This is a genomic window from Marinobacter sp., from assembly GCF_052091845.1.
Lineage (GTDB): Bacteria > Pseudomonadota > Gammaproteobacteria > Pseudomonadales > Oleiphilaceae > Marinobacter.
On sequence record NZ_JBQDCO010000011.1, the window covers coordinates 1 to 84,314 of the forward strand.

80 protein-coding genes and 1 tRNA gene are annotated in these 84,314 nt (G+C 54.3%); 32 read left to right on the forward strand and 49 right to left on the reverse strand.

Features of this window, described 5'->3' with window-relative positions; translation table 11 throughout:
• Positions 1-143: 143 nt before the first annotated feature.
• From ACTHYN_RS05305 to ACTHYN_RS05315, 3 genes are read right to left on the reverse strand one after another with little or no spacing between them, the layout of a single operon-like run.
• Complete coding sequence (locus tag ACTHYN_RS05305) at positions 144-1,997, reverse strand: hypothetical protein (RefSeq protein ID WP_441811433.1); 1,854 nt, start codon at positions 1,995-1,997, stop codon at positions 144-146.
• Complete coding sequence (locus ACTHYN_RS05310; RefSeq protein ID WP_441811434.1) at positions 1,994-3,640, reverse strand: hypothetical protein; 1,647 nt, start codon at positions 3,638-3,640, stop codon at positions 1,994-1,996. The genes ACTHYN_RS05305 and ACTHYN_RS05310 overlap by 4 nt, the downstream gene beginning before the upstream one ends.
• Entirely contained in the window at positions 3,637-4,776 is a 1,140-nt protein-coding gene (locus ACTHYN_RS05315) for a tyrosine-type recombinase/integrase (RefSeq protein WP_348293796.1), read from the reverse strand. The genes ACTHYN_RS05310 and ACTHYN_RS05315 overlap by 4 nt, the downstream gene beginning before the upstream one ends.
• Positions 4,777-5,039: 263 nt before the next feature.
• Here ACTHYN_RS05315 and ACTHYN_RS05320 point away from each other — a divergent pair, with 263 nt between their 5' ends.
• The 6 genes from ACTHYN_RS05320 to ACTHYN_RS05345 all read left to right on the forward strand — a co-directional run bounded on the left by ACTHYN_RS05320 (position 5,040) and on the right by ACTHYN_RS05345 (position 10,987).
• Complete coding sequence (locus ACTHYN_RS05320; protein WP_441811435.1) at positions 5,040-6,008, forward strand: sensor histidine kinase; 969 nt, start codon at positions 5,040-5,042, stop codon at positions 6,006-6,008.
• Positions 6,005-6,760, forward strand: coding sequence for a LytR/AlgR family response regulator transcription factor (locus ACTHYN_RS05325; RefSeq protein ID WP_441811436.1), 756 nt, complete (start codon positions 6,005-6,007; stop codon positions 6,758-6,760). Before ACTHYN_RS05320 ends, ACTHYN_RS05325 begins: the two co-directional genes overlap by 4 nt.
• Before the next feature lie 118 nt (positions 6,761-6,878).
• Entirely contained in the window at positions 6,879-7,823 is a 945-nt protein-coding gene (hemC, locus tag ACTHYN_RS05330; protein WP_441811437.1) for a hydroxymethylbilane synthase, read from the forward strand.
• Positions 7,804-8,616, forward strand: a complete 813-nt coding sequence (locus tag ACTHYN_RS05335; RefSeq protein ID WP_441811438.1) for a uroporphyrinogen-III synthase — start codon at positions 7,804-7,806, stop codon at positions 8,614-8,616. The genes hemC and ACTHYN_RS05335 overlap by 20 nt, the downstream gene beginning before the upstream one ends.
• Positions 8,617-8,618: 2 nt before the next feature.
• The gene (locus ACTHYN_RS05340; protein ID WP_441811439.1) at positions 8,619-9,749 is read left to right on the forward strand and encodes a uroporphyrinogen-III C-methyltransferase; all 1,131 of its coding nucleotides are present in this window, start codon (positions 8,619-8,621) and stop codon (positions 9,747-9,749) included.
• On the forward strand, positions 9,746-10,987 hold the full coding sequence (locus ACTHYN_RS05345) for a heme biosynthesis HemY N-terminal domain-containing protein (RefSeq protein WP_441811440.1): 1,242 nt from the start codon (positions 9,746-9,748) through the stop codon (positions 10,985-10,987). The genes ACTHYN_RS05340 and ACTHYN_RS05345 overlap by 4 nt, the downstream gene beginning before the upstream one ends.
• A 43-nt stretch (positions 10,988-11,030) precedes the next feature.
• Here ACTHYN_RS05345 and ACTHYN_RS05350 read toward each other — a convergent pair whose 3' ends face one another.
• The 3 genes from ACTHYN_RS05350 to rho form a co-directional block, all read right to left on the reverse strand.
• On the reverse strand, positions 11,031-12,035 hold the full coding sequence (locus ACTHYN_RS05350) for an FAD-binding oxidoreductase (protein WP_441811441.1): 1,005 nt from the start codon (positions 12,033-12,035) through the stop codon (positions 11,031-11,033).
• Position 12,036: 1 nt separating this feature from the next.
• Positions 12,037-13,524 carry a 4-hydroxy-3-polyprenylbenzoate decarboxylase gene (ubiD, locus tag ACTHYN_RS05355; protein ID WP_441811442.1) on the reverse strand — a complete coding sequence of 496 codons (1,488 nt, stop codon included), beginning with the start codon at positions 13,522-13,524 and terminating at the stop codon, positions 12,037-12,039.
• Between the two features lie 401 nt (positions 13,525-13,925).
• Positions 13,926-15,188 (reverse strand): transcription termination factor Rho, encoded by a 1,263-nt coding sequence (rho, locus tag ACTHYN_RS05360; protein WP_441811443.1) that lies wholly within the window; start codon positions 15,186-15,188, stop codon positions 13,926-13,928.
• 361 nt (positions 15,189-15,549) lie between these two features.
• Here rho and moaB point away from each other — a divergent pair, with 361 nt between their 5' ends.
• From moaB to ACTHYN_RS05380, 4 genes are read left to right on the forward strand one after another with little or no spacing between them, the layout of a single operon-like run.
• On the forward strand, positions 15,550-16,122 hold the full coding sequence (gene moaB / locus ACTHYN_RS05365; protein WP_441811444.1) for a molybdenum cofactor biosynthesis protein B: 573 nt from the start codon (positions 15,550-15,552) through the stop codon (positions 16,120-16,122).
• 18 nt (positions 16,123-16,140) lie between these two features.
• Positions 16,141-17,355 (forward strand): molybdopterin molybdotransferase MoeA, encoded by a 1,215-nt coding sequence (locus ACTHYN_RS05370; protein ID WP_441811503.1) that lies wholly within the window; start codon positions 16,141-16,143, stop codon positions 17,353-17,355.
• A gap of 1 nt (position 17,356) precedes the next feature.
• Positions 17,357-17,617 (forward strand): molybdopterin converting factor subunit 1, encoded by a 261-nt coding sequence (gene moaD, locus ACTHYN_RS05375; protein WP_441811445.1) that lies wholly within the window; start codon positions 17,357-17,359, stop codon positions 17,615-17,617.
• Position 17,618: 1 nt separating this feature from the next.
• Positions 17,619-18,068, forward strand: a complete 450-nt coding sequence (locus ACTHYN_RS05380) for a molybdenum cofactor biosynthesis protein MoaE (protein WP_441811446.1) — start codon at positions 17,619-17,621, stop codon at positions 18,066-18,068.
• Between the two features lie 162 nt (positions 18,069-18,230).
• On the opposite strand, the gene mobA is transcribed toward ACTHYN_RS05380, so the two are convergent.
• Both mobA and trxA read right to left on the reverse strand, forming a co-directional pair.
• Positions 18,231-18,821 carry a molybdenum cofactor guanylyltransferase MobA gene (gene mobA / locus ACTHYN_RS05385; protein ID WP_441811447.1) on the reverse strand — a complete coding sequence of 197 codons (591 nt, stop codon included), beginning with the start codon at positions 18,819-18,821 and terminating at the stop codon, positions 18,231-18,233.
• A 102-nt stretch (positions 18,822-18,923) separates the two neighbouring features.
• Positions 18,924-19,250, reverse strand: a complete 327-nt coding sequence (gene trxA, locus ACTHYN_RS05390) for a thioredoxin TrxA (protein ID WP_441811448.1) — start codon at positions 19,248-19,250, stop codon at positions 18,924-18,926.
• Between the two features lie 314 nt (positions 19,251-19,564).
• On the opposite strand from trxA, the gene ppx reads away from it, so the two are divergent.
• Positions 19,565-21,091, forward strand: coding sequence for an exopolyphosphatase (ppx, locus tag ACTHYN_RS05395; RefSeq protein ID WP_441811449.1), 1,527 nt, complete (start codon positions 19,565-19,567; stop codon positions 21,089-21,091).
• Here ppx and ACTHYN_RS05400 read toward each other — a convergent pair whose 3' ends face one another.
• The gene (locus ACTHYN_RS05400) at positions 21,092-23,071 is read right to left on the reverse strand and encodes an ATP-binding cassette domain-containing protein (protein WP_441811450.1); all 1,980 of its coding nucleotides are present in this window, start codon (positions 23,069-23,071) and stop codon (positions 21,092-21,094) included.
• Between the two features lie 46 nt (positions 23,072-23,117).
• On the opposite strand from ACTHYN_RS05400, the gene ACTHYN_RS05405 reads away from it, so the two are divergent.
• The 3 genes from ACTHYN_RS05405 (at position 23,118) to ACTHYN_RS05415 (ending at position 24,932) form a co-directional block, all read left to right on the forward strand.
• Entirely contained in the window at positions 23,118-23,675 is a 558-nt protein-coding gene (locus ACTHYN_RS05405) for a TIGR02444 family protein (RefSeq protein ID WP_441811451.1), read from the forward strand.
• Complete coding sequence (locus ACTHYN_RS05410) at positions 23,672-24,055, forward strand: DUF4124 domain-containing protein (RefSeq protein WP_441811452.1); 384 nt, start codon at positions 23,672-23,674, stop codon at positions 24,053-24,055. Before ACTHYN_RS05405 ends, ACTHYN_RS05410 begins: the two co-directional genes overlap by 4 nt.
• Before the next feature lie 148 nt (positions 24,056-24,203).
• On the forward strand, positions 24,204-24,932 hold the full coding sequence (locus ACTHYN_RS05415; protein WP_441811453.1) for an FKBP-type peptidyl-prolyl cis-trans isomerase: 729 nt from the start codon (positions 24,204-24,206) through the stop codon (positions 24,930-24,932).
• A 95-nt stretch (positions 24,933-25,027) separates the two neighbouring features.
• Here the strand turns inward: ACTHYN_RS05415 and rsd are convergent, their stop codons facing one another.
• Together rsd and ACTHYN_RS05425 are read right to left on the reverse strand one after the other, a co-directional pair.
• Positions 25,028-25,507: a sigma D regulator gene (rsd, locus tag ACTHYN_RS05420; RefSeq protein ID WP_441811454.1), complete on the reverse strand. Its 480-nt coding sequence runs from the start codon at positions 25,505-25,507 to the stop codon at positions 25,028-25,030.
• Positions 25,508-25,609: 102 nt separating this feature from the next.
• Positions 25,610-26,116, reverse strand: a complete 507-nt coding sequence (locus ACTHYN_RS05425) for a disulfide bond formation protein B (RefSeq protein WP_441811455.1) — start codon at positions 26,114-26,116, stop codon at positions 25,610-25,612.
• A gap of 178 nt (positions 26,117-26,294) precedes the next feature.
• Between ACTHYN_RS05425 and ACTHYN_RS05430 the strand changes: the two genes are divergently transcribed.
• Positions 26,295-26,675, forward strand: coding sequence for a flagellar basal body-associated FliL family protein (locus ACTHYN_RS05430; RefSeq protein WP_441811456.1), 381 nt, complete (start codon positions 26,295-26,297; stop codon positions 26,673-26,675).
• 39 nt (positions 26,676-26,714) lie between these two features.
• Here the strand turns inward: ACTHYN_RS05430 and rmf are convergent, their stop codons facing one another.
• The 4 genes from rmf to ACTHYN_RS05450 form a co-directional block, all read right to left on the reverse strand.
• Positions 26,715-26,930: a ribosome modulation factor gene (gene rmf / locus ACTHYN_RS05435; protein ID WP_441811457.1), complete on the reverse strand. Its 216-nt coding sequence runs from the start codon at positions 26,928-26,930 to the stop codon at positions 26,715-26,717.
• A gap of 144 nt (positions 26,931-27,074) precedes the next feature.
• Positions 27,075-28,628 (reverse strand): glutamate--cysteine ligase, encoded by a 1,554-nt coding sequence (gene gshA / locus ACTHYN_RS05440; protein WP_441811458.1) that lies wholly within the window; start codon positions 28,626-28,628, stop codon positions 27,075-27,077.
• 70 nt (positions 28,629-28,698) lie between these two features.
• Entirely contained in the window at positions 28,699-31,059 is a 2,361-nt protein-coding gene (locus ACTHYN_RS05445; RefSeq protein WP_441811459.1) for a Tex family protein, read from the reverse strand.
• A gap of 49 nt (positions 31,060-31,108) precedes the next feature.
• The gene (locus tag ACTHYN_RS05450) at positions 31,109-32,845 is read right to left on the reverse strand and encodes a putative bifunctional diguanylate cyclase/phosphodiesterase (protein ID WP_441811460.1); all 1,737 of its coding nucleotides are present in this window, start codon (positions 32,843-32,845) and stop codon (positions 31,109-31,111) included.
• Positions 32,846-32,987: 142 nt separating this feature from the next.
• Here ACTHYN_RS05450 and rep point away from each other — a divergent pair, with 142 nt between their 5' ends.
• On the forward strand, positions 32,988-35,006 hold the full coding sequence (gene rep, locus ACTHYN_RS05455; RefSeq protein ID WP_441811461.1) for a DNA helicase Rep: 2,019 nt from the start codon (positions 32,988-32,990) through the stop codon (positions 35,004-35,006).
• Positions 35,007-35,055: 49 nt separating this feature from the next.
• Here the strand turns inward: rep and ACTHYN_RS05460 are convergent, their stop codons facing one another.
• Entirely contained in the window at positions 35,056-35,469 is a 414-nt protein-coding gene (locus ACTHYN_RS05460) for a c-type cytochrome (RefSeq protein WP_441811504.1), read from the reverse strand.
• Between the two features lie 198 nt (positions 35,470-35,667).
• On the opposite strand from ACTHYN_RS05460, the gene ACTHYN_RS05465 reads away from it, so the two are divergent.
• Positions 35,668-36,006 carry a hypothetical protein gene (locus ACTHYN_RS05465; RefSeq protein ID WP_441811462.1) on the forward strand — a complete coding sequence of 113 codons (339 nt, stop codon included), beginning with the start codon at positions 35,668-35,670 and terminating at the stop codon, positions 36,004-36,006.
• Between the two features lie 13 nt (positions 36,007-36,019).
• Entirely contained in the window at positions 36,020-37,039 is a 1,020-nt protein-coding gene (locus ACTHYN_RS05470) for a phospholipase A (RefSeq protein WP_441811463.1), read from the forward strand.
• A gap of 166 nt (positions 37,040-37,205) precedes the next feature.
• Here the strand turns inward: ACTHYN_RS05470 and ACTHYN_RS05475 are convergent, their stop codons facing one another.
• The 5 genes from ACTHYN_RS05475 to ACTHYN_RS05495 form a co-directional block, all read right to left on the reverse strand.
• The gene (locus ACTHYN_RS05475) at positions 37,206-38,558 is read right to left on the reverse strand and encodes a phosphomannomutase (RefSeq protein ID WP_441811464.1); all 1,353 of its coding nucleotides are present in this window, start codon (positions 38,556-38,558) and stop codon (positions 37,206-37,208) included.
• 9 nt (positions 38,559-38,567) lie between these two features.
• The gene (gene bfr / locus ACTHYN_RS05480; protein WP_441811465.1) at positions 38,568-39,041 is read right to left on the reverse strand and encodes a bacterioferritin; all 474 of its coding nucleotides are present in this window, start codon (positions 39,039-39,041) and stop codon (positions 38,568-38,570) included.
• A 172-nt stretch (positions 39,042-39,213) separates the two neighbouring features.
• Positions 39,214-39,420, reverse strand: coding sequence for a bacterioferritin-associated ferredoxin (locus ACTHYN_RS05485; RefSeq protein ID WP_441811466.1), 207 nt, complete (start codon positions 39,418-39,420; stop codon positions 39,214-39,216).
• Positions 39,421-39,518: 98 nt separating this feature from the next.
• A complete protein-coding gene (gene pepQ / locus ACTHYN_RS05490) occupies positions 39,519-40,811 on the reverse strand; it encodes a Xaa-Pro dipeptidase (protein ID WP_441811467.1) in 1,293 nt (430 codons plus the stop codon).
• The gene (locus tag ACTHYN_RS05495; protein ID WP_441811505.1) at positions 40,777-41,592 is read right to left on the reverse strand and encodes a LysR substrate-binding domain-containing protein; all 816 of its coding nucleotides are present in this window, start codon (positions 41,590-41,592) and stop codon (positions 40,777-40,779) included. Before ACTHYN_RS05495 ends, pepQ begins: the two co-directional genes overlap by 35 nt.
• A gap of 83 nt (positions 41,593-41,675) precedes the next feature.
• On the opposite strand from ACTHYN_RS05495, the gene ACTHYN_RS05500 reads away from it, so the two are divergent.
• A protein-coding gene (locus ACTHYN_RS05500; RefSeq protein WP_441811468.1) for an IS3 family transposase occupies positions 41,676-42,808 on the forward strand; the annotation gives its coding sequence in 2 pieces (ribosomal slippage) (positions 41,676-41,946 and positions 41,946-42,808; 1,134 coding nt in all).
• A gap of 76 nt (positions 42,809-42,884) precedes the next feature.
• On the opposite strand, the gene ACTHYN_RS05505 is transcribed toward ACTHYN_RS05500, so the two are convergent.
• From ACTHYN_RS05505 to pedF, 10 genes are all read right to left on the reverse strand, one after another.
• Positions 42,885-44,753: an alpha/beta hydrolase family protein gene (locus ACTHYN_RS05505; protein ID WP_441811506.1), complete on the reverse strand. Its 1,869-nt coding sequence runs from the start codon at positions 44,751-44,753 to the stop codon at positions 42,885-42,887.
• Between the two features lie 5 nt (positions 44,754-44,758).
• Complete coding sequence (gene pqqE / locus ACTHYN_RS05510) at positions 44,759-45,916, reverse strand: pyrroloquinoline quinone biosynthesis protein PqqE (RefSeq protein ID WP_441811469.1); 1,158 nt, start codon at positions 45,914-45,916, stop codon at positions 44,759-44,761.
• Positions 45,913-46,188 carry a pyrroloquinoline quinone biosynthesis peptide chaperone PqqD gene (gene pqqD, locus ACTHYN_RS05515; protein ID WP_100640855.1) on the reverse strand — a complete coding sequence of 92 codons (276 nt, stop codon included), beginning with the start codon at positions 46,186-46,188 and terminating at the stop codon, positions 45,913-45,915. Before pqqD ends, pqqE begins: the two co-directional genes overlap by 4 nt.
• Positions 46,188-46,943, reverse strand: coding sequence for a pyrroloquinoline-quinone synthase PqqC (gene pqqC / locus ACTHYN_RS05520; RefSeq protein WP_441811470.1), 756 nt, complete (start codon positions 46,941-46,943; stop codon positions 46,188-46,190). Before pqqC ends, pqqD begins: the two co-directional genes overlap by 1 nt.
• Positions 46,940-47,869 (reverse strand): pyrroloquinoline quinone biosynthesis protein PqqB, encoded by a 930-nt coding sequence (gene pqqB, locus ACTHYN_RS05525; RefSeq protein WP_441811471.1) that lies wholly within the window; start codon positions 47,867-47,869, stop codon positions 46,940-46,942. Before pqqB ends, pqqC begins: the two co-directional genes overlap by 4 nt.
• Positions 47,870-47,925: 56 nt before the next feature.
• Entirely contained in the window at positions 47,926-47,997 is a 72-nt protein-coding gene (gene pqqA, locus ACTHYN_RS05530; protein WP_007153157.1) for a pyrroloquinoline quinone precursor peptide PqqA, read from the reverse strand.
• Positions 47,998-48,307: 310 nt separating this feature from the next.
• Complete coding sequence (gene exaC / locus ACTHYN_RS05535) at positions 48,308-49,828, reverse strand: acetaldehyde dehydrogenase ExaC (RefSeq protein ID WP_441811472.1); 1,521 nt, start codon at positions 49,826-49,828, stop codon at positions 48,308-48,310.
• Positions 49,829-49,966: 138 nt separating this feature from the next.
• Complete coding sequence (locus tag ACTHYN_RS05540) at positions 49,967-50,929, reverse strand: quinoprotein relay system zinc metallohydrolase 1 (protein WP_441811473.1); 963 nt, start codon at positions 50,927-50,929, stop codon at positions 49,967-49,969.
• Positions 50,926-51,708 carry a quinoprotein dehydrogenase-associated SoxYZ-like carrier gene (locus ACTHYN_RS05545; RefSeq protein ID WP_441811474.1) on the reverse strand — a complete coding sequence of 261 codons (783 nt, stop codon included), beginning with the start codon at positions 51,706-51,708 and terminating at the stop codon, positions 50,926-50,928. The genes ACTHYN_RS05540 and ACTHYN_RS05545 overlap by 4 nt, the downstream gene beginning before the upstream one ends.
• A 57-nt stretch (positions 51,709-51,765) precedes the next feature.
• On the reverse strand, positions 51,766-52,191 hold the full coding sequence (gene pedF, locus ACTHYN_RS05550) for a cytochrome c-550 PedF (RefSeq protein WP_441811475.1): 426 nt from the start codon (positions 52,189-52,191) through the stop codon (positions 51,766-51,768).
• Positions 52,192-52,554: 363 nt separating this feature from the next.
• Between pedF and ACTHYN_RS05555 the strand changes: the two genes are divergently transcribed.
• Both ACTHYN_RS05555 and ACTHYN_RS05560 read left to right on the forward strand, forming a co-directional pair.
• Positions 52,555-54,408: a methanol/ethanol family PQQ-dependent dehydrogenase gene (locus ACTHYN_RS05555; RefSeq protein WP_441811476.1), complete on the forward strand. Its 1,854-nt coding sequence runs from the start codon at positions 52,555-52,557 to the stop codon at positions 54,406-54,408.
• A 59-nt stretch (positions 54,409-54,467) separates the two neighbouring features.
• A complete protein-coding gene (locus ACTHYN_RS05560; protein WP_441811477.1) occupies positions 54,468-55,118 on the forward strand; it encodes a pentapeptide repeat-containing protein in 651 nt (216 codons plus the stop codon).
• 11 nt (positions 55,119-55,129) lie between these two features.
• Here ACTHYN_RS05560 and ACTHYN_RS05565 read toward each other — a convergent pair whose 3' ends face one another.
• Complete coding sequence (locus ACTHYN_RS05565) at positions 55,130-55,795, reverse strand: response regulator (protein ID WP_441811478.1); 666 nt, start codon at positions 55,793-55,795, stop codon at positions 55,130-55,132.
• A gap of 292 nt (positions 55,796-56,087) precedes the next feature.
• Here ACTHYN_RS05565 and ACTHYN_RS05570 point away from each other — a divergent pair, with 292 nt between their 5' ends.
• The 3 genes from ACTHYN_RS05570 to ACTHYN_RS05580 all read left to right on the forward strand — a co-directional run bounded on the left by ACTHYN_RS05570 (position 56,088) and on the right by ACTHYN_RS05580 (position 57,989).
• Positions 56,088-56,651 carry a rhodanese-like domain-containing protein gene (locus tag ACTHYN_RS05570; protein WP_441811479.1) on the forward strand — a complete coding sequence of 188 codons (564 nt, stop codon included), beginning with the start codon at positions 56,088-56,090 and terminating at the stop codon, positions 56,649-56,651.
• A gap of 2 nt (positions 56,652-56,653) precedes the next feature.
• Positions 56,654-57,094 carry a hypothetical protein gene (locus ACTHYN_RS05575; RefSeq protein ID WP_441811480.1) on the forward strand — a complete coding sequence of 147 codons (441 nt, stop codon included), beginning with the start codon at positions 56,654-56,656 and terminating at the stop codon, positions 57,092-57,094.
• Between the two features lie 220 nt (positions 57,095-57,314).
• Positions 57,315-57,989 (forward strand): response regulator, encoded by a 675-nt coding sequence (locus tag ACTHYN_RS05580; protein WP_441811507.1) that lies wholly within the window; start codon positions 57,315-57,317, stop codon positions 57,987-57,989.
• A 47-nt stretch (positions 57,990-58,036) separates the two neighbouring features.
• Here the strand turns inward: ACTHYN_RS05580 and ACTHYN_RS05585 are convergent, their stop codons facing one another.
• The 4 genes from ACTHYN_RS05585 to ACTHYN_RS05600 all read right to left on the reverse strand — a co-directional run bounded on the left by ACTHYN_RS05585 (position 58,037) and on the right by ACTHYN_RS05600 (position 63,395).
• Positions 58,037-60,325, reverse strand: a complete 2,289-nt coding sequence (locus tag ACTHYN_RS05585) for a NahK/ErcS family hybrid sensor histidine kinase/response regulator (RefSeq protein ID WP_441811481.1) — start codon at positions 60,323-60,325, stop codon at positions 58,037-58,039.
• Positions 60,309-61,472 (reverse strand): nitric oxide-sensing protein NosP, encoded by a 1,164-nt coding sequence (gene nosP, locus ACTHYN_RS05590; protein WP_441811508.1) that lies wholly within the window; start codon positions 61,470-61,472, stop codon positions 60,309-60,311. Before nosP ends, ACTHYN_RS05585 begins: the two co-directional genes overlap by 17 nt.
• Positions 61,473-61,739: 267 nt before the next feature.
• On the reverse strand, positions 61,740-62,840 hold the full coding sequence (locus ACTHYN_RS05595; protein ID WP_441811482.1) for a porin: 1,101 nt from the start codon (positions 62,838-62,840) through the stop codon (positions 61,740-61,742).
• Between the two features lie 243 nt (positions 62,841-63,083).
• Entirely contained in the window at positions 63,084-63,395 is a 312-nt protein-coding gene (locus ACTHYN_RS05600) for a hexameric tyrosine-coordinated heme protein (protein WP_441811483.1), read from the reverse strand.
• A gap of 339 nt (positions 63,396-63,734) precedes the next feature.
• Between ACTHYN_RS05600 and ACTHYN_RS05605 the strand changes: the two genes are divergently transcribed.
• On the forward strand, positions 63,735-64,937 hold the full coding sequence (locus tag ACTHYN_RS05605) for a M24 family metallopeptidase (RefSeq protein WP_441811484.1): 1,203 nt from the start codon (positions 63,735-63,737) through the stop codon (positions 64,935-64,937).
• Between the two features lie 17 nt (positions 64,938-64,954).
• On the opposite strand, the gene ACTHYN_RS05610 is transcribed toward ACTHYN_RS05605, so the two are convergent.
• The 4 genes from ACTHYN_RS05610 to ACTHYN_RS05625 all read right to left on the reverse strand — a co-directional run bounded on the left by ACTHYN_RS05610 (position 64,955) and on the right by ACTHYN_RS05625 (position 67,660).
• Complete coding sequence (locus tag ACTHYN_RS05610; RefSeq protein ID WP_441811485.1) at positions 64,955-65,677, reverse strand: molecular chaperone DnaJ; 723 nt, start codon at positions 65,675-65,677, stop codon at positions 64,955-64,957.
• A gap of 46 nt (positions 65,678-65,723) precedes the next feature.
• On the reverse strand, positions 65,724-66,419 hold the full coding sequence (locus tag ACTHYN_RS05615) for a VWA domain-containing protein (RefSeq protein WP_441811486.1): 696 nt from the start codon (positions 66,417-66,419) through the stop codon (positions 65,724-65,726).
• A gap of 106 nt (positions 66,420-66,525) precedes the next feature.
• The gene (locus ACTHYN_RS05620; RefSeq protein WP_441811487.1) at positions 66,526-67,164 is read right to left on the reverse strand and encodes an SDR family oxidoreductase; all 639 of its coding nucleotides are present in this window, start codon (positions 67,162-67,164) and stop codon (positions 66,526-66,528) included.
• Positions 67,165-67,402: 238 nt separating this feature from the next.
• Entirely contained in the window at positions 67,403-67,660 is a 258-nt protein-coding gene (locus tag ACTHYN_RS05625) for a hypothetical protein (RefSeq protein ID WP_441811488.1), read from the reverse strand.
• 321 nt (positions 67,661-67,981) lie between these two features.
• On the opposite strand from ACTHYN_RS05625, the gene ACTHYN_RS05630 reads away from it, so the two are divergent.
• The 7 genes from ACTHYN_RS05630 to ACTHYN_RS05660 all read left to right on the forward strand — a co-directional run bounded on the left by ACTHYN_RS05630 (position 67,982) and on the right by ACTHYN_RS05660 (position 77,670).
• The gene (locus ACTHYN_RS05630; protein ID WP_441811489.1) at positions 67,982-69,418 is read left to right on the forward strand and encodes a DUF3375 domain-containing protein; all 1,437 of its coding nucleotides are present in this window, start codon (positions 67,982-67,984) and stop codon (positions 69,416-69,418) included.
• Between the two features lie 24 nt (positions 69,419-69,442).
• Positions 69,443-70,093 carry a DUF4194 domain-containing protein gene (locus tag ACTHYN_RS05635; protein ID WP_441811490.1) on the forward strand — a complete coding sequence of 217 codons (651 nt, stop codon included), beginning with the start codon at positions 69,443-69,445 and terminating at the stop codon, positions 70,091-70,093.
• Positions 70,093-73,467 carry an ATP-binding protein gene (locus ACTHYN_RS05640; RefSeq protein ID WP_441811491.1) on the forward strand — a complete coding sequence of 1,125 codons (3,375 nt, stop codon included), beginning with the start codon at positions 70,093-70,095 and terminating at the stop codon, positions 73,465-73,467. Before ACTHYN_RS05635 ends, ACTHYN_RS05640 begins: the two co-directional genes overlap by 1 nt.
• Positions 73,464-74,633 (forward strand): DUF3322 domain-containing protein, encoded by a 1,170-nt coding sequence (locus ACTHYN_RS05645; protein ID WP_441811492.1) that lies wholly within the window; start codon positions 73,464-73,466, stop codon positions 74,631-74,633. The genes ACTHYN_RS05640 and ACTHYN_RS05645 overlap by 4 nt, the downstream gene beginning before the upstream one ends.
• A gap of 263 nt (positions 74,634-74,896) precedes the next feature.
• On the forward strand, positions 74,897-75,892 hold the full coding sequence (locus ACTHYN_RS05650) for a TRAP transporter substrate-binding protein (protein WP_441811493.1): 996 nt from the start codon (positions 74,897-74,899) through the stop codon (positions 75,890-75,892).
• A complete protein-coding gene (locus ACTHYN_RS05655; protein WP_441811494.1) occupies positions 75,893-76,411 on the forward strand; it encodes a TRAP transporter small permease in 519 nt (172 codons plus the stop codon).
• On the forward strand, positions 76,408-77,670 hold the full coding sequence (locus ACTHYN_RS05660) for a TRAP transporter large permease (protein ID WP_441811495.1): 1,263 nt from the start codon (positions 76,408-76,410) through the stop codon (positions 77,668-77,670). The genes ACTHYN_RS05655 and ACTHYN_RS05660 overlap by 4 nt, the downstream gene beginning before the upstream one ends.
• Before the next feature lie 23 nt (positions 77,671-77,693).
• On the opposite strand, the gene ACTHYN_RS05665 is transcribed toward ACTHYN_RS05660, so the two are convergent.
• The 9 genes from ACTHYN_RS05665 to fabZ all read right to left on the reverse strand — a co-directional run bounded on the left by ACTHYN_RS05665 (position 77,694) and on the right by fabZ (position 84,280).
• Entirely contained in the window at positions 77,694-77,912 is a 219-nt protein-coding gene (locus ACTHYN_RS05665) for a VF530 family DNA-binding protein (RefSeq protein WP_441811496.1), read from the reverse strand.
• Positions 77,913-78,171: 259 nt separating this feature from the next.
• On the reverse strand, positions 78,172-79,179 hold the full coding sequence (locus ACTHYN_RS05670; RefSeq protein WP_441811497.1) for a helix-turn-helix transcriptional regulator: 1,008 nt from the start codon (positions 79,177-79,179) through the stop codon (positions 78,172-78,174).
• Between the two features lie 599 nt (positions 79,180-79,778).
• Entirely contained in the window at positions 79,779-80,309 is a 531-nt protein-coding gene (locus ACTHYN_RS05675; RefSeq protein WP_441811498.1) for a GNAT family N-acetyltransferase, read from the reverse strand.
• Positions 80,281-80,583, reverse strand: coding sequence for a type II toxin-antitoxin system TacA family antitoxin (locus ACTHYN_RS05680; RefSeq protein WP_441811499.1), 303 nt, complete (start codon positions 80,581-80,583; stop codon positions 80,281-80,283). Before ACTHYN_RS05680 ends, ACTHYN_RS05675 begins: the two co-directional genes overlap by 29 nt.
• A gap of 432 nt (positions 80,584-81,015) precedes the next feature.
• A tRNA-Met gene (locus ACTHYN_RS05685) sits at positions 81,016-81,092 on the reverse strand.
• Positions 81,093-81,159: 67 nt separating this feature from the next.
• Positions 81,160-81,849, reverse strand: coding sequence for a ribonuclease HII (gene rnhB / locus ACTHYN_RS05690; protein ID WP_441811500.1), 690 nt, complete (start codon positions 81,847-81,849; stop codon positions 81,160-81,162).
• On the reverse strand, positions 81,850-83,031 hold the full coding sequence (gene lpxB, locus ACTHYN_RS05695; protein ID WP_441811501.1) for a lipid-A-disaccharide synthase: 1,182 nt from the start codon (positions 83,029-83,031) through the stop codon (positions 81,850-81,852). It abuts the gene before it with no gap.
• A 20-nt stretch (positions 83,032-83,051) separates the two neighbouring features.
• Positions 83,052-83,843, reverse strand: coding sequence for an acyl-ACP--UDP-N-acetylglucosamine O-acyltransferase (gene lpxA, locus ACTHYN_RS05700; RefSeq protein WP_441811502.1), 792 nt, complete (start codon positions 83,841-83,843; stop codon positions 83,052-83,054).
• Positions 83,843-84,280: a 3-hydroxyacyl-ACP dehydratase FabZ gene (fabZ, locus tag ACTHYN_RS05705; RefSeq protein ID WP_441811509.1), complete on the reverse strand. Its 438-nt coding sequence runs from the start codon at positions 84,278-84,280 to the stop codon at positions 83,843-83,845. Before fabZ ends, lpxA begins: the two co-directional genes overlap by 1 nt.
• Between the last annotated feature and the right edge of the window lie 34 nt (positions 84,281-84,314).

Here is an 84,314-nt window from a genome sequence, read left to right on the forward strand (position 1 = left end):
AGTCTTTGTGGATCAAGGCACGACTGACTCCGGCCTCTTCGGCAACAGCGGCCACTGAGACTTTCCTGCCCTTCTCAACGACCTTAGGCTGGCCTTTTTCCAATCGAACAATGGCCAGCCGAATACGCTTGTGGGTCTCGGATTCAGATGACGTCGACATCGGTCAGTTGCTCCTTGAGACGGTTGATGTCCACGCCGAGATCGGTCAACACCTTCTCGCAACGTTCCATAGTGCGCTCAACGGTCTTCGAACTAGAGTCGTCCAGGTCATCGATCTGCCGCAGCTCAATCTGTTGTAAGTACAGCCCTTCCCAGAACGGCTTGTGGGTATCGTCAATACAGCCGTGCTCACAGCCTTCGCATTGGCCACCCGCACAGTCCACGCCGGTATCGTTGGTACACCAGGCAATGCCGGTGGACCGCAGATAAACCAGTTCGCTGATGGCCTCAATCATCTCTTTCCGATCTTTGTAGGTACGCACTTTTTCCGAGCGGCTTCGCATTTGGCGAATATGACCGGCCATGCCACCTGAAAGCGGCGTATCAGGCTCCAACCAGTGACCGACAATGGCATGGCGCTTGCCGTCGAAAGCGGCGTAAATTTCGTCATAGAGCTCCAGATCCTGCGTCTCGTTCATTGCATACAGGGTGGTCATGTCGAGGCTCCAGTGCTTGAAGTGATCGCGCAGATACCTCAGATCGCCCAGCTTGTGGTGGACAACGTAGTTGGCGAAGGTGCGTCGGAATTGGTGAGACGCAAGCTTCCAGTCCGTCCCGAGGTTCTTTGCAAACATCCTGAGTCTTTTGTTCAACGTTGGGCCGCTAAGCACAGTGATACAATTTCTCTTGCCCCCACCGTTCGTTAGCCCGATGCAGCCAGAGCACTGCCGAAGTCGGGTCACCTCCTTCAAGTCTCCGGACGCTTCTGCGGCTCTCAGAGCCTGCTCAAGCTCCGTCTGCAAGGGCTCTGAAAGCCTCTCCAAGACCTTTACAGCCCGAATCGCAATCTCTGGACAAAGCCATGAGGTTTCGCCCGCGTAAGTTTTGTCCGAGCGTGAGCCGAGGAAGTAGAACCGTTCGCCATCTCGAACTTCACTGTGCCACTGATCCCGCCGGATGTTGCCGAGCTCATGGGCTCGAATGCCAGTCGCCGCCAGAATGATGACAAAGCATCCATCACGCAGGTCGAGGAGTGTGCTGTTCAATGCGCCGAGCCCTGAATCCCAACCGCGGCTTTTCAGGTAGCGAGACATTTCACTGGCTTGTGTCGTTCGCTTTTCAGAACAAGGTTTGAAGTCAGCCAACGCATCCCGATGTGCCAGCAAGGTGTCAGCTTGACCGAGCAGGGATTCGGCGTGCTGGAACAGGTGCCTAAGAATGTTATCTGGAATGATCTTAGTCTTGGCTTTGGTTGATTGTTTGTGCCCGGCCAGGGAGACGGCCGAGCTTTCTGGCCAGGGGTGACCAAACGCGCTTGGGGTATCCCGAAGGAGTTGCCAGCATCGCTCAACAGCAAAGAACTTATGCGCCTTCGTCTGACTGGCAAGTGGATTGAAGGGTCTTTTTGCAGAAGTAAGGCGGTGGACGAATTCCACATAGCGGGCGGCTACCAGAGGCGTCACCTTCTCCTGAGTGCTAATCCCCTGCTCGTGTAACCAGTTCAACCAACACACCAAATCGCCGAACAACGCTTTAATAGTGCCATTGCTCAGCTCGCGCTCTCGCCAGATTGACCGTGCCAGGATAATTTTGGCCTCGAATCGCAGCTGCTCCCCGGTGATCCGAGCAAAGTTCAATTTTCGATCAGCGTCATTCCGGTTTGCCGTGCTCTTCGATTTCGGCAACCACCACTCCGGATCTTCGTATCGTGAGAGTACGTACAGCAACCCGTCGGCCCGATCTGTGGTGATGATACCGTGCAGTCCCTCACCGCTGGGTAACGCCTTCAACAGCCGCTCGCGGTTGGCCAGCACCTCTGCGCCGGAGGTCTCGATCATATCGCCATCCTCGCCATGCTGAGGTCTCGCCAGAAGGGGTGAGGTTGGTTTTTGGCCTTTTCCCGTTGCTCCGCCACCAGGTTCGCGTCAAAGCGAGGGGCGATCTCCTCGTCGATCAGACGAATGACTTGTTTCAGGTATTTCGTCCAGCGCTTGCCACCAAAGGTGTCGTAGTTGCGCAGAGTGGCCCAGTAGAAGCTGAACAGCCGATACAGATCATCGCCGGTCACCACGAAGCTCTTGCATCGGAAGCAGCCCAGATAGTCCTGACAGGGCTCGCCGTTTTTCGGAGATCGATGCCCCCGGCGGACATCCTGGCATGACGCAACGGGCGTCTGATCACTGGCGATGACATCCGGCTTGCTGAGAAGCTCCTGAACACGCGTCTCACCTAAAAAACGCATGTTGGTTTCCGCTTCCGGTGGTGCCTCCCAGTAGTGGGCATTGCCGGTCTGAACCGTGTGTCGTCCCGTTCTGGCCGTGATCAACGGATCTTGGCCAGACATCTCCCAGACGCGATTCAGAAGCGTCTGACGAAGCCGACTGACATTCAACGTGAGCGGCTTGCCATCGTCTGTTTGAAGCTGGTGTTTGTCGACAAGTAGCTTGATGATGTAGTGCAAATGGGTTGCAGTGAGTCGACATGGTTTGCCCGCGTACTTGCCCCGCACTCCCTCGTAGACCAGCAGTCGACCCCTATCACCGAACTCGGCGCGTATAGAGGCATTCCTCTTAACGATCAGATCAATGGCATCAGCGGCATAGAGATGGACACTGGCCATCTCAGACACTTCTTCGGACTTTCTGAGGGCAACCACGTGCGTGGCGTTGCCGCGACGTTTAAAGCTCACTAGCAGCCGCAGGTTGGATTTGAGCGGGTGAGCCTGCACGCAGTCCGTGGTGAGTTCCAGGATGGGTGCCGGATTCATTCCAGTGGACAGCGCGATGGACAGCGCACAGACAGTCAAATCGTAGCTGTTCAGCGGTTCCGAGTGGGCCACAATTCGCTCCATCTCTATACGCAGCGCTTTGATCAAAAACCGCTTTTCATTTTTGCTGAGCCCCTTCTGGCTCTTACGTCGTTTGTTGGAATTCGGAAACGGATTGGCAGGCCAGACCGTTTTCATATCCACTTCCGGCCAAAAGCCGAACCGATGGCATGCCACAAGCAGAGATTTGGTTTTGGTAAAAAGACCCTTTTGCGAGCCGTATTCGATGGTCTCGTTCCTCAGGTGCTGAATAAATCGCTTGATCGTTTCGGCGTTGAGATCCGCCATAGTCAGGCTTTCACCACTAGCAGCGTGGAGTAACGACAGAAAGGGCGCAAAGTGACGAAAGCCAACGTTCCAGTTACCCACAATCGTGGTCAGGCTGAGGGACTTTCCATTAGTTTTGACGCTCTCAGCGACCAGCTTTTCGAGGGTGCACTGACAGGCGGCGGTGATGTCGTCGAAGCCCTGACCGTAAAATGGCCCGAAGTCCGCGTTTCTCGTGTTTGTTGTGTTTTCGGGAAAGGCAACGACGGTGTTCGCCGGTTTTGAAATACGCGCCTGATCAACGGCTGTGGTTGTCGCCTCGGTCGCAGTCTCGCCACCCTCCTGAACCCCAATCTCATACCCATCTAACGCGAAATCCTTTTTCATGCGCAGGCCGCCTCCTTCGCCGTTTCCTCAATTTCTTCCTGATAACTGGTGCGCAGGTCGTCTTCGATGTCGTCGAGGAAATGCAGGTATTTTTCCGTGGTCATGATGCTGCTGTGGCCGAGGCGATCCCGAACGTAGATCAAGGGATTAAATGTCGTACTCTTTCGGGACATCAACGATTTTAGGGTGTGCGTCGCGTAGGTATGGCGCAGGATGTGGGGATGACAGGCAAACGACAGCTCCAATCGGTTCAGTTGATTGTTGAGCGAGGTTGGAATGCTCCAGGACTTGCCCTTGGCGGTCACAAAGAGGGTTTTGGGGTCTGTGCCATGCTTTCGGATCGTTTCATGACGTTCGTGAATCACGTAGTCCCAGAGATCCGCCATCAATGATATCGGCACATGGATCGTCCGTGGCTTGTCTCCCTTGGTGCTCATCTCTTGGGGTTTAAGCTCAACAACTACATGACTTCGAGCCGAGATCGATTGGGGGGCTGACACATAAGTAACTGGAAACGTCAGAAGCTCTTCTTTACGCAACCCCGTCAGCAAGGCCAGGCGAACGATCAATCGAAGCGTTTTGTTGTTGATACTTTTGAGCAGCTCTTCCACTTGTTCTTTGTTGAGGACTTTGATCTTGGTTAGCGTGGTTTTAAGCAGCACATCCGGCTTTACGGCATACCCCCCAGAGGTGTCTGTGTGTGCCAGGAAACCCTTTGTCTGCCTGACTCTCACCGTTTCAAGGTCATACGGCAGCGTGCGTACCCAACCTTGTTTGAGGGCAAACTGATAAAACTTGATCACCAGGTGAAGTCGTCGATTTACCGTGGAGGCGCTAAGGTTAAATCGATCAAAGGAAACGTCTCGATACAGAGCTAACAGAGTTTCGTGATTTCGGTGATCAAGCTCTCTCCAATCAAAGCCATTGGCTTCAATGAACTCGAAATAATCACACAGATCTCTTCCAAACGTTTCCCAGCTACGATGACTTTGCACACTTCCACGTTTTAAGCAGTGATGGACGAGAAATTCCATTCCTTCGATAAACACATCATGATTGGCCTTGAGAAGAATCGGGAACCCTTCATAGGAATGTCCCCTGATTTCAAACTCTGGTGTGGCAAGAAGGAACTCCACCCTCGGACCCCCAATACTGTATTTTTATTCAGTATAAAGGAGTGGTTTAAGACTGCAACAGGTAGGTTACATTATCTGTGGTACAAAACATGGTCTATCTTTCCTGATGGCAGCCCGGCATTATCTGCCGCAACTGGGTAAATTGGATATGGCGGGAGTATAGCATTCTGACCCGTAGAAAAGAGACTCCCCTGAGCGGGGAAAAACCGGCGGTGATACAGGGTTTTTTCGTACCGGATCTTTGCCGGGTACGCTCTGTATTCATGCTACTGATCACCAGCGAACTTCTGGTTCTGGTGTTGGCCATTGTTCAGGCCAGCAACGGCTGGATCGACTGGAATTATTTCGCGCTTCTGTCGCTGTTTGTGCAGTGGACCTCCCTGTCCAGCGCCGCGCTGATTTGCCTGTTGCGAACCCGGCTGGCCAGGCTATCTGTAGCGCGGGCCACCCTGGCCATTGCCACCATCGTGCTACTGGATGTGCTCGCTTTCAGCTTGTTCGCCGACAGTGTTTTACACCCGCAACGGGGCAACACCGACTGGCAAGCCATTGCCAAAAAGCTACTGCTGGCACTGCTGATTGTTCTGATGGCATTGCGTTATTTTTATCTGCAATATCAATGGCAACAGCAACGGGAAGCAGAAATGCAATCGCACCTGGCAGCGCTGCAGGCACGCATACAGCCGCACTTTTTATTTAACAGCATGAACACCATCGCCAGCCTTATTGCGTCTGACCCGGAGCAAGCCGAAGAGGCTGTCCTGGATCTTTCGGAACTGTTTCGCGCCAGCCTGCGCACAGGTGACCAGCTCATTCCGCTGGCAAAAGAGCTGGAACTGTGTCAGCGCTATCTTGCCATTGAGGCACTGCGGCTAGGCCCACGCCTGAAGCTGGAATGGCATATTGCCGACGGGTTGGAACGCCAGGCCATACCACCGCTAACCTTGCAGCCATTGGTAGAAAATGCGGTTTATCACGGCATACAACCCCGGCCGGAGGGTGGTACGGTGCGCATAGAAGTAGAGGCGCGCGGTCACTTTGTGTACCTGCTGGTGCAAAACCCTAAACCCGAAGGCAGCGGCAGCCAGCACACCGGCAACCGCATGGCTCTGACCAACATACAGGCACGACTGCAGGCGCTGTTTGGTGAGCCGGCAGTGCTCAAACACAGCCACCAGGGAGATGTTTATACGGTTACCCTGAGGCTACCCGAAAGTACACAACATTCATGAAAAAACAGAAGATTTTGATAGCTGACGACGAGCCGTTGGCCCGGCAACGCCTGCGGCGACTGACCGAGAGCCTGCCGGAGTACCAGGTATGCGGCGAGGCCGTTGATGGCGATGCCACGCTTACCCAAGTGTCCGAGCTGCAACCCGACATTTTGCTGCTCGATATACGCATGCCGGGCCTTGACGGCATGGACGCGGCCGCCCGCCTGAGCCAGCTTGCCAATCCACCAGCGATCATTTTCTGCACCGCCTACGATCGCTACGCCATTCAGGCTTTCGGTGTGCAGGCTACCGCCTACCTGCTCAAGCCAGTGCGCAAAGATGCGCTGACAGAAGCTCTAGCCCGCGCCGGACGGGTTAATCGGGTACAATTACAAGCACTGACCAACAACACGCAACAGAACGCGGCGGACAACGAGCAACTGGCGGTTCGCACTCACCGCGGTACCGAGTTGATAGATATAGCCGGGATCCGCTATTGTCAGGCGGATCAAAAATACGTAACTATCCATCACACCCGCGGTGAAACAGTATCTGACTACACACTGAAAGAACTGGAAAATGCCTATCCGCGCCAGCTGCTTCGAATTCATCGCAACACCCTGGTCGGTGTACGTTTTATTCAGGCTTTAACGCGCGCACCGGATAACAGCAATCTGGTACGGCTCAGACACAACCTGGGCGAGCTTCAGGTCAGCCGCCGGCACGCTACCAGTGTGCGCCAATGGCTGCAGGGCCAACAACCCGGCTAATCCACACTGGCAGCACTGAACTGTGAAGCAGCAGGCGGCGCATAGCAGTCACCCACGGGACTTTTACGGCGCCACGGGGTAACCTTGGCGAACACTTTTAGAACAGACAGTGAGCACCATGTCCAAACGAACTCTTCGTGTTGCAACCCGCAGCAGCGCCTTGGCATTGTGGCAGGCGGAATTCATCAAGGCTGAACTGGAACGGCTCCACAGCAACGTAGTGGTTGAGCTGGTCAAGATTAAAACCCAGGGTGACAAAATCCTCGATGTGCCACTGGCCAAGATCGGCGGCAAAGGCCTGTTTGTAAAAGAGCTGGAAGAGGCCATGCTCGATGGCCGGGCAGATCTGGCAGTACACTCCATGAAAGACGTGCCCATGGAGTTCCCCGAAGGCCTTGGGCTGGTTGCCATCTGCGAACGGGAAGACCCCACAGACGCCTTCGTCAGCAACCACTACGAAAACGTAGATGCACTTCCCCACGGATCTGTCGTTGGCACCGCCAGCTTACGCCGGGAATCCCAGCTGCGGGCCTATCGCCCGGACCTGGAAATCCGGGTTCTGCGAGGTAACGTGAACACTCGCCTGGCGAAGCTCGATGCCGGTGATTATGCGGCCATTGTACTGGCCAGCTCCGGGCTCAAGCGCCTGGGCTTTCACGATCGGATCCGGTATTCCATGCCAGACACACTCTCCCTGCCTGCGGTGGGTCAGGGCGCGCTTGGCATCGAGTGCCGACTCAGTGACAGCGAACTGCTCGCCATGCTGGAGCCACTGAACCACCAGGACACCGCTGATCGGGTAAAGGCCGAACGAGCTCTCAATCGCCGCCTTGAAGGTGGGTGCCAGGTACCTATTGCAGCCTATGCCCTGCTAGAAGACAACGACAACACCGTGTGGTTGCGGGCACTGGTAGGCGCGGTTGACGGTACAAAAATCCTTCGTGCTGAAGGCCGGGCTCCACGGGCGGAAGGGGAGCGCTTGGGCCGCGAGCTGGCAGAGAATCTACTGGCACAGGGCGCAGACAAAATTCTGGCTGAAATTTATGGCCACACTCCGCACTGATTCACCCAGCCTGGCTGGTCGGCGCGTTCTGATTTGCCGGCCAGAACCAGAAGCGTCTCGACTGGCCCGGCAGTTTCAGTCTGCCGGCGCCCGGGTTCACGTGTTTCCGCTGGTTGACCGGGAACCGCTGCCAGAAACCCCGGAACGACGCGCAACCATTCTGAGCCTCGATGAATTCTCCCACGTTATCACTGTTAGCCCCTATGCCGCGCGCCTGTTATTACAGGAGCTGGACACCTGGTGGCCTCAACTTCCCGCTGGCCTGAAATGGTACGGGGTGGGCGCTGGCACAGCGAAAGCCCTTGCTGAGCAGGGGCTGAGCCCGCGTATACCCGACGAAGGCTGGACCAGCGAGGCATTGCTGAAACTGCCGTCGTTATCACAGTTCAGCGGCGAACGGGTCTTGGTCGCCCGCGGGGAGGCGGGGCGCGAACTGACCCGAAAAACCCTGGAAGCCCGTGGCGCACGGGTTACTGTCATGCCGCTTTACAGGAGGTTCTGCCCGGACTACACGCCGGCACAGATCAACAGCGCTCTGGAGCAATTTGCACCTGAAGCCATTATCGCGCTCTCTGGCGAAACTCTGGACAATCTCATCGCACTATGTGCGAATTGCAGCCATAATCTATACGATAGACTTGTCGTTGTGCCCGCCCGTCGTATCGCCGACCAGGCTCGCGCAGCGGGATTCAACGCTCCGTTTATACCAGGAAGCCTTGCCGATAATGACATCGTGGCCGCCGTTGCAGAACAACTGGCAGGCCGGGACGGTGGCTCCGGAACAGCCAAGTAAGGATGCCCGTGACTGAAACAACAAAGCAATTACCCGCCCGGATCGAAACAGAACAACCCGCCCGCCAAAGAATCTGGCCAGTGTGGATTATTGCCATCGTTGCCCTCATCTGTGTAGTCGTGCTGGCGCTATGGAACTGGCAACAGTGGAACAATCAGCAGAGCACCTTGCAGACACTGAAAAACGTACAGCAAAATACGGCCCAGCTTGAGAGCCGGTACGGCGACAGTGGCAGCCAGCAAAGCCAGCGTTTGCAATCCCTGGAGAACAAACTCACCTCCCAGCGTGAGCTTATTGCCACACAGCAACGGCAAATTGATCACAATGCCCGCGAACTGCTGGAAGCCGGAAACCGTACCCGCACAGACTGGCTACTGGCCGAAGCAGAATATCTGCTGCGTATTGCAAACCAGCGCTTGTTGATTGAAAAAGACATTAAGGGTGCCCTTTCTGCCCTCAAGGCCACAGATGAGGTACTGGCTGAATCTGATGACATAGGCGTATACCCGGTGCGCCAGCAACTCGCCCAGGAAATCCTGTCACTCAAGAGCATTACCGGCGTTGATAGAACCGGCCTCTACCTCACCCTTGAAGCCGCCATCGACAGTGTTCATCAGCTCACCGACCAAGCGCTGATCAGTGAGCAGGCCCCCGGATTTACAGGCAACTCACAATCAGACGACGCGCCACCAGAAGGCGGTGAGCCGGGCATGCTGACCAAGGCCTGGCAAAAATTCAAATCCACACTGATGCAAGTGATTGTGGTTCGCCGCATGGATGAATCGGTTAAGCCGCTACTGTCACCAGATCAAAGCGCCTATGCGCGGCTGAATCTGCAACTGATGCTGGAGGAAGCCGAAATGGCGGTACTCCGGGGCAACCAGCCTCTGTACAAGCGCGCGCTCGCCAAAGCACAGGCCACCGTTGAGAACTGGTATGACAGCAGCAACCCACGGGTAGGCGCGCTGTCCGACACCCTGGGAGAGCTGGCCAAAAACAATGTCGCCCCGGACCTGCCGGATATCAGTAAGTCCCTGGATCTGCTTAAAGAGCGGCTCGCAGGACGTCTAAATAAAGACAGTGAGGGGAAGGACGAAAAAAATCCTGATGCTAACGGAGGCAATGATTCATGATCGGCCTTCTACTGATCGTTCTGTTTGCCCTGTTAATTGGCACCGGGCTTTCCCTGGGGCTGCAATACGACCTGGGATACATTCGCATCAGCCTGGGCAACTACCTGGTCGAAACCAACTTCTGGGTGGGCCTTGCGCTTCTGGTCGTGGTGGTCGCGTTAATTGTATTAACCATTAATTTGTTTCGCCGCATGCGCCACGGGGGTGGCCTGGTAGCTAACTGGGTGTCCCGCGGTAAAGAGCGCCGAGCGAGACGCCGCACCACTCACGGCTTGTTAGCCCTGGCAGAAGGCAACTGGCCCAGAGCCCGAAAGATGCTTACATCAGCCGCAGACAATTCAGACACCCCGCTTATCAATTATTTGGCTGCGGCCCAGGCGGCCTTTGAGTGCGGTGACCATGAGGCCGAAGATGAGCTGCTGAGAAAGGCCTTTGAAAGCACCCCCGGCTCCGATATGGCCGTAGGTATTACCCAGGCTCAACTTCAGCTTGCCGGCAATCGTTTGGAACAAGCCCTTGCGACGCTGGTGCGTTTGCGCAAACAGTCGCCACGCCACCCTTTCGTATTAAAACTGCTAAAAAACACATACCTCCGCCTGGAAGAGTGGCGCGAGTTATCGAAGTTGCTGCCAGAACTGCGTAAGCACAATGTACTTCCAGAATCTGAATTGGGAGAGCTTCAACGACTGGTATGGCACAATCTTCTGGAGCGGGCGGCAGAAGACTGCCGGCGGCGACAAGCGGAAGACCCCAACGCTTCACTGGAACCCATCACCCGACTTTGGGATGAGCTTCCGGGGTTTCTGCGCAAAGACGAAAAAACCATCGGAGACTATGCCCGACTGCTCGCTGACCTTGGCGATGAGGTGCAAACTGAAACTCTGCTCCGCAAGGTTCTGCACAATCACTGGAGCGATGACCTGGTCAATCTTTATGGCCGGGTAGAAGGGCGCGAACCGGACGAACAGCTTCTTACAGCCGAACAGTGGTTAAAAGACCGGCCGAACAATGCAGAACTGCTACTGGCACTTGGCCGATTGAGCCTGCGCAACGAACTTTGGGGCAAAGCCCGGGAATATTTTGAGACCAGCTTGGGGCTACGCCGAAGCCGCGAGGCTCTGGCAGAATTAAGTCGCCTGAGCGCTCACATGGGTGATGAAGAAGTGAGCATCAAACTTATGATGCAGGGACTGGCAAAGGATAATAAGCTGCCGGAACTGCCCATGCCAAAAGCCTAGCAAAACAACAAGCCGGCAGGCAGGCGCCTGCCGGCTTGTTGTTTTAGTGCCTGGGTGCGTACTCCAGCACATCCGAAAAGAACCCCTCTGGCGGCAACCCGGCTTCAACCAAGGCATCCAACAGCGTATACACCATAGTCGGCGAGCCGCTTGCGTGTACTTCCACATTCTTCCAGTCCATGCCAGAGGCCAGCACCGCACGCACCAACTGATCGTGGTGCCCGCTCCAGTCGCTATCCTCATCATCGCCCACCACAGGCTGAAACGTGAATGCCGGCCAATCCTGCGCCCATTGCTGAGCCATGGATCTCAGATACATATCCTCATGGCGGCGAACGCCCCAGAACAGTTTTACCGGGCGGGCAAAGGACGTACCGCGCAAATAATCCACCAGACTTTTCATTTGCGCAAAGCCCGTACCGGCTGCAACCAGCACCAAGGGCTTTTCGGGGGCGGAGGCAAGACAGGCCTTGCCGTGGGGTAACTCCAGATTAACAGTTTCGCCCGATGTCAGGGCATCAATCACCTTTTGCGCCGACAGCCACTCTGCCGAGGCCTGAATATGTAACTCAATATTCTGCTCTGATGGGCTGCTGGCTATGGAAAAATAACAGGGCCCGGCATCCTGAAGGTTAACGGATAGATACTGGCCCGCATGAAATGACAGCTCCCGCCGCCGCGGCAACTGAAGTTCAACCCGATACACATCGTGGCTAATCGACCGTACATCCACGACATTTGCCTGGAACTTTTTGGGCTGGTTGTTTCCTGCTGCCATAACGGCGGTTATCTCCAATTCAATATCACCAAGCGCCTCAGTTCTACACATCATCAGCCGCGCGCCGGGCGGAATTATCTGCTGGTTTCGGGTATTCAAGGCATAGCCATTAAGCAACCGCGCCTCACAAAGTTCACACACACCATTCTTGCATGCTGACGGCACGGCAATTCCTGCCCTACCCGCCGCGCTAAGCAAATCTCTACCAGCGGGTGCCTTGTAACTGAGCCGGGAAGGAACAAGGCCTACCCGCCGGGGCTTGCTACTCATATCAATCGGGACGAACAGGTGCAGTTTCAATCCCCAAACTGTCCCACAGTTCATCCACCCGCTGTTTGACAGCCTCAGTCATGGCTATGGGCTCGCCCCACTCCCGCGTTGTCTCGCCCGGCCATTTATTGGTGGCATCCATTCCCATTTTGGAACCCAGGCCAGACACCGGCGAAGCAAAGTCGAGATAGTCTATGGGGGTGTGCTCTACCAGCATGGTGTCGCGGGTGGGGTCCATCCGGGTCGTTATGGCCCAGATCACATCTTCCCAGTTGCGAGCATCCACATCGTCATCGGTCACAATCACAAACTTGGTGTACATAAACTGCCGCAAAAACGACCAGACACCCATCATCACACGCTTGGCATGCCCCGGGTACTGCTTTTTCATGGTAACCACTGCTAGGCGGTAAGAGCAGCCTTCCGGTGGCAAGTAGAAATCAACAATCTCAGGGAACTGCTTTTGCAAAATAGGAATGAATACTTCGTTCAGGGCCACGCCCAAAATAGCCGGCTCATCTGGCGGCCTGCCAGTGTATGTGCTGTGATAAATCGGGTCTTTACGGTGGGTTATCCGCTCAACGGTGAACACCGGAAACTCATCCACTTCGTTATAATAGCCGGTATGGTCGCCGAACGGACCTTCAGGCGCGTAATCGTCCGGATAAATAAAGCCTTCCAAAACTATCTCGGCGCTGGCCGGCACTTGCAGATCGCTAAGGCCCGCCTGCACCAACTCGGTGCGGCTGCCACGCAGCAAACCGGCAAATGCATATTCCGACAGCGAATCGGGTACCGGGGTCACCGCACCCAAAATAGTGGCTGGATCGGCGCCCAGGGCCACAGCCACCGGGTATGGCTCGCCTGGATTCTGTTTCTGGAACTCCTGAAAGTCCAACGCCCCCCCACGATGACTTAACCAACGCATGATAAGCCGGTTACGACCAATCACTTGCTGGCGATATATGCCAAGGTTCTGCCGTTCTTTATGGGGCCCGCGGGTAATTACCAGCGGCCAGGTAACCAGCGGGCCTGCATCGTCGGGCCAGCAATGCTGTACCGGTATCTGATACAAATCGACTTTATCTTTCTCGATAACCACGTCTTGGCAGGGCGCTGACCTGAGCACTTTCGGGCTCATGCGCATCACTTGCCGGAGTAGCGGTAATTTCTCTATCGCGTCTTTGAAGCCTTTGGGGGGATCTGGCTCTTTGAGGTATGCCAGCAGTTTGCCAACGTCCCGAAGCGCGGTTACGTTCTCTTGCCCCATACCCAGGGCCACTCTTCTGGTGGTACCAAAGAGGTTGGCAAGCACGGGCATGTCGTAGCCTTTGGGGTTTTCAAACAACAATGCAGGCCCACCTGCCCGCAGGGTACGATCGCAGATTTCGGTCATTTCCAGATGGGGGTCTACTTCAACCAAGATGCGTTTCAGCTCGCCCAGTTTTTCCAACTGGTCAATAAAGTCCCGCAGATCGTTGTATTTCATCGTTGGCTCCGGTTAGTTCCGGCAATATACGTGGATTCGAAGAAATTGGTTCTGACTAAGTGCAAGAACAGGATGGGGGACGCCTTGCCCAGACACGCCGTAAACCCATCCCTGGGGGCTCGGCATTGCCATCCCTGGCAATGCACGGTCTGAGCAAGGCGTCCCCCACCCTGTTCATTTGATCACCAGTTACCTAAATGCCAAAACGCATTTAAGCTTTACGGTAATCAGTATATGCGCGCACAAAATTTGATCGGCAGTACCGGGGCAACCTTCCCCGGACCGTGCATTGCCAAGGATGGCAATGCCGAGCCCCCAGGGATGGGTTTACGGCGTGTCCGGGGAAGGTTGCCCCGGTACTGCCAGCCTCCGCAATCCCTGAGGCGCCATGACTCTAGCTTTTAACGACGCTTCATCGATTGGAAGAAATCGTCGTTGGTCTTGGAGTCTTTCAGCTTATCAAGCAGGAACTCGATGGCGGCGGTGTCGTCGTCCATAGAGTGCAGCAGCTTACGCAAAATCCAGATGCGCTGGATATCCGCTTCGCTCATTAGCAGATCTTCGCGGCGCGTGCCGGAGCTGCGAATATTAATGGCCGGGTACACACGCTTTTCGGCGATCTTGCGATCAAGGTGCACTTCCATGTTGCCTGTGCCCTTGAACTCCTCGTAGATCACCTCGTCCATCTTGGAACCTGTGCTCACCAGAGCCGTCGCAAGGATCGTCAGGCTGCCGCCCTCTTCTACATTACGAGCCGCACCAAAGAAGCGTTTTGGCTTTTCCAGGGCGTGGGCATCGACACCACCGGTCAATACTTTGCCGGAGGATGGAATCACCGTGTTGTAAGCACGGGCCAGACGGGTAATGGAATCCAGCAGGATAACCACGTCTTTTTTGTGCTCAACCAGCCGCTTGGCCTTCTCGATCACCATTTCCGCAACCTGAACGTGACGCGCAGGCGGCTCATCAAACGTGGAAGCAATAACCTCACCACGTACGGTGCGCTGCATCTCAGTCACTTCTTCCGGTCGTTCGTCAATCAGCAACACCATCACGTGGCATTCCGGATTGTTGCGGGTAATCGACTGGGCGATGCTCTGCATCAGCAGGGTTTTACCTGCCTTGGGTGGAGAAACGATCAAACCACGCTGGCCTTTGCCAATGGGCGCCACCAGATCCAGCACGCGGGACGACAGGTCTTCGGTACTCCCATTGCCGGCCTCAAGCTGCATGCGCTCGTCAGGGAACAGCGGCGTCAGGTTTTCAAACAGAATCTTGTTGCGGGCGTTGTCAGGCTTGTCGAAGTTAATCTCCGCAACCTTTAACAGAGCAAAATAACGCTCGCCATCTTTCGGCGGGCGAATTTTGCCGGCAACAGTATCACCGGTGCGCAAATTGAAACGGCGGATTTGGCTGGGAGAGACGTAAATATCGTCTGGCCCGGCCAGGTAGGAGGCATCAGCGGAGCGGAGGAAGCCGAAACCATCCTGCAAAATCTCCAGTACGCCATCGCCATATATGTCTTCGCCGCTTTTTGCATGTCTCTTCAAAATAGTGAAGATGACATCCTGTTTGCGCGAACGTGCCAGGTTATCGAGACCCATCTCTTGCGCGATGTCGAGCAATTCGGGCATGGAGTTCTGCTTAAGTGCGGTAAGGTTCATAAGTTATTAGATTTTCAAGAATGGAAGTAAACGAATATTGGAGTGACAGGAGCGCCCCTGAACATATTTATAAAATCGTTGTCAAAACAGATGCTGGCCGATGAAGCAACCGGTGCGGATGAAATCCGGATTAAAAACTATAACCAGTAGAGTGGGAACAACCGTTCGTAGGGCAGGAACGATAATCTGCTACCTTGCTGGCCAATGTCAAGTATAAAGGCCAAATTAACAGCCTTAATGCGACCAAATAACTGCCTAAAACCCCCATATGCCTCCCCCTGATGGGTTACTCCCTTCCATTTCCAGCGACTCATGGGGATACTAACTGGCAAACTTCCAGCTGATTTTCGGAGCCTTTTTCATGAGCAGTGAACGCACTGATGAACTCACCCCTTTAAATATCGCCATTCTGACGATTTCCGATACCCGCGGGCCTGCGGAAGACTCTTCCGGACAGTTTCTTGAGGACAGTGTTATCGAAGCTGGACACCAATTGATTTCCCGGCGCATTCTCCCGGATGACGTATACCTGGTACGGGCCGCTATGTCTTCCTGGATTGCGCAGCCAGATATTCATGTGGTGATCATCACCGGTGGCACAGGTTTTCATGAACGGGACAGCACCCCAGAGGCCGTGGGCCCTTTGCTGGATAAGAGCATTGAAGGTTTTGGCGAAGAGTTTCGACGCCAGTCTGCGGCAGAAATTGGCACGTCCACTATTCAGTCCCGAGCGTTTGGCGGCCTTGCCAATCATACGGCAATCTTCTGTCTGCCAGGCTCCACAGGTGCGTGCCGAACGGGTTGGCACGGCATTTTGAATACCCAGCTGGACAGCCGGCACGGCCCATGCAACTTCTCAGAATTACTTGGCCGCAAGCCGTCACGTGCCATTGAGCGCCTTCACCAGGTTGTCGGTACCCGCGCCGTTCGCTAGCCCAGACTAAGGAGACACATTATGGCCGCCAATCTGACGCCTGTAGAAGAGGCCATTGCCCACCTGCTGAACAAGGCGCCGGTGATCACAGACACCCAACGCTTACCCCTTACCCAAAGCCTGGGGCGTATACTGGCGCAGGACTATCAGGTTCCTGCAGATGTGCCGCCAGCAGATAACAGCGCAGTGGATGGCTACGCCCTGCGTGCAGAAGATCACACCGCAGGTCAACCGCTGGCAATCTCTGACCGAATTCCCGCAGGTTCGGCGCCAGCCCCACTAAAGCCGGGTACAGCAGCCCGCATTTTTACCGGTTCAGAAGTGCCTGCCGGCGCCGATACAGTGGTCATGCAAGAGCGGGTTGAGGTTACGGATAACGGCATTGTGATTCAGGCCGAGGTGAAAGCCGATCAGAATATTCGAAGGCGTGGTCAGGATCTGGCCGGGGGCAGCCTGGCGCTGGCGAAAGGCACGAAAATCCGCGCGCAGGAAATGGGACTTTTGGCGTCTATGGGCGTGGCAGAGGTTACGGTTGCAAAAAAGCTGCGGGTTGCGGTTTTATCCACCGGCGACGAGTTGGTAGATCCGGGGCTGCCCTTGGGACCGGGCCAGATTTATAATACCAATCGCTTCACCCTGCTCGGCTTGCTGGCAGAGGCAGGCTGCGACGTTGCCCTGTGCGAAACACTGCGCGATAAACGCGACCTTACCCGGGACACACTGGAACGGGCCGCAGCACAGGCAGACTTGATCATCACCAGCGGCGGCGTTTCCGTGGGCGAGGAAGATCATGTGCGCGCGGTGCTGGAGGAAGCAGGCGAGCTTTCACTATGGCGCATGGCGATCAAGCCCGGCAAGCCTTTGGCGTTCGGATCGATCAACAACACGCCGGTTTTAGGCCTTCCCGGCAACCCGGCGGCAGTGCTGGTCACGTTTCTGGTTGTAGGCATGCCCTACATTCGCACCCGCCAGGGTCGCTCACAGGTCCATCCGGTTGGGCAACAATTGCCTTCAATGTTTTCGGTTTCGTCGCCCTCAATACGCAAAGAATTTGTCCGGGCCCGCACCGAGACAGCCGATGGCAAGGCCCGGGTCAATGCCTTTTCAAACCAGAGCTCTGGTGTGTTGAGTTCTGCATGCTGGGCCAATGGCCTGGCTGTGGTTCCCGAGCACACCACTTTGGCAGAGGGCGACACACTGACTTATTACCCATTTACTGAACTATTGAGCTGATATGTCCGAGCAGACCTTAACTGTCCGTTTTTTTGCCCGGCTCCGGGAGGAGCTGGATACAGAGCAACTTACGCTGTCTGCCGATCGAAATCAGACAGCAGGCGACATACTCACTGCACTGGCGAGCCGTGGCGGCCCCTGGGCACAGCTACAGGGCGACCAACCGGTGATGATTGCGATTAATCAGGCAATGGCAAAGCCTGGCTCACCTGTTAAGGCCGGTGATGAAGTGGCTTTTTTCCCGCCTGTGACCGGGGGTTAAAATGATTAGCATTCAGACTGAAGACTTTGATGCAGGCGCGGAGTATAAGGCGCTACGTGATAGCGGCGCTGGTACCGGCGCAATTGCAACGTTTACCGGGCTGGTACGGGACAGCGGTGACACTCAGGGTGTGTCCGGGTTATTTCTGGAGCATTACCCGGGAATGACGGAGCAGGTCATTGCGGAGCTGATTGAGGAGGCTTCGCAGCGCTGGAATGTGCGTAAGACCCGGGTGATTCACCGGGTTGGCCGGCTGCTCCTGCAGGAGCAAATTGTGTTTGTGGGGGTTTGCAGTGGCCATCGGGGTGATGCGTTCGCGGCCTGTGAATTTATTATGGACGCTTTGAAGACATCGGCGCCGTTTTGGAAGAAGGAGCTTTCTGAAGACGGGGAGCATTGGGTGGAGCAAAAAGCCTCGGATGTTGCTCGTGGTGAAGCTTGGGAGAAATAGTCCGGTGTTTGCCGGTCGGCCTTTGGCGCGGGTCGTCTCGCCGAAAAACGCTGTAAATACGTCCGTGTACGCTTGGCTACGCCATCCATGGCTCCGCACATTTTCGGCGAGACGACCCGCGCCAAAGGCCTAGTATGTTTCTATATTTCATCAGCTTAGCTGCTAACTCATCAGATCTTCTGGCCGATTTCTGTTTTTAAACGTGTCCGCGGCATCTGGGCAATCCAGTGTTTTTGCACCAGCGGTTTCAGCGAACACCATCACTCTACGGTTATCGTTCCTTAGCTGGCTTTCCAGCGCCTTTGCCAGTGAAACCGGGTATATGCCATGTAACGGATGAGCTCTGCCGTCGGCTTGGGCAATAACGGGTAGATCGGGCTGTTCGCGCCAGGCGGTAAGGAGTCTCTGGAATAATTCTGGCTGTATGCCGGGAGTGTCGCATGGGCATACGACTACCGCGTCAAAGCCGCGCTTGCTGGCTTCGGTCAGACCCGCAAATAGGCCCGCGAGAGGACCCTGGCCTTTAAAATCAGTCGCGTCCTGGAGTACGTCGCCGAGTAAGCGGTATTCTTCCAGTGAGCGGTTGGCACTGATGAGTAAGGGCGAGGAAGCCGCTACCAGGGCATCGGCTACCCAGTGCGCCATTGGGCGCTCACGCCAGTGCATCAGGCCTTTGTCTTTGCCATTCATGCGGGTTCCTGCCCCGCCGGCCAGGAGCAGGCTGCATGCTGTATTTGACGGTGTTTTGATCATGGCGAATCTCAAGATCAACGGTTGGCGCTTTCAGGACTTCCAATAATAAAAAACCGCCCAAGAGCTGAGCCCAGGGGCGGTTTTCAGGCTACCAAAACGCAATCAGAGATTGCTGTCCAGGAATGCCGCGAGCTGGGACTTGGACAGTGCGCCTACTTTAGTGGCGTCGACGTTGCCGTTTTTGAACAGCATCAGGGTCGGAATACCACGAATGTTGAACTTGGGTGGTGTCTGTTCATTTTCGTCGATGTTGAGCTTGCAGATCTTCAGTTTACCATCGTATTCGTCGGCAATTTCTTCAAGTATCGGTGCAATCATTTTGCAGGGGCCACACCACTCTGCCCAGTAATCTACCAATACAGGCACATCAGATTGAAGTACATCCTGGTCGAAGGAGGCATCTGTTACGTTTACGATATTTCCGCTCATTTCATTTTCCTGATTCATGCACCACAGCAGGCTTTCGGCCTATGAACCGGTGCCTGCATGCGTGTGCCGTTGACTGTTGCTAGAGGTTGCCGCTGTTCGAAGGCAACCTTTCACTCCCCATCACATTAATTGACACTTTACGCGATTGGGCCTGCGTATGTGAAGCAGTAGATGCACCAGCTTGAATCCGCAAGCGTCTGACCCCAGTCAATTCGAACGGCTTTGCGTTGTGTGCAAACCCTCGCGCCTACTGACAGGTCCGGGGCTTATCGCTTATAGTGGCCGCAACTTTATGCCACAGGACTCTGACCATTGTGACGGCCACCCCTCCCGCCGAAAACGCCATATCTGCACCCAGCATGCTGGCGGCCATTGATATGGGTTCAAACAGCTTTCACATGGTGGCTGCCCGGCTCGTGCACGGTGAAATACGCACCATAGAAACAATGGGCGAGAAGGTTCAGCTCGGCGATGGGCTTGATTCGGATAACAATCTGACCGAAAGCGCTCAGAGGCGGGGCCTGACTTGCCTGCGCCGATTTGCGCAAAGGCTCAATGGCACACCACCTGAAGGCGTCCAGATAGTAGGCACCAATGCACTGAGAATGGCACGCAACGCCGACCAGTTCATTGCTCGTGCCGAGGAGGTGCTGGGTTATCCTGTGGAGATTATTGCCGGCATAGAAGAAGCCCGGCTGATCTACCTGGGTGTCTCCCACACGCTGTCCGATGATTCCGGGCGGCGCTTGGTCATTGATATAGGCGGCGGCAGTACCGAGTTGATTATTGGCGAACGCTTTGAGCCCCAGGAGCTGGAAAGCCTGCATATGGGTTGCGTGTCCTTCCGGAACCGTTATTTTGCCGATGGCAGGATCACTCGCAAGCAGATGGACAACGCCATTACCCATGCCGAACAGGAACTTTTGAGTATTAAAAGGCGCTTCCGGTCGGTGGGCTGGCAGAGCTCTGTAGGGGCATCCGGCTCTATCAAAGCCATCAGTAACGTGTTGGCAGCTCTCAAGATCACCGATGGTACCATTACATGGAGCGCCATGGACGAGCTGCGGCGGCGCCTGGTGGACATGGGCAGCGTGGAAAAGCTTGGAATTCTGGGTTTGCGTCCGGATCGGCAGAACATCTTCCCGGCGGGCTTTGCCATCCTCATGGGGGCGTTTCAGTCGCTGAACATACAAGACATGATTTATACCGACGGCGCACTCCGGGAGGGCCTGCTTTATGGTATTGCCGGCAGGATTCAGCATGAGGATGTGCGCGAGCGCAGTATTTCAGCATTACTGGAAAGATATCACGTAGAACAGCGCCATAGTGCGGCGGTAGAAGCAACCGCGATTGCGGCGTGGGAACAGATTGCAGCCTCCTGGGGGCTGGACACGGTTGCCGATGAAGAAGTACTGCGCTGGGCCTGCCAACTGCACGAGATTGGCCTTGCCATATCCCACAGCCAATATCACAAACACGGCGCTTACCTGCTTCGTTATTCCGACATGGCAGGCTTCACACAACAAGCTCAGCGGGAGCTGGCTATTCTGGTGCGGGGCCATCGACGCAAATTTTCCGCAGCGATTTTTGAGGGAACTGACCCGGCCGACTTAAACCGGCTGCGGCATCTCTGTATTCTGGTGCGCCTTGCAGTGCTCATTCAACATTCCCGCAACCTGGAACCGCCACCAGCCTTCTCTTTAAAGCCAAGGGACAAGGGCCTGTTAATGACCTTTCCAGACGGCTGGTTCGACGAGCGCCCACTTACCCTCGCTGATCTGAGAAACGAACAGGACTACCTGGCGAAACAGAACTTTGTACTTGAACTGGCAGGCGGCTGACTAAACAGCCAACCCTGCCTCCATCGTCTCTACCGTTTCACTGACATCCAGCCATTCGGCTTCCGCGTCCTCAAGCGTCGCTTTAGCCTCTGCCTGCTTCCCCATCAGCTCTTTCAGCTGGTTTCTGGATTCATCACTGTACAAGGCCGGATCCGCTAACTGCGCTTCGAGACCGCTCAATACGTCCTGCAGGGATTCCATCTTCTTTTCCAAAGCCACCTGTTTTTTCCGGTATGGGCTCAGCTTTTGCCTGAGCGCCGCTTCCGCCCGCTTACGCGCTTTACGATCCTCTGCACTCTCGCCCACTCCGGTGTCTGGCTCTGGTACCAGGGTGCCGCCATCCGCCTGCACCTCCTCGGTGGCCTGTCGCTTTGGTGCCTCGGTATCGTCTTTGCGACGATCTGCCAGCCAGCGCTCATAGTCTTCAAGATCGCCTTTATATTCTGCAACACGGCCTTCATTAACCAGCCAGAATTCGTCCACAGTGTTGCGCAGCAGGTGTCTGTCGTGGGACACCACCACGATGGCGCCCTCAAAGTTCTGCAATGCCATGGTGAGCGCCTGGCGCATTTCCAGATCCAGGTGGTTAGTGGGTTCATCCAGCAGCAGCAAGTTAGGTTTCTGCCAGGCAATCACCGCCAGAGCAACACGGGCTTTTTCACCGCCCGAGAAGGTACGAATGGAGGCTAATGCTTCATCACCATGAAAATCAAAACCGCCCAGAAAGTTCCGAACACTCTGCTCAGAAGCGTTTGGCGACAGCCGCTGCAAGTGCAAGAAAGGACTGGCATCAAGATCCAGTGATTCCAACTGGTGCTGGGCAAAATAACCGATAGCCAGATTTTCACCGCAAGTTCGCTCGCCGGAGATCAGCGTGCTTGCCTCTCCTTGCTCCCCCTGCCCCAACAAAGCATCCATTAAAGTGGATTTACCCGCACCGTTTGGCCCTAGCAGGCCAATGCGGCTGCCCGGTAAAAGGCTCAGGTTTATGCCGTCAAGAATCACGGTTTCACCGTGGCCTGCCCGGCCATGGCGAATAGACAACAACGGGCTGGATACTTTGTCCGCAACCGGGAACTCAAAGCTGAATGGCGAATCTACGTGCGCCGGAGCAATTTTCTCCATGCGCTCCAGGGATTTCACCCGGCTTTGTGCCTGTCGAGCCTTGGTCGCTTGCGCCCTGAAACGATCAATAAAACGCTGGATTTCCGCAATTTTTGCCTGCTGGCGCTCGAAGCCGGCCTGCTGCTGCGCAAGCCGCTCACTACGCTGACTCTCAAATGCTGAGTAATTACCCGTATACAGCTCCAGCTTGCGGCGATCAAAATGCACGACATGGGTGGCTACCCGATCCATAAAATCGCGGTCGTGAGATATAAACAGCAAGGTGCCTTCGTACCGGCGCAACCAATTCTCAAGCCAGAGGCAGGCGTCAAGGTCCAGGTGGTTGGTTGGTTCATCCAGCAATAGCAGGTCGGAGGGCCGCATCAATGCCTGGGCCAGATTCAAGCGAATGCGCCAACCACCGGAAAAGGCCGACACTGGCCGGTCGGCATCGCCGTCCTGAAAACCCAGCCCGCGCAACAGCGATTCTGCGCGCCTGGCCGCAGACCAGGCTTCATGCACATCCAGCTCACCATGAATATGTGCCACAGCATTGTCGTCGCCCCGGGCTTCCGCCTGCTGCAACTCCCCCTCAAGCCGGCGCAAGTCCAGATCGCCATCAAGAACGAAATCTCTGGCGCTTCGACTGGTTGCCGCAACTTCCTGGGCCATCTGGGCAATACGGCAGCCGCCAGGCAGTGACACGTCGCCTTGCTCTGGCGATAACTGCCCAAGCAGCAACTGAAAGAGACTGGATTTACCAGCGCCATTAGCACCCACAATCGCAACTCGCTGCCCTGATTGCACCGTGACAGAGACGGAATCCAGCAACCAGATACCTGCCCGTTGTAAACTGAGATCTGTTATCGTTAACATGTTGTCACATAATCAATGTAGAATTGTCAGGGACGGTTCAGCGCTCATGTCGCTAAACTCGAAAATAACTCCGGATTTATCGTTAAACACCATGGAGTTGCCGGAAAACCTGGAACCGGACAATCCGCTCTGGCAGTTTGCGCTGACATTCTGGCAGCATTTGCCGGCACAGAAAGCTTGCCTGGCCCTGCAAAACAAGGGCTGGAGCGTAACACGAATTTTATGCGCGGGATGGCTCGCACTGAACGGCAGGGCGTATACCGGAATTGAAGACACTACCGTAACAGAGTGGCGCGACCGTGTAACCGGCAGCCTGCGCGCCATTCGAACGTCAGTGCCAAAGGCTCAGCCTTCTTATACCGCCCTGCGCACAAGCATAGCCAACCTTGAGCTGGAGGCAGAGCGAATTGAACTGGCTTTGGCCTGGCAACATTTAACAGTGCATCACTCGGAACAGATCACCATGGACGAGCACAACAACCTGATCCGACTCAACCTCGCTGCCGCGGCACCGGCATCTGGCATAACCGCAGACACCAGGCAGCTTCTCAGCACACTGGGCGATTATCTGATTGCCCTCAACCAAGGATACACACAGCCATGATGATGAAATGGCTCGTCCGGCTCTCATTTCCAGCCCTCGGCTTGCTTTTATTGCTGATTTTTTTTGGCCTGAACGATCCCGAGCAGACCTCTGAGCCGGTTGCCGACGAAACACAGCCTCAAATACCTGCCTTTGAGGGCCTGGTGCCTTCTCCCATTCCGACAGAAGGCCCGGATATCGTCTTTAAATGGCAAGATACCGACGGCAACTGGCATTATGCCGACCATCCGCCAGACCAGGGCCGCTGGAATACCCTGGCTATTGAAAGGACAGATAACAATCGATCACCTGCCAGTGTGGGCGGTTCTGAAACCGATTGGCAATCGCCTTACAACGCGCCCTTTTCTCTTAGCCCAAGTGCCGGAAGCAATGGTAGCTAACGGCCACTTGTCAGCAGAAGGCTGATTTCTGCAGCGCCTTAACAGATGTTCAGTGGAAACTGCGCCCTGAACCCGTTACCTTTTCCCCTCTGATAAACTCAACACGTGGGTTATTGCTCACACCCTACTGACTGAAAAGGACTACGTAATGAAAAAAACGCTGCTTGCACTGGCAATGACTGGCATGGTTGCCGGTTGCTCAACCTCATCAGAGACCCCGGCAGATCCAAAACTGGATTCCACCGATCAAAAGGTCAGCTATGGCATGGGCCTGGTACTGGGCGAGCGCATGAGCAACGACCTGCCGAACCTGCAGATGGACCAGTTTCTTCAGGGTATTCAGCACGGCAACGCCGACGATGAAGAAGCCAGGCGCATGGACCGCGAAGAAATCCAGGCCGCTTTGATGGAATACCAGAAGACGCTGCAGGAGGAGCAAGGCAAGCAGGCGGAAGAATTGGCTGGCAAAAACAAGGAAAAAGGCGAAGCTTTCCTTGCTGAAAACGCCGAGCGCGACGGCATCAAGACGACCGAGTCCGGCCTTCAGTACGAAGTACTGGAAGAAGGCAAGGGTGAGCAGCCAGCCTCAACTGATACTGTGCAGGTACATTACACCGGCGAACTGCTTTCTGGTGAGGTGTTTGATAGCTCCCGCGAGCGCGGAGAGCCTGTATCCTTCGGCCTGAATCAGGTTATCCCCGGCTGGACCGAAGGCCTGCAACTGATGAGCGAAGGCGCTCGCTACAAATTGTACATTCCTTCAGACTTGGCTTACGGCCCGGGCGGAAACCGCGCCATCGGCCCCAACGAAACCCTGATTTTTGATGTTGAGTTGCTGGCCATTAACCCGGGCGAAAGCGAGTCTGCAACCGAGTAATTCCGATCACTTCAGCACGTCTGAAGTCATAAAAAAAGCCTCAGCAAGCGTTACCGCTGCTGAGGCTTTTTGCTGCTTACTGTCTTCAAGCTGAGTCAGGCAGGCAACACCTTATCCCCGTGGGCGTTGTGCAGGTACTCAATCAGAAAATCTTCCATTTCAAAGCGGCTCTCCAGGCTTTCACCAAGGTGCGACAGCGCCTCAAACAACGCTTTTATATCCTGTTCGGAAAGGTCCCCGCCATCCAACTGATCATTAAAGTTAAGCGCCACTTCGGTGGTTTTCTCGATGCGAGGATAAACCTTGGCAGCCAGCTCCAGCCCACCGTCATCAAACTCCCGGGCCTCGCTGATTAGCTGCTCGTAAACCCCAAAGTGACCAGTGGACACATAATCCATCAGCACCTCACAAAGGCCTACAAACTTCTGTTTCAGCGCCTCTGTTTGGGAGAAATCATTTTCGTTGGACAGCTCACAATAATGAACCAGCAGTTCTTGACGCGCCTTGAGCCAGCGATCAATCAGTTCGTTGACGCCGCCCCAGCGCTCCCTTGCATTTCGGCAATTTTCCAACATGACGCCCGCTCTCCGCTTAATAATCCGTTCATTCAGCCCGGATGCTGATGATTGTCAAGTCGTGTTCAAGTTACCCCAAGCCAGCAGCTGGTCGCAACCGTTTCAGCCGGCAATCCAGCTTTTTGGTTTTCCACGGTGAACAAGCATGACCAGACCCGCAAGCACCAGCAAGGCAAAAAAGATCGCAGCCCAGCCAGGAATGCTCAGCCCAAGGAAGCGCCAAACCACCTCGGCACAGTCTCCAGTGCCTTTAAGCGCCGTAGTAAGCACCTCTGCCAAGGGCAAAACATCAAGCATATAGTCTACTGAAGGGCCGCAGGCGGGTACCTGATCGGCCGGCAGGTTCTGCAACCATAGCTGCCGTCCTGCCATGCCCAGCCCGGCACCGGCGGTGACAGCCAGTAGCGCCCCGTATACACGCAATCCAAATTGCCCTGGCCCGTGCAAAGCGGCGACAAAGCTCACCAGGCCCACACCCATAAAGCCAAAGCGTTGAAGCCAGCACAGAGGGCATGGCTCCAGACCCATCACATGTTCCATGTAAAACGCTACACCCAGTAATCCGGCGCAAACGACAAAAATACAGGCAAAGATGGCTCGTGCTCTCACAAAGTTTCCTCAGTTTTCCACAAATGCGTTGCCGGGCCTGCTATTCTCGGTGTATCCGGCGTATAACGCTGCTGATTTTGTCACTAAACCCTAAACCATGATTAACTGCAAGCTTATGACACCTCAGCCAAAACTCTTTTTTTTCAGTCTCTTCCTGCTGTTCTCTCTGGTACCTGCCGTGTCGGCAAATGAAGCCGCCCAAGCTGCAGAGGAAAAACCGAAAGCCCCAGGAATCACGGATTACATTGCCATGGAACCGTCGTTTGTAACCCACGTTGGGGGGGCGGATGGCAAGCTGACCTACCTGAAAGCGTCGGTTAGCTTGCGCGCCTCGCAAAAAACCACGCGGCCCGCTGTAGAAATTCACATGCCCAGGCTGCGCCACGAGCTCGTTATGCTATTTGGCGAGCAGACGGATACCGACGCACTGACCACAATGGATGGTCAGCAGGCACTGCGCGATGAGGCGGCATTAAGAATAAACAAGGTACTGGAAGAGCAGCAAACCGGCGAAGCGATTACCGGTGTGCTGCTTACGGAATTTGTCGTCCAAAAATAGCTAACAATCAGCGCAGACGTCGCTCAGGGACAGAGCGTTTCAGGCGATTCGGGAAAACAGATCATCATCCATGGCACGCTGTTCCTGGGCAGCCTCGCCCGCATCATCCCAGCCCGCTTCCCATGCCGCTACCACGACTTCTCCGCGATAAGGGCAACGGGCTTTCCCCATGCTCATAGAGGCCGCCATATAGCCCTGACGATACGCTTTGTTCAGCGCTTCGACATCCCAGCCGAGTTTACCTTCCCTTGCCATGCCTCTTCTCCTGTGACTAATGCTATTGAAGTTAGCACCAGCCTCAGAAAGTGACAATCTTTTGTTCAGCTTCTGTGAAGCAGTCCCTCCACCAATGCACACAGCAGAGATAACGCGAATCAAAGGCCATACCTGCTCACCCTCTCAAGAGCGCAGATATTGCCCAAGAAAATCACTGAATGGCAAGGTATCTGACGCTTCTACCTGTTTCTGCTGCACCAGAGAATCCCTGCTCGCGGCGACGAATGCAGCCTGCAGGTCGGCCTCCATACCTTCCTGACGCAGTGTATTCTGGTGTTTGACTGCCATTTCCATGCCCCAATCGCGGTGCCCTAACCCAGTGGCCTGCATAGCATCAATAACCCGGGCCGAAGGTACTTGGCTATCGCCAGACAATACAGCTTGCTGGGCTGCCAACGCCTTGCGATAAACCTCCCCTCCATTCCAGCCATCAAGCACCTCGGCCAATGACTCAAGCCTATCCAGCAATGCCGTAGCGGCCTCGCCAATAGGGGTGCGCTCCCCCGCCCGGCAAAGGGTAAGTTCGTGGTTCCGCCCCCTGGCAACCACGTCCTTAAAGTTGTCATCCAGCATCTCGCATTCATCATCATCAATTCGCGGTGACTCTGACAGCAGGCAATCAAGCAGGAACAAATCCAGAAAATCGACCTGAGCCCCGCTAACTCCCAAGGGCGAGAACGGGTCCAGATCCAGACAACGCACTTCAACATACTCTACGCCACGGGTCTCGAGTGCCTGAATGGGCTTCTCACCACTTCGAGCTGTGCGCTTGGGGCGCACCGCACTGTAATACTCGTTCTCAATTTGCAGTACGCTGGTGTTAATCTGGATGAACTTACCATCACGCTGGGTGCCCAGCGCCTCATAGGCAGGCCAGTTGGTGTGGATAGCCCTATCCAGCGTTTGCGTATAAGTGCTGAGCTTGTTGAAGCAGATGTTCAACGACGATTGTGCATTATTGTGATAGCCCAGATCGCCCATGCGCAGCGAGGTGGCATGTTCACCAAACCAACTGCCACTATCAAAACGACCAAGATCGTGACGCACACCATCCACAAAGCTGGCATCCAGCGCCGGAGAAGCGCCGAACAACAGCATTAGCAGCCAACTCCTGCGCCGGAAATTGCGGATCAGCCAGAAATACTGTTCAGATTTGAAATCTTTCATGCCTTGCTGATTGCCCAGCATGTCTTGCCACTTTTCCCAGAAACTATCAGGCAACGAGAGGTTATAGTGCGTGCCGGCAATACTCTGCATCATGCGGCCATACCGAACCGCAAGGCCCTGTCGGTATACATGTTTTAACCGGCCGGTATTGGACGATCCGTACTCCGCAATGGGAATACTGGCATCGCCATTTAGCTCACAGGGCATACTGGCCGGCCAGAAGACCTCATCACCCAGATTCTGCTGAACAAAACGATGGGTGTTGCGCAGGGATGCCAGCAGCTCAGACGTACTGCTACACACCGGCGTAATCAGCTCCAGCAGGGATTCGGAGTAATCTGTGGTAATGGACGGGTGCGTAAGCGCAGAGCCCAAGGCCTCTGGATGTGGCGTCTGCGCTATGAACCCGTTGCGGTCAACGCGCAAACCTTCCTTCTCTACCCCTTTCAGAAATCCGTTCCAGTCGCTGGCCGCAAACTGGCGGAACATGGAATGGCGGGATTCGGCCATGATTGACTCCTGCTGCAGCCGGTTGTGCCGTATCGGGCGAACGCTGGCTGATGGAAATAGTTGAAACCGCTTAACGCTTGTCTTTACGGGCAGACGCGAGCGCCTGGGCTAACGCCCCTGCCATCGCCCCCTGCCCTGATTCTTTATTCTGGCCCCTGGGCGCCGGTTTACCTGGCGGCTGACCACCGCGGCTACTGGTATTCTGGCGATCGTCCGGGCGCCCGGAGGCGGGCCGCTTGGGCTGTGCTTTTTCGCCCGGCTGATCATCCATTCGCATGGTTAGCGCAATCCGCTTACGTGGAATGTCGACCTCCATCACTTTAATCTTCACAATATCGCCGGCCTTCACCACTTCGCGGGGGTCTTTCACAAAGGTGTGAGACAACGCGGAGATATGCACCAAACCGTCCTGGTGAACACCAATATCTACAAACGCGCCAAAATTGGTCACGTTGGTCACAGAGCCTTCCAGCACCATACCTGGCTCAAGATCACTCAGGGTTTCCACGCCTTCCTCAAAGCTTGCGAAACGAAACTCAGGGCGCGGATCCCGGCCAGGCTTTTCAAGCTCGGTAAGGATATCCTTGATGGTTGGCACACCGAACTGATCTGATACGTAATCCTGTGGATTCAGACCACGTAAAAACGCAACATCACCCACAATGCCTTCTACCTTGCGGCTGCTCTTCGCGGCGATGCTTTCAACAACACCGTAAGCTTCCGGGTGCACCGATGACCTGTCCAATGGGTTCTCGGCACTGGCGATGCGCAAAAACCCGGCCGCCTGCTCAAACGTTCGGGCGCCCAGTCGAGCCACTTTTAGCAGCTGCTTCCGGTTTTGGAACATGCCGTTCTGGTTACGGTATTCAATAATGTTCTGCGCGATGGTCTGACTCAGGCCCGACACCCTTGATAACAAAGGCGCGGAAGCGGTGTTCAGATCGACACCCACACCATTTACGCAGTCTTCAACGACGGCATCCAGACTGCGGGAAAGCTGCACCTGGGAAACATCGTGCTGGTATTGACCAACGCCTATGGATTTGGGTTCAAGCTTAACCAACTCGGCCAAGGGATCCTGCAGTCGGCGGGCAATGGACACAGCTCCGCGAATGGCTACATCCAGATCTGGCAACTCTTTAGCTGCAAACTCGGAAGCCGAGTAAATTGACGCCCCGGATTCGCTCACAACAATGCGCGCAAGTTTTAGCTCCGGGTAACGCTTGCTGAGCTCTCCAATCAGCTTTTCTGTCTCGCGAGAGGCGGTACCGTTGCCTATCGCCACCAGCTCAATGCGGTACTCCCGACACCAGGCTGCCAGCTGCTCAATCGAACGATCCCATTGCTTCTGGGGCGCGTGGGGGAAAATAGTGCCATGGCCGGCAACCTGACCGGTATCGTCAATAACCGCAACCTTCACCCCTGTTCGCAGGCCGGGGTCCAGGCCCAAAGTCGCCCTGGGGCCAGCAGGTGCCAGCAACAGCAAGTCTTTCAGGTTGGCTGCAAATACGTTGATGGCTTCGGTTTCCGCAGCCTCTCGTACCTGAGTCATGAGGTCTGTCTCAATCTGAGTCGACAGCTTTACGCGCCAGGTCCAACGCACGACTTCTGACAACCACTTGTCCGCAGCGCGGCCGTTATCCCGAATGTGCCAGCGGGCAGCAATGCGCTGTTCGGCAGGATGCGGTTGGCGGCGGTCTGCGTCTGAATCCCCCACAATCAGCGTGTAAGAAAGGATGCCTTCGTTACGGCCACGCAGAATAGCCAACGCCCGGTGGGAGGGTACTTTCTTCAGCAGCTCTACATGATCAAAGTAATCCCGGAACTTGGCACCCTCACCCTCTTTGCCTTCGATCACAGACACCTTTAGCTGCCCCTGCTGCCAGATAAAATCTCGCAGTTCGCCCAGCAGCTCGGCGTCTTCGGCAAAACGCTCCATCAGGATAGCGCGGGCACCTTCGAGGGCCGCCTTGGTGTCGGCAATGCCGGCCTCTGCATTGAGGTAGCCTTCTGCCGTGGCTTCCGGCTCAAGAGTAGGGTCACCTTGCAGCGCATCAGCTAATGGCTCCAGACCCGCTTCCCGGGCAATCTGGGCCTTGGTGCGACGCTTGGGTTTATAGGGGAGGTAAAGGTCTTCCAGGCGATTCTTGGTATCCGCATCCTGAATACTGGTGCGCAACTCGTCGCTCAGCTTGCCCTGCTCTTCAATACTCTTGAGGATAGTGCCGCGGCGGTCTTCCAGTTCCCTGAGATAACGCAGGCGCTCTTCCAAAGTACGCAGCTGGTTGTCATCCAGAGAGCCTGTCACCTCTTTACGGTAACGGGCAATAAACGGAACGGTGGAACCTTCGTCCAACAGGGCGACGGTGGCATTTACCTGTTGCTCACGTACGCCGAGTTCGTCGGCGATGCGCCTGGAGATACTGTTCATGCAACCTCTGTCTTATGCGTGTCTGATAAAGCAGCAAAGGTACAGCGGCTTACAGTTGCAGGCAAGCGGACTGGCCACGCTTGTTCAGAAATTGCACAAGATCGGCCCAGGGCATGGGGCGAGCGTAATAGTAACCCTGAATTTCATCGCAGTGTTGTTGACGCAGAAACTCAAGCTGGCTTTCGGTCTCCACCCCTTCAGCCACCACGCTAATCTGGAGGCTATGGGCCAAGCTGATGATTGCGCGAATAATATGCTCTGCGCCTGCAGACTCGCCTAGCGCCTGCACAAAGGACTTGTCGATTTTCACCAGCGAAATCGGCAAGTTCTGTAAATGGCTAAGAGAGGAGAAACCTGTGCCAAAATCATCAAGCGCAAAGCTGATACCCAGCTGATTAAGTTCTCGCAGACAACGCTGGGCATATTCCGGATCATGCATCATTGCGCTTTCTGTCAGCTCCAGTTCCAGCAAGCTGGTATCGACATTGGCATTGAAAATGATGCGGAAGATGGTTTCAGTCATCTTGCGGTCGTGAAACTGCCGAAACGAAAGATTAACGGCAAACACCAGGCCGGGGAAGCCAAGCCCGGCTGACTCCTGCAAGCGCTTACAGGCTTGCTCTATTACCCAGTAGCCAATAGGTACAATCAAGCCACTGCGCTCGGCAATGGGGATAAATTCGTCTGGCCCTACCAGGCCTCGCTTTGGATGGTTCCAGCGCAAAAGACACTCAACGCCACGCACCTCATTGCTGGCCAGATCAATCCGGGGCTGATAATACAATTCCAGCTCGTTACCCCTGAGCGCATTGCGCAAATCTGCTTCCAGTTTAAGTTGGTAGCCGGCAGAAATGTGCAGCTGCCGATCATAAAAACGATAGCTTGTACCTGGGTCGCGCTTGGCTTCAAACATGGCCCGGTTGGCACGGCGCATCAGATTTTCGGGGCTGTTTCCCGCTTCGGGATAAGTGGCCACACCCAGGCTGGCACTGACAGCCACACTCTGGCCACCAATAGATACGGGCTCATCCAGTGCGCTAACGACCTTGCGTATAATTTGTGTGATATCCAGCGAGTCTTCCACTTTTTCGATAATAATCGCTAACTCATCACCGCCGATACGCATCAGGGAGTCTACGCGCCGCAAACTGTGCCGAAGCTGCGACGCCAACCGGATCATGAACTGATCGCCCTTCTGATAGCCAAAAGACTCATTGATGCTTCGGAAATCATCAATATTCAGGTGTAGTAATGCCAGCCGGCGGGCGCCTCTCTGGGCTCTGAGTATGGCCTGCTGCAACCGGTCAAAAAACAAATCCCGGTTAATAAAACCACTTGCTACCCCTCTGCCAAGCTGCGTGTGGCCCGTGCTAGCCAATTGCCCCCGGTACCAGAGGCCCTTCACTGCACGACGAAAACTCCAGTGATCGAGCGCCTGCCGGCTGAGGTAATCCGAGGCCCCACTGGCACACAACTCCTGCGCCTTCTTGTCGGGTGCTTCCGCGCTAATAGCCAGAACAGGGCGACCGGCACTGGCAACCGCCAAATACTGCAAAAAAGCCGTTTCTGAACCACTGTGGAAAACGCAATCCCAAACAATGACATCAAAGGTTGCGTTGTGAATAAGATCGTCACAATCCGGCAGATCCGGGCACCAGGTTGAGTCCGGGCTGATTTCGGGATCGCCCGCCAACAGTGCATTGAGCCAGAGAAAATCCGCGTAATCAGGCGTCAATACAAGCAGGCGAAGCCGGTCGTGTCCGACAGTTTCCAGTGGCAAAGTCATTAAACAGGATCCGTAGGTGTGTGAGCAGCAAGCCTTTCATTAAAGGATAGCTGATAGATCGACAAGGTACAGGAAGTCAGGCTGGTGTAGACTATTGTGATACCGAAAAACTCCCGTCTCAACCCATTCTGGCAGTGAATTTGTGAGCAAACTTAACCCGAGACAAAATGAAGCGGTTCGCTATACCGACGGCCCGTTATTGGTGCTGGCCGGTGCAGGTAGTGGTAAAACCAGCGTAATTACCCGGAAAATCGCCTACCTCATTGAACATATTGGTATTCCTGGGCGCCATATTGCCGCCGTTACGTTTACCAACAAGGCCGCCCGTGAAATGAAAGAGCGGGTAGGAAAAATTGTGGATCGCAAATTAACCCGGGGCCTGATTGTCTCGACCTTCCACAACCTGGGGCTGAACATAATCCGGGAGGAACACTCTCACCTGGGTTATTACCCCGGCTTTTCAATATTTGACGCAGAAGACGCCAAAGCCCTGTTAAGGGACCTGATGCTTCGAGAGGCCAGCGCCGACGCCGGCGATGAACTCAACGATGTACAAATGACCATCTCGTCGTGGAAAAACGCCATGCGCGAGCCTGCCGAAGCATACAGCAAAGCTGCGGATGAGCGCGAGCAACGCATTGCCATCGTTTACAAATATTATAGCGAGTACCTGAAGGCCTATAACGCCGTTGATTTTGACGATTTGATCCTGCTCCCGGTGCAACTGTTTCGCAGTCATTCCGACGTGCTGGCAAAGTGGCGCCGAAAAATCCGCTACATGCTGGTGGATGAGTATCAGGATACTAACCTGTGCCAATACGAGCTGGTCAGAATGCTGGTAGCGGAGCGCGCTGCATTCACGGTAGTGGGCGACGACGACCAATCGATATACGCCTGGCGCGGGGCCCGGCCCGAAAACCTGGTGCAGCTGAAAGAAGACTTTCCGAGCCTTAAAATTGTGAAACTGGAGCAGAATTATCGCTCCACATCCCGCATTCTGCGCAGCGCCAACACGGTTATAGCCAACAACCCTCACGTGTTCGAGAAAGCCCTGTGGAGTGACCGTACCACTGGCGACGAGATTCGCATTGTACGGTGCCGTAACGAAGATGCAGAAACCGAACGGGTGGTCACAGAAATTCTCGATCAAAAGCTGAAGCAGGGGTTGGAGTTTCGGGATTTTGCAGTGCTGTATCGCGGTAATCATCAGGCCCGCTTGCTTGAGATGAAATTACAGGCCTACCAGATTCCTTATCGCATTTCGGGTGGCCAGTCATTTTTCGCCAAAAACGAAATCAAGGATGCCATGTCGTATCTACGCCTGCTGATTAACCCGGATGATGACACGGCTTTTCTGCGGGTGGTGAATGTACCGCGCCGGGAAATTGGCCCTCGCACCCTGGAGCAGCTTAGCCACTATGCGCGAGCCCGCAATGTGAGCCTGTTTAAATCACTGGGCGACATGGGAGCCGAAACCCACGTAACCGAGAAAGGTCTGGACAGATTAAGGCGCTTTGCCCACTGGGTAGATACCACCTGCCAGCGCTTGCATTGTGAGAACCCGGTTCCGGTTATCAAACAGCTGTTTACCGATATTGAATACGAGGAGTGGCTGCATCAGCATTCCGGCACGCCAAAGCAGGCGGAAAGGCGCATGCAAAACATCTGGTACCTGGTGGATTCCATCCAGCGGATGCTGGAAGACGGCAAGGGTACCGCCGATGAACTGGGTATAGAAGATGCCATTACCAAGTTAATATTGCGGGATATGATGGAGCAACGGGAAGAGGAAGACGACAGCGACAAGGTACAGTTACTCACACTGCACGCCTCAAAAGGTCTGGAGTTTCCTAACGTGTATATTCTCGGGCTGGAGGAAGAAATCCTTCCCCACCGCTCCAGCATTGAGGAAGGCAATATCGAAGAAGAAAGGCGGCTGATGTATGTAGGAATCACCCGCGCCAAGGAGACCCTGACCCTGACCTACGCCGCCCAGCGAAGGCAATATGGCGAAAAGATTGAAACCATTCCCAGCCGGTTCCTGGACGAGCTTCCAGATGACGACATACGCTGGGAAGGGACCGGAGACCTCGACGTTGAAGCCAACCAGAAAAAAGGCAAAGCCACACTGAGTGCATTACTGGGTGATTTGGGGGCGTAATAATAAAACCCCCCGCACCTGGCGGGGGTTTTTCACAAGAGCGCTCGGTTTAGCTGCTCTCACCTACTAAGTGCTCGACTGCGGCTTCGATCTCTTCGTCGGGGCAGTTCGCACAGCCACCTTTGGCAGGCATTGCGTTGTAACCATTAATCGCGTGCTTGATCAGTGTTTCCATGCCCTGATCAACTCGCGGTGCCCAGGCACCGGAATCCCCTATTTTTGGTGCGCCAGCCGCACCTGTGGTATGGCATGCCATACACACTGCATCATACACTTCGCTGCCTGAACGGGGGCCAGAGCTGGCGGATTCTGAAGCGGCAGCCGCGGCACCACACTCATCACCCTGCATGCACACTTCGCCAACCGGCTGGATACGCGCTCGGATCTCGTCTTCAACACTTGCCATAACAGCGCCGGCAGTTATGCCAAAACCGAGCAGTACGACAGCCAGGACTCTCTTTATTTTCACAATGCACCTCGCATTTGAGCGTTATAATCTTTGGTTGCCGCATTATAGCGACTGAACACCGGCAAAAAAACCGAATAGCAAAATCATAAATTGATTTGCACTCGCTTTATTGCCATTTCGTAAGCGTGCAGACTCTTTTCAGCCATCCGGTTAACATGTCGCAGCTTATCCAGACTTTCCAGGAACCAATTCATGAACAACCCGGAGAAACCTTCGCCGCACCCGCTCCGAAAAGCGCTTCTGACTATCGAGTTCAGTGCCTTGGCGGTACTTTTGGCCTCTATGGGCTGGTTTTCAAGTCAGGCCGAGCCGGACCATAGTATCAACCCGGCGTGGCTGCTGATACCCGCCGCTGCAAGCCTTGCTGTATTCATCAGCTTCATTGGTCTTATGTACCTGCGTTGGGTTGTGGCTACCAGTGCCGACAACCAGCTTCGCCACAAAATTGTGTTTGCACTGCTGGCCATCACCCTGATGGGTGTTTGGATATATGGAATCGCCAGCACCTGGCTGAGCCTTAATGCGACCTAACGAGACCCGGAACATGACCAAATCCCTATCCATCAGAGCTCAGCGGGCTATCGTACTGGCGTTGTTCTGGCCCTCTCTTGCGGTTGCCGAGAGCACGCAGCCAGGACTTGACCGCCAGGAACAGGTAGAAAACGCAGAGCGGGCAACCGACACTCTGGCCCCTGATGGCGAGAGTCGAAACGAGGTGACTGAAGAGCCTGGCACGGATGATCCAGACAATGGCGCCATGACCAATATGGTCGACAGGTACATGCAAGCGGAAAAAGCGCTATTTTCATTCTCGGGCGGTTTTATCAGCTATCGCCCCACCTACATCATGCCGATCACCTGGATGGACAACCCCAATCAGACAGCTTACAGCCCCAGGCTTGGTAGCACGGGTTACGACTACGACCTGGAAAACGAGGAGGCCAAGTACCAGATCAGTTTCAAGGTTCCGTTGCTGACGGGGCTACTGGAGGACCGCACCACGCTATGGTTTGGCTATACCCAACGCTCGTTCTGGCAAGTATATAACAAGGACGATTCTGCGCCGTTTCGGGAAACGAACTACGAGCCGGAGATCTTCCTGCGCCAGCAGATGAACTGGAATCTCGGGGCGCTTACGCTCAGTGGCGTAACGGTGGGCGTTAATCACCAGTCCAACGGACAGTCGGAACCCCGTTCCCGGAGCTGGAACCGAGTTATGGCCAGTGCTGCGTTTACTCACGATCGCTGGTTATTTGTTGTGCAGCCCTGGTACCGGATTCCGGAGAGTGATCGGGATGATAACGAGGATATTGAAAGTTATCTGGGGCATGCCAATTATAATATTGTTTATAAACTTGCGGAGGGCCGGACGTTTTCCTTAAAGCTGTTGAATAACCTGCGCTCTGACAATCGTACTTCAATAGAGTTTGGCTACAGTTTCCCCATGGGGGATACGATTAAGGGATTCTTCCAGTATTACAATGGGTATGGGGAGAGCCTGATTGATTACAATCACCGGATTGAGCGGTTCGGCTTTGGGATTATGTTGAACGACTGGCTCTGATATTTTGGCTTGGGGGCATGCCGAGGTGCCGGTGTAGGTTGCGAAAACACGCTGTGAATACTTCCCTGTACGCTTGGCTACGCCATCCATGGCTTCGCACAGTTTTCGCAACCTACACCGGCACCTCAGCTCCAGCTATGAGATAGCCTTCTACTGCTCTTCCCTTCTATTTGTTCAACCGCTCCATCTCTGCGAGCAACTCTTCTGTTTTTGCTTTCATCAATGGTATGTCACCACGGGCTTCCACGTTCAGGCGAACCACGGGTTCTGTGTTGGACATACGCAGGTTGAAGCGCCAGTCGTCGAATTCGACACTCAGGCCATCTACGTGGCTGACGTGCTTTGCGTCGGCGCCGTATTTTTCTTCGATGGCGGCGATAACCTTGGGTGGATTATCGATAGTGCGGTTGATTTCACCGCTGGCCGGATAGGCTTCGATTCGGGCGTCGATGAGGGATGAGAACGGCTTACCGGATTGGCACAGGCGCTCGGCGAGCAGCAACCACGGGATCATGCCGCTGTCGCAATAGGCGAAATCCCGAAAGTAGTGGTGCGCGCTCATTTCACCGCCGTATACGGCGTCTTCGTCGCGCATGCGCTGTTTGATAAAGGCGTGGCCGGTTTTGCTTTCGATGGCTTCACCACCCGCGGCTTGCACCAGATCGAGAGTGTTCCACGTCAGTCTGGGATCATGAATGACTTTGCCCGGCCCGGTTTTACGCAGGAACTGATCTGCCAGCAGGCCAACAATGTAATAGCCTTCAATAAAGCGGCCGTTTTCATCGAAGAAGAAGCATCGGTCAAAATCGCCATCCCAGGCAATGCCCATGGCAGCACCGTGTTCGACCACCGCGTCGGCTGTAGCTGCACGGTTTTCTTCAAGGATAGGGTTGGGTACGCCGTTCGGAAAGTTGCCATCTGGTTGATGGTGCACTTTGATAAATTCGAAAGGCAAGTGCTTTTCGAGTTCATCGATGACTAAACCACCGCCACCGTTGCCCGCGTTGACAACAATTTTTATGGGCTTCAGTGCAGCCGCATCAATATAACCCAACAGGTGGTCTATGTAGGCGCTGGTCACTTCCAGCGGCTCATACTTCCCTTGGGCCGGCGCATTTGCAAAGGGCTCCAGCACTCGGTCGCGAATAGTATTCAGGCCATTGTCGGAGCTGATCGGGCGGGATTCCGGCCCCACCATTTTCATACCGTTGTGATTTTTGGGATTGTGACTGGCGGTGACCATAATGCCACCGTCCATTTCATAATGGCTGGTGGCAAAATACACGTGCTCGGTGCCGCACAGGCCAATATCGAACACATCCGCGCCTGCCGCCATCAGGCCGGAGCTTAATGCTTCGGTGATTTCGTGGCTTGAAAGGCGAATGTCGTAGCCGACAATCACTTTTTTAGCACCGGTGATTTCCACATAGGCGCGGCCAATGCGCTCGGCCAGTGCCGGGTTCAATTGTTCCGGCACGCTGCCGCGCAGGTCGTAGGCTTTAAAACAGGACAGGTCCATTGTCGGTACTTACTCCGCAGCAGATTGCAGTTGGATATAGTTTTGCACGCCCATCTGTTTGATCATTTCCAGTTGGGTCTCCAACCAGTCAATATGTTCTTCTTCACTGTCGAGAATGCTGCGGAACAACTCACGGCTGGTAAAATCCTGAACCGTCTCGCAATACAGAACCGCTTCTTTCAGATCCACATGGGCGATGTGCTCAATTTTCAGGTCGCACTCGATCATTTCCTGAACGTGTTCACCGATCAGCAACTTGTTCAGATCTTGCAGGTTGGGCAGGCCTTCCAGAAACAGGATGCGCTCGATCAACAGATCGGCGTGCTTCATTTCATCAATGGATTCTTCATATTCCTTGGCCGCAAGTTTGGTGATGCCCCAGTCTTTGTACATGCGCGAATGCAGAAAATACTGGTTAATCGCCGTCAGTTCGTTGGCAAGGACTTTATTGAGGAACTGGATGACTTTCTTATCGCCTTTCATTGCAGCACTCCTTGATATCAGCCCGCACACACCTCTTAACGAAAGGCATATATGGCTGGCTCGTTCAGGTTAGGAAAGCTATAACGCTCGCTAAGCTCCCTCGTCACCCCACAAGGATAGCGCTTTAAGACGCATTACAAAATTGCAGAAAGGAAATAAAGCCAAAAAGGCATCAGGCAGGGCTTGCCAGCATGTTGGCAAGAGCCAGATAATCCGGTGTGCGGCGCTCACGCAAGATATCCCGCGCAGTGCAGGCACAGCGGCCGCACTGGGTTCCTACGCCCAGCTCTTTGCCCAGCTGGCGCATGGAAGAAACACCGTTGTCTGCTGCTTCACGGATTTCCCGGTCCGTGACTCCGTGGCAAAGGCATACGTACATAATGCAATCTCACCAATGACAGTAAAGGTAGTGATAATTATTGTCATTAGCATCCGGAATTGCAAGCCTGCTGTGTTAATTTTGTGCAACGGATTGTTTCATGCCTCTGCTTCCCGGGTCAGGTTTCGATGCCCGGTGTCGGTAACCACAACATTATCCTCTATGCGTATGCCGCCACACTCGCGCAACTCGTCAATCAACGGGCGATTCATGTGATTGCCCAGAGGGCCTGAAAGAAGCGGCTCAAGTAAAGAGGGGATAAAATACAAGCCAGGCTCAATGGTTACCACCATCCCCGGCTCCAGGGTTCGCATCAGGCGCAGAAAGGGCGCATCAGCAGGAGACAGCTCTGGCTTACCGGCAACATCGTGTACCTGAACGCCAAGGAAATGCCCAATGCCATGAGGGAAGAAGGCCCGGGTGATGCCTTCAGACACTAACTCTTCATCGCTCAGGCCGCTAACCAGCCCGGCAGCGCTCAGCAAAGCGGCAATGCCAAGATGGGTTTTACGATGTATATCAACGTAATCAACACCCGGCGCCACCATGTCACAAAGACGAAGCTGCAACTGCTCAAGCCCCTGCACCAATGCGCCAAAGCGACCTTCTTCAGCGCCAGCCGTGGTGCGAGTAATATCTGAGCAATACCCCCGGTAACGTACACCGGCGTCAATCAGCAAGCTGCGCGGCTTGGCGGGCGTTGTCGTATCATAGTATTGGTAATGCAGTGTGCCGGCGTGCCCGTTTACGCCAATAATGCTGTTGTATGGTGCGTCGGCCTCGCGCTGTTGTGTTGCCCGCTGATACGCCAGGTTGATTTCAAACTCACTGGCACCAGCCAGAAACGCCTCCCGGGCAGCGCTATGACCAGCCAGTGCCAGCTGGTTAGCCTGGGCCAGACACGCTATTTCGTAGGCTGTTTTGTGCACTCGCGTTTCACTAAGCGCCTCACAAAGACCGGGCGAGTTGTGCTCACCCGGTACATTCGCCAGCAAGGACGGATCACCCGTAACCGCTAACCGGCTCACACCTGCAAGGCCGGGTGCCGAGCGGCTTTCACTGAAACAAAGTTCGAATTCCGCTAACCAGGGCTCCTGCGCCAGCTCAACACTCGCGTGCCAGAAATCAACCGGCTGGTACACCGAAAGCAGTGGTTTTCTTCCGGGCCGAATTAGCAACCAGGCGTGTTCAAAACCGGTGAGACCTGTCCAGTGCAGGAAAGGGCCAAAGCCCTGAAAGTGCCAGGACTGATCATCGCCGTAACGCGTGGGGGCAGCACCGGAACTAATAAGCAAACCATCATAACCATGGCCCTCCAGAACCCGCTCATAGCGGCCTTGTAAAATACCTACGTGCTCAGCCTGAAGTGACAGTATCCTGGTGTTCGGCATGTTGGCTTTCCAGTGTTTTCCAAAGAGTTAAAAGGTCGACCGAGCGAGGTTCACGCAGGCGTATCAAGCGGATATCCAGCGGCACATCCCATCGATTGTCGCCGGCCCGCGCAAGACTGCCAAAATGCTCACTTTTTTCAGTCATACGGCTCGGTAGCCAGCCCATTCCATACCCCTGTTTTACCAGGGCTTTAACGCTGGCCGACTGAGTATTTTCGTTAAGAGGTAAAAGGTTCACGGGCTGCCTGGTGTGCGCCAGATGCGCCTCAATGGCAGACTGCAAAAACCCCCTGCCGTGATAGGCAATCAACGGCACGGTTTGGCCTGCCACCCCCGGTAACGAAAATCTGGGCTGGCCGTTTTCTGCGGCAACACTCACTGGCACCAGCCACTCGCGGGCCAATGTGATGGTTCTGTAATCCCCCCGGCTCAACCGGTCGCCCCAGGGTAGATCCGGGTGCCAGTAACACAGCACCAGATCGCACTCGCCGTTATCCAGCGCATCCAAAAACTGCTCGCCCACCCAACCCGTCGCTTTGAGGTTAAGTTGTAGCCGCTCGGCAACGCCCACTTCACTGGCCCAGCCCTGGTAAAAGTGAGAAAACAGGCCCTGGGTCGAGCCCACACTAATCCGGGCAGACACTTCCGCCTGCATATCGGCAATTTTTCCCCGAGTGTCCCTGACGTCCCGGGTAACCCGCTGGCAAAGCTCAACGAATGCTTCCCCGGCCGGGGTCAAAGACAAGGGCAGCGTCTGCCGGTTAACCAGAGTGGCGCCCATGGCTTCTTCAAGCAGTGAAGTGGACCCCAAATTTTGGACAGGTGCCTAAGCTCTGATTCATCATCTCCACAAGGAGGAGAATCATGAGCAAGAAACGCAAGCAATACAGCGCATCATTCAAGTCCAAAGTTGCTCTGGCCGCCCTCAAGGGTGACCAGACCACATCCGAAATTGCCGCCCGTTTCCAGGTTCACCCCACCATGGTCAGTACCTGGAAGCGCGAGCTGCTGGAGAACGCTCCCGACCTCTTCGAAGGCAAGAGGAAGGCCGGCAAGCAATCCGATGAGCCCAGCACAGACGAGCTTTACCGCGAGATCGGTCGACTGACGGTGGAACGCGATTTTTTGTCGCGCAAGCTCGATCAGTAAGCCGTCAACGCCGGTTGGCGATGATCGAGCGAGGTCATCCCCAAATCAGCCTTGTACGACAGTGCGAGCTGCTCAAATTGAGCCGCTCGTCAGTGTACTACGTCCCTCGTGAACAGTGTCGAGAGGATCTGGATCTGATGTACCTGATTGACCAGCAGCACCTGGAAACGCCGTACTACGGCTCTCGCAAGATGCGAATTCATCTACAGCGCCAGGGTCACCGGATAAACCGCAAGCGGGTTCAGCGCCTGATGCGCATCATGGGCATTCAGGCGGTGTATCCGCGTCCCAGAACCAGCATACCGGGCGATGGGCACAAGGTTTATCCGTACCTGCTCAAAGGGTTGAAAATCGATCGCCCCAACCAGGTGTGGGCAACTGACATTTCGTATATGCCGCTGGCTCGGGGGTTCATGTACCTCGTCGCCATTATCGACTGGTACAGCCGCAAGGTGCTGTCCTGGCGGGTCTCCAACACCATGGATACCGATTTCTGTATCGATGCCCTGGAAGAAGCTCTACAACGCCATGGGACGCCGGAAATCTTCAATACTGATCAGGGTGTCCAGTTCACCAGTGAGGCCTTCACAGGCGTTCTCAAAGAACATGGCATCCGGATCAGCATGGACGGTAAGGGCTGCTACCATGACAACATCTTCGTGGAACGGCTCTGGCGCAGCGTCAAACACGAGTGCGTCTACCTCACAGCCTTCGAGGATGGCCGACACTTGAAGCAGGCGCTCCATCGGTACTTCCGGCATTACAACCAGACTCGGTATCATCAAACCCTTGAATACCAAACGCCCGATGAGGTGTACTACGGGCAATCCATAGCCTTGGCCGCCTGAGCCAGGGAAACAACCGGATCATAGCTTAGGGACACCATCAGGTTGTCTAACTGATTGGGTCCACCTCACTGGTGGTTCACCGGCTTTGGCTGTGTTTACTGTAAAACCCATGTAGTTCCTCAAGCATTCTCACCTGGTTTTTTTGCTGTAAGAACCCGTGGCCTTCTGTTTCAAACCAGATCAACTCAGGTGCTTGCCCTAGTGCCTTCATAGTCTCAACCATCTCTGTGGTCTGCTCAGGCACAACAACTCTATCCAGTCCTCCCTGGAAAAAAATGACGGGGGCATTTATTTGCGTTACCTGAAGCTCGGGAGTACGCGACACCCAGCGTTTAAAATACCATTCGGGCTCACCCAGTAGCCAGTCCAGGTATCCGGATTCAAAACGATGAGTCATACGACGGAGTTGCAACGGGTCGGTCACTCCATAGAGGCTTGCGCCTGCGGTGTAGCGACCGTCTGCCACCAACGCCATTAAAGCCGTATAGCCACCAGAACTACGGCCTTGAATAAACACGCGCTGGTTATCTGCAAGTGAGGCAGAAACCAGTTGATCGGCAGCTCTGCCCATATCCTGCACATCTGCTTGCCCCCAACGACCTGCCAGTGAGAGTCTGAAATCACGACCAAACCCACTGCTTCCACGATAATTTACCTCAGCAACCGCAAAGCCCTGTTGGCACCAATATTGAACTTGCGGATTAAAAACAGGATAAGCCGCAGACGTTGGGCCACCGTGAGCGATCAGAATGAGAGGGGGCGCACTGGCTGAATGTCGAACAGGAGGATAGTAAAAAAACTGGGGGGGCTGAGTTTCGTTCGGGTGAACAGAAACCTGAAACGATTGCGGCAACGACACCTGACACCCAGGCAAAGCCTCTTCACCACCAGCAATCACGCGTTCATCACCCGTATCCGGATCAATTCGCAGCAGTGCGTCCAGCCGTGAAGGTGATTTGGCTATTGTATAGAGAGAACCCTGGGCGAAACACAGGCTGCGAAAATCACTAAAGCAACTGGCTACCCTTACACACCCACCGGCTCCTTGCTCCGATAACCAGAGTTCGCCTGTGCCATCGCGATAGCGCACTCGCGCCCAACGGCCGCCCGGCAAGGGGCAATGGTGCGACTCACCCAATTGCCAGGGCGCATTCGCATGGTCGAGTGGCGGAGCATGGTCGCCGACAAACCAGGGGCTGGAAATTACCTGATGATCAACCTGCCAGGGTTGCCACCACCCCTCGTGATCCGACATGACCCAAAGTGTTTGCCCCACAAAAACGGGCTGCTGAACAGACGCGCTGGTGGGCGCATCGCGAACCTGACACCTGGTTAAGCTACCGTTACTGCCAATATTCGCTGTCCAGAGACGGGTACGCAACCAGGGCATGTCAGGCAGCTGCCAGCTCACCCAGGCTATACGATTGCCGTCTTCCGAAAGGGCGGGTGCACTATAAAAGTCTTCGCCACTGTGCAGCACCTCAACGTCACCGGTTAGTGCAACGGCAACCAATTCTTGCTGACCCTTGGCCGGCTCGCTTGCAGTGTTACCAGATTCACGGACAGCAAGCACCCGATCCCTTAATGGGTCGGCAACAAGTCCTCCATAGGCCGCCTTATCGTTTGTCAGTGCGTGGCTCTGGCCATCGTTGTGCCGAACAAAATGAACTCGTTGGCTATCGCTGACCACAAACGCACCAGTCAACGACGCCGCAATCGCACCACCACCATAGCCATTAACCTGGCTACGGATACTGAGATGTTCATTGTGCATTTGAGCACCATCGCCACTCTGATATCCGAGGTGCCATAACCTGTTGGCACCTGTGTGAGGCTCATTCTGCAGCCAAAACAACCCTGCCTCACAGGCGACGAGGTTGGTGCGCTGGGTGTAGCCTTCACAGGCTTCACTGGCGCTAAGTACCAGAGTGTCAGAGGCTCTCATCACGATCAGCTCTTGAAAAACAGTCTGGAATTTTCTGCGTTGCGGTAAGTCAGGTCAGCAATGCCAACCGTGGCGTGGTCGGCCGCTTTGCGTGCCGCCAGAATTCGGTCATGGTAAGAAGATTTGCTACACACCGGGTCGGCATTATCGGCATTACCGGTTAACAAATAGGCCTGGCAGCGGCAGCCCCCAAAGTCCTTATCTTTCTCATCACAGGAGCGACAGGGTTCTGGCATCCAGGCATCGCCCCGATAATGATTGAAACCAGGACTGTCGTACCACACTGACTTTAAGTGTGTATCGCGAACATTTGGAAATTCAATAGGTAACAGGCGTGCACTGTGGCATGGCAAGGCCGTACCGTCAGGGGCGACGGTCAAAAACAGACTGCCCCAACCATTCATACAGGCTTTCGGGCGCTCTTCGTAATAATCCGGGGTCACGAAGATAAGTTTCATATGGGACCCGGAAGCTTCAAGTTGAGCCCGGAATTCGTTAACCTCCGCCTCGGCCCGTTCCAGTTGTGCCTTTGACGGCATCAGTCCTTCGCGGTTTTCCAGCGCCCAGCCGTAATACTGGCATGTCGCCAGTTCCACAAAGTCAGCGTCCAGGCGCTCGCACAACGACATAATGTCTTTCATTTGATGAATATTATGACGATGGACCACAAAGTTGAGCACCATTGGATAACCCGCTTCTTTAACAGCACGGGCCATTTTCAACTTCTGCTCAAATGCTTTTCGGGAACCAGCTATGGCGTTATTAAGCTCTGGATCTGAGGCCTGAAAACTCACCTGAATGTGATCCAGACCTGCTGCGGCAAAGGCGTTCACTTTGGCTTCTGTCAGGCCCAGACCAGAGGTGATCAAATTGGTGTAATACCCCAACGAACGAGCCTCTGCGATAAGCTCTTCAAGGTCTGGGCGCACCAGAGGTTCACCGCCGGAAAACCCAAGTTGCGCCGCACCCATCTCGCGCCCCTGCCGTAGCACTTGAACCCACTCATCGGTGGTGAGCTCCTTTTCCGTTTGCGCAAAATCCAGCGGGTTCGAGCAGTATGGGCACTGTAACGGGCAGCGATACGTCAGTTCTGCCAATAGCCATAGTGGCGGGCCGACACTATGGCCAGCCTTATCTGTTGAAGCTGCGGAAGAAATCGTCATGACACCTCCAGCCAATGTTGATTGCAGGCATGTTCCAGGAACTCACACACATCGTTTGCCAGCGCCCCTGCCTCCGGGAATTTTTGCTCCAGCACAGCCACAAGTTCTGCAACACTGCGCTCCCCATCAACCTCCTGCAGAATAGCGCCAGCGCTCTCGTTAAGCTTAACCATACCTTCTGGATACAAGAGTACATGGCACTGCTGCGCGGGCTCCCACTGAAACCGGAAACCGCGCCGAAAACGAAGTACGTTAGCCATCGTAACCTCCATTACAGTCCCCGATGCCAGACTTGCTGATCCGTGACCGTATGAAACGGTGGTGTTTTATGGCTATACGCCATGGTGAGGGCATCCAGCAAGGCCCAGAGAATGTCCAGTTTGAACTGAAGGATATCCAGCGCCCGGGCCTGCTGGACTGGTGAGGTAAAGTGATCCAGAGTAATGGTCAAGCCATGGGCCACATCACGCCGTGCTTCAGAAAGCCGCTTTCGAAAATAGCTGTAACCGCCCTCTTCTATCCACGGATAATGCTGTGGCCAACTATCTAACCGGGATTGATGTATTTCCGGTGCAAACAGTTCCGTCAGTGAGGAACAGGCCGCTTCTTGCCAAGTCGCCCGACGGGCAAAGTTGAGATAAGCATCGACTGCAAACCTAACGCCGGGCAACACATGACGCTGGTCCACCACTTCCTCTCGACTCAGTCCTGTCGCTTCGGCCAGGCAAAGCCAGGCTTCAATGCCACCGCAATCTCCATCGTGGCCATCGTGGTCGAGAATGCGTTGCAACCACTGTTGGCGAACCCCCGCATCCGGGCAGTTAGCCATAATGGCGGCGTCTTTGCGGGGAATCATAATCTGGTAGTAATAACGATTGGCTACCCAGCCCCGAACCTGCTCCGGAGTGCATTGCCCGCTATACATGGCTTTATGGTATGGATGGTGGATGTGGTAAAGCCGCCCTTTATCCCGCAAAGCCTGCTCAAAGTCTGTCCGATTCATAGCTGTTTTCGCGATGGCGTTCATGGCTGCTCCACAAGTTCGATCTGCATTCCGTCCCACGCTACCTCGATGCCATGCTCCGCCAGCTGAGCTCGCTCGGGGGAATCTTCGTTCAGGATCGGATTAGTATTATTTATATGGATCAGGATTTTGCGTTTGGCAGGCATGGTATCCAGCACCTCAATCATGCCGCCTGGCCCGCTCTGGGCAAGATGGCCCATGTCCTGACCGGTTTTGGTACCCACCTCCTGGCGAATCATTTCATCGTCGTGCCACACAGTACCATCCACCATCAGTACGTCAGCTTTACGCATCCACGACAGAATTCGTGCATCCGTTTGGCCAAGGCCTGGCGCATAAAGCACATTCTGGCCGGTTCGGATGTCTTGAATAAAAATGCCAATGTTATCGCCCGGATGAGGATTATCCCGGCGAGGTGAATAGGGAGGCGCGTTACTCAGCAAAGGAATGGCTGTCAGTTTCAGAGACGGAGCACAGGGAATGGTAAAGGAGGAAAACTCAGATGCTGGTACTTCTCGCCAGTTAAGGCCACCGTTCCAGTGTTTCAGCATTGGAAACAAAGGAAACCCGGAACTGAGGTCGTCCTTTACCTGGGCGGTGCACCACACATCGAGCGGCAGTCCTTCTCGCAAGGTCAGAAGACCGGTGGTGTGATCGACCTGGCTGTCGAACAACAGAGCCGCATTGATTCCAGTATCCCGCAAAGCCCGGGCAGGCTGCATGGCTTCACAAGAGGCCAATTGAGCGCGAATGTCTGGCGACGCGTTACATAAAATCCAGCGTTCGCCGTCTTCGCTGATGGCAATGGATGACTGGGTTCGCGCATGGGCATTCAGTGTGCCTTTGCGAAATCCATCGCAGTTGGCACAGTTACAATTCCACTGAGGGAAACCACCTCCAGCAGCAGAACCAAGAACATGGATATACATGGGCAAGAGCTCCGGAAGTAGAGCGGCCAGCATTAACTTGCTGGCCGCTCCGTCCTTCAGCGGTTGGCGAAGTACATGGTTACTTCGAAACCGATACGCAGGTCTTCATAAGCTGGTTTAGTCCACATAATGCTCACCTCTTTTGTCATGATTATTTGTGCATTAAGGATGGATCGACAGTATTGCCGATACCCCACAACCCATCCTAAAGAGAGACTTCATATGCCTATATGGTACTTTCGGACTGTTTTGGCACGACATAAGTGGCAGGGTATTACGCGGCAAAAACGAAGGGCTAAACACCAGCGCTACAAACAAAAAAGGCCCGAAACGGGCCAAAAGAGCAGGACACAACAACACTAACTCGCAACAGAACAAACCCCGAAAAGGCCGGTCAGAACCTCCCCCCTTTGCGGGGGGAGTAAAACAACACTCAGATCAGAAGAACCCTAGTGGATTGATATCATAGCTGGTCAGCATGCACTTGGTTTGCTGGTAATGATCCAGCGCCAGTTTATGGGTTTCACGCCCGATACCCGACTTTTTATAGCCACCAAATGCAGCATGGGCAGGGTATGCGTGATAGCAGTTCATCCACACGCGGCCTGCCTGAATAGCACGGCCCATGCGGTAGGCTCGGTTCGTGTCCCGAGTCCAAACGCCAGCACCCAGACCAAACTCGGTATCGTTGGCAATCGCCAGCGCTTCCTCTTCTGTTTTAAAGGTGGTAACCGCTACAACCGGGCCGAAGATCTCTTCCTGGAATACCCGCATGCTGTTGTCGCCTTTGAACAGCGTAGGCTGGATATAGAAGCCATTATCGTAGTCACCGCCCAAATCTTCACGATCGCCACCAGTGAGAACCGTTGCACCCTCCTGCTTTCCGATCTCCAGGTAGGACATGATCTTGTCGTACTGCTCTTTACTGGCCTGTGCGCCTACTTGCACATCGGTATCCAGAGGATTACCGCGCTTGATCGCCTTGGTGCGCTCAACAACCTTTTGCATAAACTCTTCGTACATGTCTTCCTGCACCAACGCGCGAGAAGGACAGGTGCACACTTCACCCTGATTGAAGAAGGCAAGCACCAGGCCTTCAACGCACTTGTCGACAAATTCTGGCTCGGCGCTCATTACATCGGAGAAGTAGATGTTAGGGGACTTGCCACCCAGCTCGACCGTTGAGGGAATAATGTTCTCGGCTGCGCACTTCAGAATGTGGGAGCCAACCGGAGTTGAGCCGGTGAAGGCGATTTTGGCAATGCGCTTGCTGGTGGCAAGAGCCTGCCCTGCTTCGATGCCGTAGCCGTTTACAATGTTCAGAACGCCCGGTGGTAGCAGGTCACCAATAATTTCCATTAACACCAGAATGCTTGCGGGTGTTTGCTCTGCGGGTTTGAGCACGGTGCAGTTGCCTGCTGCCAGGCATGGACCCAGCTTCCAGGCAGCCATCAGGATCGGGAAGTTCCAGGGGATGATCTGACCAACCACGCCCAGCGGTTCATGATAGTGAAAGGCCACTGTGTTCTGATCAATCTCACCCATGTGCCCTTCCTGTGCACGGATGCAGCCGGCGAAGTAGCGGAAATGGTCTGCGGCCAAAGGAATGTCGGCATTCAGGGTTTCCCGCACAGCCTTGCCATTATCCCAGGTTTCTGCGACCGCCAGCTTCTCAAGGTTAGTTTCGATACGATCCGCAATTTTCAGAAGAATATTAGAGCGCTCTGCTGCTGAGGTGCGCCCCCAGGCTGGAGCTGCTTTGTGCGCTGCGTCCAGTGCCAGCTCAATATCTTCTTCGGTAGAACGTGGGATTTCACAGATTACATCGCCCGTTACTGGCGTAATGTTTTCAAAATATTGCCCTTTAACCGGGGCAACCCACTCGCCGCCAATATAGTTTCCATAACGAGACTGGAAAGAAACGGGGGAACCATTTTGTCCTGGTTGTGCATAGATCATAGCCTGAACCTCTTATTGTGTTTGTCGCAAAACAACGCTGCCTTTCGCGTTTACCAATCTAATTTATGCCGCCACCGTGGCTTACTAAATGGTGCGTTGGAGGCGGATATCTCATCCCTTAGTACTAAACCACGCGCCTTAGTTGCTAGTAAGTGCCCGGCTTTCATACTCAGAGTAAAGATGACTGACTGAGCGAATCAGCTCATAGCTAGCCCCTTCCACACTCTCGAACCGATCTGGGATTGCCGTACCAATGACTTCAGCAGCACTCAATCCCCGGGCAGCCGAGTTGGCCATAACGCCATCCAACCAAATCAGGTAATCATTCATTTGCAGGAAAGCTCTGTTATCCCTAACCACCGGCCCATGCCCTGGCACAACAACGGAAAAAGGCAACTCCGCCAGCTGCTGCATTTCCGATTGCCATTCCATAAGACCAGGCGTTTGAGGCGTTGTTAACGCCCGGTTAAAAAACACCATATCCGATGCAAACAAAACCCCTGAGATTTCATCCAGAACCACAAGGTCTGCGCCAGTATGCCCTCGCATGGCAATTAAGCGCAGCGTTCGCTTACCAATCTGAAGCGTTCCGGGTTGAACTCGTTGGCTGGGAACGATCACTTCGGTCCCGCGCATCCAATCGCCAATCAATCGATACATGTTTTCTGAAAAAGCTTCTCCATCACGCTCAAGAAGCTGCGCAGATTCCTCAAGCATGTAAAGTGTGTCCGGAGCGAAGGCCTGACTGCCAAACGCGTGATCCGGGTGATGGTGAGTAATCAGCACCTTAACGATTGGCTTGTCAGTGCGACTCTCAATCAGCGTGCGAAAGGCTTCGCCGTACAGCCGGGATGGTCCGGTATCGATGACAACCACACCCTCACTCGTCTCGATAAAGCCAGTATTCAGGATATTGCCGCCATTGGCTTTCGAGAAGTTGGCGGTACTGCCGGCGACAACCCATACACCATCAGCAACAGAGGTAGCCGTCAGCTCATAGTTTTTAGGAGCGGCGGTTGCTGCTGCAGTAAGCAAGAGCCACAGGGCGAAAACGGACACAAACCAGGCGGTTTGGCGCTGAGACCTCAAATAACCACTCATCGTGTAGTTCCTCCGATCGCACCCTCAAACCGATAGCCATTGTTATCTTTCATCCAGATGCTCAGGTCCTCACTTGCACCGCCCTTCTCACCCTCAAACTCAAAAACAAACATCGGGTTTTCAGCGGCTGACTCAGCCAGCGTCATAGACAGCAACAAAGCTTTTGAGCCTTTTTGCCGCACTTCAACTTTACCCACGTAGAAAGCAGGCACATTGCCAACCATCCCGGAATCCATCGGGTGCAGCAGGCTGGCCTTTATTCGGGTATTACCGTCACTGGAATACAGGCCGGTTTTGAGGGTTCCAAACTCATTCTCCCAGTCAGAACTGCTAGTCACTTCACGAGGGGCCGTGCACCCGCCGCCAGCGGCCTCTACAAAGCCACTGTCTATGTGCCACACCCCCTGCTCATCCAGCACAGCCGCCCGCACGCTGCTGGCTTGCTGAACCCGGAAGTTCAGTGAAATAAGCGACAGTCCACCATCGCTACTGTCTGCATTGAACAGAAGAGGCACCGGATTCATATCCACCCAGGTCACAACTTTTGCCACTTCGTGTGGGAACTCCGACAGATTAACGGCCAGTGGTACCTGAGTACTGTCCTCAGCGAATCCCGGCACCGACAGTCCCACCCGATTGTCCACGACAACCTCGACACCCTCGCCCAGATAGCGTTCAATGTTGTACTCCCATAGCGGCGAGCCTAATGGGTCTACCGGTAGCCCTGCCCAGGCGGCTTCAGCTATGAGTAAAAGAGCACATAAACCATATTTAGTCATAACCCGTCTCCAGCTTAACCTTCTCCCCGTCGAAGTATCGTTCAACAGAAGCACAAATCAGTTATCGGAGACAGATTCCACGTACGTCCGGATCGACCAGATAGCCGTCTGTCCCAAGTTGCTCTTGAAAGAAGGCATGCCGCGGTCTGTGCCATTCATCACGCGACCAATAAAGTATTCATCATCCCACTCGGTCAGCTCACGCAAATCAGGAGTCAAACCACCGGATTGCGCCTCAATACCATGGCAGCCCGCGCAATTGCCTGCGTATGCGCTCTCGCCAATATTGACCGCTTTTTCGTTAAGTTCGCCGTGCTCGTTACCCTCACGGAAAGGATTCTTATTAAGAGCGTCTGTTCCGAGATCAGGAAGATCTCCAGTGTCTACGGGCTGTGGAGTAACATTGCCATGACTGGCAACGGCAGAGGCCCAGGTGAGCGCGCTGGCGCAAATGAGCAATTTAAAAGATGGGGACAGCAACATAATTACATACCTTTTGTTTTGTTGTAGATAGTCAGCAGGTGCAAACTCTGCGCAACAGGGCTTTTCCCAAGTCTAGGGAACCGGCCTCCCACCCCATACACCACTTTGGACTCTGCGCCTTAATCCCTTAGTAGTAACCCTGTAGATCAGGAGCCAAAGCACGAAACACCACGCAATTCGTTAGAAACTGTAAGCCTTTCAGAGCGTTGATTTATCTCCGGGACATTTTCCCGAGCTGAGCCGCCTGTCATCCCGGTTTGTTCGTGAGTTTTTCCGTCGCCTGACGGCCTTGGCCGTGCCAATACTCCCTACGTCAACGCAACCACCCAAGCGTTTGTCACAACAACAATTAAGGGGAAAGTCATGAAAACAGCATTTAAGAAGCGCCCTCTGCTTCGCGGCATTAGCCTGGCAATTTCGCTGAGCTGCGCTGCGGGCATGGCAAGCCAGGCGTATGCAAAAGATGTCACCTGGGACGACATAGTGAACGACGCCGAGAACACCCAGGACATTCTGGGTTACGGGATAGGGCCAAAAGCCCAGCGTTACAGCCCCATGACGCAGATCAACAAGGAAAACGTCGAACGAATGGTTCCCGAGTGGACCTTTTCGTTTGGCGATGAAAAACAACGGGGGCAGGAATCACAGGCACTGGTGCATGACGGGGTCATATACGTAACCGGGTCTTATTCGCGTATTTGGGCCTTGGATGCAAAAACCGGAAAGAAAATATGGGATTACAGCCACCGCTTACCAGAGGGCATTCGACCCTGCTGTGACGTTGTTAACCGGGGCGCCGCAATTTTCGGCGATAAAGTCTTCTTTGGCACCCTCGATGCGGGCATGGTTGCGCTGGACAAAAAAACCGGTGATGTCGTTTGGCGTGAAAAGTTTGCCGATCACGAGGCCGGCTACACCATGACGGCCGCACCTACTCTGATTAAAGACCAAAAGACCGGTAAAGTCCTGCTGATTCACGGCAACTCCGGTGATGAGTTTGGAGTTGTCGGTAAACTCTACGCCCGCGACCCCGAGACGGGTAAAGAAATCTGGATGCGCCCTTTTGTTGAAGGACACTATGGCCGCCTGAATGGTGAGAAAAGCACACCCACCGGCGACCCGAGTGCGCCAAGCTGGCCAGATGACCCCAATACAGAAACAGGTAAGGTAGAGGCCTGGAGCCACGGTGGCGGGGCCCCATGGCAAAGCGCCAGCTTTGATATTGAGACCAATACGATCATTATTGGTGCGGGTAACCCTGCCCCCTGGAACACCTGGAAGCGCACCGCACCGGGTGGAGACCCTGCCGATTACGATAGCCTGTACACATCCGGACAGGTTGCGGTTGACCCAACAACCGGAGAAGTAAAATGGTTTTACCAGCACACGCCAAACGATGCCTGGGACTATTCAGGTAACAACGAGCTGGTTCTTTTCGAATACGACGATAATGGCGAAACGGTTAAAGCAACAGCACACGCGGACAGAAACGGCTTTTTCTATGTCATCGACCGTGAGAACGGGGATTTCAAGCATGCCTTCCCGTTTGTGGACAATATCACCTGGGCTGAAGGTATCGGCGAAGATGGCCGGCCTATTGAAGTTGAAGGACAGCGCCCACCCCCCCCTGCTGAAGGGGAAACACGTGGTAAATCCATCGAAGTATCACCCCCATTCCTTGGTGGAAAAAACTGGGAGCCAATGGCTTACAGTCAGGACACGGGGCTCTTCTACATCCCCGCCAACCACTGGAAAGAAGACTACTGGACTGAAGAGGTTACCTATAAAAAGGGTGCTGCCTATCTGGGCCAGGGCTTCCGCATCAAGCGTATGTACGACGATTACGTTGGCACGCTGCGAGCCATGGATCCAGTTACCGGCGAGCTGAAGTGGGAGCACAAGGAACCCATGCCTCTTTGGGCCGGCGTACTGACAACCAAAGGTGGCCTGGTGTTCACCGGCACGGGTGACGGCTATTTCAAGGCCTTCGACGCTGATACCGGCGAAGAGCTCTGGAAGTTTCAAACCGGCTCCGGGATTGTCTCCCCACCGGTCACCTGGGAAATGGACGGCGAGCAATATGTTGGTGTGACCTCAGGCTACGGCGGCGCGGTTCCATTGTGGGGCGGTGACATGGCCGAGCTCACCAAGCCTGTTTCACAGGGTGGCTCGTTTTGGGTATTCAAAATCCCTGACTGGGCTACCGCATCTAACTGATCCCTTAACAACTGAAGCCGCCGATGTGCGACGGCTTCAGTTACCCTCAGGAGCTCATTATGAAGACAATAATAAAAGTGGCTATGCTCTCCTTTATCGCGCCTGTTTTTGCAGCAGACTATCAAGCAGCATACGCCCCCCCGGAACTCAACGGATGCGTACTGGAAAAATATTCGGTGTGCCAGGGGGCCGATCTTCGCGGAGCAGACATGTCTAATATTAACCTGCGCGGCGTGGATTTCAGTGGAGCAGATCTAACAGGCGCTAACCTTAATCACGCTAACTTACGAGGTGCGAACCTCAAAGGCGCAACACTTAACCGCGTAACGGCCTACCGTACCGGCCTTTATCGGGCTGATCTACGGGGAGCAACTATTCATGATGCGCAGTTGCAGGGAGCTCAGGGCGAGTATCTATTTGCCCAGGGCGCAGACTTCTCTGGATCGGATATGACTGGAGCGAATTTCAACTTCTCGAAACTCTCTGGCGCCACGCTGAAAAATGTCGACCTATCCTTTGCCAGTCTTGAAATCGCCTGGTTACCCAAGGCAGATTTAGAAGGTGCAACGCTGTTCGGGGCCAACCTGCAAGAAGTAAAACTTGATTACGGTAACCTGAACAAGGCCGATATGCGCAACACGCGTATTCACTATGGAACATTTGTTGATACGTATATGGACGATTGTAAAAATTGCCCGGTCGACTGGTGACCCAGCATGATTCAGTTCGCGAGGGCAGTGTAACCACTGCCTGAACCACCATAGTGAACCAGTCCGGAATCGACAGCAAAATGCAAAAGCTCAAGCGCGGAGGACACCTCCAGCTTGCTTTTCAGAATGGAAAGATGATTGGCCACTGTTTTTTCACTGATACTCAACCGTTGCGCCACATTTCGGTTTGGCTCGCCGCGGGCAAACAGGATCAGCACCTCCAACTCCCTTTGGGTCATTTCCGACAATCGGCTACCCATTGCACCCGCTCGCCCCATGGCCAGCTTTGTGGCAAGACGATGCTCAATATAGGCTTCACCCGCTGCGGTTTTCCTTATTGCCGCCACTAATTCCGCCGGTCGGCAGCTTTTTGATACAAACCCCTGTGCGCCTACCTCCAGAGCCTGTTTAATCATCCCTGTGTCATCTATTGAGGACAGAAAAACCACCCGGGCCTTGCGCCATCGTCGCCGCACTCTCTTGCAGAGCTCAAGCCCTGAATAATCGGGGAGCAGCATGTCGGTAATGAGAACACCCGGAGCATGGGCGGCATACAGCCCCAAAGCCTCCGCCCCCGTGTTGGCGCCTTCAATAATAATGCCAGGCGCCATACTCCGGAGCAGACACGCTGTACCTTCTCTCACCAGTTGGTGCCCATCTGCGATAACGATCTTCATAGGGGACCCCTCAGTACGCGCAATGTTTTTCGCAAGGCGAAGACATATTCACTTTTATCTTAACCTCAACAAAAGCGCGCTGAATGGTTCTTTAGTACTGGCTGCTTACTACTTTCCGAACATTCTGCGTTGTTACCACTCGCGCCGACCGAGCGTTTAAATACGGTCCAGGCGATCACTGAAAGAGACGACTACACAACTTTGGTACCAGAGAATCAGGTCGATGGTTGGATTTACCTGTCGCCAATGGTGCTTTGTAATATTGATAAAACAACAAACGGGAAGTCATCTAATGCTCAAGACATGGCTGCTGACACTCACATTTTTGTTATCAGTGGTGCCGGCCATTGTTAACGCTCAAAACACAAATCCAGACTCCAAGAGTCTTTTCTCCGCAGATGGTTATCGCCTCGACCGCTACCGAAGCCCGACGCCAGACACCATCGAAGGTATACAAACCATCAGCACGCCCGATCTTAAAGCGGCGCTGGGTGCTTCACCGACGCCGGTCGTCATTGATGTAATAAACTCAGAATACCGGGCATCGCGATTCATCGAGACCAAGCCACACTACTCGGTACCCGGCGCATACTGGCTGCCAAATACCGGCCGCGGCGAAATGAATCAGCAGTGGCTTGACTACCTTGTAAGCAATGTTCGCAAGCTAACCCATAGCAAGCACGACTACCCCGTTATCGTTATGTGTAAATCGGACTGCTGGCTCTCATGGAATGCAGCCCGCCGCCTCAGGGCCGCGGGCTTCACCCATCTGTACTGGTATAAAAACGGTATAGATTCGTGGCAAAACGCTGGCCTTCCAGTAGAGGCCGTCACCCCGGTGCCGCCTGGATTCTAATTATGATGAATAGATACACACTTGCCCGCACCGCGATGATGATACTAACTGCCATAAGCCCCGCCCTGGCAACAGCTGCCACAATCGGCGATAAAGGCATTGCTGCACTGCGGGATTGCCAGTTGCATCGCGAGGATGAGGCGCGACTGGCATGTTTCGACCGCGCGGCGGCTCATTATTTGAGTTTTGATTTCCATGGTAACGGTCGTGAGCATACACCGAGTTTCGAAAGCGCAGAGGGTTTCCGGCTTGAATTCCACAGCGAAAGCGTGATCTTTGTGGTTTATGTGTTCAATGCCGATAATGAAGAACTGGTGAATACCTATAGTTCTGGCCCGGGCGAAGGTGAAATCAGCGTACACGAGGGCGGCCGCTTCTTTATTGAGGTCAAAGCGACTGACTCCTGGAAGATTCGGGTTCGCCAACTGGCGATCTCCGAGTGATGCGCCCTCACCAAATTACTACTTTAGTCCCTGTTTTTTGATGCATTGGTCGCATTCAATTAATGACAGCACTGATGTGTAATGGCACAACTACAAAAACAAACAGGGGCCTGTCATGCTGATCGAACCCAACACCATACCTGCACCGGAAAACATCTATCACAAGTCGGAAACACTTTCCGCGACTGAAGACCAACAGGTAGGCACGCTCATGGAGCCAATGTACAAAATTCTGATTGCAGACGATCACCCACTATTTCGGGATGCGATCAGCAGCGTCCTTGCCTCTGGCGTTGATGGCAGCGAAGTTCTGCAAACTGATGATCTGGAAAGCGCTCTTAAGGTTACACAGCAGAACGACGATATTGACCTGATCTTGCTGGATTTGAATATGCCAGGTATGAATGGGTTGAACGGGCTCATGACGCTGCGCAACGAAGCACCCACCATTCCGGTAGTGATCGTCTCAGCAGAGGAAGACAAGCAGATAGTACTGCAGGCGATTACCTATGGTGCGGTTGGTTTCATTACGAAATCCTCGCCACGCGCAGAAATGACTCACGCCATCCAGCAAATTCTCAACGGCAACGTTTATTTACCATCGGATATTATTCGTACCGGCAAAGAAAGCAGCAATAATACCCGTCGGAACAATCATGACGACAACCCGGTGTCGCCGGAGATGCTAAACTCTCTTACCAGGCGCCAGTTACTGGTACTTGAGCGTATGTCCAGGGGCGAATCCAACAAACAGATCGCTTACAACCTTAATATCGCTGAAACCACGGTGAAAGCGCACGTCTCTGCAATACTGCGCAAACTTGGGGTTCATAATAGGGTGCAAGCCATTCTTTCTGCTGGCGATGTCGATTTCAGCCACTACCTTAAGCGCTAAACTGCTTCATGCACCCTACTCGCTAATCTGTCCGCTTTCATTCCCGCCTAAGCGCTTCGTAGTATGTGGTTCAACACACTACGAAGCTTTAGTGGCTTCACTGGTTTATTCATCAATACGTAGCCCAGCTCGCGAATATGCTGCTTCAGCTCACTGGTATAGTTGGCGGTAATCATCACCACTGGTACTGAGTTGCCTCGACGCCCGTTGATAGCAGCAACCGTATCCACGCCGTTTTCATCGTTATCAAGATGGTAGTCCGCCAGTATCAAATCCACAGGGCTCGTCGATGGATTAAGCTGGCGTTCCAAATCTGGTAATGAAACAGCCGTTACCACTTGGCACCCCCAACTTTCCAGTACAACCTGCATGCCCTGGCAAATGGCAGGGTCGTTATCAATAACCCATATCCTGGAGCCAACCAGATCATGTTGCGCATGCACGCTGACATCGCGTTCAGATGCCGTCAGGCGAGGTTTTAGCTCGCCCATGGGTACTCGCACACTAAATGCCGACCCTTTACCCTCTGCCGACGACACGCTGATTTCGTGGTTCAGAATTCGGGAGATTTTATCCACAATGGCCAACCCCAAACCCAGACCTTTATCTGCGGGCGATCCTGTTGGGCGCACCCGTTTAAACTCCTGAAAAATTTCAATCAGCTTATCCTGAGGAATGCCAGCCCCTGTGTCCCATACCTGCAGCAGCACAGAGCCTTTCTCCCTTCGGCAGCCGAGAAGCACGCGGCCATTTGTCGTATAGCGGATGGCGTTGGTCAGGAAGTTGCGGAGAATCCGTGCCAGTAGCTGGGAGTCTGACTCTACAATTGCCGAGCTGCCAACAAAGTCGAGTTGAAGCCCCTCTGCCATAGCCATTTGCCGGAATTCCCGGGCGATGTTGTTGAGCAGATCGCGTAAATCAAAAGCCGTCACATCTGGTTTTATCACCCCGGCGTCCAGCTTGGAAATGTCTACCAATGTACCCAGCAAACTTTCCACGTCGTTCAGTGATGTACTCACCGATTGCACCAGATCTTCCGCACACGGCCCAAACGACTGTTCCTGTAAAGCACTGGTGAACAGCCTCGCAGCATTTAGCGGTTGTAACAGGTCATGGCTAACAGCCGCCAAAAATTTGGTTTTTGACAGATTAGCTCGTTCTGCCTCCAGCTTGGCGTCCCGCAGGCGTGCCTCGGCCGTATTGCGTTCACCTATTTCCTGGCGCAACTGGCTATTTAACTCAGTCAATGCCAGAGTGCGCTCTTTAACCCGGCACTCAAGGTCATCATAGGCTTGCTCCAGCGCCGCAGCCGTTCTACGCCGGTCTGTCACATCCCGAATCAATACAAAAAAACCAACAATTTCGCCCTGATCACCAAAGTTAGGCACGTAGGACCGCAACATATAGCGGGCCTGACCTTTTTCTCCCAACTCTTCGAACTCAAACGTGACATTGCGCCCCGAAAGCACTTCGAGGATCTGCGGCATTAGCCGCTGGTACATCTCCGGGGAATGTATGTTGATCAGGTTTTTACCCAAAGGAGACTCACCATTCCGTCCGTACCAGGCTGCATATACCTGATTGCAAAACTGAATGGTCATGTCCGCGCCCACATACGCAATCAGGGCAGGTACATGGTCGGTCACCACTCGAATCCAGCGCTCACTTTCTTCCAGAGCGGCGATACGCCGTGCCATCTCGCTGTTTTTTATATCGGTAATATCGGAATAGAGTACAACCAGGCCGCCCTCATGGGTCGGCCGCTCGGTCATCTGAACCCACCGCTTGTTGGATAGCAAAAATACTTCGCCCTCGGAATCTGGCTCGCTATGCTCTTCAACAATTAATCCGGAATCCTTTGCTAATTTTCTAACCTCGCCAATATAGGTTCCCGACGGAGGCACAGTTGTCCCTGCGTGCCTCCAGTAGCTGCGAAAGCGACTGTTGCTTTGAATCAACCGGTGTTGATGATCAAAAAGCACAAAGCCATCGGCAATACTCTCAATGGCATCGCTCAAACGCTGGCGAGTAGTTTCGGCTTCCTCACGAGCACGAGTAAGCGCTTTATTGCTGGACCTCAGCTCTTCCATTGTTTGATTAAGAGCCTCGGTACGCTCACGTACCTGTTCAGCCAGCACCACAGAATGCTCAAAAGCGGCATAGGGTTCCGGCTTGTGCGCGGTGCCGGATTCCACCCGAACAATCAGTGCATCGCGAATTTTGCGCAGGCGCCCATTTTCCGCTTCCAGTTCCGCCACCCGCTCCGCCAGGCCATTACGCCCTGTGGTCGCGCCCTGCTCCGGGGAATCTGGCTGTTTCTTACTCGGGATAGACATTAGGCTGGCCAATGACCACCCCCGTGAACGTCTGGTTAATATGCATACCATTGAACTGCTCACCATAGGTGTTAAAACCAACCACTTTATGGTGGCGCAGGAAATCTGATACGGCCTCAGATTCACCAATAAACTCCGCTTCCAGGCGCCGCAAAAAGCAATCACAACCAATGGTTACTAAAGGCTTACCAACAATACTTTCTGAGGTTTCAAGCTGGTCCCTGACGGGATCCAACAGCGAGGCGGGATTCATAGCGGTCATTACAATGCCCGTTTCAACTGCACAGTAAAACGTCAGGCTTTTATCCGGGTTAACACGCTGAATCGAGCGCACGAAATAATGACCACCAATCTTTACACCCAGCGGCCTGCGCGCAAACACCTCCCGACTCAAGGCTTCAACTGTGCTGCCAACAGCACGGGCGTAGGCCTCGGCTGCTGGCTCTGCGTTAAGTGAATATACGGTTCGGCTGTCAGAACAGGCGCCAGTTACAACCAGTTTCTCGTTGCCTTCTTCAAGGTGATGGGTAGAGAAAACCCGAAAATCCAACGGTGTATTCACTAACAGTACCGTTGCGGCACCAGCGTGAAATCGACCTTTGTAAAATACATGAGTATCTGCCAAATGCTCATCATCAGCGGCCGAGCCGCCAAACTGGGGAATGCTGCCAAGCGCTGAATTCAAGGTAGCCAGCACCAGTTCTTCCCTGCTGGACAAACCATCTAGCAACGTTATGGCAAATGTATTGCCTTTAATGGATGCCAGCCTGGCACCGCGACAACCAGAGAGTAGATCATCTATCACGCTCTGAGCGTCCCGGAGACTGAATTGATCCATTTCCCGAATCAGGGCGCATTCGATGGCGAAGAATCGGCGATCAAAGCCGATAGCTGTAATGCATCCTCGATCATATCCCTGAGGCGTAATTTCCCCTGCAGAGGTGCATCCTGAAACACCAATATCTGGGAATGCTTGCTCCAATGCCATGCCTAAGCCGTCCAAATCATATTCGGCGGAGCAAAAAAACAGCACATAACCGAGATGTTGATGCCGGAGTTGTCTTGCAAGAGCTTTCGCGGCCGAGACCGGTTCGCGAATGCAGGAACTGGCTACCTGTACTGCTGGCAGAGTCGTTACTGGCTTCATAAATGCGGATTCCACAGGAGAAAAGCTACCCTGTGATTTTACTGCATCCCTACATCCCGCCAATGCGACTTCAGTGCTTTTAACTGGCGCGCCAAACCATCTGTAAGTCATTGAACGGTAGACTCCTTTCTAGATAGTGACAGACACATAAGGCTTGCGTATGGCAAAACCGATACTTTCGTATTAGCACGATGCTGATAACTGGGTGACACAGGTCAGGCCTGGCCACCCATTTTTATCTGTCGTTATCGATCCTTCGTATAACGTTCAGAAAGTGACAATGGCGCCCAGTGCGATTGTGTCATCGTCGGTAGTGGTCACACCGGTGGTACGGTTCTTATCCTCATACATGTTGTACTCGGCCACCAGCTTGAAGTGACTGTTTATATCGTGAAAAAAGCCAACGGTGGTGCTTTCGGTTTCCAGATTCAGTATCTCTGCATCAGTTTCGCCATAAGAAAGCACAACCTTGTTAGCACCAAAGGCATAAGCCCCCTGAACCAGGAAGCCGTCTGCCTTGTCTTCTGTTAATGGCTCATTGGCAATAAGAACCGGGCTATCACCTTCGGATGTAAACCCCGATGCGGCCAACGTAAAGCCCGCAACGGACCCTTTAAGACCGTAACCCACGCCAGAGCTATCAACCGTGTTAGGCCCATTCTCAGCAGACTGATAACGACCATTCAGCCAGGCAGTCAGAGCCACATTATTAAGATCAGTGCTGTAGGTGATCTCTGATTCAATCCGGGGTGCCGAGTTTTCATCATTAGCACCCGTAACCGTATCTGCGGGATCTAATGCGCCCACAGCAATATTGAAACCACCCATGTCAGGAGTACGATAAGTAATCTGGGCGGAAGGCGTTGGGTAAGGATAACCCGCCCGGATATTCCCGAAGGATACACCCCCTGCGACACCGGGAGAGCCAAAGCCCATGAGAATCTCGTCGAGGAAAATATTGGAGCGGGCGTAGAGACCAAAATCCTTACCGATCAAAACCTGGCCAAAACTTCCGTCTACCGTGGCATAGAACTGGCGAACATCAATGGCTGTATCGGTGGGCGAGTCCAGGCTGTCGTTAATGGTCGTCCAGAACGAGGATCGCGCTCCCAGGGTAAGATCGCCCATCTCCTTACTGAAGTTAAAGCCAATGGTGTTGGGCAGAAAGCCCATTTTTATGCGAGAGTCCCGGGTGTCTGACACCCCGTCATCACGGTTCACGTAAAAGGCGTTGAAGTAGCCATCAACCGAAAAAGACGTGCCATCCTTGTTATACAGCTCAACCGCCGCATTTGCGCCCATGCTTGCACCCATGGCGCATGCCAGCGCGATGACCATGCCTGATTTTCTTAAATTTTTGTTGTTCATAATTCCCCCAGGTACTTTTGAAATTCTGGTTCAGACTGCCGTTTGAGACGACAGCCTCGGACGTGGTGTTGTGCCAGAACATCATGTTGGGTAAACCAGGGAAGATGAGAAATCAGCCAAGGGGGCTGGTTTTATTCTCAATTGGGAGGCAAGCGAAACCGAACTTTGGGATTAAGACTGGTACTGAAATGCCCGCAGACACAGCCCTGAAAACACTGAAACAGGGCTGTGCGGGTTTCGTCGTTATTTCCAATAATTATTTGCAGCAGCAACCGTTTGGAAGTGAACGGCAATCACTTCAGAGGCATGTATCAGGGCCTCGCCGCTCTGAGCATACTTCTCTCGCTCACGGAACAGCACTTCTTTATCCGGCTGGGTTGTTTTAACACCCACTCGCGAGAGTTTAACCGCCAGCTCAAAACCTTCCTGGGGAGTGCTTGTTTGCAGCGAAGGCAGCCAGCTTGACGTTTTTTCCATTTCAGTCTCAGCAGACAAGGGAGCTGCCAGAAACATGATTACCGCTAATACAAGCAACTTTGCTTTTATAAAACGCATTTTAATAACCTCTCTATGATATTGTTTTTCTTAGCTTCTACTTTCTCAGGGGCTGGATAGAACCAGAAACCAATCCCGCCACTTGGTTTTAGTCTAGTCGGTAAATATCTAAATTAAATACCTCTTTATAACTAATTTTGCCCTTCTGTGGTGCCAGCAGCCTCAGACCGGAAGTTGGCCTTAAGCTTCTGGATAACCCACACTAAAAGGCTCTGGAGCACTTACCACTAACCAACAAGTGCTTGGATATGCGGAGCTTGAGCTTACTTTCTGATTTGATACGGGAGGTAAAAAGATGCTTAATGAGACCAGGTTTCCAGACCGGCGAGAGATCCCCCCATGGATTACCGTACCTACCGCGACAAACTGCAATCCAGATTTCCCAAGCCTGTACTGGCATTCGAACCAGATGAATACGAGGCGCGGCTCGCCTGCGTTCGTCAGGGAATGGCTGACGCCGAACTTGATTTACTGCTGCTGACCGAGGCCAGTGAGCTGTGTTATCTGACCGGATACAACACCTTTGAGGTCTCTGTTCAGTGTGTGCTTCTGGTCTCGCCAGAGCGAACTCTGCTGTTCGTACCAGCCATCGAAGTCGGCCCCGCCGTGTATTTAAGCCAGGTAAACGAGGTTATCGGCTATCCATGGCAGTCTCCCGAAGCGGTCGCGAGCGAACTCGCTACGCAGGTGCGTCGCACGGCAGGCAACCCGGCGCCACAGATCGGCTTCAACCCTTGGGCAGGCTCCTTTCGGCCGGGACTGCTTCTGGCCCTCAAGAACCGGCTGGGTGCGGCCACATTTAGTGATTTCGGCGAGCTGATTGACCGTGTTCGCTTGGTAAAATCGCCCGCAGAAATGGTTTATCTTACCGAAAGCGCCGCCATCACCGGCGCCGGTCTGGACGCAGCGGCTGCGGTAATACGGGCGGGCGTCGTCGATCACGAAATCGCCCAGGCAGGTGCCAGTTCCATGCTTGGGGCAGGCAGCGAATTCATGAGCATGCAACCAATTGTGACGACTGGCGCGCGCAGCGGCATCATTCACACAAATCATGCAGGTTATAAGGTAGCGCGCGGCGATGTCGTGTTCACCGAATTCGGTGCCGTTCGCCGACGCTACACCGCGCCCATGATGCGTACCGCCGTGGTCGGGCAGGCCTCGGCCGAAATTCATGAATTCCATAGAGTATGCCTTGAGGTTCTCGAAGCGGTAATGGCGGCCGCGCGAGCCGGATCCAGCTTCGCCTCGGCAGCCCGCGCGGGCGAAGCTGCCCTGGCGCCCATCGTTGATCGTGCGTTTTTCTCCGGCGTGTTTGGCTATCCGGTCGGTGCGGCGTTTCCGCCATCTTGGGTCGCCGGCTCGATGTTTATAACCACCGACAACGAAGCCATTCTGGAAGAAGGTATGGTGTTTCATCTGCCGATTTGCTTACGCAAGCCGGGCGAGTTTGGTGTCGGTTTCAGTGAAACGGTGCGTATTACAGCAACTAGGGCCGAGCGAATCACGAATAATACGTTAGCCCTCAAGGAGATTTTCTTATAACTAAACTGGGGCTCGCCTTAACTCAACAGTTGTTCTTTGGCTTCATTCACTCGGGCAGCCAGATAATTACTCCCGCCTCGATCCGGGTGTATTTTCTGCATCACCCGGCGGTGGGCCTGAATGATTTCATCCCGACTGGCACCGGCCTCCAACCCTAAAATATCCAATGCTTCGCTGTCGGTCAGAGGGCCGCCGCTACTTGCGTTTTCACGTTCGCCACTTCCCTCACTATCATCACCAGCCGGGTCGTCGGTCCGCCAAGAATCACCGAAGCGTTTGTTCAAGTAGGTTTCCAGAAGCCGGGCAGAATCCTCGTCGTGCTCCCGGCAATACTGCAATAACTCAATGAACTCACCCTCTTCCAGGCCTGCCAACGCTCGGCCAGCCATGGGGCCTTTCAATATTTCACCACTCATATCTCCAGAGTCGTGATCAAGGGTCATATCCAGAATATCGCTGGAAACATGAGATTGGTTACCCGATTCGGCTTCATCCCCTCCTGAGCCAGGCATGCGGCCCGCCAGCAAAGACGGCAACATACGTCGCAGCAAGGGAAACAGGAACACAAGCATGGCAATCAGAACTTGGAGGCGGCCAGTAACGGCTAGCAGAACCGCTATTAAAACCCCGACGATTAATGCCAGCTTGAGAATAGCGGGCTTTCGTTGGCTGGGCGGTTGGCTGCGAACCCAGACTCCTGCAACAATCGCCAGAATGACAACCAGAAATATTAGTGGCACTCGGATACTCCGGGCCAATAGGCCCTCTGGTTGATTGAAAAAAGCGCTATTTGAGCTGTTGGGTTAAACGCTTAACTTCCGAGGAGCTGCGGCTGGAATAGTCCTGCAGGGCTTTAGTTCCTCCGGAAGCATAGACCGCAACAGCAGCCATAAGCTCCTTAAGCACTTGAGGGCTGTTGCGATCAAAGGGTGCGTAGGCACCTCCCGACAATTTGCTCACCTGCTGAAACGCTGCCCTTGCATGCGCATCGGAGCCCTCATGGAACATAAATACTGGAGTTCGCAGCATGCCTAGTTCCCCGGCAATATGGCTAAGCTTGTCCACCGGCTCCTCACAACAATCCCCGATAAACACGACAGCCTTGACTGGCTTTGCCCGGGTTTCTTTTCTGGCGTGCGCCAACACCTTGCTAATCTGGGTTTGCCCACCCAAGCAAGAAACACCGTTCATCAGGTTGAGCAGTTGGCGGGTTTTGGTAACAAAACCGGTGGCCTTGAACTCCCGAAACCCGCGGTAATAACAAAGCTGAATGGCCAAACCACCCAATTCCCTGGTCGCCATGAAAAGCTCACTCTGCAAGTGGCAAGCTTGATCCCAAGTAGCCTCCCGGCTGGCCGTGGCATCCAGAGCGAAAATTAGCCGGCCCTGCTCACCACCTTGTTTGGGTAGTTTGCGAACCTGGTGGATAAACTGGTCAATCGACTGTTTATCAGACTTGGCACGGAGCTCTTTATCGGACATAGGCCTTTGCAAACCGCCTCGCTCTGACAGTGTATTGTTTAAAGCTTAGGGGAAAGATCAAGCAATTCACAGGCCCGAAGGAGCAATGCCTCCAGGGCAGTATGTATTACAGGTTTGCAAGCGCCTCAGCCACCGGCGTGTCACCAGACACTACCTCAAAAACCTGGTTAACAGTGGTTTCGGCATCCAGAGCCGCCAGCAAAACACGGCCAACATCTTGTCGTGAGATTTTACCTACACTCTCATGTCTCGCCTTGACCGCGACTTTCCCGGTACCCTCATCATTAGTCAACTGGCCCGGGCGAACAATGGTGTAGCTCAAGCCACTTTTTTTCAGGTGCTCATCGGCATTGTGCTTGGCTAGCAGGTAGTGCTGGAGTTTTTCAGGTCCGTTTTCCGGCTCCTCAGCACCCATGCTACTAACGATGATAAAACGTTTGATGCCGTTTTTCCTGGCAGTATCAATCAGGCGAATAGCGCCATCCTGATCCACGTCTGTCGTCTTTTCCGGCCCAGTGTGAGGGCCGGAACCGGCTGTAAAAATAACCACATCACAGCCTTTCATAGCTTCACTGCAATCTTGTTCCAGGTCCCCCACCACGGTTTCAGTAGCCCCCAGTCGTTGCAATTCCGGACCCTGCTCAGCATGTCGAATCATGGCTCGCGCCTCGTGATCACTGCCTGCCATTTCCCGTAAAAGGTGCTGCCCTATTTGTCCGTTAGCTCCTGCAATAAACACATGCATGACGCATCTCCTGATTGACTATTTAGGTGCTTACACTCCATAGGTCAGTGCTCCATGTTCCAAATTCAACCCATGAGCAGCAAGTTTAAACGGAATAACACGAAAGTAATGCCGGGGATGAATAACCAGAGTGTATAGAATTCAGAGGGTATGTTGGCAAGGTGCCGGGCTAGCACAACTCACATCCTTCGCCAGGCGCGATGGACATTGTGCGGCGTTGGGTTGAAGATTAATCCATTTACTGGTGCCTACCTTCCAGGTAGGCCACCACGTGATCCAGGTTGTCGGTATGTGTCTGCTTGTTGTCAGAAAATAAATCCGAGAACTCCAGAACGAGTGCTTGAATCAGAGTAAACCCTTGTCGCATGCGCCCTTCCACCGCCTCTGCAATGCCATCGTATTCACCAAAAGAACCTTTCTCCTGGCACTTTGTATTCAGTGGGTCAAATTCGAAAAGTGCCATGGAAATCATGGCTGCAGGTAATACGATGCTCATACACCCTCCTGTACGATAAGGCGACAGTGTATGCGCTGCATGCGACAGAATGCGTCGCACCGAATGAGTCCCCTTGCCGATGAAAAAACCTGTGAGATGGTCATAGACGAACATTTCGTTATTCGTTTTGTGGCTAAAGATTATGAGGTGGGAAGGTGGCAGACACCTGGGTGAAAAGTGATGAAATGTGTCCATTCTTTTGCTGTGCACTTCGACATTTTTAACGGGGCGTAGGCAAGCACCAACATTGTCAAGGCACCTTTAACCTGCCAGGCACATGCCATATGATTGCTGCTCAAACTCTTCTGCAAGGTACGCTCATTGGATTACGATGACCTCAGCCAGTTACGCCGTTTTCATCCTGCATGGCGGCTTTTGTTGGCGGATCACGCGCCGCTGATTGTCAGTTTCCTCAACCTGGTATTTATTCAGCCCAACGAACGCTCGGTTGCAGAATCGCAACTGCAGTCTCGCTTGGAAGATCTGCTTTTTCAGCTCCGCGCTAACCACGGCGAGGATTCGTTTCCCCGCGGCGCAAGGGACTATCTCAACGACTGGGCAGAGAACGACAAGGGGTGGCTGCGCAAGTTTTACCCGCAGAGCAGCGATGAAGCCCACTTCGACTTGACCCCCGCCACTGAAAAGGCCCTCGGCTGGCTGGAGAGCCTGACCCAGCGCCAGTTTGTCGGCACCGAGTCTCGGCTGAAAACGGTCTTCGACTTACTGCAGCAAATGGTATCCGGTACCGAGACCGACAAGCAGGCCCGGCTGGATGACCTCAATGAACGTAAAGCAGCTATTGAACGGGAAATCAGGCAGGTGGAAGCCGGCGATATCGCCATCATGGATGAAACCGCCCAACGGGAGCGCTTCCAGCAACTTAATGGCACCGCTCGGGAGCTGCTCTCGGATTTTCGCCAGGTGGAACAGAACTTCCGCCAGCTGGATCGTCAGGCACGGGAGCAGATTACCGCATGGGAGGGCCGCAAAGGCGATCTGCTGGAACAGATATTTGGCCAACGCGATGCCATTTCGGACACGGATCAGGGGCGCACCTTCCGGGCCTTCTGGGATTTTCTGATGTCGCCTTCCCGGCAGGAAGAGCTCTCCGAAGGGCTGGAGCGGGTTTTCGATCTGGACGCCATTCAGGCTCTGCAGCCAGACCCGCGTTTCAAGCGCATTCACTTTGACTGGCTGGATGCTGGCGAGCAGACCCAGCGCACGGTCGCCCGTTTGTCCCAGCAATTGCGCCGTTTTCTGGATGACCAGACCTACCTTGAAAACAAGCGCATCATGCAACTGATACAAGGCATTGAAAGTCGCGCGCTGAATGTGCGTGACGAACAGCCCAGCGACGCCATTATGCCGATGGAATCCACCCAGGCCGGAATCCATTTGGCTATGGAGCGCCCGCTGTTTTCGCCGCCGCTGAACCCGGTTATCGAATCCCGGGTAGAAGCCGGAGACGAGTCGGGGGTGGACCCAGATGCCCTGTTCAATCAGGTGCTGGTCGACAGGGCCAGGCTGCAGGTCCACATCCGCGACGCACTGCGCGGCCAGTCGCAGGTTACACTCGCAGACGTTATTCAGCGCTATCCATTGCAAGTGGGGTTGGCGGAACTGGTCACCTACCTCACCATGGCAGGCAATCAACCCACCGCCAGTTTTGACGAAAACCATCAAGACACGATTCAATGGGCGGATGAGAATGGCAGCTACCGCCGCGCCCGTATTGCCCGCGTGATCTTCACTCGATAACCTGCTGCCGGACAGCCCTTTTCAATGGATACCGACCAAATCATGACCACAGCCGAAACCGAAGACAGCAGCCAGGGGAAGGCCCTCTCCCTGGCGGTGATCCGATTACTGAAAGGGGTAATCTATCAGGATGACGATCCCGGTCTGTGGCAGACGATTATTAACCTGCAGCCCCGCATCCGGGATTACGTGGCGGTGATGGGGCTGACATTTCAGATTGACGAATCCGAAGGCTACGCCTGGCTGGCGACTCAGGAAGAAAGTGAGGACGCCACCCCACTGCCCCGGCTGATGAACCGCCGCCAACTCTCCTACCCGGTCAGCCTGTTAATCGCCCTGTTACGCCGCAAGCTGGCCGAGGCAGACACCACCGGCGGTGAACTGCGCCTGATCCTGGACCGGGAAGAGGTGGTCAACCTGATGCGCACCTTCCTGCCGGAAAGCTCCAATGAAGCCCGGCTGGTGGACCAGATCGACGGTTACCTCAACAAAGTCGCCGAACTGGGGTTTATCCGCCGCCTGCGGGATCAGCGGGACAAAATCGAAGTGCGACGGATTATCAAAGCGTATGTCGACGCCCAGTGGCTGAACGAATTTGATCAACGCCTGCAGGATTACCAGCGACACATCACCCCCGGCAGCGGTCAGCCACAAACCAACGAGGACGCGGACTGATGCAGGAGCAACTGCTGGATTTTGTGGAAAGCGACACCCGCGCCGGGTTCCGGCTTCAAAGCCTGGAAGTGCTCAACTGGGGCACCTTTGACAACCGGGTCTGGCGTTTGGAAGTGAATGGCGAAAACGGCCTGCTAACCGGTGATATTGGCTCCGGCAAATCGACACTGGTGGATGCCATGACCACCCTGCTGATTCCCGCCCAGCGGATCGCCTACAACAAGGCGGCGGGCGCGCTGACCAAGGAACGCTCACTGCGCTCCTACGTACAGGGTTATTACAAATCCGAACGCAGCGACACCGGCCATAATGCCAAGCCCGTGGCCTTGCGTGACCACAACAGCTATTCCGTGCTCCTGGCCGTGTTCAGCAATGAAGGCTACGACCAGCAGGTCACCCTGGCGCAGGTGTTCTGGCACAAGGACAAACAAGGGCAACCAGCCCGTTTCTATCTGGTGGCAGAAGATGCGCTGACCATCCGCGAACACCTGGCCAACTTTAACAACGACATCAAAACGCTGCGCAAACAATTGCGGGACTCCCCGGGCGTGCAGCTGTTTGATACCTTCAACCCCTATGAAGCCGCCTTCCGGCGCCTGTTTGGCCTGGAAAATGATCAGGCCCTGGCGTTGTTCCACCAGACCGTATCCATGAAGTCCGTTGGCAATCTCACCGACTTCGTACGGGAGCACATGCTGGAAGCCTTTGATGTGCAACCGCGCATTGATGGATTGCTGCATCATTTTGATGATCTCAGCAGGGCCCATGAAGCCGTGCTCAAGGCCCGGGCTCAGGTCGAAGCACTTACGCCCTTGGTGGCTGACTGCGACCGTCATCAGGAAAGCGCAAAGCAGCGCGCTCTTTGGGAGCACTACCGAGAAACTCTGAAAGCCTACTTCGCCAGCCACCGCCGCCGTCTGCTTGAGCAACGTTTAATCAACCTTGAAGCAGAGCATGATCGCCAGAGCCGCAACCTGGACAAGCTGGGTATCACACTAAGAGAACAGCGGGGCCAGCGGGATCAACTCAAAGGCGCAATTTCGAAACAGGGCGGGGACCGGCTGGAACAGCTTGCCGCTGAAATCGACCGGTTCGATCAGGTTCGTCAGCGCAGCCAGCAAAAAGCCAACGATTACGCCCGCCACGCAGCCAGCCTGGATCTGGCAGAGCGCCCCGATATCGACACCTTCTCACGCAACCTCACCATACTGGGGACACGTAAAGACGAACTGGAAAGCCACTCTGCTGAACTGGAGAACACCCAGAGCGAGCTGAATTTCTCGCTGCGGGATTACCGCACACAACACGATGAACTGGACAACGAACTTACCTCTTTGCGCCAGCGCCGTTCCAACATCCATTCGCGGCAGATTGGCATCCGGGACGCCCTTTGCGATGCGCTCAACCTTGATGCGGATGACCTGCCCTTTGCCGGCGAACTGATCCAGGTACGGAAACAGGAAGCCGGTTGGGAAGGCGCCGCCGAACGGGTGCTTCACAACTTTGCCCTGTCCCTCTTGGTTTCGGACACCCATTACGCAGCCGTCGCAGACTGGGTGGAGAAAACCAACCTCCGGGGCCGGCTGGTCTACTTCCGGGTGCGCCAGCAACAGACCAGTGTTCCGCCGGGCCTGCATCCGGAATCACTGGTGCACAAGCTGGACATACAGCCGGATTCCGAATTCTATGGCTGGCTCGAACAGGAACTGGCACGTCGCTTCGACTACGCCTGCTGCGAGGATATGAACCAGTTCCGCCGGGAATCACGGGCGATCACCCCATCCGGGCAGATCAAGGCCGGCGATCAGCGCCATGAAAAAGACGACCGGCACAACCTGAATGATCGCAGCCGGTTCGTGCTGGGCTGGAGCAACGAACAGAAAATCGCCACGCTGGAGAACCAACAGGCTGATCTGAAGAAAACCATCCAGCAACTCGGTGAACAATGGGCGCACATCGGTGAGCAGCGCAAGGCACTGACCGCACAGCGCGACGCCATCACCGCCTTGTTACAAATTCAGGACTTCAGCGATATCGACTGGCAAACTCCGGCGCAGGCCATGGAGACACTGAAGCAAGAAAAACAGGCGTTGGAAAATGCCTCCAACCAACTCCAGACACTCACCAACCAGCTTGAAGAACTGGAAGCGCGAATCCAGGACACCGAAGAGAGGGAGAAAAAACTCAACCGCGAATTGGGCAGCACGGAAGACAAACAGGAAAACGCCCGCAACCAGCTGGCGGAAGCGCAGGCATTGCTGACCCATGAAGCTGGCCTGAGCGACGAATTCACCGCGCTGGATCAGCTGCGATCACAAGCCCTGGGCGAGCATCAACTCACGGTGGAATCCTGCACCAATCGCGAGCAGGAGTTCCGGGAATGGCTGCAGAGCAAAATCGATAATGAATCGCGGCGACTGAAACACCTGGAGGAGAAGATTCTCAGGACCATGAGCCAATACATTCACGCCTGGCCGCTGGACACCCAGGATGTGGATGCCAGCCTGAATGCCGCCCCCGAATACCGTGCCATGCTTGCCAACCTCCAGGCAGACGACCTACCCCGCTTCGAGCAGCAGTTCAAGGCCCTGCTCAACGAAAACACCATCCGGGAGATTGCCACCTTTCACGGTCAACTAAGTAAAGAGCGCCAGCAGATTCGTGAGCGTATCGACCAGATAAACCGCTCCCTGGCCGACATCGAATACAACCCCGGGCGCTATATCCTGCTGGAAGCGCAACCCAACACCGACGCAGACATCCGCGAGTTCCAGGAAAGCCTGAGAGCCTGCACGGAAGGCACCATGATGGGCATCGAGGGGGATCAATACGCAGAACAGAAGTTCCTGCAGGTAAAGGCCATTATTGAACGCTTCCGTGGCCGCGAAGGCACCAGCGATCTGGACCAGCGCTGGACCCGTAAAGTGACCGACGTGCGCCAATGGTTCGCGTTTGCCGCCTCTGAGCGCTGGCGGGAAGACGGCAGCGAATACGAGCATTACACCGATTCCGGCGGCAAGTCCGGCGGGCAGAAAGAAAAACTTGCCTACACGGTTCTGGCCGCAAGCCTGGTGTACCAGTTCGGGCTTGAGTGGGGCGAAGTGCGCTCCCGCAGCTTCCGCTTTGTAATGATAGACGAAGCCTTTGGCCGAGGCTCTGACGAGTCTGCCCGCTTCGGGCTGGAACTGTTCCAGAGGCTCAATCTGCAGCTACTGATCGTAACGCCGCTGCAAAAAATCCACATCATCGAACCCTACGTGTCCCACGTGGGCTTCGTATACAACCCGGAAGGACGGGAATCCCTGTTGCGCAACCTGACCATTGAAGCCTACCGGCAAGAGCGCGCGGCAAGAGAGCGCATTCAGGTGCAATGAAACACTCCAACTGGACGACACCGGCAGACATTCGCGAGCAGCTGGCGAAACGCTGGCGCAAAGGCGAATTGCTAAGGGCCACTCACCAGCCCGATACTCTCTTCCCCCTGCGCCTGCCCTTGAAGAAACCGGGGCCTGGCGAACTTGTAGAGCAGTTCGATGCTGCAAGAAACTGGATCAACCACTGGCAAACCGCCGCCAACCAGGACCTGGAACTGGAATGGCAAACCGTCAATAACCGTCAGCTCGGCCGCAACTCGTTGCCCGTGGCTGTGGTACTGCCCACCCTCGAGGCAGCGCTCCGGCAAATTGGCCAGCTAAATGCGGCTCGCCAATACCAGTCATTGACGGCTGAAATCAGCCAGCAGTTTCCTGAACTCGCCGGCTGGTGTCAGCAAAAGCCACTAGCCATTCTGGCGCAGCAGCACGAATGGCAGACATTGCTGGCCATTCTGGCGTGGATGGTGGTGAACCCCAGGCCGGGCATCTATATTCGCCAACTGGAAATTCCCGGTGTGCATACCAAGTTTATCGAGCGCAACCGTGGCCTGCTGAGTGAGTTGCTCGACCGGGTTTTGCCAGAGCATGCCATCGATGCCAGCGTCAGTGGCGTCCGCCACTTCGAGCAGCGCTATGGCTTTCTACGCAGGCCCGTGCGGTTGCGTCTGCGATTTCTGGACAAGGCTCAGGATATTAGCGGTTTACGGGACATTGAAATTCCCGTAGATCAGTTCCAGACGCTATCTTTGCCCGTCGATACGGTTTATATCGTGGAAAACGACGTCACCGCCCTGGCCTTTCCAGACACGCCCTCATCTATCGTGATTTTTGGACAGGGCTATGGCATCGGCAAGCAGCTTGCCAACGCAAGCTGGCTAAAGGAAAAAAACGTGATGTACTGGGGCGACATTGATACCCATGGTTTCCGAATCCTCAACCAGCTTCGCGACGCCATACCCAACAGCCGCTCCCTGCTCATGGACGCGGCAACCCTCCGGGGCCATCAGCATCTGTGGGGCATTGAACCCAGTCCTCATATCGGGGATTTGCCGAACCTGACAGAACACGAGCAAGCGGTTTATCAGATGCTGAGTACACTTGAGCCAGGAAAGAACCTGCGGCTGGAGCAGGAACAGATTTCGTTTGCGGCTTTGCAGGAGAGGTAGGGGTTCAGGGTAAGCGCCAATGAAAGCTACAGCACAAGAACCGTACCTTCCCAAGTAAGATCTGGCACAGCATTCCCCGCAGCGATATGGCGTTGCGTGAAAACTTCGAGGCCACCGCAGAAGGGAGAGAAGCTCCCCCATCGGCAGCCCTCCACCAATCGATTTTCTTTTTAAAATCAACTAAGCTCACTCGTCTCTCCCCATCTTCAGCGGGGGCCCATTTTTCGAACGCGTTATCGCCTGATTCATCAAGGAAAACTACAATGAAAAAACTCAGCCTGAATACGCTGACGCTAAGCGTTTCGCTGGCCATCGCCAGCACGGCCTTTGCATCCGATTTTACCGATATGGACCCGGTCACTCTGCGTCTGGCCCATGTGGTTAACGAGCAGGACGGTTTCCATATTGCCGCCGTCAAATTTCAGGATTTAGTAGCAGAACGTACCGAAGGTGCAGTAAGCATAGAGCTGTACCCTAACGCTTCACTGGGTGACGAGCGCACCCTGCTGGAAGGCATGCAGATCGGCACTGTCGATATGGGTGTGATCACCAACGGCCCCGTGGCCAACTTTGTTGAAGAAATGGCCGTGTTCGAACTGCCGTTTCTGTTTCCCTCACCGCAAGCCGCTTATGAAGTGCTCGATGGGCCTATTGGCCAGGAGCTGCTGGACAAGCTCTCTGAGGTTAACCTGAAAGGCTTGGCCTATGCCGAACGTGGCTTTCGCAACCTGACCAACAGCGAGCGTAAGGTCAACACTCCGGAAGACCTTGATGGCCTGCGCATCCGCGTGATGGAAAACCCGGTGTACGTAGACACTTTCCGGGCGTTAGGCGCTAACGCTATCCCGATGGCGTGGACAGAAGCCCTCACAGCCATGCAGCAAGGCACCATTGACGGACAAGAAAACCCGGTCAATGTGGTTCACTCCTTCAAGCTCAACGAAACCCAGAGCTATATGACCCTCTCGCGGCATACCTATGCCCCGGCCATATTCGTGATGGGCATGCCTGCCTGGAACAGGCTCCCTGAAGCGGCTCAGGATGTGCTGGCGCAAGCCGCCCAGGAAGCCGCTGAACATGAGCGCCAGGTAAACGCAGACATGGAATCCGAGCAGCTGGCCGCACTGCGCGCAGCCGGCATGGTGATCAACGACAACCCGGATATGGAAGCGTTCCAGGCCGCCGTGGCGCCAGTATATGAACAGTACGGCAAACAGTTCGGTGATTACCTGCCGCGCATTCAGGAGGCGCTCAAGTAAGTGGCCACAGCACTTCAACCGTTGTTGAGGCCGCTAAAACGGATTGAACACGGGCTGGATGCGATTCTCCAGCCCGTGGTCTTTGCGGCTATGGCGGCATTGATAGGGGTGATTACCCTGCAGATTGTATCCCGCGTGCTGTTCAGCGCGGTCGGCTGGACCGAGGAGGTCAGCCGTTTTCTGCTTGTGTGGATCACCTTTCTGGCGGGCACTCTGGCGTTTCAGCGTGGCCGGCACATCGCCGTGACCTTTGCCGTAGACGCCCTGCCTGTGCGCCTGCGACAAGCCGCACGCATCGCTGCCACGCTGGCAGTACTGGCCTTCACCGTGGCACTGGTAGTGATCGGCTATCGCTATATGCAAGTCCAGAGTTTTCAGAAATCTGCATCCTTACGGCTCTCCATGACCTACGTTTATGCCGTGATTCCGCTTACTGCTGCCCTGATGAGTTGGTATGCCTTCGTCGACCTGCTGGAGTTGATAATCAATGGCGAGCGTGTTGAGGATTCTGGTCCATGACACTGCTTCTTTTCGGACTTTTTTTCGGGCTCATGCTTCTGGGCGTGCCTATCGCCTTGGCCATAGGCGCCAGCACCATGGTTGCGTTGAGCCAGGCCGGGGTGCCACTGATGGTGGTCACCCAGCAAATGTTTCAGGGCATCAATTCGTTTGCTCTGGTGGCTATTCCCATGTTCATTCTGGCCGGCGATCTCATGGCGCAAGGCAAGGTGAGCGAGAGGCTGGTCAACTTCGCCGACTCCCTCTTCGGTTTCCTGCGCGGAGGCCTATCTCTGGTGTCGGTAATGGCAGGTATGTTCTTCGCTGCGATATCAGGCTCCGGGGCAGCGACTACGGCGGCTGTAGGATCAAGCCTGGTGCCGGAATTACGCAAAAAAGGCTACGACCCCGCGTCTGCCGCCAGCCTAATTGCAGCAAGCGGCACCCTCGGCGTGGTGATCCCGCCTTCGGTGCCCATGATTATCTATGCGGTGATTGCCCAGCAGTCGGTAACCGAGCTTTTCCTGAACGGCTTTCTGCCGGGCTTGGCTATGGGGCTGGGGCTGATGGCGATTGCCATTACTCAGGCCTATAAACGCCAATACCCGAAAGGTACACCGCTGTCACTGCGCACCATCTGGCGCACGCTGAAAAGTGCCAGTTGGGGGCTGATGACGCCGGTCATCATTCTGGGAGGCATATTCTCGGGTATTTTCACCCCTAGCGAGGCGGCTGTGGTGGCGGTCAACTACGCCTTGCTGGTCTCGCTGTTCATCTATCGCGATCTCAAGCTCAAAGATGTGTATCGCATTCTGATTCGTTCTGCCATTACCACCTCAGTGATCATGCTGGTGATCGCCACCTCGGCAGTGCTGAGCTGGACGCTCTCCAGTTGGCAGGTGCCTGGCGCCATTGCTCAAGCCGTGCTCTCTATCTCCACCAATCCTTACGTGATCATGCTACTGGTAGTAGGGATAATCCTGCTGACTGGTGTCTTCATCGAAACCGCCAGCGCTTTGATCATCCTGACACCCGTTCTACTGCCGCTGGTGCTTCAGTTGGGAATCGACCCGATCCATTTTGGCATCGTCATCGTTGTAGGGTTGGCAATCGGCATGATCACCCCGCCGGTGGCAATCAACCTTTACGTGGCTTCCTCAATCACGCAACTGCCTCTGGAACGGATCACACGGGCAATCATTCCGTACTTGCTGACCTTGATCAGCGTATTGCTACTGATCGTGTACGTGCCGATTCTCGCTGGCTGGTCAGGGTCCTGACCAGCCAGGTATGCCCCGGTTTTTTACACAAACGTTGATATATACAAACTCTCAACCTTATCCCGGGCCCACTGGGTCTTACGCAGGAACTTCAACGATGACTTGATTGAGGGGTCATTCTTGAAGCATTTTATGTCGATTCGCCGGGCCAGTCCTTCCCAGCCGTAGTGCTCCTGCAGCCTTGTCACAACACTCTCAAGCGTAATTCCGTGCAATGGATAATTCGGTTGTTCACTACTCATGTTTTTATACCTTCACGGTTGCCAGTTTTGTTGGCACTATCAATACCTGTACCCAATACTTGTACCGCCCATCTGGTTAAAATTTAACTAGCACCAACTATCCTGCCAGAGGAAGGGTGCGTGGGGCTTTTATTCCAATACCCTCGGCCACTTTTTCTCCGCCTGAACAATACCCCACCAGTTGTTTTGGGTCCGTCACCATCTCCAAAGGCGGAAGCTTCGCTATGTAATCATGAACAAGCACCGTGAGTTTTTCAGGCTATTGAGCCTTGGCCTGTCGGCTTCGATTCAAGCCCCGCGTGAGGGTGCTTTCAATCTCCTCCCCTAACCACGCCGGCTCCAGAATATCGCAATGCTCGGCCTGAGCCGTCAGCCACCAGCGCAAATCCTGGGTATCGCCCACCGTGACCGCCATTTCGAAGGTGGTGTCATCAATCTCGGTATTGATTTGGTCAAAGCCCAAGGGCGATTCAATGAGATGGTTCAAGGTTGGCTTATCGCAACGTAGCTTAAGGTAGACTGGCTTGTCAGACTTCAGGATACCCATGGCTCCGGAATGGATATACAGGTCCAGATCAAAATCCTCTGGCCGTTCAATCGGTGCTTCCAGCACGTCGCCCGCCGTGGCGCGGTGCAACACCAGTTGGCGGACACCTTCCCTGCCCTCAATGTTTCCAATCAAATACACGTTCGGATCACGAAAGATCAGCCCATACGGGTGTACGGTAATCTCCTCCGGCGCTGGCCAGTTGCGGGCCTGGTAGGTCAGTTTGCAGGTGTATTCCCGCAGCAGTGCTTCCGTAACGGTTTCCAGCACATCGGCATCTATGGCGGGGCGCTGACCACCAAGGCCGCGGTTAATCACTCTCACCCGGTCGGGCCACTGGCCGAGGGGATTTTGTTCACGCAGCAAGGTGCGGTGGGCTTCGTCAAAGTGGGGCTTCAAATGGGAAAGCGCCCTGGGCGGCAGCATGGGGGAGAGATAAGCCCTGGCTAATTCAAACGTGAGGGCCGCCGGTAAATCCAACGCCGGGACAATATCGACGGCCGCATTCCGATCAAACGACCAACGATACTGGCGGGCTTTTTCATCCACCAGCAAGGGAAAGTCTGTGCTGAGCTTTTCCAGATCCCGCTGAATGGATCGCATGGTCACGGAAAACTCATGTTCTTTCAGCCGGCTCGCCAATTCGGTTGTGGTGATGGTTTTCGGGTACCGGGGCACCATTCTGAGCATGGTGAGGTAGCGAACGGCGGTGCTGGACATGGCGGCTTCCTTGCAGGTTTGTTTTGGGCAGTGGCGTCAGAAGCGACAGTTCTTGACGTGACGCCATGCTAGATACCCGGAGCGAGCAAGTAAAGCGTTGATCAGCCGCAAAGGCTTCTCACAGGGTGCCTGGAAATTATGGCCATCCACCCGGGCGAACGTAGAAACGCTCATCAACGAGAACCAGATCGCCAGTCACCCAACGCATCCTCACGGTAAACCTTGCCATCGTTTGAGCGATAGTTGCCCAGTGCATTTTTCGGATTTGGCCTTTGTTCCCGTCGGTGCAGTGATAATTCAGGTGGCCAAGGGTATTCTTCCGGGCTGTGCATTCTGCCAATGCACTTGGCGGCAGGGTCAGAAAAACAAGCCCTAAGAGCAACCCGCACGGAACCTTGCTTTGATACAACCATAGGAATCACCTCATCAAAACGCCCTCGAAGTTACAAACAGCTCAAAACGAGACACCCAAGCCTGCGCTGACACCCTGCACCATATAATCCGACTTCCAAAGATAAGTGCCATAATTCAGATAGGTATAGATGTTTTCGTTTATAGCAAGATTAAAAACATGGATCCGGCTCCGGGGCAGAACTCAACTACCGTCCACTTGTCTGCGAGAGTTCGACTGCCTCGAGACATTGTTCAAAAGGTAGCCAAAGAGCTAAAGAGTCACCCTCAACAACATCAATCGCAACGAACCCGAACTTTTCGTAGAATCTTTTCGAGTCGGCGTCTTTGGCATCTACCGCACAGCCGATACCTCCAACTGACATCGACGCATCAACAACTCGCCTCAGGCACTCGATCAGCAGGTATGCGCCTAATCCATATCCTTTGACAGAGTTATCAACCGCAAGCCGTGCCAGCCGGTAAACCGGCGGATCCGACGGAAACCGCTTTTGTAGAGGATGCCCCTGAGGGAAGACAAAGGTGCTGGGAAGAAGAGTGTAATAACCCAGGATCTCCGTCGGGTCGACCTCATCTTCAATCAGTACATAAGTCCGTGTCGCCATCTTCTGGCTGCTTTGCCGGGCAATTTTCTTTAAGAACTCGTTGAGTGCAGATTTACCGCAGTCAAACTTTCGCCGATTGTGTTCTTTACTGATTTCTTCGATTCTTAAAGTCACCAGCCAACTTCCTGTGGTTGAGTGCAGCTTCCCGAAGCTCTGGGTTAATCGGCTCAGGGTTATCCAGCAGCTCCAGCATAAGATCAGCACTTTGCCGGCAAACCCGGATTTGTAGCGCCTGACGCTCGGCCTCTTGTGCTTCTTTCTTTGCAGCGTAGATCAGGAACTGGCTCAAGCTGCGGCCCGTTAACTCTGCTGCATGAGCAATAAGTCTCTGCGTTTCTTCATCGACACGGGCGACCAAGCGAGTGTCTTTACCTTGTGTGTTCATCATATTCTTCACCGATGGTGGGATAGGCTCGACTGGAACCCAAGAAAATTCTCTTCCTTGATAAAAAGTGATTCGACGGACTCAATCCACGTGTGCCATATTGGCATACTTAACTGACTCAATCAACTTGGTGTGCCAATTTGGCACAGTCTTGACCAGGCTGAATGAGCTTCAATTCCGCCGAGCCATCTTGTTGCGGGCCGCCAGAATATCCGCCTTAGTGATCTCTCCTACCAGTGATACCCGCTTTTAATAAGACAGGCAGGAGCATATACCCAGTGCCACTGGAAGACTTACGGTCAAAAGCGAAGCGGGGCCGGAATCTCCAAATCAGAAATTGGCACACATAGGGCACGGTGAGGGCACGGAGAAAATTTCAGGATTAAAAAGCAAAAAAGGCAGACCAGTAAGTTACTGATCTGCCTTTCTTTTATATGGTAGCGGGGGCTGGATTCGAACCAACGACCTTCGGGTTATGAGCCCGACGAGCTACCAGACTGCTCCACCCCGCATCAAACTGGTTGTTGCCGGGTGACCCCGATCAACGTGCGCGTATATTAAGGATTCAGATGCGAACTGTCAAATACTATTTTCAAAGAGGTCAGTCGGATAGCTTAAGTTTTCTGACTCGTGTGCCGTCGGCGCTTTGAAAAAGCCGACCTGTTTCATGGCTTCCTGAACCGGGCGGAAGGATTTTCGGTGCTCTGGCGTTACGCCCAACCGGAACAAAGCCTCAAGGTGCACAGGCGTGGGATACCCCTTGTGCTTCGCAAGGCTATAACCTGGGTACTTAAGATTCATTGCTTCCATTTCCCGGTCCCGGGTTACTTTGGCGATGATGGATGCGGCGCTGATCGCTTCTACGCGGGTATCTCCTTTTACCACAGGCTCTGAATGCCAGTGCCACTTGGGGCATTTGTTGCCATCAACCAGTACGTATTCAGGTGCAACCCCAAGCCCTGCAACGGCCCGTTCCATTGCGATCATTGTGGCCTGGTAAATGTTGATCTGATCGATCTCATGAGCCTCACAGCGGCCCAGGCACCAGGCAGTAGCATGCTCGAGGATCTCATCGTATAACGCGTTGCGCTTTTTCTCCGTAAGCTTCTTGGAGTCTGCCAACCCGGCAATAGGCCGGTCGGGATTCAGAATTACGGCGGCCGTTACAACCGCGCCGATGAGCGGCCCACGCCCTACTTCGTCCACCCCGGCCAGAAGCTTTCCCTGATAAGCACACTCGAAAGGTGGCAGGGCGGGTGCACGGGCCATTCAATGAACTCCTTTTTCAATGAGTGCCGAGATTGCCTGCGCGGCTGTTTTATCAGCATCTTGCTTCAATGTGTGGTGAAGCTCTGTGAACGCCTCGATCAGCCGATTTCGCTCTTGCTGATCTTCCATACGCTCCAATACGGCGGCGCCGAGTGATTCAGGCGTCGCGTCATCCTGCAATAGTTCAGGAACCAGCGGTTGCTTTGCCAGCAGGTTAGGCAATGAAACATGAGGCACCTTTACCAGACGTGACAGAAGCGCATAACTAACATTACTTAATCGGTATCCCACTACCATGGGTTTCTTCAACAACATGGCCTCAAGGGTCGCAGTTCCAGAAGCTAGCAACACAACGTCTGAAGCCGCCATTACTTCCCGAGACCGGCCTCTTACAATAGTGACCTGCAACTTCACCTCAAGCGCTTCAATAAGCTCGCGAACCTGCTTTTCCCGGTCACGATTTACGCAGGGTATAACCAGCTGTACATCTGGCCGTTTGGCTTGTATCCAGCGCGCCGCTTCCAAAAACAGCGTGCCGAGCCGCTCAACCTCTCCGGCACGGCTTCCTGGCAATATCGCCAGCAAAGGTACGTTCTCATCAAGCCCCAGTTCCTGACGAGCTTTACTTGTCTGCGGGACAACAGGTATGCGATCTGCGAGGGGGTGCCCTACAAATGCAACGGGCACATCATGCTCTTCATAAAACCCGGCTTCGAATGGCAGCAAGGTGAGCATCAGGTCAACGGATTTGGCAATTTTGAAGATTCGTTTCTGTCGCCACGCCCAAACGGAGGGGCTCACATAATGAACGGATGGTATGCCTGCTTCGCGGCAGCGCCGCTCGATAGCCAGGGTGAAATCCGGGGAATCAATACCGATGACCACATCGGGTGGTGTGGCAAAGAAATAACTCAGCAGACGGGCACGTATACTGAACAACTCCCGGATACGGCCCAGAACCTCTACCAGCCCCATAACGGACAAGCGTTCCATGGGAACCAATGAATGAAAGCCTTCAGCAATCATCTCATCGCCACCTATGCCAACAAAACGCGCTTTTGGATAACGATCGCGAAGTGATCGAATCAGGCCTGCGCCCAGGATATCCCCAGACGCCTCTCCTGCAATAATTCCAAAGGTTACTTTGCGATTACTCACCACGGCAGTATGGGGAAGGCCCATCAAACAAGACTCCTGCCAGCTCAGCGAATAATACCGCGATGAGCGCCGCGCAGGGAGTCGATAAGCACGCGAGCTTCTGGCGTATCGGCATAGGTATCTTCCAGCATTTCAACAGCCTGCTCTGTGGTCAAACCCTGGCGGTAGATAACCTTGTATGCACGGCGCAGGGTCATCACCACTTCTTTATCAAAACCACGGCGTTTGAGGCCCTCAACGTTTATACCGTGAGGCTCCGCTGACTGGCCAGCAGCCATCACGTAAGCAGGTATATCCTTCAGCACGATACTGCCACCAGCCGCCATACTGTGAGGCCCGATATGGCAAAACTGATGAACCATGGTACCGCCACCCAGAATAGCGTGGTCGCCCACTGTTACGTGGCCTGCCAATGTTGCGCAGTTGGCAAGAATGATGTCGTTGCCAATAACGCAGTCATGAGCCACATGCACGTAGGCCATAAGCAGGTTATTGCTACCAATTCGGGTTTCGCCCTTGTCTTGCACCGTGCCACGGTGAACGGTGCAATTTTCGCGAATAGTGTTGTTATCGCCAATAAACAATGTGGTTGGTTCGCCAGCATACTTTTTATCCTGGCAGGCCTCACCAACGCTACAAAACTGAAAAATACGGTTATTCCGACCAATGACCGTTGGCCCTTTCACCACCACGTGGGAAAGAATTTCTGTGCCCTCGCCAATTTCGACATCGGGGCCAATATAACTCCAGGGGCCAACCGTTACGTTATCCGCAAGCTTGGCTGACGGGTCTACAATCGCCTGAGGATGAACACCCGACCAGTCGTTTGTTGCCATTAAACTTCTCTCTCAGCGGTCAGTATCTCTGCAACGCAGACGACGTTTCCATCGACCAACGCGCGACAATCAAATTTCCAGATGCCACGTTTTTCAGAGATTATCTCCGATTCCATGCACAACTGGTCTCCCGGCAAAACAGGACGCTTAAAGCGCGCCTTACTGGACCCAGCCAGGTATTGTACCAGCCCGTCCGTAGGTTTCCGCCCCACGGTCGCAAATCCGAGAATGCCTGAAAGCTGGGCCATGGCCTCAATAATGAGCACGCCTGGCATAATGGGGTTTTCAGGAAAGTGGCCAGTAAAAAACGGCTCGTTAAAGGAGATGTTTTTATAGCCTTTAATCGACTTCGACTTTTCAATCTCGGTCACCCGATCCACCAGCAAAAAGGGATAGCGGTGCGGGAGATATTCCAGTATTTCATCGATATACATCATGTTGATCGGCCTCAGCCCTTTGATTTCTTTTCCA

Coding starts and splice junctions, on each gene's coding strand:
- gshA (WP_441811458.1), bottom strand. CDS start 28,628: ATGGCCGAATCCCGCCATTCCATGTTCCGCCAGTTTGCGGCCAGCGAC.
- ACTHYN_RS05485 (WP_441811466.1), bottom strand. CDS start 39,420: ATGTACGTATGCCTTTGCCACGGAGTCACGGACCGGGAAATCCGTGAA.
- rho (WP_441811443.1), bottom strand. CDS start 15,188: ATGAACCTTACCGCACTTAAGCAGAACTCCATGCCCGAATTGCTCGAC.
- ACTHYN_RS05575 (WP_441811480.1), top strand. CDS start 56,654: ATGATGAATAGATACACACTTGCCCGCACCGCGATGATGATACTAACT.
- nosP (WP_441811508.1), bottom strand. CDS start 61,472: ATGAAGCCAGTAACGACTCTGCCAGCAGTACAGGTAGCCAGTTCCTGC.
- pqqB (WP_441811471.1), bottom strand. CDS start 47,869: ATGTATATCCATGTTCTTGGTTCTGCTGCTGGAGGTGGTTTCCCTCAG.
- ACTHYN_RS05340 (WP_441811439.1), top strand. CDS start 8,619: ATGCCCGTGACTGAAACAACAAAGCAATTACCCGCCCGGATCGAAACA.
- bfr (WP_441811465.1), bottom strand. CDS start 39,041: ATGAAAGGCGATAAGAAAGTCATCCAGTTCCTCAATAAAGTCCTTGCC.
- ACTHYN_RS05475 (WP_441811464.1), bottom strand. CDS start 38,558: ATGGACCTGTCCTGTTTTAAAGCCTACGACCTGCGCGGCAGCGTGCCG.
- ACTHYN_RS05335 (WP_441811438.1), top strand. CDS start 7,804: ATGGCCACACTCCGCACTGATTCACCCAGCCTGGCTGGTCGGCGCGTT.
- ACTHYN_RS05305 (WP_441811433.1), bottom strand. CDS start 1,997: ATGATCGAGACCTCCGGCGCAGAGGTGCTGGCCAACCGCGAGCGGCTG.
- ACTHYN_RS05465 (WP_441811462.1), top strand. CDS start 35,668: ATGAACAACCCGGAGAAACCTTCGCCGCACCCGCTCCGAAAAGCGCTT.
- ACTHYN_RS05650 (WP_441811493.1), top strand. CDS start 74,897: ATGAAAAAACTCAGCCTGAATACGCTGACGCTAAGCGTTTCGCTGGCC.
- ACTHYN_RS05640 (WP_441811491.1), top strand. CDS start 70,093: ATGCAGGAGCAACTGCTGGATTTTGTGGAAAGCGACACCCGCGCCGGG.
- ACTHYN_RS05660 (WP_441811495.1), top strand. CDS start 76,408: ATGACACTGCTTCTTTTCGGACTTTTTTTCGGGCTCATGCTTCTGGGC.
- ACTHYN_RS05350 (WP_441811441.1), bottom strand. CDS start 12,035: ATGAGTAGCAAGCCCCGGCGGGTAGGCCTTGTTCCTTCCCGGCTCAGT.
- ACTHYN_RS05555 (WP_441811476.1), top strand. CDS start 52,555: ATGAAAACAGCATTTAAGAAGCGCCCTCTGCTTCGCGGCATTAGCCTG.
- pqqC (WP_441811470.1), bottom strand. CDS start 46,943: ATGAACGCCATCGCGAAAACAGCTATGAATCGGACAGACTTTGAGCAG.
- ACTHYN_RS05415 (WP_441811453.1), top strand. CDS start 24,204: ATGAAAAAAACGCTGCTTGCACTGGCAATGACTGGCATGGTTGCCGGT.
- ACTHYN_RS05540 (WP_441811473.1), bottom strand. CDS start 50,929: ATGAGTGGTTATTTGAGGTCTCAGCGCCAAACCGCCTGGTTTGTGTCC.
- ACTHYN_RS05680 (WP_441811499.1), bottom strand. CDS start 80,583: ATGATGAACACACAAGGTAAAGACACTCGCTTGGTCGCCCGTGTCGAT.
- ACTHYN_RS05570 (WP_441811479.1), top strand. CDS start 56,088: ATGCTCAAGACATGGCTGCTGACACTCACATTTTTGTTATCAGTGGTG.
- ACTHYN_RS05585 (WP_441811481.1), bottom strand. CDS start 60,325: ATGTCTATCCCGAGTAAGAAACAGCCAGATTCCCCGGAGCAGGGCGCG.
- ACTHYN_RS05600 (WP_441811483.1), bottom strand. CDS start 63,395: ATGCGTTTTATAAAAGCAAAGTTGCTTGTATTAGCGGTAATCATGTTT.
- rsd (WP_441811454.1), bottom strand. CDS start 25,507: ATGTTGGAAAATTGCCGAAATGCAAGGGAGCGCTGGGGCGGCGTCAAC.
- ACTHYN_RS05400 (WP_441811450.1), bottom strand. CDS start 23,071: ATGTTAACGATAACAGATCTCAGTTTACAACGGGCAGGTATCTGGTTG.
- ACTHYN_RS05625 (WP_441811488.1), bottom strand. CDS start 67,660: ATGAGCATCGTATTACCTGCAGCCATGATTTCCATGGCACTTTTCGAA.
- ACTHYN_RS05310 (WP_441811434.1), bottom strand. CDS start 3,640: ATGAAAAAGGATTTCGCGTTAGATGGGTATGAGATTGGGGTTCAGGAG.
- ACTHYN_RS05545 (WP_441811474.1), bottom strand. CDS start 51,708: ATGACTAAATATGGTTTATGTGCTCTTTTACTCATAGCTGAAGCCGCC.
- exaC (WP_441811472.1), bottom strand. CDS start 49,828: ATGATCTATGCACAACCAGGACAAAATGGTTCCCCCGTTTCTTTCCAG.
- lpxA (WP_441811502.1), bottom strand. CDS start 83,843: ATGGCAACAAACGACTGGTCGGGTGTTCATCCTCAGGCGATTGTAGAC.
- rnhB (WP_441811500.1), bottom strand. CDS start 81,849: ATGGCCCGTGCACCCGCCCTGCCACCTTTCGAGTGTGCTTATCAGGGA.
- pedF (WP_441811475.1), bottom strand. CDS start 52,191: ATGTTGCTGTCCCCATCTTTTAAATTGCTCATTTGCGCCAGCGCGCTC.
- ACTHYN_RS05410 (WP_441811452.1), top strand. CDS start 23,672: ATGATGATGAAATGGCTCGTCCGGCTCTCATTTCCAGCCCTCGGCTTG.
- ACTHYN_RS05505 (WP_441811506.1), bottom strand. CDS start 44,753: ATGAGAGCCTCTGACACTCTGGTACTTAGCGCCAGTGAAGCCTGTGAA.
- ACTHYN_RS05565 (WP_441811478.1), bottom strand. CDS start 55,795: ATGAAGATCGTTATCGCAGATGGGCACCAACTGGTGAGAGAAGGTACA.
- ACTHYN_RS05605 (WP_441811484.1), top strand. CDS start 63,735: ATGGATTACCGTACCTACCGCGACAAACTGCAATCCAGATTTCCCAAG.
- ACTHYN_RS05345 (WP_441811440.1), top strand. CDS start 9,746: ATGATCGGCCTTCTACTGATCGTTCTGTTTGCCCTGTTAATTGGCACC.
- ACTHYN_RS05615 (WP_441811486.1), bottom strand. CDS start 66,419: ATGTCCGATAAAGAGCTCCGTGCCAAGTCTGATAAACAGTCGATTGAC.
- fabZ (WP_441811509.1), bottom strand. CDS start 84,280: ATGATGTATATCGATGAAATACTGGAATATCTCCCGCACCGCTATCCC.
- ACTHYN_RS05645 (WP_441811492.1), top strand. CDS start 73,464: ATGAAACACTCCAACTGGACGACACCGGCAGACATTCGCGAGCAGCTG.
- pqqE (WP_441811469.1), bottom strand. CDS start 45,916: ATGACGATTTCTTCCGCAGCTTCAACAGATAAGGCTGGCCATAGTGTC.
- ACTHYN_RS05595 (WP_441811482.1), bottom strand. CDS start 62,840: ATGAACAACAAAAATTTAAGAAAATCAGGCATGGTCATCGCGCTGGCA.
- ACTHYN_RS05495 (WP_441811505.1), bottom strand. CDS start 41,592: ATGGGCGCCACTCTGGTTAACCGGCAGACGCTGCCCTTGTCTTTGACC.
- ACTHYN_RS05405 (WP_441811451.1), top strand. CDS start 23,118: ATGTCGCTAAACTCGAAAATAACTCCGGATTTATCGTTAAACACCATG.
- ACTHYN_RS05580 (WP_441811507.1), top strand. CDS start 57,315: ATGTACAAAATTCTGATTGCAGACGATCACCCACTATTTCGGGATGCG.
- trxA (WP_441811448.1), bottom strand. CDS start 19,250: ATGAGCGGAAATATCGTAAACGTAACAGATGCCTCCTTCGACCAGGAT.
- mobA (WP_441811447.1), bottom strand. CDS start 18,821: ATGATCAAAACACCGTCAAATACAGCATGCAGCCTGCTCCTGGCCGGC.
- ACTHYN_RS05445 (WP_441811459.1), bottom strand. CDS start 31,059: ATGAACAGTATCTCCAGGCGCATCGCCGACGAACTCGGCGTACGTGAG.
- ACTHYN_RS05665 (WP_441811496.1), bottom strand. CDS start 77,912: ATGAGTAGTGAACAACCGAATTATCCATTGCACGGAATTACGCTTGAG.
- moaB (WP_441811444.1), top strand. CDS start 15,550: ATGAGCAGTGAACGCACTGATGAACTCACCCCTTTAAATATCGCCATT.
- ACTHYN_RS05560 (WP_441811477.1), top strand. CDS start 54,468: ATGAAGACAATAATAAAAGTGGCTATGCTCTCCTTTATCGCGCCTGTT.
- ACTHYN_RS05470 (WP_441811463.1), top strand. CDS start 36,020: ATGACCAAATCCCTATCCATCAGAGCTCAGCGGGCTATCGTACTGGCG.
- pepQ (WP_441811467.1), bottom strand. CDS start 40,811: ATGCCGAACACCAGGATACTGTCACTTCAGGCTGAGCACGTAGGTATT.
- lpxB (WP_441811501.1), bottom strand. CDS start 83,031: ATGGGCCTTCCCCATACTGCCGTGGTGAGTAATCGCAAAGTAACCTTT.
- hemC (WP_441811437.1), top strand. CDS start 6,879: ATGTCCAAACGAACTCTTCGTGTTGCAACCCGCAGCAGCGCCTTGGCA.
- ACTHYN_RS05450 (WP_441811460.1), bottom strand. CDS start 32,845: ATGACTTTGCCACTGGAAACTGTCGGACACGACCGGCTTCGCCTGCTT.
- ACTHYN_RS05380 (WP_441811446.1), top strand. CDS start 17,619: ATGATTAGCATTCAGACTGAAGACTTTGATGCAGGCGCGGAGTATAAG.
- ACTHYN_RS05670 (WP_441811497.1), bottom strand. CDS start 79,179: ATGTCCAGCACCGCCGTTCGCTACCTCACCATGCTCAGAATGGTGCCC.
- rmf (WP_441811457.1), bottom strand. CDS start 26,930: ATGGCAAGGGAAGGTAAACTCGGCTGGGATGTCGAAGCGCTGAACAAA.
- ACTHYN_RS05325 (WP_441811436.1), top strand. CDS start 6,005: ATGAAAAAACAGAAGATTTTGATAGCTGACGACGAGCCGTTGGCCCGG.
- ACTHYN_RS05635 (WP_441811490.1), top strand. CDS start 69,443: ATGGATACCGACCAAATCATGACCACAGCCGAAACCGAAGACAGCAGC.
- pqqD (WP_100640855.1), bottom strand. CDS start 46,188: ATGGAGGTTACGATGGCTAACGTACTTCGTTTTCGGCGCGGTTTCCGG.
- ubiD (WP_441811442.1), bottom strand. CDS start 13,524: ATGAAATACAACGATCTGCGGGACTTTATTGACCAGTTGGAAAAACTG.
- moaD (WP_441811445.1), top strand. CDS start 17,357: ATGTCCGAGCAGACCTTAACTGTCCGTTTTTTTGCCCGGCTCCGGGAG.
- ACTHYN_RS05320 (WP_441811435.1), top strand. CDS start 5,040: ATGCTACTGATCACCAGCGAACTTCTGGTTCTGGTGTTGGCCATTGTT.
- ACTHYN_RS05620 (WP_441811487.1), bottom strand. CDS start 67,164: ATGCATGTGTTTATTGCAGGAGCTAACGGACAAATAGGGCAGCACCTT.